The organism is Paenibacillus sp. AD87 (assembly GCF_001659845.1).
Taxonomy (GTDB): Bacteria; Bacillota; Bacilli; order Paenibacillales; family Paenibacillaceae; genus Paenibacillus; species Paenibacillus marchantiae.
In genome coordinates this window covers 678,898-794,240 of record NZ_LXQN01000019.1, presented here as the reverse complement: position 1 = coordinate 794,240, position 115,343 = coordinate 678,898, and the positions used below count along the sequence as shown (strand labels likewise).

The 115,343-nt window shown below is 48.7% G+C and carries 89 protein-coding genes (2 of these 89 only partly in view); 24 read left to right on the top strand and 65 right to left on the bottom strand.

The window, feature by feature from the left end; genetic code table 11:
• Both ychF and gpAD87_RS27105 read right to left on the bottom strand, forming a co-directional pair.
• Positions 1-1,035, bottom strand: partial view of a redox-regulated ATPase YchF gene (ychF, locus tag gpAD87_RS27110; RefSeq protein ID WP_064641883.1) — the 5' portion only. Its footprint begins 66 nt before the window's first position; the window shows 1,035 of its 1,101 coding nt (coding positions 1-1,035); its start codon is at positions 1,033-1,035; its stop codon lies beyond the left edge, outside the window.
• Between the two features lie 193 nt (positions 1,036-1,228).
• Positions 1,229-1,699: a GNAT family N-acetyltransferase gene (locus gpAD87_RS27105; RefSeq protein ID WP_064641882.1), complete on the bottom strand. Its 471-nt coding sequence runs from the start codon at positions 1,697-1,699 to the stop codon at positions 1,229-1,231.
• Between the two features lie 182 nt (positions 1,700-1,881).
• Here gpAD87_RS27105 and gpAD87_RS33030 point away from each other — a divergent pair, with 182 nt between their 5' ends.
• Positions 1,882-1,962, top strand: a complete 81-nt coding sequence (locus tag gpAD87_RS33030) for a putative holin-like toxin (protein WP_350338859.1) — start codon at positions 1,882-1,884, stop codon at positions 1,960-1,962.
• Positions 1,963-2,225: 263 nt separating this feature from the next.
• On the top strand, positions 2,226-2,657 hold the full coding sequence (locus gpAD87_RS27100; RefSeq protein ID WP_064641881.1) for a hypothetical protein: 432 nt from the start codon (positions 2,226-2,228) through the stop codon (positions 2,655-2,657).
• 145 nt (positions 2,658-2,802) lie between these two features.
• On the opposite strand, the gene gpAD87_RS27095 is transcribed toward gpAD87_RS27100, so the two are convergent.
• The 10 genes from gpAD87_RS27095 to gpAD87_RS27050 form a co-directional block, all read right to left on the bottom strand.
• Complete coding sequence (locus gpAD87_RS27095) at positions 2,803-6,060, bottom strand: S-layer homology domain-containing protein (protein WP_064641880.1); 3,258 nt, start codon at positions 6,058-6,060, stop codon at positions 2,803-2,805.
• A gap of 442 nt (positions 6,061-6,502) precedes the next feature.
• Positions 6,503-7,570 carry a type 2 isopentenyl-diphosphate Delta-isomerase gene (fni, locus tag gpAD87_RS27090; protein ID WP_064641879.1) on the bottom strand — a complete coding sequence of 356 codons (1,068 nt, stop codon included), beginning with the start codon at positions 7,568-7,570 and terminating at the stop codon, positions 6,503-6,505.
• Positions 7,571-7,902: 332 nt separating this feature from the next.
• Positions 7,903-9,384 carry a phytoene desaturase family protein gene (locus tag gpAD87_RS27085; protein WP_064641878.1) on the bottom strand — a complete coding sequence of 494 codons (1,482 nt, stop codon included), beginning with the start codon at positions 9,382-9,384 and terminating at the stop codon, positions 7,903-7,905.
• The gene (locus tag gpAD87_RS27080; protein WP_064641877.1) at positions 9,381-10,529 is read right to left on the bottom strand and encodes a glycosyltransferase; all 1,149 of its coding nucleotides are present in this window, start codon (positions 10,527-10,529) and stop codon (positions 9,381-9,383) included. The genes gpAD87_RS27085 and gpAD87_RS27080 overlap by 4 nt, the downstream gene beginning before the upstream one ends.
• A gap of 2 nt (positions 10,530-10,531) precedes the next feature.
• On the bottom strand, positions 10,532-11,290 hold the full coding sequence (locus tag gpAD87_RS27075) for a lysophospholipid acyltransferase family protein (protein WP_064641876.1): 759 nt from the start codon (positions 11,288-11,290) through the stop codon (positions 10,532-10,534).
• Complete coding sequence (locus gpAD87_RS27070) at positions 11,259-12,026, bottom strand: carotenoid biosynthesis protein (protein ID WP_064641875.1); 768 nt, start codon at positions 12,024-12,026, stop codon at positions 11,259-11,261. The genes gpAD87_RS27075 and gpAD87_RS27070 overlap by 32 nt, the downstream gene beginning before the upstream one ends.
• Complete coding sequence (locus gpAD87_RS27065; RefSeq protein WP_064641874.1) at positions 12,026-12,898, bottom strand: phytoene/squalene synthase family protein; 873 nt, start codon at positions 12,896-12,898, stop codon at positions 12,026-12,028. Before gpAD87_RS27065 ends, gpAD87_RS27070 begins: the two co-directional genes overlap by 1 nt.
• Complete coding sequence (locus gpAD87_RS27060) at positions 12,895-14,358, bottom strand: phytoene desaturase family protein (protein WP_064641873.1); 1,464 nt, start codon at positions 14,356-14,358, stop codon at positions 12,895-12,897. Before gpAD87_RS27060 ends, gpAD87_RS27065 begins: the two co-directional genes overlap by 4 nt.
• The gene (locus tag gpAD87_RS27055; protein WP_064641872.1) at positions 14,355-15,905 is read right to left on the bottom strand and encodes a phytoene desaturase family protein; all 1,551 of its coding nucleotides are present in this window, start codon (positions 15,903-15,905) and stop codon (positions 14,355-14,357) included. Before gpAD87_RS27055 ends, gpAD87_RS27060 begins: the two co-directional genes overlap by 4 nt.
• A 289-nt stretch (positions 15,906-16,194) precedes the next feature.
• Positions 16,195-17,265, bottom strand: coding sequence for a MerR family transcriptional regulator (locus gpAD87_RS27050; protein ID WP_231952880.1), 1,071 nt, complete (start codon positions 17,263-17,265; stop codon positions 16,195-16,197).
• Between the two features lie 126 nt (positions 17,266-17,391).
• On the opposite strand from gpAD87_RS27050, the gene gpAD87_RS27045 reads away from it, so the two are divergent.
• The 8 genes from gpAD87_RS27045 (at position 17,392) to gpAD87_RS27015 (ending at position 27,028) form a co-directional block, all read left to right on the top strand.
• Positions 17,392-18,867, top strand: coding sequence for a phospholipase D family protein (locus gpAD87_RS27045; protein WP_064641871.1), 1,476 nt, complete (start codon positions 17,392-17,394; stop codon positions 18,865-18,867).
• Between the two features lie 124 nt (positions 18,868-18,991).
• Complete coding sequence (locus tag gpAD87_RS27040; RefSeq protein ID WP_064641870.1) at positions 18,992-19,615, top strand: TetR/AcrR family transcriptional regulator; 624 nt, start codon at positions 18,992-18,994, stop codon at positions 19,613-19,615.
• Positions 19,612-19,953 carry a DMT family transporter gene (locus tag gpAD87_RS27035; RefSeq protein ID WP_063566951.1) on the top strand — a complete coding sequence of 114 codons (342 nt, stop codon included), beginning with the start codon at positions 19,612-19,614 and terminating at the stop codon, positions 19,951-19,953. Before gpAD87_RS27040 ends, gpAD87_RS27035 begins: the two co-directional genes overlap by 4 nt.
• Entirely contained in the window at positions 19,953-20,267 is a 315-nt protein-coding gene (locus gpAD87_RS27030; protein ID WP_053782822.1) for a DMT family transporter, read from the top strand. The genes gpAD87_RS27035 and gpAD87_RS27030 overlap by 1 nt, the downstream gene beginning before the upstream one ends.
• A gap of 131 nt (positions 20,268-20,398) precedes the next feature.
• Positions 20,399-20,533 carry a hypothetical protein gene (locus tag gpAD87_RS32870; protein ID WP_269453531.1) on the top strand — a complete coding sequence of 45 codons (135 nt, stop codon included), beginning with the start codon at positions 20,399-20,401 and terminating at the stop codon, positions 20,531-20,533.
• 240 nt (positions 20,534-20,773) lie between these two features.
• Positions 20,774-21,703 carry a TetR/AcrR family transcriptional regulator gene (locus gpAD87_RS27025; protein WP_064642073.1) on the top strand — a complete coding sequence of 310 codons (930 nt, stop codon included), beginning with the start codon at positions 20,774-20,776 and terminating at the stop codon, positions 21,701-21,703.
• A gap of 40 nt (positions 21,704-21,743) precedes the next feature.
• On the top strand, positions 21,744-24,962 hold the full coding sequence (locus gpAD87_RS27020) for an efflux RND transporter permease subunit (protein WP_064641869.1): 3,219 nt from the start codon (positions 21,744-21,746) through the stop codon (positions 24,960-24,962).
• Positions 24,963-25,336: 374 nt separating this feature from the next.
• Positions 25,337-27,028: a PucR family transcriptional regulator gene (locus gpAD87_RS27015; protein WP_082935369.1), complete on the top strand. Its 1,692-nt coding sequence runs from the start codon at positions 25,337-25,339 to the stop codon at positions 27,026-27,028.
• A gap of 4 nt (positions 27,029-27,032) precedes the next feature.
• Here gpAD87_RS27015 and gpAD87_RS27010 read toward each other — a convergent pair whose 3' ends face one another.
• The 11 genes from gpAD87_RS27010 to gpAD87_RS26960 all read right to left on the bottom strand — a co-directional run bounded on the left by gpAD87_RS27010 (position 27,033) and on the right by gpAD87_RS26960 (position 39,332).
• The gene (locus gpAD87_RS27010; RefSeq protein WP_064641868.1) at positions 27,033-27,260 is read right to left on the bottom strand and encodes a hypothetical protein; all 228 of its coding nucleotides are present in this window, start codon (positions 27,258-27,260) and stop codon (positions 27,033-27,035) included.
• A gap of 5 nt (positions 27,261-27,265) precedes the next feature.
• Positions 27,266-28,705, bottom strand: a complete 1,440-nt coding sequence (gene hydA / locus gpAD87_RS27005; protein ID WP_064641867.1) for a dihydropyrimidinase — start codon at positions 28,703-28,705, stop codon at positions 27,266-27,268.
• Positions 28,702-29,997: an NAD-dependent dihydropyrimidine dehydrogenase subunit PreA gene (preA, locus tag gpAD87_RS27000; RefSeq protein ID WP_063566946.1), complete on the bottom strand. Its 1,296-nt coding sequence runs from the start codon at positions 29,995-29,997 to the stop codon at positions 28,702-28,704. The genes hydA and preA overlap by 4 nt, the downstream gene beginning before the upstream one ends.
• Before the next feature lie 267 nt (positions 29,998-30,264).
• Positions 30,265-31,632, bottom strand: coding sequence for an NAD(P)-dependent oxidoreductase (locus gpAD87_RS26995; RefSeq protein WP_064641866.1), 1,368 nt, complete (start codon positions 31,630-31,632; stop codon positions 30,265-30,267).
• Between the two features lie 108 nt (positions 31,633-31,740).
• Positions 31,741-32,622 (bottom strand): nitrilase-related carbon-nitrogen hydrolase, encoded by an 882-nt coding sequence (locus tag gpAD87_RS26990; protein ID WP_064641865.1) that lies wholly within the window; start codon positions 32,620-32,622, stop codon positions 31,741-31,743.
• Between the two features lie 170 nt (positions 32,623-32,792).
• Positions 32,793-34,058 carry a M20 family metallo-hydrolase gene (locus gpAD87_RS26985; RefSeq protein WP_064641864.1) on the bottom strand — a complete coding sequence of 422 codons (1,266 nt, stop codon included), beginning with the start codon at positions 34,056-34,058 and terminating at the stop codon, positions 32,793-32,795.
• 76 nt (positions 34,059-34,134) lie between these two features.
• Positions 34,135-35,508, bottom strand: a complete 1,374-nt coding sequence (locus gpAD87_RS26980; protein WP_064641863.1) for an aspartate aminotransferase family protein — start codon at positions 35,506-35,508, stop codon at positions 34,135-34,137.
• An 88-nt stretch (positions 35,509-35,596) separates the two neighbouring features.
• Positions 35,597-36,673 carry an ABC transporter substrate-binding protein gene (locus tag gpAD87_RS26975; RefSeq protein ID WP_064641862.1) on the bottom strand — a complete coding sequence of 359 codons (1,077 nt, stop codon included), beginning with the start codon at positions 36,671-36,673 and terminating at the stop codon, positions 35,597-35,599.
• A gap of 103 nt (positions 36,674-36,776) precedes the next feature.
• Positions 36,777-37,727, bottom strand: a complete 951-nt coding sequence (locus gpAD87_RS26970; protein WP_231952878.1) for an ABC transporter permease — start codon at positions 37,725-37,727, stop codon at positions 36,777-36,779.
• Positions 37,724-38,557, bottom strand: coding sequence for an ABC transporter permease (locus gpAD87_RS26965; protein ID WP_231952877.1), 834 nt, complete (start codon positions 38,555-38,557; stop codon positions 37,724-37,726). The genes gpAD87_RS26970 and gpAD87_RS26965 overlap by 4 nt, the downstream gene beginning before the upstream one ends.
• Positions 38,517-39,332: an ABC transporter ATP-binding protein gene (locus gpAD87_RS26960; protein ID WP_064641860.1), complete on the bottom strand. Its 816-nt coding sequence runs from the start codon at positions 39,330-39,332 to the stop codon at positions 38,517-38,519. Before gpAD87_RS26960 ends, gpAD87_RS26965 begins: the two co-directional genes overlap by 41 nt.
• A gap of 543 nt (positions 39,333-39,875) precedes the next feature.
• On the opposite strand from gpAD87_RS26960, the gene gpAD87_RS26955 reads away from it, so the two are divergent.
• The 3 genes from gpAD87_RS26955 to gpAD87_RS32865 all read left to right on the top strand — a co-directional run bounded on the left by gpAD87_RS26955 (position 39,876) and on the right by gpAD87_RS32865 (position 44,379).
• Positions 39,876-42,098, top strand: a complete 2,223-nt coding sequence (locus gpAD87_RS26955; RefSeq protein WP_064641859.1) for a methyl-accepting chemotaxis protein — start codon at positions 39,876-39,878, stop codon at positions 42,096-42,098.
• A 119-nt stretch (positions 42,099-42,217) separates the two neighbouring features.
• Positions 42,218-43,219 carry a GTP 3',8-cyclase MoaA gene (moaA, locus tag gpAD87_RS26950; protein ID WP_064641858.1) on the top strand — a complete coding sequence of 334 codons (1,002 nt, stop codon included), beginning with the start codon at positions 42,218-42,220 and terminating at the stop codon, positions 43,217-43,219.
• A 323-nt stretch (positions 43,220-43,542) separates the two neighbouring features.
• Entirely contained in the window at positions 43,543-44,379 is an 837-nt protein-coding gene (locus gpAD87_RS32865) for a methyl-accepting chemotaxis protein (RefSeq protein WP_064641857.1), read from the top strand.
• Between the two features lie 90 nt (positions 44,380-44,469).
• Here the strand turns inward: gpAD87_RS32865 and gpAD87_RS26940 are convergent, their stop codons facing one another.
• On the bottom strand, positions 44,470-45,075 hold the full coding sequence (locus gpAD87_RS26940) for a LysE/ArgO family amino acid transporter (protein ID WP_064641856.1): 606 nt from the start codon (positions 45,073-45,075) through the stop codon (positions 44,470-44,472).
• A gap of 157 nt (positions 45,076-45,232) precedes the next feature.
• Between gpAD87_RS26940 and gpAD87_RS26935 the strand changes: the two genes are divergently transcribed.
• A complete protein-coding gene (locus gpAD87_RS26935) occupies positions 45,233-46,720 on the top strand; it encodes an aminotransferase-like domain-containing protein (RefSeq protein ID WP_064641855.1) in 1,488 nt (495 codons plus the stop codon).
• A gap of 115 nt (positions 46,721-46,835) precedes the next feature.
• On the opposite strand, the gene gpAD87_RS26930 is transcribed toward gpAD87_RS26935, so the two are convergent.
• From gpAD87_RS26930 to gpAD87_RS26905, 6 genes are all read right to left on the bottom strand, one after another.
• On the bottom strand, positions 46,836-47,663 hold the full coding sequence (locus gpAD87_RS26930; protein WP_024632759.1) for a carbohydrate ABC transporter permease: 828 nt from the start codon (positions 47,661-47,663) through the stop codon (positions 46,836-46,838).
• On the bottom strand, positions 47,660-48,544 hold the full coding sequence (locus gpAD87_RS26925) for a carbohydrate ABC transporter permease (protein WP_064641854.1): 885 nt from the start codon (positions 48,542-48,544) through the stop codon (positions 47,660-47,662). The genes gpAD87_RS26930 and gpAD87_RS26925 overlap by 4 nt, the downstream gene beginning before the upstream one ends.
• Positions 48,545-48,622: 78 nt before the next feature.
• Positions 48,623-49,903 carry an ABC transporter substrate-binding protein gene (locus gpAD87_RS26920; RefSeq protein WP_064641853.1) on the bottom strand — a complete coding sequence of 427 codons (1,281 nt, stop codon included), beginning with the start codon at positions 49,901-49,903 and terminating at the stop codon, positions 48,623-48,625.
• 144 nt (positions 49,904-50,047) lie between these two features.
• Entirely contained in the window at positions 50,048-51,148 is a 1,101-nt protein-coding gene (locus tag gpAD87_RS26915) for a response regulator (protein ID WP_064641852.1), read from the bottom strand.
• Complete coding sequence (locus tag gpAD87_RS26910; RefSeq protein WP_064641851.1) at positions 51,145-52,935, bottom strand: sensor histidine kinase; 1,791 nt, start codon at positions 52,933-52,935, stop codon at positions 51,145-51,147. The genes gpAD87_RS26915 and gpAD87_RS26910 overlap by 4 nt, the downstream gene beginning before the upstream one ends.
• A 130-nt stretch (positions 52,936-53,065) precedes the next feature.
• Positions 53,066-55,069, bottom strand: a complete 2,004-nt coding sequence (locus tag gpAD87_RS26905; protein ID WP_064641850.1) for a beta-galactosidase — start codon at positions 55,067-55,069, stop codon at positions 53,066-53,068.
• 273 nt (positions 55,070-55,342) lie between these two features.
• Here gpAD87_RS26905 and gpAD87_RS26900 point away from each other — a divergent pair, with 273 nt between their 5' ends.
• Positions 55,343-56,290 (top strand): AraC family transcriptional regulator, encoded by a 948-nt coding sequence (locus gpAD87_RS26900; protein ID WP_231952876.1) that lies wholly within the window; start codon positions 55,343-55,345, stop codon positions 56,288-56,290.
• A gap of 32 nt (positions 56,291-56,322) precedes the next feature.
• Here the strand turns inward: gpAD87_RS26900 and mobA are convergent, their stop codons facing one another.
• Positions 56,323-56,931: a molybdenum cofactor guanylyltransferase gene (gene mobA, locus gpAD87_RS26895; RefSeq protein WP_064642067.1), complete on the bottom strand. Its 609-nt coding sequence runs from the start codon at positions 56,929-56,931 to the stop codon at positions 56,323-56,325.
• 96 nt (positions 56,932-57,027) lie between these two features.
• Between mobA and gpAD87_RS26890 the strand changes: the two genes are divergently transcribed.
• Positions 57,028-58,254, top strand: a complete 1,227-nt coding sequence (locus gpAD87_RS26890; RefSeq protein ID WP_064642065.1) for an MFS transporter — start codon at positions 57,028-57,030, stop codon at positions 58,252-58,254.
• Positions 58,255-58,632: 378 nt separating this feature from the next.
• Here gpAD87_RS26890 and gpAD87_RS26885 read toward each other — a convergent pair whose 3' ends face one another.
• Entirely contained in the window at positions 58,633-60,342 is a 1,710-nt protein-coding gene (locus gpAD87_RS26885) for a glutamine--tRNA ligase/YqeY domain fusion protein (protein WP_162842457.1), read from the bottom strand.
• A 260-nt stretch (positions 60,343-60,602) separates the two neighbouring features.
• Here gpAD87_RS26885 and gpAD87_RS26880 point away from each other — a divergent pair, with 260 nt between their 5' ends.
• Together gpAD87_RS26880 and gpAD87_RS26875 are read left to right on the top strand one after the other, a co-directional pair.
• Positions 60,603-60,860 (top strand): DUF2164 domain-containing protein, encoded by a 258-nt coding sequence (locus tag gpAD87_RS26880; protein ID WP_090808970.1) that lies wholly within the window; start codon positions 60,603-60,605, stop codon positions 60,858-60,860.
• A gap of 31 nt (positions 60,861-60,891) precedes the next feature.
• The gene (locus gpAD87_RS26875) at positions 60,892-61,440 is read left to right on the top strand and encodes a GNAT family N-acetyltransferase (protein ID WP_063566926.1); all 549 of its coding nucleotides are present in this window, start codon (positions 60,892-60,894) and stop codon (positions 61,438-61,440) included.
• Positions 61,441-61,623: 183 nt separating this feature from the next.
• Here the strand turns inward: gpAD87_RS26875 and gpAD87_RS26870 are convergent, their stop codons facing one another.
• Together gpAD87_RS26870 and gpAD87_RS26865 are read right to left on the bottom strand one after the other, a co-directional pair.
• Positions 61,624-62,412: an SDR family oxidoreductase gene (locus tag gpAD87_RS26870; protein ID WP_064641848.1), complete on the bottom strand. Its 789-nt coding sequence runs from the start codon at positions 62,410-62,412 to the stop codon at positions 61,624-61,626.
• A 24-nt stretch (positions 62,413-62,436) separates the two neighbouring features.
• On the bottom strand, positions 62,437-62,940 hold the full coding sequence (locus tag gpAD87_RS26865; protein ID WP_064641847.1) for a GNAT family N-acetyltransferase: 504 nt from the start codon (positions 62,938-62,940) through the stop codon (positions 62,437-62,439).
• 236 nt (positions 62,941-63,176) lie between these two features.
• Here gpAD87_RS26865 and gpAD87_RS26860 point away from each other — a divergent pair, with 236 nt between their 5' ends.
• Positions 63,177-64,454, top strand: a complete 1,278-nt coding sequence (locus gpAD87_RS26860; protein ID WP_064641846.1) for a methyltransferase domain-containing protein — start codon at positions 63,177-63,179, stop codon at positions 64,452-64,454.
• Between the two features lie 126 nt (positions 64,455-64,580).
• On the opposite strand, the gene gpAD87_RS26855 is transcribed toward gpAD87_RS26860, so the two are convergent.
• Both gpAD87_RS26855 and gpAD87_RS26850 read right to left on the bottom strand, forming a co-directional pair.
• On the bottom strand, positions 64,581-67,982 hold the full coding sequence (locus gpAD87_RS26855; protein ID WP_064641845.1) for a GH36-type glycosyl hydrolase domain-containing protein: 3,402 nt from the start codon (positions 67,980-67,982) through the stop codon (positions 64,581-64,583).
• Positions 67,983-68,238: 256 nt separating this feature from the next.
• The gene (locus tag gpAD87_RS26850; RefSeq protein WP_064641844.1) at positions 68,239-69,255 is read right to left on the bottom strand and encodes a LacI family DNA-binding transcriptional regulator; all 1,017 of its coding nucleotides are present in this window, start codon (positions 69,253-69,255) and stop codon (positions 68,239-68,241) included.
• A 457-nt stretch (positions 69,256-69,712) separates the two neighbouring features.
• Between gpAD87_RS26850 and gpAD87_RS26845 the strand changes: the two genes are divergently transcribed.
• The 3 genes from gpAD87_RS26845 (at position 69,713) to gpAD87_RS26835 (ending at position 74,257) form a co-directional block, all read left to right on the top strand.
• A complete protein-coding gene (locus gpAD87_RS26845) occupies positions 69,713-71,362 on the top strand; it encodes an ABC transporter substrate-binding protein (protein WP_064641843.1) in 1,650 nt (549 codons plus the stop codon).
• 97 nt (positions 71,363-71,459) lie between these two features.
• A complete protein-coding gene (locus gpAD87_RS26840) occupies positions 71,460-72,467 on the top strand; it encodes an ABC transporter substrate-binding protein (RefSeq protein ID WP_064641842.1) in 1,008 nt (335 codons plus the stop codon).
• A gap of 77 nt (positions 72,468-72,544) precedes the next feature.
• A complete protein-coding gene (locus tag gpAD87_RS26835; protein ID WP_064641841.1) occupies positions 72,545-74,257 on the top strand; it encodes an ABC transporter ATP-binding protein in 1,713 nt (570 codons plus the stop codon).
• Between the two features lie 229 nt (positions 74,258-74,486).
• Here gpAD87_RS26835 and gpAD87_RS26830 read toward each other — a convergent pair whose 3' ends face one another.
• The 16 genes from gpAD87_RS26830 to gpAD87_RS26755 form a co-directional block, all read right to left on the bottom strand.
• A complete protein-coding gene (locus gpAD87_RS26830; RefSeq protein WP_064641840.1) occupies positions 74,487-75,401 on the bottom strand; it encodes a class I SAM-dependent methyltransferase in 915 nt (304 codons plus the stop codon).
• A 210-nt stretch (positions 75,402-75,611) separates the two neighbouring features.
• Positions 75,612-76,835: an MFS transporter gene (locus gpAD87_RS26825; protein ID WP_064642063.1), complete on the bottom strand. Its 1,224-nt coding sequence runs from the start codon at positions 76,833-76,835 to the stop codon at positions 75,612-75,614.
• A 203-nt stretch (positions 76,836-77,038) separates the two neighbouring features.
• Entirely contained in the window at positions 77,039-79,102 is a 2,064-nt protein-coding gene (locus gpAD87_RS26820; RefSeq protein WP_157258577.1) for a molybdopterin-containing oxidoreductase family protein, read from the bottom strand.
• 177 nt (positions 79,103-79,279) lie between these two features.
• Positions 79,280-79,549 carry a hypothetical protein gene (locus tag gpAD87_RS26815; protein WP_157258576.1) on the bottom strand — a complete coding sequence of 90 codons (270 nt, stop codon included), beginning with the start codon at positions 79,547-79,549 and terminating at the stop codon, positions 79,280-79,282.
• 7 nt (positions 79,550-79,556) lie between these two features.
• Positions 79,557-80,411: a formate/nitrite transporter family protein gene (locus tag gpAD87_RS26810; protein WP_063566914.1), complete on the bottom strand. Its 855-nt coding sequence runs from the start codon at positions 80,409-80,411 to the stop codon at positions 79,557-79,559.
• A gap of 212 nt (positions 80,412-80,623) precedes the next feature.
• Positions 80,624-81,985, bottom strand: coding sequence for an FAD-dependent oxidoreductase (locus gpAD87_RS26805; RefSeq protein WP_064641838.1), 1,362 nt, complete (start codon positions 81,983-81,985; stop codon positions 80,624-80,626).
• 370 nt (positions 81,986-82,355) lie between these two features.
• Positions 82,356-82,838 (bottom strand): glutathione peroxidase, encoded by a 483-nt coding sequence (locus gpAD87_RS26800; protein ID WP_063566912.1) that lies wholly within the window; start codon positions 82,836-82,838, stop codon positions 82,356-82,358.
• Positions 82,839-83,025: 187 nt separating this feature from the next.
• Positions 83,026-83,298: a hypothetical protein gene (locus tag gpAD87_RS26795; RefSeq protein ID WP_064641837.1), complete on the bottom strand. Its 273-nt coding sequence runs from the start codon at positions 83,296-83,298 to the stop codon at positions 83,026-83,028.
• Positions 83,299-83,388: 90 nt separating this feature from the next.
• On the bottom strand, positions 83,389-84,276 hold the full coding sequence (locus tag gpAD87_RS26790; protein ID WP_064641836.1) for an ABC transporter ATP-binding protein: 888 nt from the start codon (positions 84,274-84,276) through the stop codon (positions 83,389-83,391).
• 436 nt (positions 84,277-84,712) lie between these two features.
• A complete protein-coding gene (locus gpAD87_RS26785; RefSeq protein ID WP_064641835.1) occupies positions 84,713-87,889 on the bottom strand; it encodes a GAP1-N2 domain-containing protein in 3,177 nt (1,058 codons plus the stop codon).
• The gene (locus gpAD87_RS26780; protein ID WP_064641834.1) at positions 87,886-89,145 is read right to left on the bottom strand and encodes a TRAFAC clade GTPase domain-containing protein; all 1,260 of its coding nucleotides are present in this window, start codon (positions 89,143-89,145) and stop codon (positions 87,886-87,888) included. Before gpAD87_RS26780 ends, gpAD87_RS26785 begins: the two co-directional genes overlap by 4 nt.
• 57 nt (positions 89,146-89,202) lie before the next feature.
• A complete protein-coding gene (locus gpAD87_RS26775) occupies positions 89,203-89,850 on the bottom strand; it encodes a hypothetical protein (RefSeq protein ID WP_064641833.1) in 648 nt (215 codons plus the stop codon).
• 20 nt (positions 89,851-89,870) lie between these two features.
• The gene (locus tag gpAD87_RS26770) at positions 89,871-91,154 is read right to left on the bottom strand and encodes a vWA domain-containing protein (RefSeq protein ID WP_064641832.1); all 1,284 of its coding nucleotides are present in this window, start codon (positions 91,152-91,154) and stop codon (positions 89,871-89,873) included.
• Between the two features lie 148 nt (positions 91,155-91,302).
• On the bottom strand, positions 91,303-93,834 hold the full coding sequence (locus gpAD87_RS26765) for a transcription initiation factor TFIID (RefSeq protein ID WP_082935367.1): 2,532 nt from the start codon (positions 93,832-93,834) through the stop codon (positions 91,303-91,305).
• Position 93,835: 1 nt separating this feature from the next.
• Positions 93,836-97,225, bottom strand: a complete 3,390-nt coding sequence (locus gpAD87_RS26760) for a tubulin-like doman-containing protein (RefSeq protein WP_064641831.1) — start codon at positions 97,223-97,225, stop codon at positions 93,836-93,838.
• 241 nt (positions 97,226-97,466) lie between these two features.
• Positions 97,467-99,260 carry a vWA domain-containing protein gene (locus tag gpAD87_RS26755; RefSeq protein WP_064641830.1) on the bottom strand — a complete coding sequence of 598 codons (1,794 nt, stop codon included), beginning with the start codon at positions 99,258-99,260 and terminating at the stop codon, positions 97,467-97,469.
• Positions 99,261-99,549: 289 nt separating this feature from the next.
• Between gpAD87_RS26755 and gpAD87_RS32340 the strand changes: the two genes are divergently transcribed.
• Both gpAD87_RS32340 and gpAD87_RS26750 read left to right on the top strand, forming a co-directional pair.
• Positions 99,550-99,693: a hypothetical protein gene (locus gpAD87_RS32340; RefSeq protein WP_167434777.1), complete on the top strand. Its 144-nt coding sequence runs from the start codon at positions 99,550-99,552 to the stop codon at positions 99,691-99,693.
• A 2-nt stretch (positions 99,694-99,695) separates the two neighbouring features.
• Complete coding sequence (locus tag gpAD87_RS26750) at positions 99,696-100,628, top strand: hypothetical protein (protein WP_064641829.1); 933 nt, start codon at positions 99,696-99,698, stop codon at positions 100,626-100,628.
• 235 nt (positions 100,629-100,863) lie between these two features.
• On the opposite strand, the gene gpAD87_RS26745 is transcribed toward gpAD87_RS26750, so the two are convergent.
• The 13 genes from gpAD87_RS26745 to gpAD87_RS26685 form a co-directional block, all read right to left on the bottom strand.
• On the bottom strand, positions 100,864-102,423 hold the full coding sequence (locus gpAD87_RS26745; RefSeq protein WP_064641828.1) for a DEAD/DEAH box helicase: 1,560 nt from the start codon (positions 102,421-102,423) through the stop codon (positions 100,864-100,866).
• Between the two features lie 564 nt (positions 102,424-102,987).
• Positions 102,988-104,439, bottom strand: a complete 1,452-nt coding sequence (locus gpAD87_RS26740; RefSeq protein WP_064641827.1) for a SulP family inorganic anion transporter — start codon at positions 104,437-104,439, stop codon at positions 102,988-102,990.
• Positions 104,440-104,988: 549 nt separating this feature from the next.
• Entirely contained in the window at positions 104,989-106,659 is a 1,671-nt protein-coding gene (locus gpAD87_RS26735; RefSeq protein WP_064641826.1) for an ABC1 kinase family protein, read from the bottom strand.
• Positions 106,660-107,037: a phasin family protein gene (locus gpAD87_RS26730; RefSeq protein ID WP_053782782.1), complete on the bottom strand. Its 378-nt coding sequence runs from the start codon at positions 107,035-107,037 to the stop codon at positions 106,660-106,662.
• 72 nt (positions 107,038-107,109) lie between these two features.
• Entirely contained in the window at positions 107,110-107,748 is a 639-nt protein-coding gene (locus gpAD87_RS26725; protein ID WP_064641825.1) for a ThuA domain-containing protein, read from the bottom strand.
• Between the two features lie 35 nt (positions 107,749-107,783).
• Entirely contained in the window at positions 107,784-108,506 is a 723-nt protein-coding gene (locus tag gpAD87_RS26720; protein WP_231952874.1) for an SDR family oxidoreductase, read from the bottom strand.
• A gap of 274 nt (positions 108,507-108,780) precedes the next feature.
• Complete coding sequence (locus tag gpAD87_RS26715) at positions 108,781-109,617, bottom strand: uroporphyrinogen-III synthase (RefSeq protein ID WP_064641824.1); 837 nt, start codon at positions 109,615-109,617, stop codon at positions 108,781-108,783.
• 130 nt (positions 109,618-109,747) lie between these two features.
• The gene (locus gpAD87_RS26710) at positions 109,748-110,953 is read right to left on the bottom strand and encodes a GerAB/ArcD/ProY family transporter (protein WP_064641823.1); all 1,206 of its coding nucleotides are present in this window, start codon (positions 110,951-110,953) and stop codon (positions 109,748-109,750) included.
• Positions 110,954-111,000: 47 nt separating this feature from the next.
• Positions 111,001-111,222: a hypothetical protein gene (locus tag gpAD87_RS26705; protein WP_064641822.1), complete on the bottom strand. Its 222-nt coding sequence runs from the start codon at positions 111,220-111,222 to the stop codon at positions 111,001-111,003.
• Positions 111,215-112,462, bottom strand: a complete 1,248-nt coding sequence (locus gpAD87_RS26700; protein WP_082935366.1) for a Ger(x)C family spore germination protein — start codon at positions 112,460-112,462, stop codon at positions 111,215-111,217. Before gpAD87_RS26700 ends, gpAD87_RS26705 begins: the two co-directional genes overlap by 8 nt.
• Positions 112,419-113,879: a spore germination protein gene (locus gpAD87_RS26695; protein ID WP_231952873.1), complete on the bottom strand. Its 1,461-nt coding sequence runs from the start codon at positions 113,877-113,879 to the stop codon at positions 112,419-112,421. Before gpAD87_RS26695 ends, gpAD87_RS26700 begins: the two co-directional genes overlap by 44 nt.
• 305 nt (positions 113,880-114,184) lie before the next feature.
• A complete protein-coding gene (locus tag gpAD87_RS26690) occupies positions 114,185-115,171 on the bottom strand; it encodes a siderophore ABC transporter substrate-binding protein (RefSeq protein ID WP_064641819.1) in 987 nt (328 codons plus the stop codon).
• A 41-nt stretch (positions 115,172-115,212) separates the two neighbouring features.
• Positions 115,213-115,343, bottom strand: partial view of an iron ABC transporter ATP-binding protein gene (locus gpAD87_RS26685; RefSeq protein ID WP_064641818.1) — the 3' portion only. Its footprint extends 628 nt past the window's final position; the window shows 131 of its 759 coding nt (coding positions 629-759); its start codon lies beyond the right edge, outside the window — the gene reads right to left on this strand; the stop codon is at positions 115,213-115,215.

Here is a 115,343-nt window from a genome sequence, read left to right as displayed (position 1 = left end):
AAGTTGTCCACGTTCTTTCGCGCCGTTCATGGAACCGGCAGCAACCAGATCGTCGTAGGAAACAACCTCTGCACGGATGAATCCGCGCTCGAAGTCGGTGTGAATGACACCCGCTGCGCCAGGTGCTTTTGTACCCTTACGGATCGTCCAAGCACGAACTTCCTGTACGCCTGCTGTGAAGTACGTGTACAGACCCAGCAATTTGTAAGCGGCTTTGATCAACAGGTTCAGACCGGAATCCTCGATACCGAGCTCTTCCAGGAACATTTGTTTATCTTCGCCTTCCAGTTCCGAGATCTCTTCTTCCACTTTCGCACTGATTGGTACCACTTCTGCATTTTCTGCAGCTGCGAATTCTCTTACTTTTTGCACATACGCATTGTTCGCCACATCTCCGATTTCGTCCTCAGCTACATTAGCTGCGTACAGAACAGGCTTCAGCGTAAGCAAGTGCAGATCGCGCACGATCAGACGTTCTTCTTCCGTAAGCTCCATGCTACGTGCCGGCTTGTCTTCGTACAGAACAGCCTTCACTTTCTCCAATACTTCCACTTCCTGAGCAGCTGACTTGTTGCCGCCCTTCATGTTTTTCTTGGAGCGATCGATTTTTTTCTCGACACTCTCGATATCGGCCAGGATCAGCTCCAGATTGATCGTCTGGATGTCGCTTACCGGATCAATTTTGCCATCGACGTGTGTGATATTCTCGTCTACAAAGCAGCGTACCACGTGTACAATGGCGTCTACTTCACGAATGTGGGCAAGGAACTTGTTACCAAGACCTTCGCCTTTACTAGCACCACGAACAAGACCTGCGATATCTACAAATTCAAACGCCGTTGGTACCGTTTTTTTCGGTACAACGAGTTCTGTCAATTTGTCCAAACGCTCGTCCGGTACTTCAACGATCCCCACGTTAGGGTCAATCGTACAGAACGGATAGTTTGCCGATTCGGCACCAGCTTGTGTAATTGCGTTAAACAGTGTGGATTTACCAACGTTAGGCAGGCCCACGATTCCAGCTTTCAAAGCCATGTATATGACAACTCCTCATTGATTAATTGTTCGGTATGGATAATCCTATACATTATATATGACAAACCCCAAGGCATCAAGGAACTTCGCCAATTCGACCAGAGCACCATCGGCTTCCCGAAATTCCCGGTTACTGCGGATGATTCGTTTTGCGTAGATCATACCGTTCGGCTTAGATTATCCGATTTTAGGTTTACCCTTTGATTTCCTTGTACATCGTCAAATCGGTTACTTCATACCCCATCTTCCGATACAGGCTGCTTGCCCGCACATTATGTCCAAACACATGCAGACCAATGCGATCCACGCCAAGGCCCAAGGCTTCCTTTTCAAGCGCCTCCATCGTCTCTGTACCATAACCCTTGCCCCGATAGGCTTCTTCGACCACAATATCCAGCAAAAAGGCGTCCTTCCCACGGCGGTTATCCGTAACGTTAAACCAGATATAACCCACATTCCCGTCTACGGCATGTACCAGATTATATAGGTAAGCACCCGGTGTATTCAGTCCTTCAGGCAAATATTTATCGTAGGATGCCTCCGCAAGTCCCTGCGCCTCTTCCGCAGCCCAAGTACCCGCCTCTACTTTCTCTTCTGCAAAATCTTTAATCGAGCGTATACGGAAACTTGCATATTCTTCTTGATTCATTGCGGTTAGCTTCATCAGAGTATCCCTCCACATTCATAAATATGTATACAGTTCTGGTGATGTATTCACTACATTAGAGCCTTATCTAAATATGTTATCCTATTCAACAAAATGAAGATTATGGTATAATCACTGAAGCAACAGAAAGGCTAATATGGGCGGTCTCGGCTAACCTCTCGGAAGGGAGGTGATGCCCCGTGGAAGTATACCAAGCGATGACGCTAATGATTTCATTTGCGACTCTTGTTGTCTTGATACTTACAAACAAACGGAAATAGACCGCCCTCGGCAAAAGGAAGCGGTCTATTTTTAGGCTTTCATTCTAAATCCGGAGCCGAACCGCCCTTAAAAGCGGCTGTTGCAACGGGGAGTCGTGTTGGTATCACGGCTCTCTTTGCATTTTATACATTTTCTGACCTTATTATAACACGCATTTTAATGCGCAGTCCACAATTCAAGCCCCTGTTCCCACGCATTCCTGTACAACTTTTAGTTGCCTCACTCTGTTTATATCTATATGAAAGAAAGGAGCAGAATACTTATGAATACGCGTCGTCCCTTTTCAAAAAGGAAAATAATCATCCTATCTACATTCATTCTCTTCATTGGATTAGTTATTTCTATGGGTTATCAGACGCTGGAACCGTTCAGACATTTAAGGATCACAATTTATAATCAGTCCGATTATAATCTCTCTAATATCACAGCACGCGTGAGCAGCGGCATTAACTCGTTCAATACAAACGATGAGGGTAAGGTATACACCTTAAAGAATGGTATACCCAGCGGTGAAAAAGTGAAGTTCGCTCCACAGCTGCGACTCTCCGGTGAAGGATCCATCAATCTGGAATTTACGGACAGTCGTGGTGAAACCTATAACAAGACGGTATGCGGTTATACCGAATACTTGTCTGGCAACTCCTATGTGACGGTAACCAACGAAACGATTACCGTGAAACAGGAATGTATGTAATAATATAGGAAAATTTTTCACTAAAAATCAAGAAATGCATTCTCCGATATCGGAGAATGCATGGATTATACACTATTTTCTGCAATTCCTACCACATCTACCACAATTGAAGTTGATCATCATGTGGGGGCTGATATCCTGATCTTCATTTCTTACTAAGCAACAGGTTGTATATTATCATTGCTGCTTCCTGCCGGGTTAAATGTTCTTTTGGCATAAACTTTCCATCAGGATATCCCTTCATAATAGCTTCCTGAGCTACAAGGTTAATACTATTTCTAGCCCAATTAGAAATCATTTGATTATCTTCATACCATGTAAATGATGATAATACATAGCCTTGTTTCTTCATCACATTCTCAATCATGCTTGATGCTTGTTCTCTTGTAACGTACGCATTCGGTCTAAGCGTACCATCATTGAAGCCCTTAATTATCCCCTGCTCCAGAACAGGAGCTATCTCTGAATAATACCAAGCACTAGAGAACACATCTGTAAACTCTTTCTGAAAAGGAACTATAGAGTTATATCCAAAAGCACGCTTTAAAAAGATTGCAAATTCCGCTCTCGTTACTTTTTCGCTTCCACCAAACGAGCCGTTCGAATAGCCTTTAACAATTCCTTTCTGTGCCAAGTAGATAATAGCTTCCTTCGCATAGCTCTTTTCTATATCCCTAAAAGTAACACTTGCTGGATTCTTTACTTCTCTACTAGAACCCACAACTTGGGTATCAATCGTAATACTGTCGTTTCCTTTTCCCGTATTTATACCAAAATTTGAGTTATTATTTACATTTTGATAACCAGGATCAGGATAATTAGATCCATATACCGTTGCACCAGTTCCATCTGCTGGAGTTGTTACAGCGACTGTCTGTTTGCCAATGACCTCTTCTGACCCATCAGGTCTGACACGTACAGCGATGATATTATACTCATAGTATTTACTTCTCTCGACACCCACTTCGCTAAATTGCAGCTTACCATTCACAGTAGCCACGATCCCCTCATCACGGGTTTCTCTAGTAGCCGTATTGACATACGTCTTACGATAAAGACCATTTCCTAGAGGCTCGTACTTCGTTTGCGGATTACGTTCAACGTAATGAACTGCTCCTTCAATAGGTTGATACTCAAAGGCAATTGTTGCGTTCGAGGCATTCATCGGCGCGACATTCATCGATTGAGGTATACCTGCCGTCTGTACTTCAATTGTACTAGATTCAATTTTTCCATATTTGTTGCTCGCTACAACCCGATACGTATATGTTCTTCCTGGCTGGAGCGTGTACGCAATCATGGTATTCGAATGACCTGACCATACTTTGTTCACTTGATCCTGGTAGATCTCATACTGGGTTGCGCCCTCTACCATATTCCATTGCAGGTCCACTCTATTATCGTACACTCGATTGACTCTGATGTTAATGTGACCTTTCGGTGCCACGTCCTCAGTCACCTTAGGTATCTTCACGCTTTTAACTGCAGGTGGACCTTCGTTGTCTCCATCCTGGCCAATCACTTTATAGATGTACGTTGTGTCAGGTATCACATTTACATCCTCGTATGAGGTTGACTTGGTTACCGCTAGAGGCTGATCATTACGGGTAATCACATACTCTACTGCATGGTCTGCCTTGCTCCACGTAAGTCTAACTTTGGTGGAATCCAGTGCTTCAGCTCGGAAATCAGGTGGATATGGAATATGAGGTACATTTCCGATGGTGTATTTCGTTTCCTCACTGTAAATTTCGCCTTTGCGAGCTACTAATGTATACGTAGTGACAGAATTAAAATCCACACCTTCATCTATATATTCTACAAGTGGACCCTCATAAAGGATTGTGGAACCACGCTTGAGTATATATTGTTCGGCACCTTCCACAGCATACCACTTCAACTGAATGCCATTATTACCCGCAGGACCCGAGTAGTAATATCTAGGTTTATCAAGTTTTGTGATTACAGGTTCCCCACCAGCTAGAGTCGGAATAACGTAAGGGTTTTCATTGGTTCCCTGTCCTTTAAATTCAATATTATTTTTTAACATGGCTTTATATCTGAAGTTTTGTAACGTCCCTGCATCAACAGGGTTCATGTGATTATTTGGAAATGTATTTGAATCGGACGCATTCTCTGTAAAAACAAATCCCTTATTCCCGGATTTTCCTAATGCACTTTCATATGTACTGGGATTAACCAAAGCAAGGCTAGGAATCATCCGATTAGGCTCCTTATGGCCGCTCAGAACAATCCCTGTATACTTTTCCAAATCTTCCTTGGTAACAAGCCCCACAGGAGATGAATAACCATAACTGTACTCACCATTATCAAATGCATTCACTGTCCACCATTTCGTATAAAAAGGGGACTGTTTATCAACATTTATTCTACTTAAATCATAGCCAACACTATCTATGAACTTAGAATATGTATCCACTCTCCACGTTGCAGCCTCACCCTGTATATCGATATATTTTGATACTGTATCTTGGGAGATTAATGTTTGATCATCAACAAGGTACCATTTACCGAATTGCTTAAGATCAACAATTGACCCAAATCCTGCCTTGGAATCCCCTAAAGTATAAGAATCCTGAGCAGGGGGCATGATTATAAATTCTAATGAACGTTGATTGGAGTCGTCTGTAGGATTCGTCCAAGCTAACCTGATCACATTTTTCTCACCTGGTTTCAGACCATTAATGAGAGCACTTGAACTGGATTGGCTCTTCAGCTCAGTATTCTTCACATCATTGACGTACACATCTGCCTGTACAATGGCATCTAGCTTGTAAAACAGACTAATCGTATTGCCATTCACAAGCCCCCAGTTTACATAAGTGAAGCCACTATCAATTTGATCTAATTCCCCTGCAAGCTTTCCGGTAAAATCAATTCTACCCGCATCATCATATATTGGTGCAGGCTCCTTCAATCTAACATAGAGTATTTCTGATTCTCCGTAGTTCGTTCCGTCATAGCCAAAAACCATAATTCTGTATGTTATTTCAGGTAACGCCCTCGTTATTGTGTATGTTGTTTGATTATTGAACTGTGCGGTATCACGATTGACATTAACAACATATTCGGTTGCACCAGGAATTTCATCCCAAGATACCTTTATGGAGTTATCCGTTGTGGTTACCGTTACGTTAGGTTTCGGCAAATATGACGTAGTAATGGTGTCACTTATTTTTTTAATTGATGTAGACGTACTAGTAGTGTTGGAATTATACGAGTCTATAGAGTTATCATTCGACTTGGAAGACTCAGTAATTATTTTATCTGTACGAGGCTCATAATTGGCATGAGCTACTTCTGTCCCTCCTCCCCAAAACACCATATTACCCAACACTAGATTCATAACCAACACTAAAATTAACAAACTCTTAGATTTCATATATGTATCACCTCTTAGAATTGTATATCATGCCTCATACTGTTTTATGTAGATCGTTTAATCTTACAATTTAGATAATTTCTCATGAATATTAACTACTTCTAATTCCAAATTCCCAATCTATATTTCTATTCTATAATCTCCAAATAACTCATCCTCTCCTCATAATAAACTGAGTCTTTAAACCTAATAATCTATTCCAAAACACTCCTTAAGACTCATTAATCATAATGTGTAATGTATTAACAAACAATAAAAAATTTTACTCTGAATTAAATCTTTATCTTATTTAACGATATAAAAAAAGCATATCGGTTATTATCGCCGACATGCTAAACACAAGTGATAGGTTATAACTTAATACTATATTTATTTAAAGGCATATCAAACTCATCATATTCTATAAATTAGAATACAACTGTGGAATAGGTTCAGGGGTGGCCTAACGCCGCTCCACCAGACGTGACGTGCCTTGCAAATCTTCAATCCGCCCCGCACCAATCCCAAACATGACCGTACGCAGCTCGAATTCAACCTGCTCCAACCGCTCATTCAGCGCATCATCGGAAGCAACTGCGGATTCGAGCAGAGATCGACCGAACCCGGCCAGATCCGCACCAAGCGCAAGCGCTTTGGCTGCATCTACACCGTTATACAATCCACCGCTGCCAATCAGAATACCCTCCGGGTTTACCGCTCTGACTTCCTGAATGCACTCTGCTGTCGGAATGCCCCAGTCTGCAAAAGCTTCTGCTGCCGCACGACGTATCGGATTCGAATTCCGGAACTTCTCGACCTGCACCCAGCTTGTACCACCTGCTCCAGCCACATCGATAAAGGCCACACCTGCTTCGTACAATCGCTGTGCCGTCACGCCATCGATGCCAAAACCCACTTCTTTCACGCCAACAGGCACGTCCAATTGCTGACACAACTCCTCGATTCGACGAAGTAATCCGCTAAAATCTGTATTGCCCTCAGGTTGGAAGATCTCCTGCAAACTGTTCAAATGCAGCACCAGCGTATCTGCACCAGCAATCTCAACTGCCCGCTGAAAATCAGCAGTGTTGAAGCCGTAATTCAGCTGCACCGCACCAAGGTTCGCGATGACCGGAATATCCGGTGCCCAGCGCCGCACATCAAAGGTGGTTGCCAGCTCGGGCTGTTCCACGGCAGCCCGAATGGATCCTACGCCTAGTGCCCAGCCTCGGGCGTTCGCCACACGTGCTAGGCGCTCATTGATAGCGCCCGTTGTTTTGCTTCCACCCGTCATCGAACTGATGAGCAAGGGTGTGCGCACCCTTTTACCAATAAACGCAGTCTCCAGACTTACCTCTTCAAAATTCAATTCAGGTAACGGGTTATGACGAAAAGCATACCGCTCCATTCCGCTGGTTACCCCTTCTCCTGCAACATTCTCTTCAAGACAGAGGCGCACATGCTCCAGCTTCCGTTCCCCCGTAGCCACCTCGGGAAGCAGCCGTTTGCCGGCTCGCTCTTGTTCATTCATGATGAGACCTCCTTATGTGAGAATAGTGCTGATGGACAGGATAATTGCCAGTTTCGGCTAGGTTCCGTTCAGGATTTTGCCCGATACAGCAGAGAGATTCTCAGAAATATTCATTCTAATTATGTAACGTACAAACGGTATGATTTGGATCTATATTATAAATGATATTCACACTCAACGCGTCAACTCTACCAGTATAACGTTCCGGCCCAGCAATGGAAAGGGTGCCTCGAAACCCAACAATAACTTGAATTTCGAGGTCAAATTTATATTTGCTACTAAATATTTGGAGGTTGGGTCAGTCATTCTGTTAGATGAATCTCTTCTATAATTTACCCTAGGATTTCCGATGCAAGCTGCGCACCAACAAGCTGCCCGGATAACGTCACAATCGGCGTGCCGCCGCCCGGATGCGTTGTTCCACCCACATACCACAGCCCTTGTACATCCTTGCTTTTGTTGCCGGGACGCATGAAGGTCTGCTTCACCGAGTTGGACGAGATGCCGTAGATCGACCCTTGATGGGCGAGGGTATCCCGTTCTATATGTTGAGGCGTGTACCGGATCAGCACATCCGACTGCTTCAATCCCGTAATTCCCCGATCGGCCAGCTTCTCCAACACCAATTCGCCATAACGATCCATCTGTTCATCCCAATTCCATGAGTCCGACAAATACGGAGCGTTCACCAGAATGAACAGATTGCTCGCTCCTGCCGGAGCCATACCCGCTTCCGAATAACCGGAATAACAGATGTAGATCGTGGGGTCGGCAGGCATTTTTCGGTCACGGAAAATATGGTCAAACTCCGGTTCATACCGTTCTGGGAAAAAGACGGTATGGTGCAGCAGGGATTCATACTGTCTCTGCACACCAGCCAGTGTCACGAACCCCGAAATCGACGGCTCATACTTGCGAATTCGCTCATCGCTCATCTGTTTGCGATATTCTGGCGCAAGCAGCAGCCGATTGACGCTCAGCACATCTCCATTGGCAACGACCTGATCAGCTTCCCGGAAGCCCTGATCCGTATCCACACCTGCCACTTTACCATGTCTGACAACAATTTGATGGACTTCGATGCCAGTAACGATCTGCACCCCTTTTTCCTGTGCAAGCCGTGTCATTGCTTCTATTAGTTGATAGGTTCCACCCTTGACTCCATAGATGCCCTCTTCCGCTTCCACATGACCCATCATGGCAAAGATTGACGGCGCCTGATATGGCGATGACCCAACATAGGTTGCGTACCGACCGAACATCGCAAGGGTATGGGGATGTTGGAAATAAGAACGCAGCAGTTTATCCAGCTTCACTGTAGGCCGTACGCGCAACAGACTGCGCAGCATTCGAAGATTATATTTATCCTTGGGCGACAACAGCAGCTTTCCAAGAAAATGATGATTGGCTTCCACATACAGCGCTGCAGACTCGTCCATAAATGCGTCATAACGGGCCGCATCCTCCGGGCTGTAGGTAGCAATCTGCTCCTTCATGTTCCCTCGATTGCCCGACAAATCGACCACGGTCCCATCTGCAAATATATTACGTGTACGTGGTTCCAGCTCATATAACTGCACGTAATCTTCCATCACCACACCTGCGTGATCGAAGACGGAACGGAAGCTTGCGGGCATCGTAATCGTACTTGGCCCCCGGTCAAAATGATATCCTTCCTGCTCAATCTGTTGCAGCTTTCCACCGACCCGCTCCTGCCGTTCCAGAATGGTGACCCTCACTCCTTGCGAAGCTAGACGAATGGCACACGATAGACCTCCAAATCCTGCTCCGATAATAATGACGTTACCTTTCAACTGTACCGCCTACCCTTCCATACATACCCCTTGCCAGAACGACCTGCCTGCCAGGAAGCGATGCCGATCGCAATGACACAGGCCATACTAATCGGCTGCAGGAAAGCTAGCCACCAGGGTTGTCCTCCAGCGTGATCCGATACCCTTTTGACTGCCATCCCGAGTACGGTTCCCGTAAGACCATAGGTGATGGACGTAGCATTGCCTGACAACAAACCGATAATCAGACCAAGCGGAGGCACAATATACATTAGTGTATACATCAGCATCGTGCCTAACAGCAGCACATCTTTGCGCCCCATACCTTCGTACATGTTTTTCTTATACCCGTTCCACACTTCAGCACCATTCTGGTACATTCGTGTATTCGTTACATCATGAACATCGGCCAGCATGACTGGATGTCCCGCACGCTTAACCGCCTTCGCCAGACTCATGTCATCGACCAGATCAGCCTGGATTGCAGCATGTCCACCGGAGGCCTTATAACTGGAACGATGAATGAGCAAAAACGCCCCAGTAGCGGCTACAAACATCGGATTGGATGATCTGCGTATCATGAAAATGGGGAGATGGCTGATGATGGTGAACACCATCATGGGCACAACGAGCTTTTCCATCCAGGTCTTCGTCACCTGATAGGGGAATCCCGTTACCAGGCCGCCGCCCTGCTCACACCCCGCAGCAATAGTCTGCCGGATGGCTTGCGGTTCCAAGCGCACATCGGCATCCACGAACATAAACCACTCACCCTCGGCCTCCTGCACCAGTCGGTGACAAGCATGAGATTTTCCCATCCAGCCTACGGGAAGTTCCACGCCATGCAGCAGCCGCACACGTGGATCACAATCAGTAATCCCCTGAACTATGTCTGCCGTCTCATCTTCAGAGCGATCATCCAGCACCAGTACTTCCATCCGAAATCCAGATGTATCGCTGGCAAGCACACTTTCCAGACATCCTTGAATGTGCAGTTTCTCGTTGCGGGCAGGAATCAGCACAGAGACCAGCATATCCCTGTCCTTCAATTCATCTGCGTTGAATGAACGCACTTTGGGCAGACAGGAGACGTTCCATATTGCAAACATCAACTGAACGCCCAATACACAAGTCAGTATAATCCATCCTATTTCAGATGCACTCATCGCTAACGGTTCACCCGCTTTCGTGCCGCATCGTATTTTTCACTCGTAGAACGTACATGACGAATCAGTGGAAAAGCGCCTGGTAAACTCCCCTGCCCGATGCGTACCAGCTCTGATTTATGGTCATTCAACTGCTGCTCCAGCACCCTGCTCAATCTGGTGGCAATCTCGTCACTCTTCCATGTCTTCCAATCTTCTATTACAGGCCTACCCACCTGCATCGATATTTCCGGCAAATCATGCTGAACCATGCCATGGCATAAAGTCACAGGTACAGCTACGGCGCGTGGAGAGCGGCGTAGCAACAAACCAATGCCTGGACGAAACTCGATTGGCCTGGCATCCTGATGCAGAATTTCCCCTTGGGGAAAGATCCAGACCCTTTTGCCGGAGTGAAGCAGCTCGGTGGTATATTGCAAGGAGGTTCGAATGCTGGATGCATTCTCCTTATTGATTGAATACGCGCCAAGTTTGCGGAAAAAGGCATATTGTCGCAGCTGCTCTTCTTCCATCATGACATAATGATCGCCTCGGGAAGTCTGCTGAGATGCATGATAGAGCAGCAGACCATCCCACCAGGAGCTGTGGTTCATGAAATAGATAACCGGTTGATCCGGATCTATGGGTGAACCAGTATTCGGTAAAAGCGGGTCCAGTGACCCTGATAACGTAAACGAGCGAAAACGTCTCCGCAGCAAATAATAATGATTGTATAAGGAAAAAATCCGGTTAAACGGTTTTGATTTTACGGCGCGAATCATATAACCAGCTCCCCTCAGCAAGAAGCACACCTACAATAGCAATGATGAAGCTGCCTGTAATTCCTTCTTTGAGAGCTAACAACCCAAACAGTAGAATAAACAGCTGATATAACCATTTTGCACGCAGCAATGAGCTTCGATCTGAAGGCATTGCCGGAAGAAACAAAGAGAGGAACGCTCCCATTACAAACCAGCTTATGTAATTGGTCCAGGGCACACCGTAGAATCCACCTGGGGCTTGCCATTGCCAGAATCCTCTGGCATGCGCAACCGGGTCCAGCACCAGATCGAGCACGATGGCCCAAAATCCAGTTTTAACCGCCCGGATCAGCTTACTGATCCAGGTCGAGCCACCGCCACTGAGCAGAGCCGAGTTACCCACCACGGCAATCCAGGCGAAGCCTAATGTAACGGGTACACTAAACAGGTGGATTCCGAAGAAGTCTGAATACGAATACTCGCCAAAGGGCCAGTGTGTATGCACGCCGACCCATTCTACTCCCATGCCACCCAGCCATATAATAAAGGAAACCAGCCAGAGTCCAGGTTTCATCCAAATGACTGACTGGTCGGACAACCCTGTCCGTTTCCGTCCTTGATATATCAGATCCAGCACATACAGTGCATAGAAGATTAGAAACAAACCGTTGGAGAAGGACAGTACATCCGGAACACCAATCGTCAGCATCAGTACCGCTCCGATGAAGTACCACGCCCAGTACAGGCCCTGAACCATCAGGATACCGCCGTGCGGGAGGCTTGGTAAGCCAGCATTGGATAACGTTTCACAATAGCACCCAGCATCTCCAGTTTCAGTTCATCACTAACAAATGCACGCTTCGTATACACGTCATAGTCGTTGCGCTCAACCGCATGCAGAATAGTCGAATAAAAGGCTGCAGCCAGCTCAATGGCAAATGCACTTTCGGTTGGATACGTATCCAACCGGTCCATACCGATACGGAACCAGCCCAGCGCAGCTGCTTTTAATTCATGAATGATGGCTTTAAACCTTTCGTCAACAACACCGTTAGCCCAATCCTGTTCGGAATATCCATGCTTCTCCATCAACTCCAGCGGAACATAGCGGCGGGCTCTTGCCCGGTCTTCGCCCACATCACGGATAATATTGACGATCTGCATACCTTTGCCCAGCGCAATCCCGTTCATAGCCACGTCTGTACCGTTGTCATCGCGCAATACAGGCAGCAACATCTCGCCGACGGTTCCGGCAACCAGATAACAATACTGTTCCAGTTCCTCCATCGTTGTATATTGTGTGACTTTAAGATCAGTTAATTGTCCGTCCATTTGACGGAAGAAAGGCCCCTTGTCCAAATGAGGGAAACTCGTAAACAGCCATCGTAATGCCGGCCAAATAAAATGTCCTTCCGCTTCTTCCAGTTGATTGAACAGATTGCGGATTTCATGAATCGTATAGGGCGACTGCTCCGGCTCATCTACACTGTCATCGATCATGCGGCAAAAGGCATAGATCACGTACACGGCCTCGCGGCGTGGGCTGGGCAGACCTCTGAAGGCTTGATAAAAAGATGACGAGCCCTTTTGCATTAATTCCTCACACTTGTTCAAAATCGCTTCATTCATGTTTCCATCTCCTTCGTCAGTAAATTCACTGCCATCCGTGCACTTTGCATCACAATAGGAACCCCGCCTCCCGGATGTACAGAAGCTCCTGCCGCATACAGTCCCCGGATTGCCGGGAACGGCTTCGGTTGCGGACGATATACACCGGATTGAAACAGTACAGGTGCGATGCCAAAGCTGCCGCCGCCATACAGCCCGTCACGCTCAGCGTCAGCGGGAGTACGTATTTTTTTCCACTTGATTGCTTCACGAAGTCCCGGAAATCCGCGTTGTTCCGCTTCTTCCAACACTCGTTCTGCCAGCGCTTCGCTCTCCCGAGACCAGTCGACACCATCGGCATCCGGCACCGGAATGAGGAAATACAACACACTCTGACCTGGCGGAGCTGCCGTCTCGTCCAATGCAGCCGGATTGAATACATAAAAAGAGGACTTCGCCGGAATGCGGCGCTGGTCGAACACTTCCCGCAGACTGCCGTCCAGACTTGGAGGCAGGAAAAACTGATGCGTCGTTGCATCATCCCAGGTCTTGTCTACACCCGCATAGATCAACACACATCCCGATGAGGGGCGAAATGGCTTTCGTTTGCGTGAAAATTCAGTCGTCTGACCCAGCAGACCCGACAGGTGGGGGAAATCGCCATTGTAGATAACTGCATCCACATTTTCTGCGCCTGCGGCAGTTTCTATACCTTCGCATACACCATTTTTAATATTCAGTCCCGTCACTTCCGTGTTCAGCACCACCCGACCACCTCGTGATATCAGTTCCTGTTCCAGTATGGCAGGTAATGCAGCATAGCCACCTTTCACCATCCAGATGCCATATTCATGCTCTGCATAAGGAAGCAGGGAATAAATACCCGGCGTGCCGAAGGGAGATCCTCCAATATAGAGACTTTGCAGCGAATATGCATCCAGCAGTTCCTCATGCTGAAAATAATCGCCTACAGCCTTCCGTACACTTTTGTGAGCACGTAATCGGCGCATCAGGGACATCAGAGACGGAGTGAAGAAATCCCTTTTTCGTGGAAAAGCCTGTTCCAGAAACGCAGCCCGTCCCGCCGGAAACAGCGTGTCCATATCTTTCATAAATTTCGAGAATCCCTGGCTTTCTCCAGGGAAGAGACGTTCAATCTCTTCGGCCTGCTGTTCACGTGCCGTCATTTTGGTCATCACACGTCCGCTGCTGTAATGAACCCTGTACAATGGATCACAACGCAGCAGCTCAATCTTCGAACGATCCACACCCGCTTCCTCCAAAATGCCAAGCAGCATCTCGGGCAGAAGTACGATGGTCGGGCCTTGATCGATCCGATATTCCCCTTCCTGCTCGTAGCCGATACGACCTCCAACTCTGAAACCCCGTTCGTATACCGTTACGTCCCAACCCTGTTTATTCAGCAGCAATGCTGAAGTAAGACCGCCAATGCCTGCACCTACGATGGCTGCCCGTTTCATGAATGGCCTCCCGCTTCCGCCGTTTTCACATACGAGGATGGTTTCGAGCGCTTGCGAGCGTCCTCTTCCTGGATCAGCTTCACGCTGATTCGAGCTGATTCAAAAATGGTCGGCAATCCACTGCCCGGATGCGTTCCGCCGCCCACCAGCCATACCCTTTTCAACTCTTCAAACTGGTTATGCGGCCGCAGATACATCATCTGCCCAAGATTATGAGCCATGTTAAATGTTGCTCCACGGTACACGTCGAGTTCATTTTGCCAATCCAGCGGTGTAAACATCATGGATTCTTCAATACGACTGCGGATGTCTGACAACTCAGGAATCGATTCCATCCGCTTCATCATCGCCTCCCGCACATTCTCCCGTTCTACCTCCCAATCGATGTCTCCGGTAAGGTTCGGCGTAGGCATGAGAACATATAATGCAGATTTCCCTTCCGGTGCGAGCGTCGAATCGAGTCTGGAAGGGTTATGAATATAGAGGGATGGATCCGCAGACAACACTTTGTGCTTCGTAATCTCGTCGACGTTCAGTCGATAGTCCTCGGGAAAATAGATCGAATGATGCGGTAAATCCACTTCACCGTCCACGCCCAGATACAACATGGCTGTGGAGCAAGAGTACTTTTTACGCTTCATTTTCTCCGGTGTATATTTCTTGAGTACGCCTGGTTCAAACAGATGGTTCACGGCATGTGCAAAGTCTGCATTAACAACGACATGGTCCGCTTCAATGCGTTCGCCATTTTCAAGCAAAACGCCTTCTGCACGGCCATTGCGAACAATGACCTGTCTAACCGGACAGGATGTATGTATTCGTCCTCCATATTCTTCAACTACATCAGCCATGGCTTGAAATACGCGATTGACGCCGCCAATGGGGTGAAATAATCCATAATGGTGCTCAATGAATGACAGAATCGTAAACGTACCCGGGCAATCCCAAGCGGACATGCCGAGGTATTTGGATTGGAATGTGAATGCCCAGCGCAAGCGCTCATCTGTGAAATAGCGGGACAGAATGCCATAGACTGTATTGTTAATATCGAGTTTCGGCAGAGCTGTCATGGCATCTTTTCGCAAATAATCTGCCAGTTTGCCAAAAGGCCTGCGCAGCAAAGGCATGACTTTGCCAAACTTCACTTCCTCTTCCTGCATGAACCGAAGGTAATTGTCCTCGTTGCCGGGGAAAAGCTCCTTGATCTGTGCGGCTGTATCTTCACGATTACGGGAAGGCTTAAACACCTTATCGCCAAAGTTCAGTGCATATAGCGGAGTTAGCTCTTTCATCTCCACATAGTCGGATAATTGGCGTCCCACAACATCGAACATCTCTTCAATCAGCTGAGGCATCATCAAAAACGTTGCACCCCGGTCGAACCGATATTCGCCCAGCTCCAGTCTGGAAGAACGTCCCCCGATGACTGGCTGTTTCTCATATACATCTACTTCGTACCCCTGGCCGGACAATAACATCGCTGCTGCAAGTCCACCCGGACCTGCACCAATGACTGCTGCACGTTTACGTTGCTGATTCGGTATCATGCCACTCACCTTTCCTATGTTAAGAACTATCTCTAGTACTATAGTCTCTAACCTATTATTAAACCGCCCTTGAACTGTTCAAGCGGGTAAACGCAAAAACATTATACAAATGTAGTACAAATATTATACGACCTATTAAATCAAAAAATGACCCGCTGGTCAAATTATCTATTAAGATATTTTAGAAAACAAAAAAAACACCCTCCGCGCTCTTGCGTCAAAGGATGTCCTGTATATCTAAACCTATACATTTTATTTTTAAATACATTTTCAAAAAGACACGTATCCGTTATCTTCGCCCAGGCGATGGTTCAACAAAATACTCACGTTCCATCCACGATTGCCAATCCGCTGAATTTCCGGGCATAATCCACTGCGGATAACGTGCATTCTCTGCACGCTCATAACCCTTCCCTCCAAGAACAAAGCGTATATCAGGGAACTCGTCCAAAATTCGTCCTATGAGTTGATCACACCGTTCAAGCAGTTCTGAACTGGTAATCGAAAGACAAACCAACCGAATTTTCTGCTCCCGGATAATTGGATAGATTCCTTCTTCGGGTGTGTCAGCACCGAGATAGAGCACTTCTGCACCATTTTTACGCATAAACAGGGAGAACAACAATAAGCCTACCTGATGATGCTCCCCTTCCGGGCACAAAGCCAGAACTTTGGGCAGATGCGGATAGATCGGGAACAGATGGAAAAACTGATAAAAGCGCTGTGAAATCAATTGAGTCATAAAATGCTCTTGAGCGACCGAAGCCCTGCCCTGCTCCCATGCATCCCCAACACGAACGAGAATAGGCACCAGCACATGATAAAACATTGAATCATATCCGTACATGGTGAAGCCAAAATCAATCAAACCATTGGCCCGTTCGCCCTGGAAGTTATATAAGGAGTCGTAGATCTGATCGGCTATACGTACATATGCTTCTTCCATCGTGGGTACTGGTGGCGTAAATGACGTAGGCACTGCAGCAGCTTCCTGTGAACTGGTTTTGTTCACCTTCAGCATGCGTACCGCTTCCGAAATATTGGTCTGGTGCTGCTCCACCTGCTCTTTCAACCAGCGCAGATCTGCAACATTCTCTTCCGTGTACAAGCGATAACCCGATTCCGTCCGCTCAGGGGTGACCGCACTGTACCGATTCTCCCAAGCCCGGAGCGTTACCGTCGGAATACCCAGCATGGCAGCGACTTGTTTGATGGAATACACCTTATTACCTACTTTCTTTCCTGAAATAGCCGGACTTTCATAGGTTAAACGAATCCTTATCCCGTCCTTGTCAGGTATATGAAAATCCGAACATTCCACAAAAATAATACACTCATTATACACAACGGTCATATGCATGTCGATTGAATCAATCGAAATGGTTTTGCCTTTCCTGACGACTTAAATAATCTGTCAGGCTCTCTGCGTCAATGTTGTCATCCGGGTGGTAATAGAAGTCAGCAAGTTCAGAAAGGGGAGTTATTGTTGTTTTCTTATCGCCGCCAGACATCAGACCGCAAGTCTTCACGCGGCAAATTTCCATACATACGAACAGGACTCGTCCTATTGGCACTATGGCTCATCGCCGTCATGCTCTACCAGACCTATAAACCGTTACCATCCGACATTGCCTATGAAAGTCCTGAATACAGGGTCGATCAGGTACAGTTTTTGCATGATCTGACCTATCCATCCGCTGATGGACAGATGGAACACGAACAGCAGATCTTCCAGCGCATGCTTCAGGTTATCGAGGACGCGGAACAGTTCGTCGTCGTTGATATGTTTTTATTCAATAACTACCAGCACAAAGGTCAGCAATTCCCACCCATCAGCACAGAGTTTACGGAAACACTGGTTGCCAAAAAACTTAAGAAACCGGATATGGATATGTGGTTCATTACGGATGAAGTGAACACCAACTATAACTCCGCACCGAACCCGTTACTGGAGCAGATGAAGCAGGCCGGAATTCACGTGGTCATCACAGATGTGGACCCTTTACGTGACTCCACCCCTGTCTACTCCGCAGTCTGGCGCACCTTCTTCCAGTGGTTTGGACAATCCGGCAATGGCTGGATTCCGAACCTGATGGCAACCGACGGACCGGATGTCACTGTGCGTTCCTACCTTAAGTTGCTCAATGTGAAAGCCAATCATCGCAAAGTGGTAGTCAGTGAGAAGACGGCTATTGTGTCCTCAGGCAATGTTCATGATGCCAGTGCCTATCATTCGAACATTGCTTTTGAAATAACCGGACCGATCATTGGAGATATCCTCCAGTCCGAGCAGGCCGTACTAAACATCTCGGGTGGAGGTGAAATTCCTTCCTATACAGCTCCTACCACAGACCCGAATAAAGGAGATTTACGAATTCGCTATCTGACCGAGGGCAAAGTAAATGACGCAGTGCTCCATGAGATTGATCAATCGGCAAAAGGTGACATCTTGTGGATGGGCATGTTCTACATCGCTTCACCCAAAGTACTGGATGCCCTACTCGAAGCCTCGAAACGGGGAACCGAGATACGGCTTGTACTCGACCCGAACGAAAATGCCTTTGGTCAGGAGAAGACTGGCATTCCCAATCGTCCTGTAGCTGCTGAGTTACATGATAAATCGGATGGCAAAATCCAAATTCGCTGGTATAACACAACCAAGGAGCAATATCATACCAAGATGATGTACATCGCCAAAGCCACCGGGGATCATATCGTCCTTGGAGGATCGACCAACTTCACCCCCAGAAACATGAATGATTACAATCTGGAAAATGACCTCTGGGTTGCTGCACCACCAGACAACTCATTTACTCATGATGTGGCGAATTATTTTGACCGGATATGGAATAATGAAGATGCCGAGTTCACCCTGAACCTGGATGAATTTCAGGAAAAGACTACATTTTTGAAAGAAATCGTATATAAGCTGCAGCTGATTTTGGGTTTAACGACCTTCTAATTGAAAATGAAATTCCAAGCATAAAGCCGCCTGTACACTATCGTGCAGGCGTTTTTGTGCCTTGACAGCGAATGTAAAATGTGAAAATATAGGTTACCTAACGACCGTTAGGAAGGTGATATTAATGACTGCACATTTGATTCGGGATGCAGCCCTGTTCCATTTTGCGAGAGATGGATATGAAGGAGCCTCCTTAAGAGCTATCGCTGACGAAGTCGGGATTAAAAAACCGTCCATATATGCACATTTTAGCGGCAAGGATGACCTGTTTATGCAAACCCTTGCGCATGCGTTCAAAGATGTTCAGCGTCGAACGCTCGAATACTTCCGTGATCACGCCGATCTTCCACTGGAACAAAGGTTGAAGGGTTTGCTGATATGGTTTGAGCAAGAGTATAACTGTAATGCCTCTGCCCGCTTTATGCTGCGTATGTGTTACTTCCCGCCGCTTTCGCTATATAGCGAAGTGATGGATTTAGTTTATCCGTTTCTGGACGGTATGGAGCGGTCCCTGACACGAATGCTGCAAAGGGCGACGCGCAAGGGGGAACTACAGGCTGTTCCAGCAGAACAAGCTGCGATTACTTATATGACTTTTCTCGATGGCATCACGGTTGAGATTATTTATGGAAGTTCACGTCGATACAGGAGACGGATTGAAGCTTCCTGGCCAGTATACTGGCATGGCATTCATCATCTGAAACAAGAGGCACAGCCCGTTGTTCTGAAAGGAGATTCATCATCATGAACCGCAACTGGTTATATGTATTTATCGGAGGACTCATTGAGATTGTATGGGTAAGTGGGCTGAAACACGCCTCTAATGTTTGGGAGTGGGCTTTGACGGCCCTGGCCATCATCCTCAGTTTTGGATTAATCATCGCTGCTTCCAAAAGATTGCCTGTGGGTACGGTATATGCCGTATTTACGGGGATTGGTACTGCAGGTACGGTACTGGCTGAAATGCTGCTATTTGGTGAAGCATTCTCACTTGCCAAGGTTTTGTTAATCGGTCTGTTGCTATGTGGTGTGATCGGACTGAAACTGGTCACGGATCAACAATCGGCAAAAGGAGGTGAAGCATAATGGCTTGGATGGCAATTGTGGGTGCAGGCATATGTGAAATTTTTGGCGTCATCGGCATTAATGGTGCTTCTTCCCGGAAGGGCTGGCCTTATATCGTGCTCATGCTTGTATCCTTTGTGATCAGCTTCTCCCTGTTATCCTATGCGATGACCTCCATTCCCATGGGCACAGCGTATGCAGTGTGGACTGGAATCGGTACGGTGGGCAGTACGTTAACAGGTATGTTCCTGTTCGGTGAGCGGAAGGAAGCCAAGCGGCTGCTGTTTATTGCCATGATTTTGGTGGCAGCGATCGGATTGAAACTGATTACGTAACCTCCATTAAATATCATCAATAATATTTGATTATTACAAAAAGACGACTTTCGATCAGAAAGTCGTCTTTTTGTAATATGATGTAAGTAAGAAACCTCCCCACACTCTGTTACGTAAGAAAGGATGTCTTGATGATGAAGAAATGGTTCGCGCGTATGGGTTCTTTTACCGGATATATCTTTCTGGTCACTGTGGGAACCTTTTATTTGATTGCTCTTGTAGCCATCATCCTTCTAGCCATTTACGTCTTTAAAGGCGGATCATGAAATCATCATACATATTGCAATGAACATTCGTCACTCATATATACAGCCTTTATTGCGTCTGCATTACGTAGGGAAAATGCTCCATTCCTCCTATAGTACATCCTCTTCTTTTTCCATTTTTCTCCCATTTGAATTCCATTGTCTTTATCGTTTATACTTGGTTTGACCATAAAGTCAATTCAAGAACTCATAAGTTCCGCAGGTGAGGTGGATGTATCGTTAATGAACCCTATCCATGAAATGAATGAGAAGAAAAAGCTCATTATTACCACAGCACTCAAGCTGTTCTCAGCCAAAGGCAGTGCTGCAACCTCCATGCAGGAGATTGCAGAGATATGCGGGATGTCGAAAGGCAGCCTCTACCTCATGTTTAAATCCAAAGAGGAGTTAGAAGCCAGTACGATGGAGTACTGCATATTCACGCTCATGGACGAAATCTCCCAAATTGAACATGAAGCTGGGCTCACTTCGAGAGAACGTCTGCACAGGCAGATTGAAACACTGCTTATCCATGTATCCGAGCTGAAGGAATTTTTACGCGTGCAAATGCGCAGCATGATGATGGATGAAGAACAGCATCGCAAAGAAAAGTGCAACCCGCAGCAAAAGGATTTGGAGATCCGTACCCTGCACTGGTTTAAGGACAAACTGGAGGATCTGTATGGACCGGAGATTGAACCCTATACCATAGACCTTATTTTGCTCACGCATGGTCTGTTCCTCTCCTACGTCAAAATCTGGTTTACGCAAATGCCTTCCCTTACCGTATCCAAGATGGCAAGCAACATGCTGCAAACGATCGATTATGCAGCTCGCGGATTGCTCGAACAACGCCCCGCCCCTTTGGTTCCTTTGGAACATTGGCCAGCTTGGAGCAGCGATTCAGATACAGATTCCACAGTGATGCGTCATCCCATTCACATCATCAAACAGATGAAGGATATCATCACTTCTGATATGCCTCCAGGGCAATTGCGCAATGACGCGCTGGAGACCATCGCCATCCTGAGTCAGGAAATGATGGAATTCACACCGCGACGTGCCATTATTCTGGGCATGATGCGCAATCTGGATCACATTGCTGTCATCCAGCCATTGCACTCCGAGCTTCAGCACATTATGGATGCCATGTATAGCCGGTTCATCCAGGCTGACTCGTCACAACAATAAAGAAATACAGGGAGAAACAGAGAGGAGAAGAAACCATCGTATGAAAGGAATTATTAATTTTTCACTGAACAACAAGTTTGCGATCTGGATTCTGACCATCATCGTTTCCTTCGCCGGTTTGTACAGCGGGCTGACGATGAAACAGGAGACCATTCCCAACATCAATGTGCCATTCTTGAGTGTTACCGCTATTGATCCAGGGGCAGCTCCAGAGGGTATTGTGGAGGATGTCACCAAACCACTCGAACAGACCTTAAGAAATGTAGAGGGAATTAAGACACTCACCTCCACTTCTATGGAGAATGCCTCTTCCATCACCCTCGAATTTGATTATGGTACCGATCTGGATAACGCTACCGCAGCGGTTCGCGAAGCACTGAATGAGGTGCAGTTGCCGGATGGTGTGCAGAAACCTACGATTTCCAAGTTCAGCATCAACTCCTTCCCGGTTGTCTCGCTCAGCTTGTCTGACAAGGACGGCGGCGATCTGGAACAATTGACTCGACTGGTTGAAACGGATATCCAGCCTGCACTCGAAGATATTGACGGTGTAGCTCAAGTCCAAGTTTCCGGTCAATATGTTAAGGAAGTTCAACTGAAGTTTAACCAGAAAAAAATGACTGAACTCGGTTTGACTGAAGATACAGTCAACGGTATCGTTCAAGGCTCTTCTGTCCGTGTACCACTCGGACTGTTCGAACTGGATAAAGCGCAGAAAGCTGTTGTTGTTGATGGCAATATCATCGATCTGGATGATCTGAAAAATCTCGCTATTCCGGTTGTACCAAGCGGTGCAGGAGCAGGCAGTGGTTCGGCCACAGCACCACAAGGCGCCGGCGCACAAGCTGGTGGAGCAGCTCAAGGCTCTGCACAAGGTTCTGACCCGGCTGCAGGACAAGCCGCTGGCGGAAATGCCAGTGTGGGCAGCACTTCAGGTGCCGCTAACGCTCCTGGAATTCCAACGGTTAAATTAAGCGAGATCGCCAAAATTGAAGTCATTGGTCAGGCGGAATCCATTTCCCGGACAGACGGTAAGGAATCCATCGGGATCTCCATCGTTAAGTCCAATGATGCCAATACAGTTGATGTCGTGAAGGCGGTTAAAGACAAGGCGGAAGAGTTGCAGACGCAGTTCAAAAACGCCGATTTGACTGTTTTGCTTGACCAAGGTAAACCTATCCAGGACTCCGTAAACACGATGTTGTTCAAAGCGATGTTTGGTGCTTTGTTCGCCATTCTGATCATTCTGTTGTTCCTGCGTGATATTCGTTCTACCATTATTTCTATTATCTCTATCCCGCTCTCCTTGCTCATTGCATTGACAGCACTGAATATGATGGACATTACGCTGAACATGATGACCCTGGGTGCCATGACGGTTGCGATTGGACGGGTTGTCGATGACTCCATCGTTGTTATCGAGAATATCTATCGTCGATTGACACTCAAGGGAGAGAAACTTAAAGGCCGTGATTTGATCCGGGAAGCTACCCGTGAAATGTTCATTCCGATCCTTTCTTCCACGATCGTAACCATTGCGGTATTCCTGCCGCTGGCACTGGTAAGTGGTATGGTCGGTGAGCTGTTCATGCCATTTGCCTTGACGATGGTCTTTGCTTTGCTGGCATCCCTGATTGTAGCTGTTACGATTGTACCTATGCTGGCACACACGCTGTTCCGCAAAGGTCTGAAGAACAAGCAGAATCATGAGGAAAAACCAGGCAAGATGGCGGAAGCTTACAAACGACTCTTGAACTGGACATTGTCACACAAACTTATCACCGTCGGCGTTGCTGTATTGCTGCTTGTCGGCAGTTTGTTCCTGTATCCGTTCATCGGTGCAAGTTTCTTGCCGGAACAACAGGATAAGTATGTGACCATTACGTACAGCCCGGAAACTGGAGCTTTGCGTGAAGATGTAGAAAAAGAAGCACTCGTAGCCGAAAAATGGTTGCTGACGCAGCCAGGTCTGGAGAAAATGCAGTATTCCATCGGCGGCAGCAATCCACTGAGCAGCATGGGTGGAGGCAGCTCCAACTCTGCTCTCTTCTATATCGAATATAACGAAGATACGAAAGACTTTACAAAAGTGAAAGAACAGCTTGTGGAAGGTCTGAAGAAAGAAGTGACTGTAGGAACCTGGAATGAGCTTGATATGTCCGGGGGTCTGGGAGGCAGCAGCTTGAGCCTTTCCATCTATGGTGACAATGTAGATCAGATCAAACCTGTCTCGGATGAAATTCTGAAACTGGTTGAAGCAGATACCGAATCTTTTGAAAAAGCCGACACTACGCTCTCCGATACCTACGGGCAATACACGCTCGTCGCGGATCAGGAGAAGCTGAGCTCGCTGGGTCTGACAGCTGGCCAACTGGCTATGACGCTAAGTCCTGCACGTGAACGCCCTGTGCTCACAGAAGTGGATATCGACAACAAAACGTATAAAGTCTATGTAGAGACTGACAAAAAGACATTTACCAGCATTGCTGATATTGAAAACGAAAAAGTCACTTCACCACTCGGCATTGAAGTACCTATCAAAGATGTCGCGAAAGTGGAAGAAGGTACTTCACCGAACTCCATCATGCGTATTGATGGCAAAGTCGTTGTGCAGGTATCAGCCAACATTCTGGCTTCCGATGTGCAAAAAGCATCATCAAACTTGCAGGCGAACATCGACAAACTGGACCTGCCAGATGGTGTTGAAGTGAAATTTGGTGGTACAACCGAACAGATTAATGACACGTTTACCCAACTTGGTCTGGCCATGCTGGCAGCCATTGCGATTGTGTACTTTGTGCTTGTTGTTACGTTCGGCGGTGGACTGGCGCCATTTGCCATCCTGTTCTCCCTGCCATTTACCGTCATTGGTATTATGGTCGGCCTGTTCGTGGCTGGGGGTACGCTTGACGTATCTGCCATGATGGGTGGACTGATGCTGATCGGGATCGTGGTCACCAACGCCATCGTCCTGATCGACCGTGTTATTCACAAGGAAAAAGAGGGAATGCCTACTCGTGAAGCCTTGCTGGAAGCAGGAGCAACGCGTCTGCGTCCAATTCTGATGACAGCTCTGGCTACCATTGGTGCCTTGCTGCCACTGGTGACAGGACTTGAAGAAAGCGCAGGGATCATCTCGAAAGGTCTCGGTATTACCGTAATCGGCGGTCTGATCAGCTCCACGCTGCTGACTCTGGTTATCGTGCCAATCGTGTATGAGTTCCTAATGAAGTTCAAAAAGAAAAGAATTGAAGATTAATCGACACCTTCTGTTGATTGAATTAAATCATCACTCAGAATTATGATGAGCTTCTAACATAGAACACCCCTTAGTCCACATTAGAATGGTTTGTACATTCTGATCTGCGGCTAAGGGGTGTTTTACATTTAGATACGATCTCTTAGCATCGATTATAGAAACATCCAGATGTTAGATAGAGCTACATAGGAATAATCCATTTTGTTTTATTTCATAAAAGGAAGAGATCATTTTGTGAAATAAAACAAATGAACGTGAGATTTCAGCTCATCTGCTGTAAACGGACTTATAATCAAAAAAAACGCTCTTCAGAAGCCCGACTTACAAAACGGGTATGTAAAACTGCATGTATTTGTGGGAAGGACGGTGGTTGTGTGGGGGAAACGACGCTGCATATTCAGATGAGAGACATGCTGAAACGTCCGGTGTTCCGCAAGGCTGAGGTGCTCGCCAGTGAACGGGCCTTGGAGCGATATGTGCGTTGGGTGCATATCATGGAGGTTACCGAGGTAGGCAATTTGCTGAATGGCGGGGAACTGGTGCTAACAACCGGCATTGGCTGGCAGGATGATGAAAAGCAGGGACTGTCTTTCATGCGCCAGTTAATTGCTCGTGGAGCTGCGGGACTCTGCATCGAACTCGGGGCTCACACCAAGTCCCAGCTTGGATCCATGAAGGAACTTGCAGCAGAAGAGGATTTTCCACTGATCTGGTTTCACGAACAAGTACGTTATATTGATATTACACAGGACCTGCATTTCGCTTTGATTCGCAGCCACCAGCGTATGCTTGTCGAGCTCGACAGCCTTACCACCTCGTTCAACCAACTTCTTTTGAATGGAGACGGTGTACAACCACTGCTCCGACTATTGTCTCGAACAACGGGTTACTCTGTAGCGTTATATCCACTGGATGGCGAAGCGAGTGCCGCTCCCTACTGCCCACCAGACCAACTGGAGATGCGTCGGCAGGAGTGGTTCACACGTGGTGGTCATTTGGACAATGGAGATCATCTGGGAGATCATTTCGTGCAAAGGAATCATTCGGTGCATTCACTGGATGCACTCACCCTGCCTGTTCAGGCGCTTGATTATGCATTTGCCGATCTCGTGCTGATGCTCGACAAACTGCCGGATCACGATCAGGAGCTGCATAACAGACCCTCTGATGAGTTCATCATCCAGGCACTGGAACGTTGTGCAGCCGCCATTGCTCAGGACTGGATGCGTACCAAATACATGGAGGAAAAGCGACGCTACAAGGAAGATATGTGGGTCATTGACTGGCTTAACGGACATCATTCTGCGAAAGAAATCCATGAATATGTATCTGCCGCCGACGCCCAGCTTGCTTCTGGAATAGGTACCGTCATTTTGTTCGATAGCAATCCCAACTACACAGACAGTCTCAAGCTACAGAAACTGTTAATTCAACGCAATATCGTTGCCCGTTCCGTGTTCTCACGGGACGGATTCGCCCTGTACAGCACGGTTTTAAACCACCAGATCATTCTGATTATCCTTGACCCTCTGCCTGGATCTCAGCGGAAAAGCAGTCTTTGGCGCTGCATTGAACAGTTGCAGCAGCATGAACAGGAACAGACCCACCGCCTCTTCTCAGGTCTGTTCGGCATCGGTCACAGCTGTGCTGATCTATCACGTCTGAAAGACAGCCTTGAGGCAGCCAAGGATACCCTGCGCATTCAGAAGGACATCGGTGTGATGCAGCAGCCCTTTTACAGCAATCTCCACTGTTACCGCATTATTTCCAGCATGAAGCAGAGTGGTAGTCTGGATGATTTCATTGAGGAATATCTCGGGCCGATCATTCGTTATGATGCCGAAAAAGGCGGCCAGTTGTTACGTACGCTTAAACAATATTTTATTCTATGCTGCTCCAAGCAGGAGACGGCCTCGGCTTTATTTATCGTCCGACAGACGCTTTATCACAGATTACACAAAATTGAGACACTCCTGGGTGATGACTACACCCTCCTCCCCGAGAAACGTGTCGCCATCGAACTTGCCATCTATGCATATGAATACGTTCATGGACCACTCGCGTGAACCTCTACGCTCCTTTTTGCTCCTGAAGCTGCCTGATCAGGATATGACTGAACCACTTCCGCCCAGACGCCGTACCCACATATTGCTCCTGTTTTTCTCCGGGATGATCGGGGTGCCCCCACACGACATGAGCACCCTCCAGATGTTCCCGAACGGCATAAATGCGATAACCCTGCGCCACCATTCGTTCGATCACTATCTTTTCCGCTTCAAATACTTCATGATCAGACATCAGCTTCACCCTCCATTCACTGCCGTCACAGGCTGTTTTACAGGTAATGGTGCATCGGCATCATATTTGTCACGCTTCACATAGCGACCCGCGCCTGCCACTCCGGCAAACTGCCGGTCCCGAATCACATATTCCCCGCGGCATAACACCGTCACTGGACATCCCTGAACCTGCATGCCCTCAAAGGCGCTATAGTCCACATTCATATGATGGGTAGCTGCCGAAATCACCCTTGAGATAGATGGGTCAAAAATAACGATATCCGCATCTGTCCCCACAGCAAGGGTTCCTTTCTGCGGAAATAACCCAAATAACTTGCTTGCCCGTGTAGAGCATAAATCCACCCACTGATTAAGCGAAATCCGCCCCTTCACTACCCCTTCGGAATATAAAATGCTGAGCCGATCCTCAATGACAGGTCCGCCATTTGGAATTTTGCTAAAATCATCCCGTCCTAGATCCTTCTGTCCCTTGAAGTTAAACGAACAATGATCCGAGCCAATCGTCTGCAACTGACCGCTCTTGAGTGCATTCCACAGCACTTCCTGATGATGGGCTTCACGCAGCGGTGGGGACCAGACATACTTCGCGCCTTCAAAATCCGGTTGATCCATCTTCGATTGATCCAGGGTTAAGTACTGCGGACAGGTCTCGCCCCAGATTCGATAACCCATGTCTCGCATACGCGCGATCTGCTCCACGGCTTCAGCACAGGTGACGTGCACCACATAGAGCTGTGAATCGGCAAGTGCTGCCAATCGGGCCGCACGCCCTGTAGCCTCTCCTTCCAACATGGAAGGTCGGGTAAGTGCATGGTGGATCGGCTCGGTTCTTCCATCCGCCAGCGCCTGCCGGACCAGCAGATCAATAACATCGCCATTCTCAGCGTGCACCATGACGAGTGCACCGTACTCTTTGGCTTTTTGCAGCGTCTGAAAGAGAATGCCGTCATCGGCCTGGAACTGGTTTTTGTACGCCATGAACACCTTGAAGGAAGACACACCCTCTTCTTCAATGATCTGTGGCAGTTCCTCCAGCACCTGATCATTCATCTCGCCAATCATCAAATGAAACCCGTAATCAATGGCGGCTTTGCCCTCGGCTTTGGTATGCCATTCCTGTAGGGATTCAAGCAAAGGTCGGCCTTTTTGCGTCAAACAGAAATCAATGACTGTCGTTGTGCCGCCGAAGGCAGCAGCTGCGGTTCCTGTTGCAAAATCATCCGCCGTCACCGTCCCGCCGAACGGCATATCCAGATGAGTATGCGGATCAATCCCGCCAGGGATGACATAACAGCCGGACGCATCCACAACCTCCGTTCGTTCATCCGGCACAAGTCCCAAGCCTATCTGCACGATCTTTCCATTTTCAATGTAGATATCCGCTTCAAACGTATCCGACGCTGTGACCAACATTCCATTACGAATCAATTTGCGGGTACTCATGATATCGCCTCCTTGGTGGATTGATCTCTGGCCGATTGCAGCAGGGCAATCGCAGACTGACGGTCATTCCAGGTTAACGGTTCCTGTTCATGTGCGATCTCTACCATCTCAATTGCGCCGTCCACCGGACAAACAATCGAGCACAGATTACATCCGACGCAATCTTCCTCAACGACCTCAAGATACGAGCCAGAGGGGTCAGACAACATATCAATACATTGATGCGAGGTGTCTTCGCAGGCGATATGGCATTTGTTGCAATTGATGCAGACATCGCGGTTGATGCGGGCTACCACTTTGTAATTCAAATCGAGATTGCCCCAATCCGAATAACGCGGAACCGTCTGACCAATCAATTCAGATACACTTCGCAGACCTTTCTCATCCAAATAATCGTTCAATCCATCGATCATGTCCTCCACGATACGGAAGCCATGATGCATGGCTGCGGTACATACCTGGACCCCCGTCGCGCCCATAAGTAAAAATTCTGCGGTATCTCGCCAATCGGATATGCCTCCGATGCCGGAGATCGGCACCCCAACTGCCGGATTGCGCGCACACTCGGCAACCATGTTCAGCGCGATTGGCTTCACAGCCGGACCGCAATAGCCGCCATGTGCCCCTTTGCCACCTACATGCGGCACGGTATTCCAGGAATCGAGATCCACACCCGCCAGGGAGTTGATCGTATTAATCAGGGAAATCGCATCCGCACCGCCGCGCACGGCCGCCCGGGCAGTCGCCGTAATATCGGTGATATTAGGCGTTAGCTTCACAATAACAGGTGTGGTCGCCACTTCCTTCACCCACATCGTCTGTAATTCAACCAGATCCGGTTGCTGACCAGACGCTGCTCCCATACCACGCTCGGCCATGCCGTGCGGACACCCAAAGTTCAGCTCCAGCCCGTCTACGCCGACAGCTTCGACTTTCTTCACAATCTCATGCCACTTCTCGCGTTTCGGTTCCACCATGAGTGAAGCAACCACTGCACGATCTGGGAAACGCCTCTTGGTCTCAGCAATTTCACGCAGATTCACCTCGAGCGGACGATCAGATATTAACTCAATATTGTTAAAACCCGCGACGCGCTGTCCACCAAAATGAACGGCTGCAAAACGCGAAGAGGTATTAATGATCGGCTCGCCCAACGTCTTCCAGACGGCACCACCCCAGCCTGCTTCAAAGGCGCGCTGAACCTGATATCCGGTATTCGTCGGCGGCGCCGAGGCCAGCCAGAATGGATTGGGCGATCGAATACCTGCCAGATTAATGGATAAGTCAGCCATAACGATCCCTCCTTGGTGTGGTTTGAACTCACAATGGTGTTTGTTTGAACTTCACAAGATAGACTGGAATCTCACGTATGACCCAGGAATCCTGCTTGATCAGGGTTAGTATGAGTGATTGGTGTTGCCAACCTGCTGTTATATACAGTTTGTGTACATTCTAACGAACCGTACACCTTCTGTTTGGTGCAAATGCGGTAGGTGAGCGTTTTAACGAATCGTAGAAGGCTTGGTGCATAAGATTCGTTAGCTATAACTAAATATATTTCAAGCCGTCTCTTCCACCTGTCCGGGCAACGCCTTCATCACCGATGCAGCCGCCAGCTTGCCCTGCTGTGCAGCGGAGACCACCATCGCTTCGCCCTGCCCCTGTCCGAAGATTACATCTCCTGCCGCGTAGATCTGTGGATGGGACGTGCGGTACGTCTGTGGTTCCACTTCAACAACACCCCAGTGATGACGCAGGCCAAATACCTCAATTAATGGCAGCAAACGGTTCTGTCCAATGGCTCGAACAACGGTGTCACATTCAAGCATGAACTCCGATCCCTCAATCGGCACAGGCAATGCCCGACCACCTCCAGGTGGAGTAACCAGCTTCATTTTCATACATTCTATAGCCTGGACTCGCCCATTTTCGTCTCCAATAATGCGCTTCGGCATGGTGAACCAGCGAAATTCCACACCTTCCTGCTTCGCAAATGTATATTCGAAGGCATACGCTGTCATCTGGCTCTCACCGCGTCGATAAAGCATCTGCACACGCTCGGCACCTAGGCGTACCGAACAGGTGGCTGCATCCACTGCCGTATTGCCCGCACCAATAATGGCAACCTTCAGACCGTTCAGCGCCGGAGGCACACCCTGCTTCGTGGATTCCACCAGCTCAATGGCATCATAGACACCTTCCAGCGTCTCTCCTTCAATGCCGAGCATCGGAACAGCGCCCATCCCGCAAGCCAGAATAACGGCTTCGTGCTGCTCCAATAACTCTTCAGCGGATACATCCACCCCAATGCGTACACCATACCGAACCTGCACCCCCAGTGCCTGCACTTGTTCAACTTCCCATAAGGCTACGGATTCCGGCAGGCGAAAGGACACGATACCATACGTGTTAAGTCCTCCGCCTTTCGCTTTGGCTTCATAGATCGTCACCTCATACCCTGCACGCCCTAACTCTCTGGCCGCAGACAATCCCGCAGGCCCTGCGCCTACAACTGCAACACTTCTTCCGTTGGCAGGCGCTGCCTTGAATAACGGTTCATTCTTCGTCCGTGCCCAGTCCGTTGCATATCGCTGCAAGTCACCGATCTGAATCGGCTTGGATGACTCATTCAGTACACAAGCGCCTTCGCAAAGTTCCTCTGTCGGGCAGACCCGTGCACAGCTAGCACCTACCGGGTTGGCTTCCATAATAGTCCGAGCCGAACCTTTGAGGTGACCTGTCGAGATTTTTTTGATAAACGAAGGAATATTAATGTCGGTTGGACATGCCTTGATACAGGGTGCATCGTAACAGTACAGACAGCGGTTCGATTCCTCCATCGCTTCCTTGCCCGTCATTGCAGGCTTCATTTCGGTAAAACGACTCTCCCATCCGTAGTCGGACAGCGTTGCTCCTGCGCTGTTCATCAATATCATGCACCTCCATAAGGTTGATCTCTGTTTTTCCTTTCGCCGCCGGATAAAGTTAATGACTGACTCACACAGGACTGCGATGCCAAAACTATCTTCGCTCAGCTACAAGTTAACAAGATGTTCGTAGGTCTCGGGCCGTCGATCGCGGTAAAATTGCCATACATTGCGTACTTCCCGAATCAACTCCGGATCCATCTCGCCAATGATAACCTCATCCTGATCCCTGCTGCCCATGGCCACCATCCTGCCTCGCGGGTCCACCAGATACGACTGACCATAAAATTCACCCATATTCCATGGCGATTCCACTCCCACTCGGTTAATGGCAGCCACATAATAGCCATTAGCTACCGCATGGGCAGGCTGCTCCAGCTTCCACAAATATTCCGATGTTCCGGCTATCGTTGCGGAAGGGTTGAATACAATCTCCGCACCCGCCAGCCCGAGCAACCTTGCTCCTTCCGGAAAATGACGATCATAACAGATGTACACGCCCACTCTGGCGTAGGCTGTATCAAATACCGGGTACCCCAGATTACCGGGCCTGAAATAGTATTTTTCCCAGAACCCATTCGTGCCTTCGCCCGCCTCCACATGCGGAATATGATGTTTACGGTATTTCCCCAGGTAGGAGCCGTCCGCATCTATAACAGCAGCCGTATTGTAATACGAAGCGATCCCTTCCACCTCGTATACAGGCAGAATGATCACCACGCCGAGCTCCTTCGCGAGCCCCTGAAAACGCCTGGTTGTCGGTCCTTCCGGCACCTGCTCGGCAGATGCATACCACTTGGGGCTCTGCTCCGTGCAGAAGTAAGGCCCGTAGAACACTTCCTGCAAGCCGATAATCTGCGCTCCCCGAGCAGCCGCTTCACGCACCAGCGCAATGTGTTTCTGAATGGCGGCCTCCTTATGCACTTCAACTGATGCCGAGCCATCCACCTCGTGTGAAGCCTGAATCATTCCGATGCTGATTTTGCCCATAATGTCACATCGCCTCCTCTAAGAAACTGTCCGCTGTCCGTTTATATGAAAATCACCATCATCTTATATGACTGTAAAACCCCACCGAATATGATTGGATTTGAAATATCAATCGGATGGTTACCAACGAAATGAACTTCCATCGTCCTCCCTCCTGTATGTTCCCCTCGTTACTCGCCGGTTTCCGGGCTGCACATCTGCCTGATCGTGCGGTACAGCACTTCTGTACCGAGAGCAATGTCCTCGGGCGAAGAATACTCACTTGGATGGTGGCTAATTCCATCCTTGCTGCGAACAAAGATCATGCCATAGTCACACACGTAAGAAAGAGCAAGTGCATCATGAAACGGACCACTCATCAACTCCGGTAAAGGCAGGCCGATTTCTTCGGCAGAAGAGCGAATGGCATTCTTGATTCGTTCTGCACAATATCGCGGCTCGCTGTTGGTATCTTCGGTCAAAGAGTAAGTCAGGCCGTATTCCGAGCTAACGTCATCCAAGAGGCTCATTAACCTTCCCTCAAGCCGATTTCTGCGCTCCATCTCCATATCTCGCAAATCAACCGTAAAGCTGACTTGTTCAGGGATGATGTTGCGTGAGTCGGGGAAGACACGGAGGCTCCCCACGGTCCCTACTGTCGGAGCTTCCGGATCTTCTCTGACCATATCGTCAAAAGCCGCAATCACCTTGGCGCTGCCCACCAGCGCATCATGACGCATCCCCATCGGTACGGAACCGGCATGCCCTGCCATGCCTTTCATCGTCACCGTGAGCCACAGCGGGCCCGAGATACCAGTCACCAGACCTACCGGAGCGGCCAGCGATTCGAGAACAGGTCCTTGCTCAATATGCAGCTCCAAATAACTGCCAATCGAACCCGCCGGATAGATCGCTTCGGCAAATTGTTGTGGTGCACAGCCAAAGGCCTCCAATGCCTCTCGTCGGGTCACCCCATTTTTGTCCTGTCGCTCCAATTCTCCCTCTTCCAGCTGTCCGGTTATGCCACGTGAACCAAATAATCCTTTGTTAAAACGCGATCCCTCTTCATCACAAAAGGCAATGACCTCAATCGGCATCCGAGGGCGAATGCCTTGTTCCATCAGACACTGAACAGCTTCCAGCGCACCAAGGACACCGATGGCCCCATCATACCGACCGCCATACGGCTGGGAATCGATATGTGAACCGATCATGAGGATTGGCAAGGACGAATCTGTACCTTCAAGGCGACCAATCAGATTGCCAAACGGATCAAGGCGAGTCACAAGTCCGGCCTCTTCCATCCAGAGGCGAAACTGGATAATGCCCTCCATATCTTCCAGAGTTAAGGCTAGTCGACAGACACCCGTTTCCACTATTCGGCCAATACGGGACAACTGTTCAATTCGATCATCCAGACGCAGCTGATTAATGATTTTGCCGGTGGTGGTCTGCATCCTCCATCGCCTCCTTACATATTCACAGGCACGATATAATTAGAGATCCCACTAGATTAGCGCCTCTCCTCCATCGCTACCCTGCATCCAGACTGCGTAGTGCAGCCAGCAAACTACCAGCGATCAGGTCCAATTCTTCCTCGGTGGTGACAAACGGCGGTGAGATGGTCAAAATATTCGCAAATCCCGGCACGGTATCGCCATTCTTGCCAATCAGGACACCGTCCTGTTTGCAGCTTGCCAGTACTTTCATGACCTTATCCGCATGAGCAGGCGAACCATCTGTTTCAATCAGCTCCACCCCGCAGGCGAAGCCAAATGTACGGATATCTCCAACCACCGATAACTCCAGCAGCGGCTCCAGCTTATCCCGGAGCAGGTATCCAAGTTCATCGGCACGGCTGACCAGATTCTCTCGTTCCAGGATATCGAGGTTGGTCAGTGCCACGCGGCAGGAGACTGGGTTGCCCCCGAACGTATTCACATGACGAAAGTGTGAATCGGGTCCGGGTTCTCTGAAGGTGTCATACAGATCTGCTCGAACGGCTGTCGCCGATAGTGGAGCGTACGCACTCGTCATGCCCTTTGCCATCGTGACGATATCGGGCTGCACCCCGTAATTCTGATGACCGAATTTTTGCCCAGAGCGGCCAAACCCGCAGATGACCTCATCCACAATCAACAGCACGCCATAGCGCTGACAAATCTCCTGCACGGTGCGCATGTAATCCGGAGGCGGGACAATCATGCCGCCCCCTGTAATGACCGGTTCCATAATGACCGCAGCTACCGTCTCCGGCCCTTCCCAGCGAATAACCTCTTCATAGATGGTGGCGCATTCCAGTCCGCATCCATCCTTGTTTCGTCCAAACGGACAACGGTAGCAATAGGGAGGTGGTACATGAGAAAAGCCTACGCCCAGCGGCTCGTATTTGATTTTGCGGGCGGCTTGCCCGGTAGCACCCAGTGCGCCCATGGAGTTGCCGTGATAGGCACGGTGACGGGAGATAAATTTGTGACGGGTGGGCTCACCATTCTGGTGATGAAACTGACGGGCTATTTTGAACGCCACCTCATTCGCATCTGAACCCGAGTTGGAGAAGAAAATGCGATACTCCCCCTCCAGCCAGTCGTTCAGCTTCTCTGCCAGCAGAATCGCCGGCTCATGACTCTGGGTCAGGGGCACGTACGCGAGAGCTTTCATCTGCTCGTAGGCACTTTGGGCAATCTCCTCACGTCCATGCCCGACGTTCACACACCACAGTCCCGACATCGCATCCAGATACCGTGTGCCATCCTGCTCCGTGATCCAGCTGCCCTCCCCGCTTACGGCAATCATCGGATGATCGTTATGAGGCGAGATGTGATGCCACACATATTTGCGATCTTTTTCCAGCCACTCTTCCTTTGTACCACCACGCGGCTGAGGTTGCTGATCCACTGAGCTCATTCGTCATCCTCCTCTCTAACCTGAACCTATGGACTTTACACTTGACCACTCCGATTGCAGTACCCTCTTCCGAACACTCCACGCTTATTTATTTCGTCACATCCTTCACGGCTTCTTCATAGATGCTTTTCTCCAGTGCTTCGTCCAGGTTAGCGGCTTTCTTGATCAGGCCATACTTCAGGGCAATATCCGCAGTCCGGGTAAACGATTCATCCACGAAACTGCCCACTTGTTTCTCCGTAAATCCTTCCGGGCGAATCAGCTTCGCAATCTCTTCGAGCATGGTCACCTGATGTTCGCGGGTCGTGCTGCCGTCCGTTACGTTCTTCATCACGATATCCACCGTTTCATTCTGATTGTCGATGGCGTAGTTCCAGCCTTTCAGAACGGCACGGGTCACTTTCACCGCCAGCTCTTTATTACTGTCCACCCAATCCTTCTTCGCGATCAGCGTATCCTCCAGCATGCCTACCCCGGCATCCTCAATGTTGAATACATCCAGGTCGGTCTCCTTCGTTCCGCTTTCCAGTACCACGTGATATTCGTTATAAATCGTTGCCGTGGCGACATCCACCTGATCGTTGAAGAACTGATCCATCGTGAAACCCTGCTTCACCAGTTCAATATCCTTCTTTGGATCAAGGCCGTTCTTCTCCATAAAAGCGAGAACCTGGAACTGCTGGCTGCCGAACCATGTGCTCACTTTCTTGCCTTTCATCTGGGCTGGATCGGTAATACCTGCGGACTTCTTGGCAATCAATCGATAACTGCTCTTCTGCGAAATCTGGGCGAGGGAGACCAGCGGAAGACCGTTATCCCGGCTGACCAGCAAACTGTCTACCCCAGTGATGCCCACATCGGCTGCGCCGTTGACCACCTGCTGTTCGATCACGATATCCGGGCCACCCGGTATGATCTCGGCATCAATACCTTCATCTGCAAAGAAACCTTTCTCCTTGGCGGCGTATATCCCCGCGAACTGAGCCTGCGGTACCCATTTGAGCTGAATCTTCACTTTGGTTAAGGGCTGATCTGACCCTTCCGCTACCTCCGAGCTGGCAGCAGCAGGGGTGACGGACGACTCTGATTTTGCGGAGCACGCTCCCAGCATCGCAACGACCAACAGTACCAACACCAGAAAACCCGGTTTTAACGTTTTGTACATATACAGAACAACCCCCTGTTTATATAAGGATTTTCAATCAGGTACTGTGAAGCCTGCTTCACGAGTCAATCGATCTGTGGAAGGTTGGCATCTTGATGAGCTTTTACGGATCGGTACGTGCATGATTCCACGGGATCAGCCGTTTCTCGGCCAGAACGACGGCCTCATACAACACAATACCGAGCACGGCGGCGATAACAATACAGGACCAGGCAAGTGGCATGTTTGCCAGTCGGATCTGATCCGAGAGCAAGTAACCCAGCCCCTGAGAGGCGATGAAAAATTCACCCACAATGGCGCCAATGATGCTGGTCGACATATTAATTTTCAGACCTGCGAAGAGGGAAGGCAGTGCATGAGGCCAGCGCAGCTTCACGAAAACCTGCATCCTACTGGCGGCAAGACCACCCAACAGATCACTGTATTGCGGCTGAATTGAGGTCAACCCCTTGAATAGACTCACAGCCATGGCAGCCATCGTAATTACAGCCACGACGGCAATACGTGACCATATCCCGTCCCCAAACCAGTTGTTCATAATCGGGGCCAGCGCAACAATCGGAACGGCGTTCAGTGCTGACATTACAGCAACTGCCGCCCTGCCACTCGTCGGGAAGAAGGATGCACCCGCAGCCGCCAAGGCTCCCAGCAAGGAGCCGAGCAGAAAGCCACCTAGCATCTCAGTTCCGCTGTACATCGCGTATCGGAAGAGCATTTCTGCATTTTCGCTGATGGACGTTGCAATTGCTGATGGCACAGGCAGTTGGTAACTTTCAAGCGAGAATAACTGATGGAACAATCGAAGTTGCCATAAGGTAAGAAATAAGCCTCCGGCAAGCCACGGCAGTAGGCGCAATCCAATTGATCTTTTGCGAACACTACTACTCCGCAGTCTCTGTCCGGCTTGTCCCTGTTGCCCATGGATATCCGAGCCTGAAGCAGTTGGCACCTTAATCGTATCCACAATAGATTCCCCAATGGAGCCCGTGCCAGAGACAGCGACCGTCGCACCCTCCTCACCTTTGCGGCTTACCACCACACTTTCATTCATCATGCAGCACGCCCTCCCTTGGCCCTGAATTCGGGCTGCCATGGGGTTAGCCAGCGCTCAGCGAGGCTGATGGCAAGATACGAGATGAGTCCAATGCCAATGCTGAGCATGATGGTTGCCCAGAACATGCCGATTTGGGCACTGCCGTAATACAAGGAACTGACCATCAGTACGCCAAGTCCATCCGGGGCTCCCATTAGCTCCACCACAATGGAAGAAGTGACTGCAAGTGGAGCAGCTATTTTCATACCGGAAAACAGACCAGGCAGTGCAGAAGGCAGCAGACATTTGACATAACGCGCAGGCAGGGAAGCTCCACAGGAACGCATAAGCTCCAGATGCTCCGGCGCTGCACTTTTTAATCCTTTGAGTGTGTGGATGATAATCGGGAAGAACGTAACGTAAGCCGCCATTATAATTCGGGCCCACTCGGCATTATGGATAATGCCATAGACAATGGGCGCAAGACCGATTACGGGCACCATCTGGGAAGAGATGACATACGGAGATAAGGTACGCTCCACCCAAACCGCCACACTCATGAGCAGGGCCAGCAGCAGGCCTGACGCAGTTCCACCGGCAAAACCAATTGCTGCATTCCCAAACGTTACGGCCCCCTGTTCAGCCAATGTGCCTGAGTAACGAAACAGGGCTGCTAGAACCTCGTGCAGATAAGGAAGACGGGATGCTGCCTGCTGGGGTGACAAGAACAAGTGGAGAATCCAGGCGATACCTTCCCACAGTAGCAATACGGACAAAATCCAGATCACTACCCAGGAGCGAAAACCCAGCTTATTGGTGTGCAGGAACATGGATTGGATCACGCTCCTCATAGAAACAATTGCGGATGGTGGTCATCATGCGGTAAAAGGCTTCGGTTTCCCTCAGCTCTCGATCCCGCTCGGCTGGCAGGTTAACGGAATGAATGGAGTGCACCTGACCAAGGTGTGCGGAGAGGACGATGATGCGGTCAGATAGAAATACGGCCTCGGGGATACTGTGTGTAACGAACAGGAATGTCTTGCCTGTAGATCGCTTAATATCAAGCAGCTCCAATTGCAGCTTCTCCTTCGTGAATTCATCCAGTGCGGAGAAAGGTTCATCCATAAGCAGCAATGGCGGATCAAGCGCGAGTGCACGTGCAATGGAAACACGCTGCTGCATGCCCCCACTGAGCTGCCATGGATAATGGTCAGCAAAGCGAGTCAGCCCAACCATTTCAAGCAGTTCACCACTTATGCGGCGGCACTCCTTCCGGCTTGTGCCGAGCAGCTCCAGGGGAAGCTCCACATTGTGGCGTACCGTGCGCCAATCGAATAACGCTGGAGTCTGGAAGACAATACCGAACTGGCGCTGCAACCGCGCCCGCTCCGGTTCTTCCCCGGCAACCCGGATGCTGCCTGTCGTTGGCTGGAGCAAATCGGCTACGAGTCGCAGCAGTGTGGACTTGCCACAACCCGAGGGGCCAAGCAGAGAGACAAATTCATTGGAATGGATTTGAAACGAAACGTCGGACAGGGCGGTAACTTGTTGTGCTCCACTGCCAAATAAAACGGACACGTGATCCAGCTCAATATGGCAGGTGTCGGGGACGATGATTGAGGACATGGGCATTCTCCTTTTCGCGGGAAGCTCGCAATCTTTTCACACCAAGGCTGAATGGAAGGTTTGTATACACGAACGTAACAGGTTTTGCTTGTTAGGTAATACTATATATCTTTGGGCAGGGATTACATTATACAGACTGTTTTGAGTATGGGCCTGTTCATGTTACAGAGTGTAAAATGATACCGGTTCTCAGTCCTAAACATGTCAATGTCCGTGTATGTTATCTTACATCTGCTTCACTCACACAGAACTCTTGTAATATCCAAGCAAAGGCGCATAATCATTTGTATTTATTGAATAAATATTCGGAAAATATGACATATACCCTCGTATTCTTGTTGATTTTCTTGTATAAACATTGGTAACAGCATTTTGCAAAATGCTTATATAGAAGGACGTGAAATCTCGCCCCGATACGGTGTCTGGTTCTGGGATCATGAAGGCGGTGTCATTGATTCCCGTCCACCACCCATAGTGGCTGGATAATCGCGTTTCCGAACAGTCTCGCAAAGGTTTTTAAAATCAGAAATCGGGGTGGTCCGTATGTTTGATTGGCTGGGATGGAGAAAAGGGTGGCCGCTGTGGCGGTCGTATCGGTTGAATGCAAATATTAAGCAAGACGTAGAGGAAATCTTTGAGGGCATCGCCGAGACCCGGCGGCAGCTCTTGATGGATTGGGCTGAGGAGCAGTGGAATCATCTGGATCGATTGCTTCAGCAGGTACTAGCTGTTCATCCGCAAGGTATGTTGCAAGGCACAGAAGATGTACATGGATTGGAGGTATGGTTCGCAGCAAGTTATGTACGCGCTACGGATAGTACTGAGCTTTTTATGCTTAACGAGCAAAACCAGGTTGTATTTTCTACATATAAGAAACATATTGGGCAAGTCTACGAAGATGGAAATGCTTTGATCGGGCCAGGATTAAGGTATACCCAAGCGGATATCAACGGACAAAAGTGCCTGTTTGGACCTTATTCTGATCCGCTCACACTAGAAATTGGACCACGTTCTTCCACGTTTCACGATGATGTAACCTTGACGTTTATCGTACCGATCATGGAAAACGGCCGTTACATCGGTTCCCTGTGCAGTCGTGTGCCTAATGATGTATTGGGCGATCTGATCCAGCGTGAATCAGGCCACATCTACCCCGATTCCGGGGATAATTATCTTTTTATGGCTGAATCAAAACTGCGGCCCACGCTTCAACCCGGGACTGCCCTGTCCCGCAGCCGCTTCGAGGATCTTACATTCACCCATGGGGAGAATCTGAAAGACGGCGTAACCACTGAATGGGGCGTTGTATCCGTTAAAGAACATACCGAATTGGAACTGATGTTTACCGATCCTTCCACCAACGAACTTCATCCTGGTGTAGCGAATACCATTCGCAATGGCTCCAATCTGTTTGTGGCTTTTCCCGGTTATTCAGACTATCGTCATATTTCAGTTATTGGAAAAGGCATCACATTCCAGCTCCCCCACTGTCCGGATCTTTGGGGCATGATGTGTGAAGGCGATCTGGAGGAAGTGTATCGGATACGCAGCATTGGCTGGCGCCAATTCAAGCAGCACAGCTTGTACATCCTGTTGTCAGGCATTGCAGGAGCAGCACTTATATATGCGCTGACTGGAAGTGCATGGAGCACAGCAGCGATCGCTGCCTTTAATATCATCTATGGATTCCTGACTGCAAGCCAGCTGCAACGAAAACATGTTCAACGGGTCCATGAGGATTTGCGCCGCATTAGCCGATTTATTCGGATTAACGCTGAAGGCAAAGGGGATCTGACCCAGCGTCTAGACACGTCGGCTTTTGCCCAGGATGAATCAGGTGAACTGGCGAAATGGATCAACAATATGATCGACTCTCTGGAAGGAATTATGCTTAAAGTACAGCTTGCCACCGTGGATGTGATGAATAACCAGCACCAGATGCGGGCGTCAACGGAAACTACACAGGGAACAACCGAACGTGTAAATTTCAAACTTGGCTCCATGATTCAGGGGATACGCAAGCAGCTTGAGGACCTGGATCAGGCCAAAGTAGCCGCCGACGAAATGCGCCTCACCCTTCAGCAGCTTGAAGTGTCTGCCACCGAGCAGATTGACGTTGCCCGTCAGGAAGTGGAGCGTATCGGAGACAAAATGACTCAGATCTCGGGAGCCGTGTCCGACACCAACCATACGATTTTATCCTTTATGGCGACCATGCAGGACATCTACCGCGCACTTGCTGTCATTGATGAAATTTCGGCACAGACCAATCTGCTCGCACTGAATGCTTCCATTGAAGCAGCTCATGTTGGCGAACACGGACGTGGATTTGCCGTCGTTGCTGGTGAGATCCGCAAACTTGCCGAATTATCCCGTTCCTCCACGGAAGATATTCATCAGATTCTGGATAATATCTCTGTAGCGGCAGGAGCAGCCTCGCAATCCATCAAGGAAGGCGATCAGGTGCTGGCTGAAGGCACCACGCTTGTTCAGGCTGCTTCGCAGTTACTCCAAAGTGCGACTGCTGAAGAACCCCAAAGAACACAGGTTGTGGATCAGGTCGTGGTATTGATGGAGAATATCGCCGCCATCAGCCACAAAAATCGTTCCACGTCTTCGGAGGTGGAGGCCGAGATGGTCGAGCTTATTAACGACATGCTGCACGTTCAGCATTCATCGCACAATGTGGAAGCTATCACGGTCTTCTTGCAGCAGCTTGTCGGACAATTCCAACTGACCCATCCCGATAAAAACGCGATTATCTGAGGTCATCATTGACGCGGATTGGAGAAATAGCTAAAATTTGATGCAACTGTTCGTTTAGATATTGTCGGTTCATTTCATATAGAAGCTTTCCAATTTGAATCAATGAAAGGGTGGTCTGCATGGAAATGCTCCAGGATTCTTTTGGCAGAATACATGACTACATCCGTATTTCTGTTACGGACCGCTGTAATTTGCGTTGTGTGTACTGTATGCCCGAAGAAGGCATGGAATTTTCCCCGCATGACCAAATTATGAGCTACGAGGAAATCGCACAGGTACTCAAAGTGCTGGCTCCAATGGGAATGCGCAAAGTCCGTCTGACCGGAGGCGAGCCTCTGGTACGGAAAGATCTGCATCAACTCGTAAGTATGATCTCGGCCATTGACGGGATTGAAGATATTGCGTTGACTACCAATGCATTGCTGCTGGACAAACAGGCTCAGGCCCTGAAGGACGCCGGACTGAACCGGATTAACATCAGTCTGGATTCCCTGCAGGCGAGCCGTTTCTCCATGATTACTCGCGGTGGGGATGTAAATAAGGTGCTGAAAGGCATTGAAGCCGCCACAGCAGTTGGACTTGCTCCGATCAAGCTGAATGTCGTGTTAATGAAGGGCATCAATGATGATGAGATTAAGGATTTCATTGCCATGACCATAGATCAGCCACTGCATGTACGCTTCATTGAATATATGCCGATTGGGCAGGCTTCAGATTCATGGCGCAAATCGTATATGCCGCTGGAAGCAGTCACGGATGTATGCGCGGAGGCTGGCTGGGCGGTGGAAAATACGGCAGGTCCGGCAGGTAATGGTCCATCACGAAACATGAAGATTGCCGGTTCACAAGGGACTTTCGGATTGATCCATCCGGTCAGTGATCACTTCTGTGACAACTGCAACCGTCTTCGCCTGACAGCAGACGGGCATATCAAAGCTTGTCTGTACTGGTCGGATGAATACAACGTTCGCCGCTTCGTAGATGCTCCCGATGCTATGGCAGCTCTCTTCCTCAAAGCGCTTGGCACCAAACCGAAGAATCATGAAATGGCGCTTGCCCTGGAGCAGAAAATGCAAAGTCATACACCGACGGTACGACGCATGTCCCAGATTGGTGGATAGGCAAGCGTGATCTAGCGGGTACCTGCTCATCGTTTAAATGCATCAGAGCAGGAAGAAATAATAAACGTAAGCACCCGATATACTTCTCAAAATACAGCCATTATCGATGTACTAAAAGCTGCTGAGGTCAGATGATCCTCAGCAGCTTTTTTTTCATGTATTTTTCTTTTTTCTAACCTTGTTGATCAATTTTCCTGATTCCAAGATTAAAATAAAATTAATCTGCCATATGTCCTCTTTAGGCCTTCAAGAATCCCGCAATTCTGACGATGAATATACAATACACCACGATAATACGCACACATATATAGGAGTTGATCCAATTGAATATTGTTGAAGCACTTGTTGCAGCAAGCCCGTATTTTAAAATCATGCTCAAGGAAAATGATTTGATGATTGCTGTTACCGATATGGAGCAGTTCCGGTATTACGTACGGAGCGAAGATCTTGATTTGGGTATCAAGGCCGGAGATCCGATCTCACTTGAAGATCCTACACTACGCCGGGCACTTATCCATGGTGAGACTTCAGCCAATCGTATTGAAGCGCATCATTACGGGACTCCCATTAACTCTGCGGCTACCCCGCTTCGCGATGAAGCAGGCCAGATCGTAGGCGCACTGGCCATTGGATTTTCACTCAAGAACGAGGAACAACTGGAGCACTTCACCGACTTGATCGGAGAAATCAGCGGTAAGTTAACTGATATGGTTCAGACCGTAGCTGCTCAGTCCCAGCAACTGACCGCTTCATCTTCACAGATTTTGGACAACACACGGATGGCGGTGCAAAATTCCAGTGAAGTCACCAAGGTAGCTTCATTCATTCGTGAAATTTCGGAGCAGACGAACCTGCTAGGTCTGAATGCTGCCATTGAAGCGGCTCGAGCAGGAGAAGCAGGAGCTGGCTTTGGCGTTGTTGCTACCGAAGTACGCAAATTATCTACCGGAACCAAAGAAGCTACAGTGAACATTGAACGCTCCTTGAAGGAAGTACAGCATTCCATTCGTCAGATGGAACAGGAGATTACCTCCATCGCCCAATCCAGTAATCAGCAAGCCGAACTCGTCACCGAGTTCAGCGAGGTCATTGATCAACTGAACAACGCATCCCAGGATCTCAAAGCTTTTATTGAATCCATGCTATTGAAGGCAGAATAAGATAGAATACTCATTTGGCGCATTAACTATAAGGCCAGCATATAAACAATCCCCGCACGTTTAACGTGAGGGGATTCTTTTCTATTTTTACTAGAGGATCAGCTTCCACAGCATCATGCCCGCCATTCCGATCATGACTACAGCGGACAACCGATTGAAGAAAACACTGATCCGGCCTGTACGATCCGTTCTACCTACTAGCCTGCCTGCACCTGCAAGTCCCAGAAACCATACCCATGATACCACTGCCGCCGTTATCGCAAAATAAAAGCGTGTGACCCCTTCGTATTGAAGTGAACTGGTACCGATCACAGCTACCGTGTCCAGCAGGGCATGCGGGTTAAGCAAGGAAACGGAAGCTGCAAAAGCGATCTGTCTTCCCGCAGACAGCACTACTGCTGAACTATTCGCAGGCCCGGATGACTTCCAAATGCTCCATGCCATATAGAGCAAAAACACACTCCCTCCTGCATACAATACATTCGCCAACAGCGGCCATTGCAGCAAAATGAGGGACACCCCTCCGACCGCTGCTCCAATCAACAACGTATCACTGAGTCCTGCGGTTACTATAGCTGGCAGCGCCCGCGCATAACTTCGTTGACTCATGCCCTGATTAAAAATAAATACATTTTGTACACCGAGTGGCAAAATCAGGCCAAACGCCAGCACCACCGCGTGAATAATTACCCCCATCGTTCATCCCCCTTAGACATGTCTCCATAATAGTAGAGATAACGTCAGGCGTAACCAACCACTTGGATGGCATTGGACCCAACCAAATGATATAGTGTTCAAAATAAAAGAAAACGTAAATCCCATCACTCATTCTATAAAGGAGGCAAACCTGCCCATGAATCGTTCCGATTCTCGACAGGGGGGCAGCTGGAAGCCGGACCCGTCCCATTCCCTACCTCTGTACCGACAGATTGAAGTCTATATCAGCGAGAAAATTACTGCCGGCGAATGGACAGCAGGATATCGGCTTCCTTCACAACGAACACTGGCTCAATCCATGGGCGTGAATCGCAGCACGCTGGTTACTGCATTGGAAAATCTGGCCGCCGCAGGCATGATTGAAGGCAGACATGGTGGCGGAACCTATGTCTGCGGCTCTGGCTGGCATGCGCTGGCTCACGGAGCCATGCCCAACTGGGAGGAAGCCATCGAAGAAGGCTGGTATTACCCCAATCTGCCAGAGGTACAGCAGATTAACCGGGCTGAGTTCCAGCCAGGCATCATCAGGCTTGGTACAGGTGAGCTTGCACCTGAGCTGCTGCCCCAGAAGGCTTTTAACGACATCCTCCTTGCTCTATCCAGTCGTTCTCGTACACTAAACTACCTCGAACCTCAGGGTAGTCTGGAGCTCCGTCAGGCTTTGTCCGTTTACTTGCAAGCAAGTGGCATCCAAGCCTCCCCTGACTCCATTCTGATCGTATCCGGCTCTCTTCAGGCACTGCACCTTATTTCAGTTGGGCTTCTGCCCCGCGGATCGGCAGTTCTGCTGGAGAAACCATCTTATCTGTACTCCATTCATGCCTTCCAATCCGCCGGATTGAAAATGAGCGGCATTCCGTTGGATGCCGAAGGATTACACACTCCGCGTCTGGAAGATGCCGTACAGAACAATGCAAACAGGGACAGCATCTCGTTGCTCTACACGATTCCGAGCTTCCACAACCCTACTGGCTCCGTCATGAGTGACAGCCGCCGGGAAGAACTGCTCGCCACAGCGCGGAACACCGGCATCTCCATATTGGAGGATGCCGCCTACAGCGACCTGTGGCTGGGCGCCCCCCCGCCGCCATCGCTGAAGGCGCGTGATAAAGAAGGACGGGTGCTGCATATGGGCACCTTGTCCAAGGCAGTGAGCCCCGGTCTGCGCCTCGGCTGGCTGGTTGGGCCGGAGCCGGTCATCCGTCGCCTCGCAGACATCAAGATGCAGACGGATTATGGCACCAGCTCCCTCGCTCAGGAGGCTGCTGCACTCTGGTTTGCCGATGGATACCACGAGCAGCATATGGATCGCCTGCGGCCAGAACTGCGCAGACGCAGAGACTTTATGCTTGAGCTTTTGCAACGCGATTTCAGTGAACTCGCCGAGTGGAGCATACCTGCCGGAGGCTTTTATATCTGGCTCCGATTTACCGCCAGTCCTCTATCCATTCGCGAACTGTTCCATGCCTGTCTGGAGAATCATGTGCTGATTCATCCGGGTTATCTCTATGACCGTCTGGATGCAGAGCACATTCGTCTGTCTTATGCCTATGCTTCACCGGATGAGATGGAGCGTGGTCTTCACTTGCTGGCACAGGCAGTCAAAAAGCTGATGTCATCATAAAATGAAAGAACCGCCTTGATCGGAAGGAGTGACATCCCTCCGATCAAGGCGGTTCTTTTGAATTTTTGTATTAATAAGACAGATACATCTCGTCTAGATCGCAGGCAGGTTTTCTTTACCCTTTTACCGCACCCTCTGCAATCCCCTCCATGATGAACTTTTGGAAGAACGCATAGATGAGAACCACCGGAATAGCGGTCAGTACCAGGGAGGACAGAATCAACGGCCATTCCTTATTGTACTCGCCAAACAGCATGTTCGTGGACAGAATCAGCGTATAACGATTCACATCTGTCAGCATGAGTAGTGGCAACAGGAAGTCATTCCAGATCCACAGGAAGTCCAAGATGGCGATGGTGACCGTAATTGGCAGTAACAATGGGAAGATAATCTGGAAGAACGTCTGGAACTCATTACATCCATCCATCTGTGCCGACTCTTCCAATTCACGCGGGATGGACTTAACAAACCCGTGATACAGGAAGATCGCCATGTTCACACCAAGTCCGATATAGATCAGGGCCAATCCGTATGTGCTGCCTTGGACGTGAAGTCCTTTGGCAACCCGTGTCAGCGGAATCATGATCGAGTGAAAAGGAACGAGCATGGATGCCACGAACAGGAAGAAAATCAGGTTGCTCAATCTGCCAGAAGTACGTGACAGCTTGTATCCGGCCAATGAAGCGCAGAATACAATACCGCCGATACCCAGGAAGGATACAATCGCCGAGTTCAATGAGCTGCCCAGCAGATTGATTTTGTTAAATGCATCCGAGTAGTTTTCCCAATGAAATGTCGTTGGGAGAGCTATAAAGGACTGGAACATTTCGCCTTGTGTTTTGAATGAGTTCACAATCGCCATGTAGATTGGCAGCATTGCGACGAGGGAGCCCAGCACCAGCAGCAGTCGAATCAGGTAGCTGTTAATTCGTTGCATCCTCATGCTTCCACCTCTTTCTTCTTCATCACCGTAATCTGGATGAGCGTGAAGATGAGCACGATGACGAATAACACAACCGACTTGGCACTGGCATATCCGTATCTAAAATTGTTGGAGAATGCCTCTTCATAAATATTCATCGTAATGACCTGAGTGGCTCTGCCTGGACCGCCACCTGTCAGACCGTACACAACTTCAAATACTTTGAAGGCTCCGTTCAGTGTCAGGAAGAAACAGATCGTCACGGCATGAGTGATCATCGGCAATACGACGTTACGCAGGACCTGGAACGCGTTGGCTCCATCAATAACAGCCGCTTCCTTCAGACTCTTCGGCACACCCTGGAGTGCAGCCAGATAGATGATCATCATATACCCCACACCATTCCAGAGCGATACGATCAGGATGGAGTAGAATGAAAATTTCGGATCACCCAGCCACTGTTGGTCCAAAAAGGAGACGGCTAACTTCTCGGCCAGTTGCGGCAGCACCTGGGAGAAAATGAATGTCCACATAAAGGCGCTGATGATTGTACTGATCATGTTCGGCATGAAAAACAGGGTCCGGAATAACCCCTTGCTGCGCGTCCGTGTCTCAATGAACACGGCGAGCAGCAAGGCAATTCCATTTTGCAGGATCAGCATAAACACCACATATTTCAACGTGAACCACAGGGAATTCAGAAAGTCGGGATCTTCCTTGAATAGTTCCACGAAGTTCCCCAGACCGATAAAACTGTAATCCCGGTTCAGACCATTCCAGTCCGTCAAGCTGTAGAACAAGCCGCTAAATGTGGGATATAGCAGGAAAATGGCATAGATAACAAAGGCAGGCGCAGTGAACGCTAGCAGCGACAGATACTTCTTGAATACATTCGTAGCCATTGGTTCTCCCCCTTTTCACTATAAGCAGACTCGCGGAAACGGGGGAACGAAGACCGTTCTGCCAGCCGTTTCATCTGCTTACTTGTTGACTTTGTTGTAGGATTTCCACGCCTTGTCGAGCGCATCAATCACCTGCTGCTGATCCAGTTGTCCGGAGTAGTAACCTTGCAGCGCTTTGCCTGATTCATCCTTAACCGCTTGAGGAATGGATGGATCCTGATACGCTTTGCCTTCATTAACATATTTCAGGGCATCGTCTACCCAAGGGAAACTTTTGAAGTCATGAATTTTGGCAACCGGATTGAATTTCAGTGCTTCGTAGAATGCACTTGAATCCTTGTCATCGAGAACATAGTTTACGAAGTCGAGTGCCACTTCCTTGTTTTTGCTGGAGGAAGATACGGCCAGTGAAGTCGATGTGCTCAGATTGATTTTGGTATCATCCGGGTTGTCATTGATTGGCAGTGGAGCTACGCCGAAGTTGATATCCGGATTGGACTTCAGGATGGTTTCCGCGAACCAAGGTCCTTGAATCCACATTGCTGCTTTGCCTGTTGCAAAGGCTGCTGAACCATCATCGCCGCCCACTTCGAGTGCTTTCTCCGTTCCATTGGCATTGACGAGATCGAAGATGTCGAACAAGGATTTCATATCCGAGAAGGAACCTTGATCCTGATTCATCTTATCCAAGAAGTCTTTATGTTCTGACTGAGTCAGTGCACCTACAGTAAGTGGCAGGAACAGTTGTGGAATCCAGGCTTCTTTGTATGAAAGTTCAAACGGGGTGATGTTGGCTGCTTTCAGCTTTTCCACGACTGCTTTCATTTCCGTCAAAGTTGTAGGTACCTCTATCCCCTGTTCTTTGAAAATATCCTTATTGTACAGGTATCCCCAAGATAACGTTTCCAAAGGAACGGCCACGACTTTACCCGATGCATCCGTTACGGAAGGCTTAACGGAATCCAGTAATTTATCGACAAAAGGTTGACCCGAGAGGTCTTCCAGATAACCTGCTTTGCTGAACGGTGGAATTTCATTGACCGCATGAAGTGCGAACACGTCCGGTGCATCATTGGAGGCAAGTCGTGTTTTCAGAATTTGAGGCGCATTATCTGCTGGCGGCATCTCCAGTTGTACGTTGACCTCAATATTCTTTTCGGCTTTCTCCTTGGCTTTGAACTGTTCTATATATTTATCGTAATGTTCTTTCAGCCGCGGCTGTGCAATGAATACTTTGAGGGACACCGTACTGCCCGATGCAGTTCCCTCCGCCTTACCATCCGTACCCGCATTGGAACCGCAGCCTGCGAGCAGAACACTCACAAGTACCGCACTTGCTACGCTTTTCCATACTTTCATCTCTTATGACCTCCCGGTGTAACTGGTTTGTCTTTCATAGGATTATTATATATCACGAAATGAAAGCGCTTCATTGGACATTATTAGACTCATTTATTGGATTATTTTAAACCTTAATCCAACAGTAAGCTCTCTGTGAACGAATTATTTAGGGCTGTTACCTGATATTCGAGGTTGTCCCTTTCGCATCTCTCCAGGCGAAACTCCGAAGTGTTTCTTGAACACCCGGTAAAAGTAGGATACATCCTCATAACCCGTCATCTCAGCAATATGTTTGAATGGAATCTGATCATCGAGCACCCACTCCTTGGCTCTTGCCATCCGTAACTGGACAATATAGTCGGTCACATTCACGCTGTGTTCTTTTTTGAACACCTTGCTGAGATATTCTTTGCTAACAAAAAAGATCTGGGCAAGCTGCTCCAGCGTAATCATCTCCATGCAATGCTGCTCGATGTATTGCTTCACCTCATCCAGGTTCAGCTTGTTCTTGAATTTGCGCTGCGCAATCAGCTGCTCCAACGAAGTATAGTAAGGCGCTGATATCCAGTCCACCGCCGATGCGATGGACGCCAGAGCAGTCGGCGGCGGGAGCACAGCTGCTACAGGTTGCTCGCATAAGCCGTTCGAAACACACAGCTCGCCCAGCAGCGTCTGTAATTCGTATGCGATCCGCCCAAGCTGTTGCGGTCTCCGGATATCACTAGTATCAAGTCGGTGCTCCAGTTGCCCGAACAGCTCATGCAGTCCCTGATTGTTCAAGTCGTTAAAACGCAAGCGTGCCTGCTGCTGAAACAACGAGAACTCGCCAGAAAAAGCGGAAGGATAAGGTTCCCAGGACTCCGGCCCGGACTCTGTCTTTTCCAATTCACGTCTACACTTGGCCAGAACGTTATTCAATTCATCGGGATTTACTGGCTTAAGCAGATAATCAGCGGCACGGTGACGAATGGCATGTTTCGCATAATTAAAATCATCATAACCGCTGACCACAATCACTTTGATCTGCGGATATTGTGCGCTCAGCGTCTGGAGCAGTTCCACGCCGTCTTTACCCGGCATACGCATGTCTGTAATGATAATATGGGGCTGATGCTGCTCGACCAACCGGATCGCCTCTCCGCCATCCTCTGCCTCACCTGCTACCACCATGCCAAGCTCATTCCACGTGCCCAAATTGCGCAAAATATCTCTGTTCCATGGCTCGTCGTCCACTAAAAGCACTCTATAATGATCCTTGTTCACGAGATCTCGCCTCCTGTATGGCAAGGAATTCGAACAGTGACACGGGTTCCCTGTCCTTCCCCACTCTCCATGTTCATACCGTATGCAGGCCCAAAGTGCATCAAAATGCGTGATGCGGCATTGACCAGACCAATGCTAGTGCCCGAGCTCCATACTCTGTCTCCTTGCTGGGAGAGCTTGGACAGTCTCGATTGCATCTCGGCCAGTCTCTCTTGATCCATGCCCATCCCATTATCAGAAATGCGGATGGTTACCTCATGATCTAGTCGGACAACTTGAATGTTCAATTTCCACTCTCCCTGCTTTTTCTCCAGACCATGGACAAATGCATTCTCCACAATCGGTTGCAGGGACAACTTGGGGATGTAACAGTCATTCAGCCCGCCTTCAATCTCCAGTTTATATTCAAGTCTGCTGCCAAAACGCTGCTTCTGGATGAGCATATAATGCTCCAGTTGGTCCAATTCGGACTGTAATGGCACGAGACCATCCGGCGCTCTGACAATATAACGGAACATCTCACTTAGTGCACGAATAACTTTATAACTGTCTGCCGGCTTCTGGGAGTACACCATACCTCCGATCATCTGCAACGTATTTTGCAGAAAATGCGGGTGAATCTGGGACTGAAGCGCCTTGAGCTCGGCCGTCTGTTTTTCCAGATTCATGAGATAGTTATCCCGGATATGCTCCCGAATGCGGCTTGCCATACCATGCAGATTTTTCTCCAGCAGGCCAATCTCATCCACCCGACCACTGCGCACCACTTCCTTGTCCTTGATCAACTGGATTCCCTTCATTGAATTCGCCAGTCTGACAATCGGTTTGGATGTTCGCCAAGCCACAAATGCTGCCAACAACACCGAAACCACGGTAGCCAGCCCACCCACAACAAGACCATACTTCATCGTTTCCAGTGCACTCTCATTGATAACATGGGAAGGAACAATTTTGATCAGACGCATCCCTGACGGATCAATAGCATGATAGAATACATATTCCTTGGCTGTTCGAATGAAACCGGAACTGTCCTTCGTAGCTGCAAGCTTTTCCAGTGCCTCTGCTGAAGGCTGTATCTCCTTGTTAGGCTGATAAACCGGACTTCCCGTACTATCCGCGATGTACACCGCATAATCTCCCCGGCTGTCCAGCAATTCCAGCGTCTGATTGAATTCGGCCCACTTGACTTCCAGACTGATTGCGCCGATCTGTGCCTGATCCTCGAAACGGTTCATGCTGCGGGTCATATGGAACTTCTCTGGATCATTCGGATCATTAATAATCGTAAGGTCCTTATGCTGCTCAAAAAGTTCATGGTATGCCGAAGGAATGTCCGGAACCGATCGGATTCGGCTTTCCATCGAGTTGAAGGTAAACAGCGTGTCCAGTTCCTTCAGGTACAATTCCACACCAAATACATAGTTGCCGGCCGAATAATATACACTGTTCAGCATGTTGAACACAGCCTTCTGTTCATCGAAGCGGCTGGCAGCTGGAGCATCCTGGTTCAATGCCAAATACTGATGCAGCTCATCACTAATCTGAATGGAATAGATGAGATTGTTCATTCGCGCGAATTGTTCACCCAAATAGATGGAGGCCCAATTCATATTCGCACGGTTGGTCTCCATGATCTCTTCTTCCATGGAAGAACGGGTATTTTCGGCTGCTACAACCGTCATGGCAATGACGGGCAGAATGGCCAGAAACGTCATGGTGAGGATTAATTTGTTGCGAATGCTGCGTTTGAACGGATCAGTAAGCTTCCGATATAATTCGGTAAACACGAGGCATCCACTCCTGAGCTATGAGCTAAAATAAGATAAACGCCCCAGCATGAAGCCGAGGGCGCTTTGGTCTTGGTATTCTTTTTATAATCATTGAAAACAGACTTGTCAATTCATTTATGATTTCCCATTATTGCTCAATAATGCAGAACCCCCATGATTCCAGCTTCATATTCTGCCCTCCGGACACCGCTGTTCCTGCCAAAAGTTCCGTTCCGTCCCCGTAGGCATTTACGAACGAAATCGCCTGATCGGAGTAGTTAAAGAAATACCGAATCGTATTCCCTTGATCATTCACTCCGCTCTTCACGATGATTGGAAAAGCCAATTCCTGATCGGTTCCCCACAGTCCAGCTTCCTTCATGACACGCTCCAACACGTTGCGGATCACCGCGGAGCTGGTATAACATCCAACGTAGGTTGCTTTGCCCTTGCCATAGGTATTCTGGGTAATTGCTGCATATTCTCCCCAGTGAGGATGATCATACCAGGCCAGCACTTCTGCAGTTGTTGGTGTGATGAGTTCCATCCAGGTGTGAATCTGATTCTGTTCTTCTCCAACCTCGAACGGATCATCTCGAAGCGACACATTTTTCGGCTCTACAAAAAGGTTGTAACTGATGCCACAAGCCTCACTGATCAGTCCAGGCTGGCGGGTAGAGCGGACCTTAATATGCTCATTAGCGAATCCGCTCTTGAAGGAGTAAACGACATGCCCACCATCTTGTACGAATTGGTTCAGCCTCTCAAGCAAGACATCGGAAGCTGCGTACAAAGCAGGCACAACGATCACATCATAGCCTTCATAACTCTCCACGGACGGATCAATCAAATCACAGCCAATATTCATTTTGTATAATTCGTCATACATCCAGCGGATAACGTCGTTGTATTTTTTGTCACTCGTAAAATTAAATCCGAACCACTTGATCGACGTCAATGCCTCATTGCTGAACAGTACGGCTACCCGATTCATTTTCTTTAAATTCACCAGTTGCGGGCTAAGTCTGGCAAAATCCCGGCCTATCGTTTTGGCCTCGTTGTACACCGGATTTGGTTCAAAATCATGGCTCAGCAATCCTTTCCAATACGTCTCGAATGAATTATGCAAGGAATGCCAGTGCCAATAGGCGACCATGTTTGCTCCCGATGCCAGGTGGCTAAACGCCTGAAGGCGAAGCTGCCCCGGATAGGGAACCCAATGCCAGAAAGCCTGCGCTTCCGTCTCCAGTACAAGATAGTTCGATTGTTTGGTGGAACGTGCCACGTCACCGCCGAATGAAATCTCAATGCCGGTCAGATCATCCTGCGACGGATGGTAGATGTCCACACTGGTGATGTCAAAAGGTTTGGATGCGGCAAAATGGTCCACATCTCCCTGAATGCCGTACGAATATCCACGCCAGTCGAAGTCAAAGTTCTGGGTGACAAATTGACCCTCCTGTTTGTACTCATTTACAATTCCGACCTGCCACGCTAGAAAGTTGGTTACCAGTTGGCGTTGGAATTTGGCAAATTCAGCTCCCAGGCTGCCGTTGATTGTACCAACAACAGACGGGAAGTCCTCCCAGCTATTGATACGGTTACTCCAATAGTCGAGACCAAATTCCTTGTTCAGTTCATCCAATGAGCTGAACTTGTTACGCATATATTTGACGAATTGCAATTGTACATTATCTCCGGCAGTGTTGTAATGCTTCGTTTCGTTATCCGTCTGATAACCAATCACGGCAGGGTGTTTGCTAACACGGGATATCAGCTTGCGAATGATGCGTTCCGCATAGAACAGATATGTTGGATGTGTGATATCCATGATCTGCCGCGCTCCATATTTCCCCGGTCCCTGTACCGTTGTTGCCAGAACATCCGGGTGCTCCTTGACCATCCACGTCGGAACAGCATACGTAGGGGTACCCACAATAACCTGAATACCCGCCGCATGCATGGCATCCAGAACACGATCTACTGAGGAGAAGTCGAATACACCATTCTGTGGTTCATGCGTACTCCATGTTGATTCCGCAATCCGCACCACGTTGATGCCTGCATCTTTCATCATCTGAATATCCTTGTCCAATCGCTCATAAGGCATATATTCATCATAGTAGGCTACCCCGTACAATAACTTGTCCATGTTAAAATCCCCTTTTCATCCGGAAGTATGAAGCTCTTGGCATTTATACAAAATGAAATGATCCAATTGAAAAATGATAACGTTTACATTATTATCTATTGAAGTACATCAGAGACTTAGCAATCTGTCGAACGCTCTCCTGTTCTGCGATTTTCAATGTTGGCGTTAAACTGATTATAATGAAGTATACTATGGGTGCCGATTGTACAAGGCGAGTTATTTTTACCCTTTTCCGAGGTGAATGTCATGGATATCCGATCGCAGCTTCGAGAAATGCCACATCATACACTGGCTCACTGGCTGCCTATTATCGACTGTAACATTAAATTCTATGGAGCGCACAGCCAACAAGTTCCATACGGTTGGGCGATGCCGGAGGAATGCCATCCGGGCTTTGAAATTATGCTGATTATAAAGGGGACTCAGGAGAGTGTAATTCACGGGTATACCTATACGGTTGAGGAAGGTTCGATTCTGCTGATTCCACCCGGATTCAAACATACGAACCAATGTGTATCATCAGAGGGCATGACGTATTTCAGTGCTCATTTCAATGTGGATGATCCCGTATTTACCCTGAAGCTGATGTCACTTCACAGCCGAATCTATGAGGCAGGCACCACAGATAACATGCAAATGCGCCCTGTCCTGGAGAACTGGATGAACATGATCAGAACATCAGAGGCATACACTTCCACAGACAAATTTATCATGCAGGCACGCATGTTTGAATTGTTTGCCCTGCTGTCCCAAGCAGCTGACCGTGAACCACTGTCCACCCGATCTGAAGCTTCGCCTAATGCTCCAGCTCCCGCAGCCATGCATTATGCAGGAGCCATCGCAGAAGCCATTAAACAGGCGTTCCATACGCAGCTCCGAATCCAAGAGGGTAATGTATCCACCGTCAAAGTGGAGCAGATCATATCCTCATTTGGCATCAGTCCGGGATATGGGCTGCAAATCTTCCGCAAGGTGTACCGACAATCTCCACGGGCCTATCTATCCAGCCTGAAGCTGCAGGAAGCCAAAGTGCTGATCGAACAGCCGCAGCTCTCTTTGGGGGAAATCGCATGGAAGCTGGGCTATACCCATCTGTCGCACTTCAGTCGCCAATTTAAGCGATGGACTGGCCAGAGTCCACTTCAATATCGCAACGCCGTTCAGGATCTATCCAACGAATCGGGTCCAGTGGACCAGAGTTGGGAGACCCAATCGGACTAAGAAAGGAATCAGAAGATGAATGAATAGATGGGTTAAGGGCCGTATGATCTGTTGCGAATATGCTCATACTCTTCCGGGGTATTCATATTACTAAGCTGAATGGCCACATCATGGACACCAGCGCTTTCCAGCTCATCGACGTCGACATATCGGCAGCTGATCTCTTCAAGCCATTGGGTTACTTTCAGTCTATTATCTATTAAGCGCTGTTCAAGTTCGGGGAGAACACGTCTATGATATGCACCTGCAAGCGGATGAACACGCCCTGCCAGTCGTGGAACGATCGCGTGATGCTCTTGACCTGATTCGGTGAGCCACTTCAAACCTTTGAAAAAGGATGGCTCTATAAGCGGCATATCACAGGCGCAGACGAGGTTCCAGTCTGTCTCCGAGGCTTCCAGCGCGGCATGCAACCCTGCGAGCGGTCCCTTCCCAGGGTAATAATCCTGAACGCAGTCATAGGGCAATGCCTTGTATGCAGCTGTGCTGGCTCCTGCGGAAACGATAATACTATTCACAGCTGGTGCCATCGCCTGGATGACCTGCTCCAGCACGCTGGAACCATTCCATTCCAACAATGCCTTATTGGAACCCATACGGCGGGATAAACCTCCTGCCAATACAATACCTGTCCATTCCATCGTGCTCACGGTAATCCTCCTCGTTCAATAAACTTATTCTATACATTGAATACCCTTTCAACAAATGATACATTGAAGAATATGATTCTGAAAGGAATGGCTCTATTGGACAGATATGCACCCGGAAGAGGCAATCCCTCTTTGGTTTCGCTGAAACTATATAACTTTTTCATTTATGGAGCCATTTCAATCTTCGCCGGTTTTCTTCAGTTGTATTTGCAGGAAATCGGGATGACCAAATTGGAGATTGGCAGTCTGATGGCGATTGGTCCGTTTGTATCCTTGTTCGCTAATCCGTTCTGGGGATTCTGGAGCGATAAATCACGCAATATTCGCATTATTCTGATGATGATGATGGGTGGCACCTTTGTACTTGCTCAGGCCGTATTCTATGCGCCTACGTATGCCTGGATTTATGCAGCCATGATCTTTTTTTATTTTTTTCAAAGTCCGTTGTTTGCCCAAACCAACAGCCTGATTCTTGGTTATATCGATGGCACGAATCAGAAATTCGGTACGTTTCGTCTTTGGGGATCGCTCGGCTGGGCTCTAACCGCTGTGGCTGCCGGACCGCTGATTGACCGCCTGGGAGCGGGCAGCGTATCGATTGTCTTTGCCTTCATGATTGTCATTGCCTTTGTCTTTGCCCTGTTTCTACCCAGACAGCCGATCGCTTCAGATACACCTGTAGTGAGCTTTCGACGTTTCGGCAGGGTGATGTTCAATCCGTACTTTATGATCTTTATCGGGCTTGGAGTGCTCGTTTCCGTACCCAACGCCATGAACAGTACATTTATGTCATTATACATCGTGGAAATGGGTGGCGATAAACAGATGGTTGGCTGGGCCATCTTCACATCATCCATCCTTGAAGTGGGTGTATTCTTGCTCCTGGACCGTTTTCTCAAACGCAAAATGAGCATGCTTCTCTCATCTCTCATACTAATCAGTCTGTTGTTCGCCATCCGCTGGCAGCTCATGGCCTTAGCGAACAATCCGTTAGAGATTGTGTTCATTCAGCTCATGCACTCGATTACGTTCGGCGGGTATTTCTATGTAGGAACCCAGCTGACGATGCTGTTCATTCCAAGGCCGTACCGTTCCTCTGGTCAGGCCGTGTATACAATGGCCTGGGGCGGCCTCTCTGGTGTCATTGCCGGCCTGTTCGGCGGCTGGCTGTTCCAGAGCTTCGGTGCCGAAGTAATGTATAACATCGGGGTATTCTTCTCCCTGATCGGTGCTGTTGGTTTTGCAATCATGTGGCTCTCGAACCGCCGCAATGGCTATCAGCCAACTGTGTTGACGGAAATGGGTGAAAGGTAATTTTTTGTTGGCAAAGGTTGAACCTTTCAAGATTTACACTGGAGCACTACGAGGACAGAACAATCTTTCGATCGCTGTTATCCCCGGATTTTTTTGATTCCCTTTCTATAAGGGTAAAATCCGGTGATAAAGGCGACCGCTACGCTTCTCCAGCTTTATTCTGTCCTCTCCGTTATGGTGTAAATAACAAAGTTCAAACAATCAAACAAAAGATTAAGAATAGTAGTAATAAAGAGAAAGGCATCTCCATTGGCATGTTGCCCTGGAGATGCCTTTTACGTTTATAGATTTAGGTTTACAGCTTAGGCGTATAACCCTAACTTGTTTTCTCACCCTAAACCTCTAACTTCACCTATTGTTCTACCTTTGTACTTAACCTTATGCTTTTGGCAGTTGGAACGAGCTTTTCAGGGATACGACCCGGTTAAATACCGGACGGCCTGGCTCGGAATGTTTCGGATCAACGCTGAAGTAACCATGACGGAAGAACTGGAATTTATCCTGTGCTTTCGCTTCCTTCATCTCTTGCTCCACAAACCCTTGAACGACTTCAAGAGAGTTTGGATTCAATTGATCCAGGAACGTTTTCTCCGGTTGCTCTTCCAGCTCTGTTTCCTCTTCAGCATCCGGTGCTTCTGCGGCGATCAGAGGTTCATACAGACGGAATTCAGCAGGTACCGCTTGGCTTGCTTCCACCCAGTGGATGGTACCTTTAACTTTACGGCCTGTGAATCCACTGCCGCTCTTCGTTTCCACATCATAGGTACAATGGATTTCAGTCACATTGCCTTCTGCATCCTTGATTACATCGTTACATTTGATGAAATACGCATGTTTCAGACGAACTTCGTTGCCAGGGAACAAACGGAAATATTTGTTCGGTGGATTTTCCATGAAATCGTCTTGTTCAATATAAATCTCACGGGAGAACGGAATTTGGCGATTGCCCATCTCCGGGTTCTCCACATTGTTCTCTGCTTCGAGCCATTCCACTTGCCCTTCAGGGTAGTTGGTAATGACTACTTTGAGCGGGTGCAGGACAGCCATCGTGCGCGGAGCTTTCAATTTCAGATCTTCACGTACAAAGTGCTCCAGCGTTTGCAGGTCGATGACGCCTTGGCTTTTGGAAATGCCTGTTTCGAATACGAAATCACGAATGGCTTCGGGTGTATATCCCCGGCGGCGCAGACCCGAAATCGTTGGCATGCGCGGATCATCCCATCCATCCACATGGCCTTCATCCACGAGCAGTTTCAGCTTCCGTTTACTTGTCACCATTTGCGACAGGTTCAGGCGGCCAAACTCATATTGATGTGGTTGGTTCTCCATCTCACATTCGGCAATAACCCAATCATAGAATGGACGTTGATCCTCAAACTCCAGGGAGCAGAGGGAGTGGGTTACTCCTTCAATTGCATCTTCAAGTGGATGTGCGAATGCGTACATCGGATAGATGCACCATTTGTCACCCGTATTATGATGATGTGCATGAGCAATACGGTAAATGACCGGATCACGCAGATTGATGTTCGGTGAAGCCATATCAATCTTGGCGCGCAGCACTTTCTCACCGTTCTGGAATTCGCCTGCACGCATCCGTGTGAACAGGTCCAGATTCTCTTCTACAGTGCGATCACGGTACGGGCTGTTCTTGCCCGGCTCAGTGAGCGTTCCACGCATAGCACGGATTTCGTCAGCGCTTTGGTCGTCGATATAAGCTTTGCCTTTTTGGATCAGCAAGACCGCGCGGCTGTACATTTCATCAAAATAATCGGAAGCAAAACGTTTCTCGCTCCACTCATATCCAAGCCATTTCACGTCTTCCTGAATCGATTGAACATACTCTACATCTTCCTTGACCGGATTTGTGTCATCGAAGCGCAGATTTGTTTTGCCGCCAAATTCGCCACCCAGTGCAAAGTTAATCCAGATCGCTTTGGCATGGCCGATATGCAGATAACCGTTCGGTTCCGGAGGAAAACGGGTAATGACTTCCTGAACTTTCCCTGACCGGAGATCTTCGGTAATAATATTTTTGATAAAGTTAGGTGGGGTTGTACGATTGTCCACAGGTATCAAACCTTTCATGAATTGATTGGAGCTTTCAGGAATTGCAGCAATTCCGGCTAAAATTCCTTTATAACGAAGTCATTTCCTGAAAAAATCTATTTTCTTGGAAAGTTTCGTACGCGTTTCATTTAAATATACCTTTAACGAGGGAGGAGTTCAATAAATAACGCCCCAAAATCAGGATCAGTTACACACAAGATAGGCCCAAAACCATTTTGACGGGTTCGCACGAATCATGTAGCATGATAGAAAAACAGAATTTAAGGGAGGGTTTCCCATTGAACGCGCTAAAACTGTCCAAAGAACAACAGGATGAAGCCATACGTACCATCCAGTCGTATTTCGAAGAGGAACGCGGCGAAGAACTGGGCGATCTGGCAGCTTGGGGTGTGCTGGATCTTTTCATGACCCAGTTGGCTCCCTTCATATATAATCAGGCACTGGGTGACGCCCGTACTACGGTGAATCAACGCATGGCCTCGATGGAAGAAGACCTGTTTGCATTGGAGCGCAAGCTACCGAAGAATTCCCGATAAACCATTATTTTAAAGAAAGAAGGTTGCACTCATGTTTACCTATTCATTGGATGAATATACCGAACTCCGCCCACTTGCCATGGAGCACACCAAACCGTTGTTCGAACTCACGGACCGCTCGCGGGACCAGTTGAGGCATTGGTTACCGTGGGTGGACAACGTGACCGAGATTGAGCACACTTCAAATTTTATCAGCAATGCATTGAAACAGGGCGCTGACAACGGCGGGTTCACCGCAGGTGTCTGGCTGAAAGGCGATCTTGCCGGCATCATCGGCTTCCACGAAATCAACTGGACCAACCGCACGGTAAGCATCGGTTACTGGCTTGGCAAAGGTTTTGAAGGTCAAGGCTTGATGACCAGCGCATGCCGCGTTCTGGTGGACTACGCTCTCGTCACCCTGGATCTGAACCGTGTCGAGATTCGCTCAGCAACCAACAACAAGCGGAGCCGGGCCATCCCTGAACGGCTTGGATTCGTCCTTGAAGGCGTTATTCGCCAGGCTGAGAAACTGCCTAAGGGCTATGTTAACCATGCGGTGTATGGCATGCTGCAGCATGAATGGGAACTTTTACGCTAATTAGACTTACATAATTTGAATGGTTGGAGGACCAGCTTCCATTACGAATGACGGCCCTCACAATGCATACATCAACCCTTAAAGCCCCTCCTACTCCACAACACGTGGAGAATAAGGAGGGGCTTATCTTATTTGCGCATTTATGCATCCATATAACTTCGAATCTCTCGATCCGACTTCTTCTTAGAGCGCACGTACCATGCCACCGTCCACTACAAGAGATGTACCTGTAATGTACGTATTCGCTCCTGATAAGAGGAACACAACTGCTTTGGCAAACTCCTCGGGTTGACCATAACGTCCCAGTGGAATTTCCTTACGGAATTGTTCGGCAACTTCTTCCTCAGTTATTCCGTTCTGCTCTGCACGTGCAGCATCCAGTTCATGTATCCGATCCGTACCAATTCTACCCGGTGCAACCGTATTAATCAGAATGCCATATGGCGCGAGTTCCTGTGACAAGGTCTTGGCTAATCCGAACACCCCCGTACGGAACGTATTGGACAGAATCAGACCGGGGATCGGCTGCTTCACAGAGGTGGAGGCAATGTTCACGATATGTCCGCCATTCTCCTTCATGTAAGGGAGCGCACCGCGAATCAGTCTGACATAGCTAAGTACATTTAATTCAAATGCACGTTCCCAATCTTCATCCGTCAATGACTCGAATGTTCCTGAAGGCGGGCCGCCTGAATTATTCACCAAAATATCAATCTGTCCAAACCGCTCGCCTGTCTTGCGAATCAGGGCATCAATATCTTCCTTGCTTGTCACATCGGTTGCACAATATTCGATACGTCCACCGCCACCCAGCGCCAGCAGCTCCTGCTTCACCGCTGCAAGCTTCTCTTCGTTCCGGCTGGCGAGCATGACATCAGCTCCTTCTGCCGCCAATTGAGCGGCTACCGCTTTGCCCAGTCCTCGACTGGATGCAAGCACCAGCGCCTTTTTACCCCGAAGTCCCATGTCCATTGTTGTTCCTCCTTCGACTCTGTTCTATCCGTTGGCCCGGATGAAATAGCTCATAAGAATATCGTCCACATAATTGCCTGCAATATAAAATTCCGACACCAGTCTGCCTTCCGTCACAAATCCGCACTGTGTATAAAAAGCAATCGCCCCTGGATTGCTGGATAACACCCGCAACCTAAGTTTGATGATCCCTTGTTCAAAGGCATGCTGTTTCATCGCATCCATCAGTGCTGTAGCAATACCACAGCGCCGATCACGGGGATGAACAGCGATATTAATCTCGTATACATGGCGGTTAACAGGCATTCCTGTTGGCAGATAAAAGCCCACATAACCACATACCCGCTCTCCCTGAACGGCAATCAGCTGACTGCCTGGAGGACAATGCTGCAAATATTGTTGTCTGGATCGCCACTGAAACGGGGCCGGAGAGGTATGCTTATCCCATACCAATGCATCCAGCTCCATCAGTTGGGCGGCATCTTTGATCTCAGATGGTCGAATGGTGTACGTATGGCTGATAAGCATAAAAGTTCAACCTTTCGTGCAATAGTCGATAACACTGCGCAAAGCAGCGTTAGAAAAAACGGCTTGTTCCTTACTCATTTCGACATTTTGCAATTGAATACGTGCAAAATGCTCCTTTGCTTTATATTGTAGCATAGCCTCAGACTTGACTAAAATTTCACTCAGTGGAAAGAAATGAACACTTAACCTTGCCGTAACGTCATCGTTTATACTGAATTGATAAGGAGGTGCATGTGATGAACATCAAAGAAGCCGCGGACAGACTCGGCATATCGGCGAGAGCTATTCGCTTTTACGAGGAAAAAGGACTGATCTTCCCCGTCAAACAGACAAGTAACGGATATCGTACATATACCGAGAATGACATCTGGCGGCTGCAAACCATTGCAGCTCTGCGTGAAATCGGGATGTCACTTCAGGATATCACCCAAGCGCTCGGAGAGATTGACCAAGGCAATCAGCAGCGGCTGGAAGAATATCTGGAGCTGCAGCAGGCGGTCATGTATGCCCAATGGGTTGAGCTCAAGCGCATGCTGGATACAACCCAGCGCATGATTGATCTCAATCGCCAAGACGGGCCACTGGATGTCAGTCATCTGCATGATCTTGCAGACAGTGCGCGCCGTCTCAGGGAAGCCCGGCAGAACTGGCATGACCGCTGGAATTACGATATGCAAGCAGCCATCCACGATCAGCGGGTACAGGCGGCGAATGGTCGTCTGCCAGGACAAATTGCCTCAAACGTCAGCATTGATTCGAGACCTGGAGCTATGCAAGCAGCGGTTGAGTCGGATCGAAAAGGCGGACCAGATCATAACGGCGATGAAATCCATAGCCAGAACAATAGCCAGACAGCACACAGTCCAAACAGCGATACAACGTATACGGAAGATGCAGGATCAGGATCGGGAGAATTAGGAGTAAGAGTAGGCGCAGGACCGTTCAATATATATGAAAACTATGACGAGGCGCTGGAGCAGACAGCAAGCTGGATATCTCCTGTGCCCGGCGAAAAAGGACTTGATATCGGTACAGGCACGGGAAATCTGGCTGGCAAACTGTTAGAGCGCGGCGCAGCGATGACCGCCATCGATCAATCCCGAGAGATGCTGCGTACATGCCGCACCAAATATCCAGAGATGCATGTGAAGCTTGGCAACTTTCTGGCGTTGCCTTTCGCCGACCATTCCTTCGATTTTGTCGTATCCAGCTTCGCCTTCCATCATCTGAGCCCAGACCAGCAGCAGTTGGCGTTACAGGAAATGCAGCGGGTGTTAACTACACGTGGACGAATCTGTCTGACAGACCTCATGTTTGTTGATGCAGCTCACCGCAAGACGTATATCCAACAGACTGAGGCAGCAGGTCATGAGGACCAGTTACAAACGATAAAGGAACGTCATTTCCCGCTGCTGGACGGCCTGTGCGGCTCGCTGGAGGACGCAGGCTATGTGACGAAACATATACGCCATAATGCGCTTCTGCACACGTTGCTGGCCGTTCCATTGCGTTAGAATGATCATCGTATCGTAACGAGTTCCCCTGATCTGCCAATAAACCTTCTCAAATAAAAAAAGGTCACCCTGCCTGTTAAGGAGGATGACCTTCCACTCTAGTGAAACATCGAGCTTGTATTGAAATTACATATAAATTTCAACAATCGTGCGCTCCGAAGCATTACGCGCTTGTTTGAATTCATCCAGCGCGATACGAGCCCCACCTTGACGGTAACGGTTCGCCGTTTGCTCGGTGCGGATGTCCTTGCCATTTACCGTTACACGGTTAACCGAACCTTCGTTCAGATGGTAGATAAATGTTACCGGCTCTCCTGCATATTCGAATTCGAATTGCATGCCATTCAGCTCAGCCGGCAATACAGGGTCAATAACCAGATCTCCGCCTTCCTGACGAATGCCAAGTGCGTTCGAGATCAGTTGGTTCATGTAGATTCCAGGGCCGCTGGAGTAGATTCTCCATCCACCTTTCACCTGTACTGTTCCTTTGCGTAGTTGGTCAAAGTGCTCCTGCGCCTCGTAGCGCGTGTTGAACTTGCCGTCGGAACTGCTGAAGTACGCGTTCGCCTGACGAATCTCCGCATTAGGTACAACTTCGCCGATGCCAACCGGGTTAATCATGGCAAGACCATTCCACACCTGATCCGTCTTACCGAGCTTCGCCATCGCTTCAACGTAACGGATATGAGCGTGTACATACTGCAAACCGATCTCGCGACCGAAGTTGGACGCTTGCTCTGCCCGTTTGAAGTGAGTGCTCACACCACCTGCATATTGAGCTGGACGATTCATCAGACGTACCCCATCCGGGCACAGGAACTGCTCACGAATCAGCGCATAATGTGACTCAGCCTGTTCTGCATTCAGCAATTCACCGATCATGCTGCGCGTCATCGGCAGAAGGCGATATTGAATGCCTGTCTCCGTATCTGTTGGGTGAAGCATCAGCTTCGCCTGATCCGCTTCTTCCATGTATACGAAACCTGGGATCACATCTGTACCCAGCATGTAACGATTAAAGTCTTCACGGATGCCTTGAGCCAGAACGTCCAGCTCCTGTGCAAATCCAGCGTCTTTATGTTGCAGCGCTTGTGCGAGCACATTTACAGACTGATAAGTCAAAGCAACGGTCCAGCTGCTCACCATATATTGTTTGAGCTGTGCATTAGCTGGCTGGAGTGTATCATCCCAGTCCCCATCACCGTAAGAAGACAGGAATGTGTCGTGCAGGAAGTGTGAGCGGATATATTCGATCTCTTTTTTCGCGTGATCCAATACAGTCGCTGTTTCTTCCGTGAATCCGAAGCTGTGCTTAACGGTATAAGGCACTTTCTCATCCAGAATCGCATAGTCGCGAGTCGCTGTCAGGTAGTCCGCCAGCACTTTCAGCGGCCATACGATGATGTCACCGTGGCTCTCTTCCTGCTGAATTGCAAAATACTTGTCGAACATAAACCATTGCGGCCAGTTGCCATCATCTTCATATTGGTGGGTGTATACCATTTTGATGATATCGCGAACCTGCTCGTATTTTTGCGTTGCCATGAAGTATTCAACCGGACCTTGGCATACATCCCGAGTACCCCATGCGGCACCGCCGTACTGCTCCAAACCGTGAGGCACGGAGTAGTGAACCAGCATGTTGTGTGTGTACCACCAAGCCAGTGCGTTCACTTTGAACAGATCCTCTGCACTTTGGCCTTCACCACGAGACAAACGGAAACCGTTCATTACACCTGCGAAGAATTCACGGTACGCCTGCACTTCCTCTTCAAAAGTAAGACTGGATCCTGCTACGACAGAACCGTCTGCTTCGTTTACTTGACCTTCCAATACGCCTTGTACCTTGAGCGTCCATTCTGCACTCTCTTCCAGACTAAGTGTAACCAGCGATGCAGATCCACTGCGAATACCACTCGCCAGCAACGTTTCGTCTCCAACATTTACGGCTGCGCCATCCACCGACATGCGGTATTGCAGGTCAGGATACGTTCCAGCACTAATCGCTTGTGGATCAGCCTTGAAGATCAGCGTGTTGCCATCTTGCGTCATATGCAACGGATACTCGTATTCATTGACATTCATCGTAACTTGGTTGGTTACCAGGTAGCGATATGCTTTGCCACTAGTTGAGCGCACGTTCATGCTCACTTCAGTCGTGTGTGCTCCAGTGTAGTTGGTCACGATAATGGTATCCGATTCGGTTTTGTAGATCCAACGCACATAGTTGAAGCCAATCTCGAACAGGGAAGGCATCGTCAGCAGACGATATTGTCCATCCATTTCCACATAAATGCGTTGTCCAGCCGTCTTCGGCACGTTCAATGCGTTGCGGGCATTACTGATCATTTTATTAAAATTGGTGTTACCAATAACGAGTTGTGAGTTGAAAATACCGTACATATACGATGTCGTCGTAATAACCTGCGCACCAAGCTGTACATTGCCACCACTCATCAGGATATGGCCGTGCGGACGCTCTACGAGCAATTCTTTCGCTTTCAGGACGATATGTTCATAACTGCCCGTGAAGAAGGATAACAGTGAATCACCGCTACGCTCTTCCTGATGACGGTCAGGGAACAGATCATTAATCTCATCTTGTGTCAAATCAAGCGCAGCAAGCGGTTCACCCAAGAAGGATGACAGTTTCACTTGTTCCAACGTCTCGCCTTGCTCCACAGTCAATGCTTGTACTTCGTTCCATGCTGCAGTCACTTCATCCCCGAATTCCAGTGCGGAAATTCCGGCAGGATGATCTGCTTTGGCCAGTCCGTAGAAGACCACTTGGGCTTCCCCGTCCAAGCTTACGCGCTCCGATTGCAATGCTGTGTAGGCAAATTCATACTGGTACGTCTCATTTGCCAGTGTGTTATGGCTCAGGCTCTCTGGCTGGTTCGTTTCCTTGTAGGACAGACCGAAGAATTGGAATCCGTCTGTAGAGTAACCAATTGCCTTAGTCAGAGAACCTTGTTGCATGTAAGGAAAAGCACCGCCTTGAGGCTGGTTTTGACGGGAACATACCACATATCCCTTCGCTTCATCCTCGAACACCGTATGGTCAATGTACTGTGACAGATAGGCTTCATTGCTGCGTACTGCACCTGGATCAGCAAGACCTACATCTTGTCCATATACCACGTCAACGTTATGTTGTCGTCCTGTGAGCTTCACATCCCAGAACCAGACACCTTGCGTTGTGGCGGTAAACACAACCTGATAGCCAATGCCTTGTTCTTTGCCTTCAAGTTGTACTGTACCTTCCCAGATCAGTTGATTGCCGGAATTCGCTTTGCTTGTGATCACTTTGCTGTTCGAACGCACACCCAGCAGTGGGAACGAGCTGATTTTCTCTCCCTCGTGTACACGCAGATACAGGTTATTTAAAGATCCATCGATCTGGTTGCTAAGCAATTGATTCAACATGGTCGTACCAGATTTAGCTTGGTACAGGTCCCCACTGTTCAAAAAGGTAAAGGATAAATCCCCGGCAGTCAGCCGGATTGGTTCATTAATCATCGTTGTCATACTATTCACTCCTTCAATTAGTATAAAATCGAAACGTTTCGATAAATCTGAAAAAGAATAGGGGTCCTCTGCGAAATGACCTTTGTCTGGCCATTCGGACGGTGATCCCCATCATTCAACTCTTAATTCAAGAGGGCCAATCGCTTTTACAACCACGCGAGTTAGAAAAGAACAACTCCTCAAATCTAGACTGACCGGATATGGTATGACTTCTGTAAGCAGTATCCAAGCCATATCCCATCCGACGAGTTACTTCCTAGGCCGGCTGGTTTCCTGACTCTACCTGTACCGATCGTACAGACTCGCGCTCCACCAGATCAATGGTTAACGTATACGATGTATTCACAGCTTCGCCGTTCAGCATCTGGAAGAGCAAATGTCCTGCCAATGAACCTGCTTCATGCTTGGGCTGCCGCACCGTTGTAAGCGGAGGATGAACATATTCGGACAGTTGAATATCATCAAACCCGATTATCGAAATGTCATTCGGTACCGAAATGCCGCTCTCTTCAAATGCTTTCAGTCCACCAATCGCCATTTCGTCATTCCCGTAAAATACAGCAGATGGAAGCTCACCCTGCATAACCATCATCTTGGTTGCACTATATCCGCCCTCACGTACAAAATTACCGCTTAGACGCCATTTGGACTTCTCTTCAAGGCCCGCCTCCTGCATTGCTCGCAAATATCCTTGATAACGCAGAGCATTATCATAAGAATTGGCTGGGCCGCTGATATAGGCGATGGTCTTATGCCCCTTCTGAATGAGGTGACGTGTAGCCAGGTAACCACCTTGCTCCCCGTCCACCAGCACGTTGACCAGATGGCTGCTCGACAGCTGCCGATCCATCACAATGATAGGGAAACGTTCCCCTGCAGATTCCACCAGGATATCATCATGGATGTTATGAGCCAGGATAATAGCGCCATCCACTCTTTTTTCTCGCAAGAAACGAACCGCTGTGGAGTCGCGTCCTCCCATAGAGCTGCAAGCAATCAGATCATATCCGTTAGCCAGCGCTACGTCCTGTACGCTGCGAATCAATTCGGAGTAATACGGACCCGACAGATCTGTAAGAATCAACGCAATCGTGTTCGTCCGGCTCCGTTTCAGGTCCATGGCAAAGCCGTTTTTGCGATAATTCAGTTCCCGTGCTGCCGCCAGCACTTTTGCCTTGGTCTTGGCACTTACCTTGCTGTCCCCATTCAGTGCATAGGAAGCGGTCGAGAGCGCCACGCCTGCCAGCTTTGCCACATCCTTAATCGTTGCCATTCCACGTTCGCTCCTTCTAACTTTCTTGTTACCTATCATTTTATACTGTAAATGGTTGCAACAACCACTCATTCCTATGCATTATCCATTAGAAATGGCATCAATTCTCATTTATCGAAACGTTTCGAAGTGTTTTCAAAAAAAAATTCTCTTCACGTCTTTTAAGCATCACTGCTGAATCATATACCCTTTTATTGTACATATAGCTTGGTCGATTGACAACATTTCAATATTGGACAAGAGCAAGAATTCATTATAAATCACAATGAACACGCCTGTAAACCATAGATTGAAACGTTTCGACATTTTCATTATAGTCGGTGTTGATAGCGATTTCAACCTCTTTATCCATTTTTCACAGAAATATGTGCAGGGAATGATTCGTGGGGTCCCCATTACACCTTTGTGGTATTATACTGCTTATTAGTCCAATCCTCTATAAGGAGTCCATTAAGTTATGAGCAATCTGGATCTAAGCTTTCATAAATCATCCCTGAACAACCCCGGCCGCTTGCAGCCAATCACAAACGTGCCTCCGGCAATGTTCAAGCTGTGTCATCTGGTGCAGCTCCATGATCGGGAAGCCTTCTCCCGTATCGATGAGCTGTGGAGCAGCAAGCACGTTCTTTATGTCATCACCTCTGGTCAGGCAAGACTGATCAGTTCAAATGGTCAATTGATGGTAAATACCGGCTCTGCTATCGTACGCCAAGCTGGAACCCTACTTCAGCATGAAAGCAAGCGTGGTTCCCTTTCACCGGTTCAGGGAATTGCAATGGCCTTTGATTTTACAGATAACGAACAAAGGCTCTGGCCATTCGGACATCCTGTTTCCGTTACGAGCCGTCTTATTGCCGAGCTGATCTCCGAGTTGGTTCAGTCCAGCTCGAAACGCGATGAGTCCGGACCATTCAAACCTCATATGCTGTTTTATCAGCTGCTGGATACGTTGCGAGATCATGCTGTGCGTTTGGCTCATGAAGATCATTCCTGGCTGGACATCGTCATCGCACACATCCATGAAAGAGTTACTCATTCCTTTACGCGTGAGCAATTAGCGAAAGAGGTTAATGTGAGTCCAGAGCATTTTTCAAGAGAATTCAAGAAGTACACCGGACTTACGTTTGTGGAGTATGTTACCCGGTTAAGAATTCGAATTGCCCAGGAACACCTGCTGTTTGCCAATCCCACATTGCATGAGCTTGCGCAGTTGACGGGATACAGAGATACCTTTTATTTAAGTCGAAAATTTAAACAAACGGTAGGTTGTGCACCGACTCTCTATCGGAGAACGCCAAAAAAAATCGCAAGTCTTACATACAACTATACCGCTTCCTTGCTCGCACTGGGCCACATCCCGCATCTGGGTGCCGTTGCAGGATGGATGAAAAGTAGACTTATTGAAAATGGACAAAACCAATTTGATCAGTGTTATGAGCATGATCTCATTAATCATCCGGATCTAATCGCAGACGCTCATCCCGATGTCATCCTTGGTTATGCACCTCATTCCGGCATGGATGAATTACGGCAGATTGCACCAACGATTTTGATGCCTTTTGAGGAACTTGACTGGCAGGAGCAATTCATCCATTTGGGACGTATCACGGGTCTGGAAGCCAAAGCACGTGCGCTGTTAGACCATTATGATATGCTTCAGCAAGAGGCCAATCGTACACTCGATCAGATCATGGGTGAACGGGGTTCAGCGGTATGCATATTCATGATTGGTGAGAGTGGAGCATACATCTATGGTCACGGATGGGGTAGAGCTTCTCATATTTTGTATCAATCGCTGGGCTTCACCCCTCCTGCACGGATGAAGAAGGATGGACAACTGCTCACAGGTTACATCCATGTTCCGCTAAATGAAATTCATTTGTATGCGGCAGATCATATTTTTATTGATTATGCCAGGGAATCATCAGAGCAGGATGCTGTAGACAAGCTATTTGCTCAGGAGTCCTGGAACACCTTGAGTGCGGTCCGGGAAGGGCGCCTGTACGAGATTGATGCGGATATGTTTTATGGATTCGACCCCATCTCGATTATGGAACAGTTACAGCACATCATGCACAAACTGACATCACATCTGTCCATGCATTAGTCATCATAGATGTCCATGTACAAATGTTACGTCATCCTCTATGTTAGTAATGAGAATAATAATCATTATTGATTATATACACAGGGGGAACAATTATATGTTTGCTGCAAAAAAACGCTTTTCCGGCTTGCTGATCATGCTCGCCATCATCATGATTCTGGCTGCCTGTAACAGTGGTACGGGTTCCGGCACAACGGAACCAACAGCGGCGGGTTCAGAATCGACTACAAGTTCGACCGAAACAAATACCGATTCTTCGGGTGCTACGCGGATCTACAAGTCATTAAGTGGAGATGTGGAAATTCCGGCTGAACCGAAACGGATTGTTACGGATATGTACGTAAGTGATCTGCTCGCACTTGGTGTAAAGCCCGTTGGCTCTATTAAATATTATCTGGAAAATCCATTCTACGCCGATCAAGTGGAGGGCATAGAGAATATTGGCGACCGGGGTGCCGTATCCTTGGAGAAGGTCGTCGCGTTGGACCCGGATCTGATCATTACCTACTCTGATAAAGCTGAAGAAATTGAGAGTTATCAAAAAATCGCACCTACCGTGGTCATTCCCTACGGCACGTTTACCAATGTGGAGGATGAAATACGGGGCTTCGGAGAACTCATGAACAAATCCGAAGAAGCTGAAGCCTGGCTGAAAACGTACGACGAACGTATTGAAGCCGCTCGCGCCAAAGTAAAAGCAGTCATTAAACCGGAGGAAACCTTCTCCATCCTCGAAGTATCAGACAAGAGCTATTATGGCTATGGAGACAACTTTGGTCGCGGTGGACAAGCCGTTTATCGCGCTTTGGAACTTACACCACTCGAAATCACCAAGAAAGAACTGATGGGCGATACCCAGTGGAAAGAGATATCGCGTGAAGTCGTTGGTGATTATGCAGGAGACCATATCTTCCTGACCGTAGGGGAGAACAACAAAAATTACCAAGGCGATTCCATCTGGCAATCGCTCCCGGCTGTGAAAAACAATCAGGTGTACGAATTACAGGAAGATCGCTACTGGTACTTCGATCCGATTGCAATTCAGAGTCAGGCTGAAGAATTCGCTGATATGATCGTAGAACGTGCACAGCAAAATCGTAAATAACATATGAGAGATGCAAGTGTCTGGTCAGGCTATGGAACCTGTCCGGGCATTTGCGTTATATGGAGGAGGACTTACATATGCTTCGCCGTTTTATGGCCTATTATCGTCCTTATCGGGGACTCTTTATATTGGACTTCTCCTGTGCGATTCTGGCTGCACTGCTGGAACTTGCGTTTCCCTTGGCTGTAAACAAAGTTGTCGATCAGCTGCTTCCCGCAGGCAACTGGTCCATGATTTTATCAGCCTGTGCCGGATTGTTGGGCATCTATCTGCTCAGTTCCTTTTTCCATTATGCAGTCACCTATTGGGGACATAAGCTGGGTATTAACATCGAATCCGATATGCGGCGGGAACTGTTCCAGCGTGTGCAGAAGCAATCCTTCCGCTTTTTCGATAACAACAAGACGGGGCACCTCGTCTCTCGCATGACCAACGATCTGATGGATATTGGTGAGATTGCGCATCATGGACCCGAGGATCTATTCATTGCCCTGATGACGTTGGCCGGAGCCTTCGGCATTATGCTCGGTATCAACTGGCAACTGGCTGTCATGACCTTCATCATCGTACCGCTGATGATCTTCCTGTCCCTCTATTTCAGCCGCAAAATGTCCAAAGCGTTCAAGCGTATGTTTGCGGATATTGCAGACTATAACGCACGCGTAGAGAACAATGTGAGCGGAATTCGTGTAGTACAGGCTTTTGCCAATGAAAAGCATGAAGTGAAACGTTTTGTCGAAAATAATGAACGCTTCCGTCTTACCAAACTGATTACCTATCGGATTATGGCGTGGAATTCCTCGCTCAGCTTCATTCTGATGAAATTTGTCTCGCTGTTTGTACTGGTATGCGGTACGTGGTTTGTCATTCAGGGCAGCATGACCTACGGAGAATTTATTGCCTTTGTTATGTTATCCAATGTGTTTCTTGGACCGATTCAACAGATCAATTCCGTCATCGAAACGTATCCCAAAGGCATCGCTGGATTCAGACGTTACCTGGAGCTGCTGGAGGCCGAGCCCGATGTGGATGATACTCCACAGGCCAAACCATTCCCGCATGTGAAAGGCGACATCGCCTTCCATGACGTTTCATTTGCTTACGGCGAACACAAACCTACCTTGGATCAGGTCAATCTGGAAATTCAGGCAGGACAAACGGTTGCGCTGGTTGGACCTTCGGGTGCCGGCAAATCTACACTATGCAGTCTCATTCCACGCTTTTACGATGTGGATGCGGGGCACATCTCTATTGATGGGATTCCGGTAAAGGATATGACACTGGAGTCGCTGCGCTCTCATATCGGGATTGTGCAGCAGGATATTTTCCTGTTTGATGGGTCAATCCGTGAGAATATTGCCTACGGCAAACTGGATGCACCTGATGAAGAAATCTGGCAAGCCATCCGCAGGGCCCAACTGGAAGAGCTGGTACAATCTCAACCGGAAGGACTCGATACTCTAATTGGTGAGCGGGGCGTCAAATTGTCTGGAGGACAGAAGCAACGTCTATCCATTGCTCGCATGATTTTGAAAAATCCGCCGATCCTCATTCTGGATGAAGCGACCTCCGCACTTGATACCGAGACGGAAGCCGCCATTCAGCTGGCTTTATCCGAGCTGGCACAAGGACGTACAACGCTAATCATCGCCCATCGACTGGCAACGATCAGACACGCCGATCGTATTGTGGTTGTGGAGAACGGCGGCGTAGCCGAGCAAGGCAGCCATGATGAACTTCTGGCGCGTCAGGGCTCGTATAGCCGATTACATCAAGCCCAGTTTGGATAGGTTGCAGATTATTGTGGATTATAAAGTTTAACGAATTTCAGTCACGTTATTCCCGCAAAACCTGCGGCAGGACCGCCTAACTGTGGAAATTGGCGCTAATAACACGCGCTCAGTTCGTTAAACAGTACTAACGCTAAAAAGGGATGTCCCTCGTCATGTTCATGACTTATGGGACATCCCTTTTCTTATTCAGATCCTAATCTGTGATAATCACATCAGGAATAGGATTTTATTTTTTGACCGCATGGATAAAATGGTTTGTTTCGAAGGCAGATAAGTCATCTGTACGATTGCTGAAATATCGATCCTGTATGTCTTCTGGCGATAGGTGCTCATATATGAGAAGTCCCACATCCGCCAATAACCGCTCCATCTCATCGTAAGTGAAGCAGGATTGCATCGGCTCGCCCCCCATTGCAGCCATCTTAACCATATTTTCAACCCGGTTAAACCTTCCTTTTTCCTCAAAGAGATGCTCATCTGCATAATCCAGCACAATGGAGCTACCCGTTGGAAGATTCCAAAATACATGTCGGAGCAAGTTGGACAGATCTTCTTTGGTCAAATAATACGAAACGCCTAATAGAGTAACCATCGTCTTTCGCTTCTTCAAGCCTTCCTTAGTCAAACGTTCATACGAAGGCTCATGGGTAAAATCCATTGGCACCAAATGAAGATTGTCCGGCATGATCAACTTGGCCTGGTTCAGACGCTCCCGCTTGAATTGCTGTGTAGCTGGATAATCCACTTCAAATAGTTCTAGAGTGTCCTCCAGTTCCGGATGCCTCATAGCAAATGTATCCATCCCCGCGCCAAGAATGACAACCTGCTTCAATCCCAACACAACTTCATGAAGCAGTACATGCTCACAATAGGCGGCCCGAGCCAGTGTTATTGGTGATAACTGCACCTGGGTAATCCATTTTAAAATCGTATCCGGCTCGTCCTTGATCAGATGAGCCATGTCCGGGTTAAAAAAATGGATACCTTGAATCATATTCTCGCGAATACCCGCAAACTCTTGAGGAGTAATAAGCTCTTTAGCTATATAATCATCGAAAATAAGAGGTGTATCGTACTGGCAGTGGTAGGCTCGGCCAAAAGCCGAAATCAAGGATGTGATGCTGGACTCACTTTGCTTCATATTTCATCCTCCCGTACAAACAAAAATAAGATTCCCCCTGGCCAGGAGAACCTTAGTATATACGGAATATTTTAATATGTAAATTATAGAATAAAAACATTTTTTTGTCAATCTAAAATTACAGAATGCTCCGACAGATTAAAGCGGCTTTCTTTGCCCCTCCACTCCAATCTGTCCTCTTCCTCCCTCATAGCACTCAATCAGAAAAAGCTAAGCGTCCAATCCGTACTCCTTCACTTCACGATTGCGGTTCAGTACCGCATGCAGTACAAAGCCAAGCACCGCAATAACCGCCGTGCCAGTCGCAAGCCACGCTACAGGGATCAATCCCTGTTTGTCGTACATGACCCCCATTGCATACGGTCCGATAACCCGTCCGACCGCACCAATCCCACCGGATATCCCGATGTAGAAGGGTGCCGATCTTCCTGCGTGCTCTGAGATGAATGCCGGGGTAGCAGGTGAGATCAGCATTTCCCCAAAGGTAGCCAGTACCATCGCAAGCACCATCCCCGGATAGCTATACATGGTGATCATGACGATGTAAGCCATGCCATAGAACACGGCACTTGCAGTCATCTGAGCAGTCGATGTACGGGCCATCGTGCGCTTAACCCAGCTGGTAAAAGGTTGTCCTACAAAGATCAGCACCCCATTCAGGGTCCAGAGCAGACCGTACATTCTTTTCTCCATACCCTCGGAAATAATATACGGAGACACACCCGTATTCCAGATAGAATTACCGAATAGCAGGAACAGCACGCCCAGGCTCATGAACAGATATAACCTGGTGTTGCCCAGTAGCGCCCAGACGCCCGGCCCATCGGGAACCGTTTTGCGTTTGGTCAGATGTACTTCGCCCTGATCCGGTTCTGCCCGCGACAGATAATACCAGAAGAAAATCGCAAACCCGGCGGAGGTCACCCCGTTCAGTACAAAGCTGAGGTGATAGGAAAAGTCAGCCAGAAAACCACTGAGCGCTGTACCAATTGCCACACCGATATTGTTGGCGACATAGATCACATTGAACAATTCCCCACGTCGCTCCGCAAACCGGAAGCCAATAAAGGCTTGAATCGCTGGCAGCGACAATGAACTGAACAGGCCGATCCAGCCCATGGCACATATAAACACAACCCAATACGCACTAATCCACGGCAGAGCAAACAGCCCTACCGCATTTAACGCCAGCGATCCGATGATCAGCTTCTTGACGCCCACCCGGTGGTACAATGCACCACCGAGCAGTTGCCCGAAGATGCCGCCCAGCGACTGGATCAGAATAACAAACCCCGCGTTCGCCATCGTGCGTCCAAGCTCGTCAAATACATACATCGTGGTCAGCGGCCACATCAAGGCACTGCCTGTCGCATTGACCAAACTTGCCAGCAAAAATATTTTCACTTCTTTTGGATACGTATCCAGCCATCTCATCATCTTGTTTATTCTCCTTAGTACCTTCAAAAAGCATATTGCCATAAAAAATAGACCCTTGCCCTGACGGCATAATTAGCCAGAGCGAAGGCCACTTGAATTTAGAATTTAGAAATTTGATTTCCGAATCTTGCTCTTTATCATTCTGCTTACGAACTATCCATTGTTCATCTTACCTGAAAAGATCCGATCTGCAAGCACATTCATTGACGCTTCACTTCGACAGTGGCCGAGAAGAATGTTGCCCCATTCCCCATGTCGGACAGACGATTAGACGTGAGCGAGTTCGCCCGCTGTTTTTTGCCATTACCATCCCACCATAAGCCTTGACTAATCACCGTTCCTGGCAGCATGGATTCACTCACTTTGGCGGTTAGCTCGATCCGGCCACGGTCGTTCCATACGACCACCGCATCCCCGTCTTCCACCTGTCTGCGGGCGGCGTCCTCCGGGTGCATTTGCAATAATGGCATCTTCTCCAAACGTTGATGTTTGGCCGAATTGGCAAAGGTGGAATTCAGGAAATTATGGTTTGGCGGCGACAGAAACATCAGCGGATAAACATCCGCAGGTCCAGCCGGGTTTTCCCCGTCATACCCCTCCACGAGTGCACTATACGTAGGCAACGGAGGCAGTCCCTTCTGTGCCATCGTTTCCGAATACAGCTCGATTTTCCCCGAAGGCGTGGGCAACTGATCCAAATAGGAGTCATGTGCAGACATATCCAGCTTGACGAAATGATGCTGCTTCAGCCCTTCTAAGGTTACTCCGTTCATGTAGGGATTGCCCGTACCCTGAAGTGCTTCCTCGATCATCTGTTCCGGTGTCTCACCGAAAATCTCCGGATCATACCCCATCGCCTGTCCAAGCAAAGAGAACAATTCAACATTACTCTTGCTCTCACCCAAAGGCGCAATGACTGGCTCTTGCAAATGAACATACTGATGCCAGTAGGACGTATACAGATCCGTCGTTTCAAATGAAGATGTCGCAGGTAGCACAATATCCGCGTATTTTGCCGTATCCGTCATGAACAGGTCATGGACTACCGTGAACAGATCCTCCCGTGCAAAACCTCGCTCCACCCGCTCGGTATCTGGTGCCACCACCAGTGGATTGCTGCAGTAGACCATCAACGCCCGGATCGGCTGCTCCGCCTCCAGCAGTGCTTCGCCAATCCGGTTCATGTTCACCACGCGCGGCTCCGGGTTCTGTCGCAGCTCCGGACGCTCCAGCGCATCGCTATTCGTGCTCGCGTAGCTGTTGGTACGAATGGCACCACCGCCGCGCTTTAGCCACTGGCCTGTAATGGCAGGCAGACAGGCTACGCTGCGTACGTTCATGCCACCGTTGTCGTGATGCTGTAGGCCATTGCCGATATGAATATGAGCTGCCTGCGCATTGCCATACAGCTCAGCCAGCTTCACGATGTCCGCTTCCGGCACACCTGTAATACGCGAAACGCGCCCCGGGGTGTAGCTGCGGACATGATCACGCAGTGCCTCATGGCCAACGGTATACTTTTGCATAAAAGCTTCATCCGTCAACCCCTGCTCGAACAGTACATGCATTAATCCGAGTGCCAATGCGCTGTCTGTACCCGGGTAAAGTGGAATGAACCAGTCTCCCCATTGGGCGGTCCGATTGCGATGGACATCAATAACGACGATTTGGGCGCCCTTTTTGCGGGCTTTCTCGGCCAGAACAACCTGATGCATATTGGTGCTGACGATGTTTCCTCCCCACACCAGAATGACATCCGCATGCTCTGTATCCTCGGGCAAGGTTCCCCGGTTCGCACCCATCGTATATTTCCACCCGGTATTTCCCGCTGCATTACAGATGGTCTGTTCGAGCTTGCTCGCACCTAATGCATTGAAAAATCGACGATCCATGCCGTCCACACCAAGAATGCCCATGTTTCCATAGAAACTGTAGGGCAGGATGCTCTCCGGTCCGTAGGTATCTGCCAGCGAACTAAATTTCGCCGTAATCTCGCCGATGGCTTCGTCCCAACTGATTCGCTCGAACTGGCCTTCGCCCTTGGCTCCGATGCGTCGCATCGGATATTGCAGCCGCTCGGGGTGATACACCCGCTCCGTCATATTTCGGACTTTGTTACAGATGGCGCCTTTTGTAATCGGATGGTCCGGATTGCCCGCTACCTTCACGATCTTACCGTTCTCCTTATGAAGCAGCAGGCCGCAAGTATCCGGACAATCGAGCGGGCAAACTGCCGGGAATACGCCATTCTCCTGATCGATCATATACAAGTCCCTCCCCCTTCAAAGCTATCCTCATATCATATCTTCTTCCTGGTAATCGCGTAAAGAGAACAGTCTTTTTTTAACGCCACAACCGCTCCAAAATTTTTTTTAAAAAAATCTTTTTTCCCTTTGATTCAATCTCGAAATTCAGGGGTAAATTAAAAATAAGGCATTAGGCTAGTGTTTCCCCACTTCCTCCTCATGCCATATCATGGACCACTCCCGAAATTCGCCATGAACAGGTTTCGTTCCCCCGAACCTTGTCATGGCGAATTTATTTTGCGTGGATATTTTTTTGCAAAAAAAAACGATTCTTTTCCCGCCCATCACAGCAGACAGCCATGACTTGAACGAGATCAGAATCGCCTCCTGTTTACTTTGCATTCGTCTTTCCACTCGTTCTCGCACTCGCACCACGGTTACACCGCTAACTCGGTTACTGTGCAAAATGCCGCTACGCCTGCTTGCTCCACATCGGTCTGGCTTCCGACTCCACAGGCTGGGCCGCCGCCATGGCCATCTCAGGCTTCACTTCCGGCTCATGCTTGCGCAGGTACACCATCCAGTAAGCAGCTGCAACAAACAGCGCCCCTCCCGTCAGGTTGCCAAGCCATACCGGAATGAAATTCATGACGTATTGTCCCCACGAATAATGCCCTTCAAAGATCGCAGCAGGAATCAGGAACATGTTGGCGACAACGTGCTGGAATCCAATAGCTACAAAGGCCATCGTTGGGAACCATATGCCCAATACTTTTCCACTCATCGTATCCGATGCATAAGACAACCAAACCGCGAGAGCTACCAGCCAGTTACACCCGATCCCGGATATAAAAGCCTGAAGGAAGCTGTCGTCCAGCTTGTGTCCAGCCATATCCACCACTTTGGTCAAATAAGCCCCCTCTGCCGTCAGACCAAGCACATGCCCAAACGCATAGGCCACAAAGATCGCCCCAAGGAAATTACCTATCGTTACTAAGGTGAGATTCTTCAACATGTTGCCTGCGGACAGTTTACGTGCAATCGTCGCGAGTGGAACAGCCATCATATTACCTGTCAGCAGTTCCCCGCCGCCAATCAGCACCAATATTAAACCTACCGGGAACACTGCTGCACCAATCAGATTAACCAAGCTGCCCCATTCGGCCGGAGCAGAAGCAATAACCCGAATATCCAGCAGAAATCCAAGCGCGATAAAAGCGCCTGCCAGAAAACTGAGTATCAATACGGAGGACACCGGATTTTGAGCTTTCTTCATCCCCGTATACACCGTATATTGTGCAACCTCAAGAGGTGTTTTTGCTGCCATAACGATCCTCTCCTTCACAGTTCATGAACATCATAATTCAACTTGTTTGGTTGATATATTCATTGTATCGCGAAGGTTTCAAGAGGTTTGTTACTTTTATCACAAAGTCTGAAAACTACATTTTAATATTTCCGTTGTATGTTGCTTGGTGTGCAGAAAAAATAAAAAAAGAACTACCGCATAATGAATGCGGCAGTTCTCAGATAATATGGTTATACCATCGCTGGTGTTTTTACTTCTACTGGAGGCAACGCCTTAAGACCAGCCGAGTTCAGGAAGTTCCACGGTTTGTTGTAATGTGGTTGGAAGAAGAAGTCGATGAAGGCCAGCTCATCCACCGTCATGTTGTTCTGGATACAGACAGAGATCGTATTGATCGACTGTGTCAGATCAGCCTGTGACATCACCTGCGCACCAACAATGCGGCGTGTAGCCTGTTCATAGATTACTTTGAGCAGCAGCTTCTCTGCCGTTGGCATGAACTCTGGACGGTAAGCATCTTCAAGCGTTACAGCTTCAACCACCAGACCCTCATCCGCAGCAGATGTTTCCGTCAAGCCTGTTCCTGCAATATTTTGCTCATAAATTTTAATTCCTGATGTGCCTTGTGTACCCATATAGCGTGTCGTCGGACGAACAAGATTCCGTGCTACGAGTGTACCCATCCGCACTGCGTTGGTTGCCAGTGGAATGTACGCTGCCTTGCCAGTTGGGTTGTAATGAATTGCACAGCTGTCTCCAGCAGCGAAGACGTCTTTTTGGCTGGTTTGCATATATTTATCCACGATGATTGCACCGTTCGGCAGCATATCCACTTGGCCTTTGAGCAGCTCGGTATTTGGACGGAAACCAATGCACAGAATAACGAGGTCTGTATCGAACTCTCCTTTGGATGTAATGACCTTGTTCACTTTGCCATTCTCTCCGGTAAACTTCTGAACAGTTTGGCCCAGCGCCAGCTTGATGCCGTGTCCGGTCAACGTTTCTTCAATGGCATCCGTGAACTCGGGGTCGAGATATTTGTTCAAGATCCGGTCCACGCTATCGATCAGTGTAACTTCCTTGCCGTTCATTTGGAAAGCCTCCACCAGCTCAATGCCGATATATCCGGCTCCTACCACAGTAATACGTTTGGCATGCTTGGCTTTCTCAATAATCGTGTTGGAATGGTTATAGTTTTTGCAAAGTAAAATGTTGTCCATCTCGATGCCTTCCAGCTTCGGTACGACAGGCCATGAACCCGTGGTCACGATCAGCTTGTCGAAGGTATCTTCGAATTCTTCCCCTGTTTTCAAGTTTTTAGCCTGAAGTTTGTGACCCGCAGCATCTACTGACGTCACTTCATGAAGCATTTTGGTAACGACACCGAGCTCGGCCAGTTGGTTTGGCGAAGAATAGAACAATCCGTCTGGATCTTTCACCACGCCACCTACATAAAGCGCAATGCCACATGATAAGAAGGAGATGTTGTCATTGCGCTCATACACTGTAATGGTAGCATCCGGGTACAATTTGGCGGTGTTAACGATGGCTGCGGTTCCTGCATGTGTACATCCGATAACTGCGATTTTCATGATAAGGTTCCCCCTTGGAGTATATAAATAAAAAATTGAATTTAACGTCATTGTGGTTGTGAAATATTTCACTTCTAAATGAATACTGCTTATGTGATTTATTTCACTTTGTACACTTATTATAATGTGATATTTTTCACATTGCAAGGGGTTAATCAAAATAAATTTTTCGGATGTGGTTTATTTACGATCAAGCGAGTCATCGACTCAATCTCCATTGACTTCAGTTTTCCCTGCTTATGGCTGGTTTATGCTCAAAATAAGCGTAATAACTACTGAGGAGACACTTATATGAAGAGGATATTTGCACTAAAAAATTGTATCAAAAAAAGCCTATCCTCCAATCTGGAGGCAGGCTTCTTCGTTTATTTTATACGCCAAGCAGCTTTTCAATCTCTGCAGTCATGGCTTCAGGGGATTCTTTTGGTTCAACACGCCCTACAACTTCACCCTCACGATTCACGAGGAATTTGGTGAAATTCCATTGGATGTTATTGTCTTCGCCAACACCAGGTTGCTGCTCACGCAGATACTTGAACAATGGATGCGCATCTTCACCATTTACATCGACCTTGGCAAACACCGGGAAATTAACGCCATAGTTGATTTGGCAGAATGATTCTGCTTCCTCACTGGTACCCGGCTCCTGGCCTCCGAACTGGTTACAAGGGAATCCCAATACAACCAAGCCTTGATCACGATAGCGATCATAGAGCTTCTGCAATTCACCGTATTGTGGAGTCAGCCCACACTTGCTGGCTGTATTGGCAATCACCAACACTTTGCCTTGATACAAATCGAGTGAAACTTCCTGATTTGCGGTCGTTACCGCCTGATACGAATATACGGACATGACTGATTCCTCCCATGAGTAAGATGTAGGTTGGGCTGCTGTATGTACTGTACCGAATAAGCATGCGGCACACAGCCTGTCTCTATATTATAGACCTGAGGCGGTCAATTACCAAGTCTGCGATTAAACCCTGCCCAAGTTCATGCGTAGAATCAAATTTTGTCCATCGACATGGACATATACCTTTTTAGCCTGACTTCGCAACCAAAATAGCATCATACCGCTCTTGCCGCTCTGCCTTCGTCACCCCAATCATCAGGCCACGAACCGAATGCATGAAATAAACAGCCGCAGAGCGAAGAGAGTCGGCACGAAGATGCTCATTATAAGCTTCCAGCATAAGCTTGGCCTGCTCCGGATGTCTCAATGCCGTCAAAGGCATGCCAAAGACTGGTTCATCGATCATCCCGGTTGTTATTCGTCCATATTGCTGTAACCAGGTGTAGTTGATTTCTCCCATTCCTGTAGACCTCCTAGAATGCGAATGAGCCGCGTGCGTAATGCACAGCGGCTTCATTCTATAGTTTAGGACCACATATGGCCCGTTTCATTAACTTCCTGTAGCGTGACGAACGCGTTGCTCTGTCAGTCCTCCAGCATGAACCATTGCACTGTTCATGACCATTTGTTCTGGAGGTGCTGATTGCTGGCGTTCACCCGCAAGGGCGTAAGGCAAGCAAAGCGGTACACCGGAACGTGGATCAATCACGATATCCGCTTCAATGTTAAATACTTCGCGAAGCACATCCGAGTTCATAACCTCTACAGGTGAACCAGTAGCGATGGCTTTACCTTTTTTAATACCAATCATGTGATGCGCATAACGGGAAGCATGGTTCAAGTCATGCACAACCATAACGATTGTACGGTTTGCTGTGGCATTCAGTTGCTCTAGCAATTGCAGTACTTCAAGCTGGTGAGCCATATCCAGGAACGTTGTTGGCTCGTCCAGGAACAGAATATCTGTCTCTTGTGCAAGAGCCATGGCAATCCAGGCACGTTGACGCTGTCCACCGGACAGTTGATCGATTGGACGATCATGGAACTCCGTCATGCCTGTCACTTCGATAGCCCATTCAATCATGCGTTTGTCTTCAGCACGCATCGATCCAAAACCTTTTTGATAAGGGAACCGTCCGTAGGACACCAGTTCGGTTACGGTAAGTCCTTCGGGAGCTGTTGGATTTTGTGGCAAAATCGCAAGCTGCTTGGCTACTTCACGCGTGGACTGCTTATGGATGGACTTCCCGTCGAGCAATACACTACCTGCTTTTGGATTCATGATCCGTGCCATCGTTTTCAGGATGGTAGACTTCCCTGAACCATTGGCTCCAACAAGTGCTGTAATTTTTCCTTGGGGAATTTGAATATTTAGATTATCAACAATCAGTCTTTCCTCATAAGCGATATCCAACTTGGACGTCTCCAGACGAAACATGCGATCATCCCTCTCTCATTTATCCCGGTTATGTATTCCGGCTATGACAACGAAAACGAAATTATAGTTCAGCGTATTTCCGGCGCAACAAGATCTTATACTCTAAAGATACTGATAATCATTATCATTTGTCAACAGTAAATACCAAATTCCTTGACGGTTAAGAGCTATTTTTGAAGTGTTTTACTAGAAATCGTTCAAATTTTTCGCACTTTATGTGAGAGCTTTTCTCATCGTGTACGTGCATTTCATCGCTTTGCGTATGTTCATCCTTGCCCAACATCTTAATAATGTGTCCGAATTGTGAAAATTAGACCTATATTGATTCATTTTGTATATGTCATTCCCCATCAATTGAGCAAAAACAAAAATACAGCCCCTACGAAATTCTTCGAGGTGGCTGTATTCCATTAATAATATATTCAATTAATGCCGCTTAGAGCTTCGGTTCCGGGACTAGGTTGATCACGAGCGTTCCACTCTGGATACTCACGATGTCCTTTAGATCAAAATCGGCCGGAAGCTCCACTTGGTGCCCATAGGGATACAGACGATCTGCTTCAGCAACAGTCAGATTTTCCACTGAAGATGATTCTGTTCCCTTAGACTGAGACGAATCTGAAGGCGTGCCGCCTGCATCTCCCTGTGTAGCTCCTTCATCCGTAGTGTCAGAGGCTGTGCCAGTACCGGCATCCGTCGATGTGCTGCCTGCTGCGGGATTTGAAGTGGTATCCCCCGTTGAGGCTGAATCTGCCCCTTGCTCGGCTTCTCCGCTCGGCTGAGTATCGTCCGCCTTATCGGTAGAAGAATCTGCAGAGCTTCCTTCTGGCGTACCCTCTGAGCTGTTTCCAGCCGCACCTTCCCCATCCGGCTCCTCATTTCGGTTGAAACTCTCCCATTCACCCTCAGCATGGAGCTCCTGTGTAGTATCATCTTTCAAGTTCCATTGGAGAGCGCCCGTTTGCAATGCGTTGCTGTCCGTTTCGTTTCTGTACCGGATCACCAACTGGGCAGGAATCTGTGTACCGTCGTCCGCTTTGGATGCAGGAACGAGGTAGGCGATCTGTTCAGCGAGCTCCACCTCCGGTTCAGCGGGAACAACGGGCTCCTGTGTCGGTGGAGGTGATGCCTCAGGTGTCTCCGCCTTATCGCTCATCAAAGCGTACGTGCCTCCAGCAATACCAATAATCAGGATGACAATAACCGATCCTAGAAAAAGGTTCTTCGTTTTACCTGTCAGCATGCGTACCAGCGGGGAAGACAACTCTGTTTTGGCGCGGTCGTAGGCCGGCTTCATCGTCTTGCTTGCTCTGGCATAATAGGGTTTGAAAGCTGACTTTGACTTGAAAGCTTCGCGATCATGGGCCTTGAAATAGGCCACGATTGCATCCGAGTATCCCTTATGTGCGTTAGAGCCGCGAATAAACAAGCGTTGAGTCCCCGACCACTCCATAAATTGATACAACACTTCTGTACGTCCTGAACTACTATAGATAAATTCAATCAGGCCTGGATAATCGAGTCTGTTGCTGCCGCTGCCACCGCGATAGAAAGCCAGCGGCAGTGCTTCAAATGCAGCCGTATCTGGGCGATCACGAAGCTCTCCGGCAAGCCAGCGACGCGTCCAGCGCTGGAGCTCATTACGTTCGGCCAAAGAGAGGGATTCCAACTCCTCTTCGTCACGCCCCTCACCGCTAAGCCATGCTCTCGCTGCCAGCATCATGTTTGTACGCCCAGATACATCTGAGCCCTGGCGAGCAGCCCAGTCCCGAACCTCGTTTCCGTGCAACAAAATATCAATGCTTAACAGCTGTTCACGGTTAACCCGCTCCAGATCGAGATCCTGAATCATAAACAAGTTAATGACGTAAGCCAGCTTATCTGCGAGCCGGGTTAAATCCTCCTGATACGCTGGTGGTTGGACAGCGGACCCAGGTCCACCTTTCCGATTAGCGCGAACTGAAGCTCCAGACTGTCCAATCCGGGCGGTAATACCTGTGTCTAAGCCGCCTGCGACTGGTACACGATCCAATATACTAACCCGCTTAAGTGCCTCATTGGCAGACTGAACAGGGTTGGGCGCAGAACACAAACGTTCACGCAGCTCCGTTCCTGTCCGTTCCAGCAAGAAACTATTGTGGATGGCAGACGGGTGAGATGTAATCCATCTCTGGATCACTTCCACAACGTCGGCAGCTGATTCTGTGCGTTTCAACTGATTATCCAGATAGGGCTCGAACAACAGCTTGGTCAGTGATTCGTTCGCCAGCACTTTGTCGAAGAAAGCACGGCTTAACAGGCTGTCCCGATCCAGCAAGCCATACAGTTCCTGCACAGCACGCATACGTTTCTGCGAACGGGCGTTATTAACGCCATAGATGAAATAATCCACAATTCGGGACTGTACGACTGGCGCAGCGACCCGAAAATACTCCCCGATGCGTGCTGCAACTGATTCCTCAGGTACATTCTCCCGTTTGACGCTGTCCAGCTCACGACTAAGCAACGTCAGGAACAACTCATTCAAGCGTGAACGTTGATGCGCTCCGCCTTCCGGTTTCAAGTAGGTGAGCAATCCACTTAGGACATCGCTTTTGTTATCCAGGTACAACTCTTCCATCCCCTGCTCCAGACGATAGAACATAGAAAGTTCCCCGTATGCTTCAATGGAGAGCTCCCGTCCAGGTTCCATTCCAGTTAGCATCTCATCCGCAAAAGCATAAAATGAATCGGCTGCCGCAGGTTCGTGCAGCAATGACCAAGCGAATTCCGCATATGGAAGCTTCGCCACAGATGCATCTGCATGGGTAACTCTGCCCGATACCAGATCAAAGGTAAAATCCTTCTCCGTATTCCGATCTTTCGGACGCAGCGTGCCCCGCTCCACAAACTGGAGGTGAATGCCTTTCTTCGCCTGCGGCTCCTTGGCAAACGTCATGAATCCCAACTGCCGCCGGAACGCGTAAGGCAGCGCCGTATATAACAAACGCAGCAGTCCCTTGGCTCCGGCAGTAACTTCCTCAGCGGGCACATCCAGCGCTATATATACCTTCCGACGTGTCGCTACAGCTTGCATGACGGCGTAGAGCAGACGCTTGAATACCACCTCGTCCATTTTCAGAGCGCTAAGAATCTGGCTTGGAGAGCTTTGTCCAACACCAGCTGCACGTGGCAATTCAGTAAGCGCAGGCAGCACTGTGCCTTGTTCGATGTCATAGGACGTGGCGAACACAGCATCCAGCCAGCCGCCTTGCTTCACCTGCTCTTCCGAGCGTTCAGGAGACAAGACATAGTTATGAGCGAAAAAGGCGCTGCGCAGCCCGGTGAAATCAGCGGACTGGTACACATTTTGCCCAAGAATCGTCTCACCGCTCTCCAGATGCAGCAGATGAATGGACGGCGGGAATTTCGTCTCATCCTTCTCACTCCGCCCCGTCAGCTCCGCTGGAGCGTCATAGACGCAATAGGGATGAAGCACTTTTTTGATGAAAGAAGGGTCCAGTCCCGGCGATGCGGCAACCGTATCGAACCCCTCCGTTGTGCGAAACACCCCGCGCCGCTCTCGAGTATACAGCTGTTGTTCAATTGGCGGGGTTACGGAAGAACGCATCATCCCACTCTCCCCTCAATGTACTTCAGCTTGTACAGCAGCCAGAGGAATGGCTCATCGACACGGATTGGACTGACCACACCTTGCAGCTTCATATCCACCGGATTGCTTCCCAGCGCAGACACCGCAAAGTAAGCTGTATCCTTAAAGTACACATCCATCGTGCCTTTGAACGGACGGTCCACCTTCTCAATAAACCGCCGGATCTCCCCGTCAATATTTTCGAATTCGGTCAGGTCAAACCAGTCGCGGTGCACCATGTTGCGGAATACATTGCTGTTGGATTTGATATAATCACCCTCTTCATCCTTGAGGGAATGCAGCATGTCACTTTTGGTGAGTACAACAGCTGTCGGAATATTCGTCTTGGCTTTGTCCTGGTACGCGATAAAGTCACCGAACATCGTTAACACCACATCACGCGGCTCATCGTATCTTGGCGTCCACTCGCCTGGCTCGTTGCCAAGGTTGATGCGGATTTTGTCCCGGATAGAACGAATCTGAAGCGGGTCCACCATGAACAGGATACCTGCCGAGTTCTTGATGTGCTGCCCGTGAAGTCCGAGATAATCCTGCTCCACCATACCTTCGCCCGCAACGTCAAAGAATACCAAGGTCAGCGGCGCTTTATCTTCATCTTTGAACACAAACTGGAAGATAAACGGCTCTTGCAACTTCTCCTTCTGTGTGGAATCCAGCAGATCGCCCCGTTCGAACAACGGTTCTTCATAATCCGCACGGAACCGTCGGCTGATCTCCGCATTCAGTGGCATGCAAGCCGCGTCAAAATGATCCGCTGTATAATGCTGCAATGTATGAATTAATGAAGTCATGTAGACGGATTTACCCACCTGGGATGCACCGATAATGGAAATGATATTGCTTGGTGCTTTGCCTGCTGTGACAGGCAGCTCGTTATGGCACTGTGGGCACAGCCGACGCCGTGTAACCACACCATAACGATCGTTCAGGCCCATCACAATGTGATCCGAATAGATGCGATGTTCCTCAGGTACATCATGCGGAGCCAGCACGGCCTCCATATCAAACACCGTATCCAGTCCAAACCGTTCGCGATATCGATTGAGCTTCGCATCTTCCCCAAGTGCGTAGTCCTCATCATCGTCGCGATGATGCGCAGCCCGGAACACAACCTCCTCCGGTGAAAACTTACTGAAACAATACGGACATACGATATCGTAAAACAACGGCCGCTCTTCTGGCTGCTGTCTCTTCAAAAACCGACTAAAAAAGCTCATAGCCACTCCCCTCCCCTGATCAGTTAGACAAAGTTGATATACACTTAGCCTAACTATCTAGTCTGATATAAGCCTATAGGCGGCTCCATACTTTGGTCCATCCGTGAAGAATAGCCTCACGAAATCGTCCTTGGCTACCTCAACGGGTGGCATTTCATTTCTCCCGGGAGCAAAATCACTCACAAAAGGGTACACCGTGCCATCTTCCTTATTTAAAGGCACCCCGCCTTGTTTGCGAACATAACAGAGTGCTTCCTTCGGAACAGGTGCTTCCGTTGTGATGGTCATCAATACACTTTTTCGTTTTTGAAAAAAACCGCTCTTGTACCGAATGGAAAAGCGAATATCCGCCTTGCCCGCACTGGCAATTACCGTATTGTCCCCGTCACGCTGACGCATCAGAACGGGCCCATCTTCCTGCATCTGACATACATACACCGTGTAACGAATTGCACCAAAACCCGTAATTCGATCCATATATCCATTGCTCGCCTTATATTCTTCTTTTGTGTATAACTTCAGCTTGCCCTGTGCAGCCTGTTCCCCGGTACGATCATCACCCATCATATCGAGCTCCAGCCGTTCAACATATACAGCTTCCACGCTCTCTGGCCAGAGCCAGCGAAGTGTACACTGGCTCTCTTCCACTGCCAGTGTCAGTCTGCGAATCAGGGGCGCTGAAGGGTCTGCATCCGTAAAACGCATCTATCGCCTACCTCCAGACGTTAAAATCCTTTGCTGCGCGAATCTCTTGCCCGCTGACCGAATCCTTCTACCGAATTGGTCCCTCCACCAGCATCGCGGCGTCCACGTGTCTTCCGCGGTGTGTTCTCCTTGATCGGAATGATCCAGGTGAACAGGGTTAACACACCAGATAAGATGAGCATCGCTCCAAATCTTACAAATGTATCACCAACCGTTGATCCGTCCAGACCCCATTCGAGCAGAAGTCCTGCCAATAAACCAGACACGGCACCACCTATTCCGAAACTGAGTGCCAAATGACGGTTATCGAACACAAGTCCGAGCGACACGCCCAGTGCGATACCAATCAGCAGTAAAGCAGCCACTCGGAAAATAGCCAGATACGTACTGTGCTCCATCATGCCTGTACGTTCAGTCACAAGCGTTCGTTCATCAATCGTATCGTAAATTTGCTGGAATGCCAGATTCAGTCCCCCGGAATCCGGCACATCATAGTACAAACCGCCCGTCTGCTCTGCGATATGACGCAGTAGATCAGTTCCGGAAGGGTCCACCAGACTCAGACCCACCGTATTGACAGCAATCTGTTCATTCGCATACTCAGACAAAATGCCGGATGTGTCTGCATCACTGAATCCATCGGATAGCAGGATCGCTACCGTTCCACGTTTCGGGTCCTGTTTGCCTTTAACTTGCTCCATCGCTTCGCGCAGCACTGCATCAAAATTGGTGCCGCCCGACGTCGTCACGATGCCGTCAATCTTGCTGTACACCTCATTTTTGGCCGCTTCGCTGTCCATCTGGATGAACGGCTGCAACAACTGCGGTTGATCATCAAAGGTAATCACCGCGACCTGTTTGTCGCTTTCCATTTGGCTGATCAGCGTTTTGGCCGCTTCAAAGCGACCGTTATCCGGGTCCGTGTCCCTCATACTGCCCGAATTATCGATCATCAGTACAATATCTTTGACCTGCTTCGCACCGCCTGGATTAATCTGATAGAGCAATTGCAGGGCAAGTCCGACGACAAACAACAGCGCAAGCGTTGCAGGAACAAGCAGTTTCCAGGATAGTCCCAGATATCGCAGTTTCCAGGAAGCTCCGTTCAGCTTTGGCGAGATCATCTCTGCCAGTAAACAGAATAATCCCACGCTAAGCGCCAACACGCCAAAGTATAATCCCATCAGCAATAGACGGGGCATTTCCCCGAGCCACTGACGCAGCATGATTTCTCCAGCCGCAAAGCCCACAGCTCCGCCAATCAGGCTGAATAGGACCAGGAGAAGATTGATTTTTCGCTGCATGTTTGCATGCATCCTTTCCAAACCAGCCGATGAACGGCTGAATTAATACAAGATGGGTTGATGAAAAATGAACGTATAATGTACTGGACGGAAACAGATAGATCTATCTGTACCTCCCTTCCGTCCATATAAGATACAGCCTTATGTTTTAACGCATGGGTGACAGCTTCTCGGCCAGATCGGAGGGATGGAGCTCATAACCATTCTCCGTATACGAATCGTAATACACCCGACCATTGCGATACACCATCAGGTCTTCCAGATGGAAGCCTCCCATCAGATTCAGCTTCTCCACACCACTGCTTCGTTCTTCGTATACCACACCCAGCTTATAGATCCGTGACGTTTCTTCGGCATACGCCGCATAGTCCATGAAGGCACTATGGTGATCACCAAAGAAATATTTTTCTTCATAACGATGTTCCTGCGTATAGTCGAATACTCTTACCCGAACGACCGCCTGCTCCTCCAGTGTGCGATACAATCGGCGGAACAGATCATCACGGGTCAGTACATTTTTGTCCCCATAGGTAATTGTAACATTCGCCCGCAACAGCAATTCTTCTTCGAAAGGTACCCGGAGCGGTTCTGCTGTAAGCAGCATCACATGACATACCTCCATCAGACGTTGCAGGAGTCGCTCGTTTCCTTCTGTGGCAAGCCCGTTCATATCCCCCATATGGCGGTCCTCAAACCAGACATCCCGTCCACGCTTTGCCTCCAAATCTGCAATCAGCGCTTCCGTCACTTTGCCGTAATACTCCATTACGTTCTGACCGATATATTCATCTGCAGCCGCTATGCTCTCTACCGCTGTCTCACGCAAAACACGTTCCAGCGTTGCCAGTGTCTCCGTTACACTCCGGCTGAACGTATGCAGTTGTTCCATCTCTGTGTCGTAGACACGAAGCAGCTGCAATTCATTCTCCAGGCGCAGCAATTCAACTTTGGGCACATACACACGCTCCAGCAAACAATCGATCAGGTTGCGCACGTTCTGTTTGTCACGGAACAAGGCCCGTTTGAACGACTGATCCTCTACTCGCTCCTGCTGACGCTGCTCCAGCAAGGCACGTGCGGATTCAAGCTGCACCGATTTATCACGAATCAATCCAAGCAATGCCTCACGCACACTGCCGAACCCATTGTCACTCCAGGCGGCCCATTGAAAATAGCCAACCTCAGGATGCTCCGTGTGCGATTGCTCAGCCTTACGACGAAGGGAACCTTCTGTGCTGCGCTGACGTACTCGTTCCTCCGCAAGACGGACCACATTATCACGGAAATACGCCTCTGCCCCATGTCCGAACAATGCTCTCTCCGCTTCACGCAGCGAGAGCGGCTTCAGATCGGTGAAGCTGACGTTATGCGTCATTATGCCGCTCATGCCGCTCACCAGATCCTCATCGGGAAGAATCCCTTCCACTTTGCGCTCTACCGAAGCCCCATCCAGTCCGAAAAAGGCGAGCTTGTCCTTGATGCTCCACTCGGGTTCCTGCCGCATCCGTTCAAGCAAATAACGATACAGATGATACAACACCGCGAGTGCAATGGGTTTGTTCGGCCGTCTAATCTCGGCAAAACCTGCACTGGCATAACCATGCTGATCCGAGGTCGTACGGATGTTATTTTTGAACGATGTATTGTTATACGTGTTGGCCCCCGTGCTTGATACGGAACCAGAGCTATCTGCATCCTGCTTCCGATTCTTGAGCAGACAGATTCGGCAGATGATCTCGGCATTTTCGATCCACCCGCCGGGTACACCGGTTCCCCGCTCGTTTTTGTCTGACAAAATATATACGAGATCGAATAACGGAGAAGCGGGATGTACAACCGGAATGGAGATTCCGTCCTCCGTAACCAGCAGATTGCCACTGAACGTATAGTCCAGCCCCTGCATGTAATCCAGTTCCCGCAGAAAAGCGAGTCCCGCCGCACTTGCATATCCAAAGGAATCGACCTGCTCCATCTCGCTGACCAGCACATGCAAATCGGTCTGTACCGACTTGAAGGATTGAGCCAGTATCGTCTCGGTCAGCTTGGTAAGCTCAGGCAACAACACATTCAATGGATCATCTGCCCTGGTCACAACGGTCACGTAGATTCGATCGAACGATGAATATAGGCGTCCGTATTCGGCAATACGATTACTCACCCGCCGCAAGGTACGATTCAGACCAAAGAGTGCCTGATCTGAATCGTGGAAACTGCGATGCACATCCTTGCGAAGCGTTTTGGAAGGTCGATCCGTCTGTATGGTGGACAAGGGAAGCACGTGACGGGTCACCTGACCATCATCAGAAGTGCTGCCATTCCTTGCATCACTCCCGCCGTTAACACGCGCATATCCTGAATGAGCACCATCGCTGTAATGGTCATGCTTCGTTTGCGCGGTGTCATGGTCACGATGTCGGGCATGCTCCTGATTTTCCGTTCCAATCTGTACATAGACTACGCCTTCTCCGTTATCCCACTTCAGCCGGTTGATTTCCTGGACAGCAGACACTGCCGGAGCGACCTGGTCACCCACGAACAAGAACAACGCGGGGTAATGGATGCTGCTTCGACCATCACCCAGGCTGCCTTGACGCTCCTGCTCTGTTGCATACTGTGCTGCATACTTCTCCAGATTGCGCTTCAGAGCATTGTTCGAGCTGAACTCCATCCCGGCCGCCATCTTACTTCAGCCTTCTGCGAATGTCATTCAGTTTCGATGACATCGTTCTGTAGAACTGGTAGATGTCTTCCCCGTTCGCCAGTTCTACTCGCTCGTATTCCAGACGATCACGGGATTCCATGAACAATGCAGCCAGATCATCCAACTTCGTAAGCAGTGGCGTGATATCTTCAGAAGCGGTCAGGTCGTTATCACGGCGGGAAGCTTTGCGCAGCAATGTGCTGCGATCCTTCTCTGCGAGTCCACGGAAGTTGCCAAACACTTCATATTCGGCAAAGTTACGGCTCTTCATCAGGTTCGCAAACGGCTCCCACGCGTCTTCTTCCGGATCACGGTCATAGACGTACAGCGCGCCTTTCTTCACGATGGTATCGGTGTATAGTGCTTCGATGAAGCGGTCATACCACTGCTCCTCGTCCTGATGCTGGGCGAGAATGCCTTCCAGCTCGGCGACTTTGGCTGAGATAGCGTTCATCTTCGCCAGTTCTTCACGTACCCGTGCGATCAGCTGCGGGGAACGCACCAGGTTTTCTTTGGCCATATCTTCATTAATACTTCCGAAAATGTCCTTCACCGACACCCGTGGCAATCCTTCGGATTGCAGGCGTTTCAATTCAATAACTGCCCGCTTCACTTCACCCAGGTTCGGCGTGGTGGACGTGAGGCGCATGTCGTAGGCACCCAGCTTAGCAGACAAGTCAAACGGTTCCGTTGTCACAATTGCATAGCGGTTGCTTGTATTCTCATCAATGGATTTGGCTGTCACAATGTTGTATCCGAGCGCCTGCTCGAATTCGGTACGTACACGGGCATTGTACTGCTTGACCCGGGCGTTCTCGTACACATCTCCCCATGACTTTTCCGGAATTGGCGATGGCAGATAGGTCCAGTTATTCTTTTCGGTTTGCACCAGATGGCGTCCGATACCTTCTTTGTCCAAAATGGTACGTTCATAACTTTCCTCATATACTTTGAGTGGTGTGTACACAAACAGTGGTACCCCGTTGCGAGTGTTCAGCCAGAAGATCCGGTTGCGCACTTCACTTTCCTTAACGGTAAAATGAGATTTGCCCACCGCATTGTTCTGATAATTGCGAATCCCTCTCAGAATGCCCGGCGCCTGTGCTGGCACCGATACGAATCCCCATGATGGGAAATGCAGACTGCCTGTGCTGTTGCTCAGATTGAACACCGGAACTGCCTCATCATCCAGTTTGCCTGCAATGAAGCGTTCCACGAATTTCTCGACCGACTCGTCCTGTCCATATTTGATAACCAGGAAGTCCTCCATTGAGCGGGTAATCAGATCTCCGAACTTCTCAGTCAAGAAATCAGAGATGGAGCTGACGATATCGATCTCGTTTTCTTTCACCCACTGGCTAGAGTTCTCCAGCAATTCACGCGAGAAGTCACGGATCAGATCATCCGTATCGCGCTTGTCCAGCAGTCCATCCACCACACTGACGATATCCGGCACACTTACAACGTTCCAGTAATACGTTTTGTTGCCTTTGTGATCGGACTGTTCTTCGCCGCGTGTCAGGATATCCCCGTTTTTGGAGAAGATCGAGCTGAGTGCGTTCAGCGTTTCAGTAAATACGTTATAAATGCGGCTGTTCTCCTGGTTCAGCAATTCGTACAGGTCTTCGTAGAACTCAATCATCTGATCATTGCGTTCCACATCGGCGTGCAGCCAGTACTCATGAATTTTCGCCTCAATATAAGCATTCTTCTTCTTCTCTTTGGAGACGAACGCACTCTTCGCATCGCCCAGCTTCTCTTCGGACTGCTCCTGAGCAGCCTCAATGTCACGCGGAATGCGGAAGGCATTCTCACGCAGGGTTTCAATGTACGACTGAATCATCTTCAGTACACAGAAGCCTTTTTCTGTGTAGATCAGACGGGAGACATAGAACGGACCCTGTTCGGGATGCAAAAACATACGCCGGATCTGTTCGGTGAACTGACCCGCAATCTCTCCCGGCAGCTGCTTCTTCGCCTTGATATATTCTTCACGGGCACGAGCCAGGAAGTTCTGCTCCAGTTCGGTGTCCATGTTCACGACCTGTGATTTCACCACATTGCTATAGGACAGACGCTCACTGTTCTGATAACCTGGCAGCGGCTCCGGCACACGGGCTTCAAAGGACTTGACCACACTTTCGAGATCAATGCCCAGCTTGCGGGCAAACTTCTCGGTATCCTCCTGGTTCGGTGCTTTGGAGAACATGGTGTTCATTTTGTCGAACATGCGGTAAGCCAGATAGGTTGTCATTTCTTCAATAGGAAGTACCGCCGAGGATGCACCGATAATGTTGTAATCATAGTTGGCCGGATAGGCTTTGTTCATCTGTGCAATGTTCGTACGAATGTTGCTAATATAATCGTGGATGGCAAACTCCTCGCCGGATTGCTTTTCCTCACTCGCCATAAAGTTGGTGATATTCTCGGCGGTGACGTTCATGCAGTAATCATAAGCATTCTCCAGCAGTTTGCCTTCCGTGTTGGTAGCGGAAATCAGATGACACAGGTTGAACGGTGGCAGCGGAGAATTCACCGTCAGAATGTTGCCGTATTTCTGGGAGAAACGCTCACCCCGGCTGTCCACGTTCATCCAATAATCCAATTCCTTGAGCGCAGCGTATCCATTCTTGCGGATGTACTCACGAGTGTGTTCACTCAAGCTTTTGTTGGACAGGTTCACGTCTGGGGTGAACAGATATCCAAGCGTATTCACGCGGTCAATCCCGGCAGAGCCGTGATCACGTTCGATAATCCCGCGCACGATATAGGAGATATCGAGGAAGCATCCACTTCCCGTACCACCGGAAAGACCGGTCAGCAGGAACACCATCAGTTTTTTGTTGGTGCCTACAGATAATGTTTTGATCTTTTTGTCGATCGCCTGCACGACCTGGTTAATTTTGGTGAAAAGCAGCAGGCGTCCAGCCTGACGCACCCCTGCGGCGCCGTTCATGCCATCGGTGATGCTCAGCTCCGGAGACAGCCAGTCCGTAATATACGGTTCCAATACGCTGCGGTTCTGAAGCAATCCACCAATCTCGGCATTGGACAACAGTACAAATTCATTAATTGGATCGAGCCCGATGCCTTTATACTTCTTGGCGCGATCCTGTTCGTTCGTTTCAAAAGCAAGAAACTCCACGTTGGACGGTTTGTCCATTTTTTTCTTGGATACCGGGTCCTGTGGCAACTTGAAACGTCGGTTAATCTGGTATTTAAGACGCAACAGCGCATCAATACCTGTTCCTCCAAGACCGATAATCAGAATCGGGTTATCAATCGTATCGACTCTGATTTTCTCACTGACAATCCCTCCGCCAAGCGATACATCCAGTTGCTGAATATGTTCTCTAACAATCGGTTTCATTCGTTGTCCTCCCTTTAGTTAGAACAGTTGGGCTACAAACTCATTACACTTGCCACTCCGATGACAGAGTAACCTTCCGATCGCTGTTACCCCCAGATTTTTTTGATTCCCTTTTCTAAAGGGAAAAATCTGAGGATAAAGGCGCACGCTTCGCTTCTTCAGGTTTTCTCTGTCCTCTCCGTTCTCGTGTAAACAATTATACCCAACCTAAATTTGCATTCCTTCTATACCAATTAATCCTTCACACCAAATACTCGATCAAAATCGTCTTGTCCGCCTGTTGCAGCGGGATGCTCAGTCGGTCACCGTTCTTCAGTTCAACGCCTGAGCTTGCATCAACAGCACGGCCGGATTTCTCCAGCGTTCCGCCTGCGGTGTTGCGGATTATAATTCGATCCCCATTGCTGGGTGTAAATACATATTTCTCGGTTTCCTTCAATTCAGGGTCCAGCTGTAACAGCTGGTGCAGATGGAATCTGCCCCGGAAGGATGCCAACTTTTTATATTGCGGGTACGACTTGTCCCCGGTATTCTCATCGCGAATTTCGATAACCATCTGTCCGACAAATCCACGGTTTTTGCGTTTCAGCCAGCCTAGCAGGAACCAGACACCCACAGCTACAACGATCAAGGCGATCACGCCCAAAATAACAGACATCCATGGAAACGGCTTGTCCTGCTCGCCCGCAGGTGTCGTTGGCTGAGTTCCGCTACCGGCTGCTCCGCCCGCATTGATCGTAATTGGAGCACTTTCCCGGTAGAAGCTGTCTTCTTCTGCACGGATAACAAGCTCGTAGTTATGTTTGTCCGGCACTTCGAACGTTCCGGCGAACCCGGAGCCCGTGTTTTCGAGCGGCTGTTCTGTGCTTTTGCCTGTATCCTGATCGTTTACGACCAACGTCGCCTTCATATCGGCATACAGATCATTATCCTGCAGCGGCTGCCCTCCATTCTCCAGCTTGGCGGTCAGATCGACTTTGTCGCCCTTCGTATAGGACTTGGTCTTAATTGGGTCCACAACGAGCTGGAGATCATAGTTGAACAACAGGTTGATATCGATGCTGTCTTTCGGAGCCCCTTTTACCCGAAGTTTCCAGTCGCCTTCCTGAGGCTTGAGCAGCTTCACCAAGGAATAACTCTTGGAAGTGGAAAGCTTGGCTGCGTCAGAGTTTAGATCTACGGCCTTGCCCGAAGGATCGGTCAATTCAATCTGGACTTGTTTTGAAGACATGATCGAAATGTTGGCTTCAAGTACACTGTCGTTCGGTACGTTCACGGTAACTTCCTGATAACTGCCGTTTCCTGTAATGGAGGGCAGCTTCACGACATTCAGTTTGGCATGATCGGCGAAAATCTCACTCAGAATCTGTGGCAGATCATCCGGTGTATCTGTGATAAAAGACTTGCCTCCGGTCTGCTGAGCCAGATCTGCAAGTGCGTCCTTGTTCAGTTTGCCGTCTGCGTTCAGTCCAATCGTATAGACGGGAATCCCCTGATCCTGTGCTTCCTTGACGGCCTTTGCCAGATCCGCATCGGATTGAGACTGGGTGCGACCTTTGGTTTTGTTAAAATCGTTGTTGCCATCAGCCAGCAGCACGATCATTGGCGAGTGAGATGCGTCTGCCCCATGGTTCAGCACATTCACCGCTTCAGCCACTCCGACAGAGATATCGGTATATGGCCCTCGGCCGAGCTGATCAATAAAATCTTTCAGGCTGCTCTTGTCCGCATCGGACTGAATCTCCAGCAATGCCTTTTCCCGCTCCACCTGATCGGTGTAAGCGACAATCCCTACCTTGTCCCCCTGGACCGGCAGCATATCAATAAACATTTTCATGGCTTCATTGCTGATCTTGTCACGGTCACTTGTATTCATTGAATTACTTACATCGGCTACAAGTACCGCATCGATTCCGCTTGTCTGTGCCTGAGCCGCTGCAGCATGTGGCAGCAACGCCTGAGGTAGCAGCAGCGTTAGAAATGCCAGCAGAACCAGAGTTCCGCTGAGCCAGCGTATTTTGCTTGTCCGCAGCATTGGGTGTACTCCTTCACGTTTGAGATTAAAATGGGAATAGTTTATTATAGGCGTCAAGCCTTAAGGAAATCTTAACAGTCTACTAATAAATTCTGAAAAGCACCCCTATCTTCAGTTACAGTTTTGTAATGACTGACAAAAATCGACGAATTCATGTCAGTAGCTGGCACAAAAGTTCCAACTATGGAAATATGATATAGTTATTGCCAGCAAACTGCAATATAACGACGCTTGATCAGTAAACATTATAACTACGCATATTTTAACTATGCCTAGAAAGGAACGGATTATGGTTACATACGGATGCCTCGCCATATTGTTTCTTTTTGTCATTATAAAGGTGATTGCGTTCCTGCTTCATCGGCGCAAACCCGTTTCCCGGGAAGATGCAGATCGAACCCTCTACACTATTCTGAATGGCGAGCGTGATTGAGCATGAGCAATAAACAAGTTGTATCCATCAGACCATTTATAAGAACGACGCATGCGTTTCAAAAGTTGCGTGTCTGTAAGCGGTGCGGTCAGTATACCTGCCTGTGGGAGGATCACTGCACTGCCTGTGGACGCGGCACCCTTGCCACAGTGGAAGAACGCGCCTCTTCCCGCGTCAAACGTCGTATTGCACGCGACCTGTTTATTACGGTAATCCTTGGTGCAGCGGCCACCTATTTTGGTGGAACCATAGACCAAACGATGGCGGCGGCCAGCGTCTCCCTGCTGCTTCTGGCTGGATTGATCTTCATGCAAAAGAGATCCTTCCAGGTCGAACAGCAGCGCGAACTTAAACGCATGCTGCGTCTGGATGAGGAAGCGATACGCCAAGGCATTAACCGGAATTGGGCTCTTGTCGCAGAAGCGCGCAAACAGGATGAAGCGTTAGCCTATGAAATGCTCAGGGAGATCGGTTCACTCGTCTATAACGACCGGATTCGTCTGCAGCAGGTTGCGCTGCTGCAATCCTTCGTGCTGCGCAGTGATATGGACCTGCAGCTCAAACCTCTGCTGCTACGCAGCTTCGAGCGGCTGCTCGCTGAATATATCGGTGAAATCGCACGACTGAAGCCCGAATTGGTCCGTGAAGATGCGATCCGTTATATCGCCACGTACGAAGTGAATATTTTGCAGCTGCACAACGGGATCCAGATTCTGACGGCTGTAGCCGCCGCTGCTGTACGCAAAAGTAAATATATTGAGTCGTTCCCAAGTCTTATTACCCGCTACGCCCGCTTTATGCCCAAAGATCGGTTTATGCGGCTCTATCGAACTCTGGAGCTGTATCCTGGTAAGGCACGCGGTGGTCTGGCGGAGTCGGTTGGTCGGGTGTATAACGAGAAATATCGGGATTCGTACGCAGATGTTCGTGTATAGAGCTGATGTATATGGACTCGAAATGTAAATTAGTGCAAACTCAATCCCTGTATATAGACGAACCAAACTTCGTTTACCCCTGCATGCGTACTGGATTCACGCGTGACATTGTATCGTTTTTATCATATAAGCTTCGACGAAAAAACACCCCATCCTTAGGTCTAGGATGAGGTGTTTTGATATTTGGAAAATGTATGGCATTCTTCCAAATTACTTACCATAGGTTTTATCGTTATTACCGCCCACGACGAGAATCGCGGCGGTCGCTCTTGGCTGGCCCACGTCCTGCGGAGTCCGGTCGGCGTGAACCTTCACTGCTGCGCCCGGAGCTGCGTTTGTCGGCGCTACGGCCGCCCCAGCCACTGCTGCGCTCATCGCCGCTGCGACCTGCACCACGCCCGCCTTGGCCCGCTGCACCGCGACTGCTGTCGCTGCTGCGCGCGGAACCACGGCCTGCGCTGCGCTCGTCGCCACTGCGGCCGCCACTACGACCACCGCTGCGTCCACCTTCGCCGCCACGGGAACCACCACGACCGCCACGTCCGCCTTCGCTGCGGCCGGTACGACCTGCGCCGCGACGGGCACTGCCTGTCCCAGCGGAGCGTCCTCCAGAACGTTCTTCATCACCCTGACTGTTGATGGAACGTCTATTTGCTCCAGTTGATGCTACCGGACCTTCACTTGTCCACTGGATACGGGACAGCTTCTGATTGGTGCCTTCCTCAATACGAGCAAGCTCCGGTCTGTCGTGCTGTGTTGCAAATGTCACGGCAAGGCCCGTGCCGCCAGCACGACCCGTACGGCCGATCCGGTGGATATAGCTTTCCGCATCATGCGGCATATCGTAGTTAAATACATGCGTTACGCCTTCAACATCCAGTCCGCGTGCGGCAACATCCGTAGCAACGAGGATTTGCAATTTCGCATCGCGGAATGCTTTCATTACGTTCTCACGCTTGGATTGAGACAAATCACCATGAAGTTCATCGCTCGCATAACCTGCTTCACGCAGATCCTCATTCAGCTTGGATGCACGGCGCTTGGTCCGGCAGAAAACAATCGCCAGGTACGGGCGATACGTATCAATCATGCCGCGAAGTGCCTCAAGTTTGCCACGATCCGTGCACTCCAGCACCTGCTGGCGAATCTGATTGATCGGAATCACGGACTTGGAGGATACCTTCACATCCTCCGGGTCTTTCATGTAGTTCTTCGCCAGGTTGCGAATGCCTTTCGGCATCGTTGCCGAGAACAGCATCGTCTGACGTTTGTGTGGCAGTTCACTAAGAATGGTCTCAACATCATCCAGAAAGCCCATGTGCAGCATTTGGTCGGCTTCATCTAATACGAGTTTTTTAACATTATCCAGCTTCAACGTGCCACGACGCAGATGGTCCAGGAGACGTCCCGGCGTACCAATCACGATCTGTGTGCCGTTTTGCAGTTTGCGCAGCTGTTTGTCCACATCTTGTCCGCCGTATACCGCGAGAACATGCAACTTATCGTCGTTTGCAGTCAGCTTCTTCGCTTCTTCCGTAATTTGCAGCGCCAGCTCCCGCGTAGGGGCAATAATCAGTGCTTGCGGCGAGCGGTCGGATACGTTAATTTTCTGAATAATCGGCAGCAAAAAAGCCAGCGTTTTCCCTGTTCCCGTCTGTGCCTCAGCAATAATATCGCGCCCACCCAGCAATACCGGAATCGAACGCTCCTGTACCGGAGTCGGCACGGCGATACCCTGATGTTTCAGGATCTCGCACCATTCCGGGCGAATGCCCAGTTGTTCAAAGTTTGCCAATCGTTACACCTCTGTATATTCATTTAGATAAGTCCATTTCATAATTGCTTTCACTTGGCTTCAATCAAGACTAGTTTTCCGTATATCAATCATGATTATGAAATGAATTTTTTAAAAAGCAATCGGTCCGTTGCTCTTCTTCTCCATACCCTGTAGTTTACACGTTAGTCAAGCAAAACAAAAGGGGATCGGGCGTTACTTTCCTGCATTTGTCCACAAATGTCCCGGATCGTTGTGTTTAAAGCGTTAACGAATCATACAGACCTTATACCGCAATCATGACACTCTAAGGAATTGTAACGAACTTCAGCCCTGCTATTCCGGCTAGATTTAGCGAAAAAATACAGATAGCGGGCATTTAAATCGCCTACGGTTCGTTAGAATATCGGAAGCTTGAAATTACAGGCAATAGGACTTGTTAGGGGTCCTTAGACCTCAACTAATTATACCCTATAACAAAAAAGGGCCATCCCTGTCATGATCCATCATGACTTACAGGACAGCACCTTTTATCATCTATCAATGTTACTCATTTGGATTCAACTATAGCCCAGCCCTATTAAATTACGAACTGTGCCCTTGCACCGTGGCAAATCCACTTTTTTCAAGCAAACGAGAGCTTTCCTCGTTCAGTCCGCGCAGATGTACCGTTTTGCCCAGCTTGGCATATTTGAATTTAACTTTACCAATGGCAACAACCGCCGTGTTATCCCAAATATGTGAGCCACCAAAATCAATTGTGATTTCCTGCGGATCAGCCTCAGCATTGAACTCATCGACGAAGCGGGAAGATGAACCGAAGAAGAACGGTCCGTGGACACGGTACACCTTCTGCCCCTGCTCCTCATTTGCCTGCACACGAATCTTGGTCTGTTTCCAACCAAAATGAAGCACACTAAGAACAACGCCGACCATCACACCAATAGACAGATCGTGGGTATACACTACAATAGCAACTGTGACTACCATAACAAAGGCTTCCGCACGTGGCACACGCGCAACGTTCTTGATGGAACTCCAGTCAAACGTACCGATGCACACCATAAACATCACACCTACGAGCGCGCCCATTGGCACCTCTTTCACCACACCGCTAAGCAATAACAACAATATGGCCAGAAAAGCGCCAGCCGTAAATGTGGATAATCGACCTCGACCACCAGATTTCACATTAATAACCGACTGTCCAATCATCGCGCAGCCACCCATGCCACCGAAAAGGCCATTAACAAAGTTGGCAATCCCCTGACCACGTACTTCACGGTTTTTGCTGCTCTTGGTATCGGTCATTTCATCCACAATCGTTGCAGTCAGCAAAGATTCCAGCAAACCTACCAGAGCCATCGTGAACGAATAAGGCAGAAGGATCATTAGCGTATTGAGAGACCAGTCGATATTCGGCAGATGGAACATAGGCAGGGTACTCGTGAGATTCCCCATATCTCCTACCGTTTTGACGTCCAGATTTAATAGCGCCGTAATGATCGTCATGATCACAATGGCAATCAGTGGAGCCGGAACACTTTTGAAAAACCGTGGCAAAATATAAATGATCGCAAGCGTACCCGCTACCATCGCATACATGATCCAGTTCGCACCTGTGAAATGGGTTAGTTGAGCCATAAAGATGAGAATCGCCAGTGCGTTCACAAACCCGGTCAGTACCGAATGAGGCACAAATGTGATAAACCGACCAACCTTGAAAATTCCCAGAATAAACTGGATTATACCTGTCAGAATTGTAGCGGCAAACAGATATTCCACGCCATAATCCTTGACAAGTCCCACCATCAGTACCGCCATAGCGCCCGTTGCTGCCGAGATCATGCCCGGTCTTCCGCCCGCAATCGAGATCACGATGGCAATCGTAATTGAAGCATACAATCCCACCATCGGATCGACACCCGCAATGATCGAGAAGGCAATGGCTTCCGGAATAAGCGCCAGCGCTACCGTAATACCTGCTAGCACGTCCCCGCGAATGTTACCAAACCATTGTTGTTTTAAAGTATTCATATCGTCCTTTGCCGGTCCTCCTACGTATTTAAACTCAAATTTGACTTATCTCCTGAACGGCAATGGAATGGTTCGTCACTGAGCAACTACAACAAACAACACAAAACAGCGGAATACCCTCCCGCAAAAATGTGTCTATATAAGTTGAAAACATGTTGGATTGCCCATGATCCGAATAAGTTATCCGATACCATGTCTGAACATGTCTCATCCGTTCCAGTGTGCACCTCTTATTTCCACTACAACATTCAGGTGTCTTGCTTTCGAGGCATCGTGAGCCAATCACAAGTTCTCTAGGTTTTCCCCTCTCAGAAAAACCGGGTCCGTTAATGTACTGACCTATTATTATAGTCCCAGTGTCTCTTCTACACGAACAGAGTATGTATCCGTAATTGGTATATTATCTTGTATTATCTCGTATTTATATAAAATATCTCAGTTATGCTCTGTTTATCTTGTTTAAATATTACCTGTCCATGCCCAAACAAAAAAAGCCGCTAATGCTCCCCTGACAGGAAGCGTTAACGACTCTCTTGATTACGTCTATACTTAAAATCTCCCCGATTTAAATATCGAATAAAGCAGGAAGGCCACCATCAGAATGGCTACCAGAAAACCGATCTCAATGACCGGAATATCCCACAGCATGGTTGATTGATGACTGATCGAAGAACCGATGATCAATCCAACCATAATGATACAAAATGCGAGCAGTACAATACTAAAAGACAGCCGATTACTGATCTGGTCCATTCTGCGCATGAGCGCATCCAGTTCGGGGACACTGATCTCCAACCTCAGCTTACCTTTGCTAATAATAGAAGACAATTGCCTTAACTGCCCTGGCAGACCCATGACACTTTCGGCCATATCCGCAGCACTGCGGAACAGACGATTCTTGATCCTCCCAGGATTGAAGCGTTCCTTGATCAGCTTTCGACCAAATGGTTCTGCCATATCCACGATACTCAAGGAAGGATCGAGATGTTCGATGACACCTTCCATCGTGAGCAGCGATTTCCCTAACAGCAGAATGTCGGCAGGCATCACAACCCGATGTCGCTGAGCCACGCCGAACAGATCATTCAATGCTTGACCCACACTGATTTTGGAAAAGGGAATATCGTAGTATTTGCTGCGCAGCTTGTCCAGATCGCTATGAAGCCCTCGCAGATCCATATCATCCGGCATCATACCCAGCTTCTCAATCGCACGGATCATGCTGTCCGTATCTTTGCGCATCAATCCAATAATGAGCGAAGCCAGGTGCTGCTTCATCTCATCACTCAGACTGCCTACCATGCCAAAGTCAATAAAGGCAAGCCTGCCATCCTTCAGAACCATCAGATTACCCGGATGTGGATCGGCATGAAAGAATCCATGAATGAAGATCTGATTCAACAACGAATCCACCAGTCGCTGCGCAATGTTATTCAGATCATGCCCACGTTTAATCAACTCGTCACGGTCATTGAGCTTGATGCCTTCGATGTACTCCATGGTGAGCACACGAGAAGAAGTTTGATCCCAATAGATCAGTGGTATTTTCACTTTGCTATCCTGCTGATATTGCTGTGCAATCTTTTCCGTATTACGACCCTCGACGGTATAATCCAGCTCGGCCATCAATGCCTGAGCGTACTCTTCTACCATTTGCGGGATCTGATATTGCTTCACCCAATCCCAGCGTTTCTCCGCCATCGCTGTCAATTCTCGTAAAATATCTAGATCGCGCTGAACGATACGCGATATGCCGGGCCGCTGAATCTTAATAGCTACGGCCTCACCGCTTCGGAGTTTACCCAGATGCACCTGTCCAATACTAGCCGCAGCCACAGGGGTATCCTCGAACCGGGAAAAGATCTCCTCCAGCGGTGTATCCAATTCCTGTTCCAAAATACCCCGTGCCGTCTCCGAGGAAAACGGCGGGACCTGATCCTGCAGCTTCACCAATTCCCGGATCACAGACTCGGGCAACAAGTCTGCCCTTGTGCTTGCCAGTTGCCCCAGCTTAACGAAAGCCGGCCCCAGCTCCTGCAGCACGAGTCGTATGCGTTCACTCAGCGTCTTGGTCGTGTGGGCTTCACGCGACATCCACCGCCGGGGGATGGCCAGCAGCTGGAACAAACCCAGCTCCTCGACCATATAACCGAAGCCATGACGCACCAGCGCCATGGCAATTTCCCGGTATCTGCCGACATGTTTGATTCGCACAGCCATCTACTCGATCTCGTTTCCTTTGAGAGGAGGAACTTCAAGTGGAGCTGGGGATACATCAGGTTGAAGCTGTGGTGTGTGACCCAGTTCCGCAAGCTTTTTCTCAAGGACGGCAACACGCTGTTCCAAACTGGTTACATCACTCTCGGATGGAACGCCCACTTCCTGAAGGACGCGCTTGACCTGTTCGTGAATCATTCTTTTGAACTGGCCCTGCTCTTCATCGCCCCGTTCCATCAGGCGTTCAACCAACGCTTTGGATTCACCAGGCGCCAGTTCCCCGCGCTTGACCAGATCATCCACGGTTTTCTCAATTTTCTCCTTACTTACAACAGTAAGACCGAGCCCTAACGAGATTGCCTTTTTGAACAAATCGCTCATTCTTGTCATCCTCCTCTTCGTTGATCTCTATAGTATACCCCTAATCAGCTGCTCACAAAAGAAACGGTACGGCTATACGTAGCGCGCAGCCCATTTTCCTGCCTGCAGAATTAACTGACGATAGGTTTCATGGGCAAAAGATGGTACATGATGTCCTGGCATCAAGTAAACAATGCGTCCAAGACCATATCTATGCGCCCAAGCTGCGGGCTTCGGCCCTTCTTCGGATTGATACTCCAGCAGAATTTTCGTTTCGGCAAATGAACCGAACTCGAACTGATAAGGCTCTTCCTCCATCGTAAATCGGGAAATGCCTTCCGTCACTGGATGGCTCTCTGCCGTTACTGTGAACTCTAGTGGGGCATAAGGTGGATGATGCAGGAATTTGGCACCGATCATCTGCTTCAGCTCATAACGATTTTGGAGCGAAATTCCGTTATGTATAATGACCAGTCCACCTCCATTACTAACATAGGACAATAAGCCTGCTGTCTGCTGTGGAGAGACTTTCCCCTTCCAATCATCCATGTAACAGATACACACATCAAATCCGGTTATATTTTCTTGCAGCAGCATGTTGCGATTCTCACTGCACTGCACAGTCATAGTATCGTGAAAAATCCGACTAATTTCCGCATCCACACCTTGCAGCGGATGCCAGTCCGGATGAGTATAATCACCAAGTAATAACGCTTTTTTACGATGATCCATCAATAAAAACTCCTTTCAAATTACCTCTAACAGAATTACCAAGGAAGGGTATCGCCCTTGTAATCTACATACGCGGGCTGATCGCCCATGAACTCCTTATGGCGATCGATGAGTGCTGTGATATGCTGAGCCGATTGATCTGGCGTAAGGTCTGCATCGGTATTCAATTCCCCGCTCATATAACTCTGTACCCAACCGGGATGTATCAGCATCACTTGCCCACCCTCATTCTTCAGACCATTATGCACAAGACGGGCCTGCATGTTTAACGCAGATTTGGACATACAATAGGCAAACCATCCATCCCGGCTGCACTGCTCAATACTGCCTGCCTCCGAAGATATATCGACGATCAGCTTGTTTGTCCCTTGAAGAAGGAGGGGCAACAGGGCATGAGTCACACGTAATGTCCCCAAGGTATTTACGTTGAATACTTCTGCCATCTCCGCCATATTTAACGGTCCGCGGATATGATCCGTAATACTTCCTAGTATAGCCGCATTATTGATAAGCATATCCAAATGCTCTGTATCCAGCTTAAGTGTCTCCGTGAACAAAGCTACGGACAGATCATCCGCAATGTCCAGTTCGATGACGCGTAAATGTTTTGGATAGGCATCCGTCAGAAGACGAATTCCTTCTGACTCTTCCATGTCCAACCCTGCCGCATAAACGATATAACCTCTCTTCAGCATTTGTGCCGTAAGAGCTAACCCCAGTCCCCGGGCCGCCCCGGTTACACATACGGTTTTCATCATGCTGTCCCTCCCCCACAAGCTTAATCTGTCTTTAATTCATTCCACATTATTATCCAAAAACCTTTAATTTTGAATGGGTACAACTAACTTCATGACCAAAGTCTCAGGTGAATTCCCTTGAATCAGATTCATTCAGCTTATAGAAAATGAACCGATCACAGAGACAAGCAACAAAAAAAGTTCTGATCCATATATCGGATCAGAACCGGGAACAACTTGGCATCTTAAATGCGTTTCATTCAACGCTTAATATGACTCCAGGCGGGATCACATATTATTGCAGCAGTTGAGCCTTGTCCGCAGATCGGGCAGCGTAATAACGCCCCAGTTCAACGATTAGTGCCCCCATCTTCTCATCCTCCGGGACTACGAGCGCCTCAATACCTTCTTCACGCATCGCGTTTGCCGTAACCCTGCCCACCGAAGCAGGCACTACGCCTTGCCGGAAGGCTTCCTGCATGGATTCGAGCTTGCCCTTTGACGCCGCGTATTCAACCAAAAACCGCACTTGCGGCCCACTTGTAAACGCGACAGCATGCACCTCATGCTGCAAAATTTCATTCAACAACTGTTCCAGTTCGCTCTCTTCGGGCGGGACGTGACGATAAGGAAGCACCTGACGTACTTGAGCCCCTTGTTCCTCCAGCCACCCGACCAACTTGGGCGCAGTTTCCCCATGCAGTTGCAACATGACCTTCTGTCCCTTAAGTTCATGAGGCGCAAATTCACGAATCAGCCCGTCTGTGCTGCCATCATCATCCCGCACCAGCGGGGTCAGTTTACGTTTTCGGAGTGCATTGACTGTTTTGTACCCTCTTGCTGCAATCAAGGATTCCGATAATACGTCCAGCAATTGATCAGCAATCTCCATATCCTCAGCCATATCAAAAATAGCGTCCAATCCCATACCCGTGGTTAATACCGTCCAGTCTGGCGGGTCGGATATCCAGGATACCAGACCATCTCGAATATTACGATCGTCCAGAAAAACAGTTCCCTGTGCAGGTCGGACTAGTGGAATCCCGCCCATTTTCTCAACCAGCAAAGACATCTCTTTGGATTTTCGTGGTCCTGTCAATGCTACGCGTATACCTGCCAAATGTTGAGCCATCCATGTTCCCCCCCGTTAATTCAGCCGAAAGTCATCAGTCTGACTACAGTATACAGGGTACTTCTATGGAGGGAAACCGAGTTTCCCCTCTTTTCGGCGGTTCATCTATAACGATTTTTGATGGGATATATCAGGAAGGCTGTAGTTCTCCACCCTGATGTCCATCACGTTTACTTTTGTCAGGCTCATCTCGTTCCTGTGATGCTTTCCCTTGTTTATCCTCTTTTGGTTGCTGCTTTTGGTTCTGGTCATCCGTTGCTCGGCGATTTTTCGCACCTTTTTTGCGAGGACGCAGGAACACGAAAAGTATGATGGGAAACAATATCTCGAACACAATCCCAATCCATGTCCATTCTCGTGTAAAACGAAAGAGCTGAACCGCGTTTTTGAAAAACCAGAAACTACACACGTAACCAACCAAAGCCACGGGTCCTGTCATCACTTTACCCGAAACTTTTGGAATCATTCGTTTCAGTCCCCAACAGACAAAATACAGATCAAATGCGATCTTTGTAATTAACGTAGGTAGCGTTACCGCTGCTAGTGCAAGGTCAAACCGATCAAGGAAATCACTGATTTGTAGTTGCCTTGCAAGCTCATAGGAGGGATATACCAGTCTGGATGCAATGGGTACACCCACAGCCAAGATGGTTTCGATGACAATCAGCATCATTAACAGGGCCGCGATCGTAATCCCCCACATAACCGACTTGAATCGAAAATCACTGCCTTTGATTACAAAGGGGATTGCAATCATCTCACCAAAAAAGGAAAATATGTACCAACTCCCCTTGCCAACTCCAGCAACATCGATGTCAAAATACGGCATGAGATTATCCATGTTTATTTGCTGAATGAGCATAAACGGCAAAATCAATGAATTCAGCACAAACAGAGTAACATACAGTTCGGACATCCCTATTAAGGACCCCAACCCACCCCTCACGATAAAAACAACCATGACCAGCAGGGTCAATACAATTATGGAAATGGGAGTCGTCTCCAGCAAGGTAATGCTTACATAGTCACCGATTAACCGGATATCACGGGCGAAAATAAAGAGAAAAAACAGGATATACAACGCACCTGTCACACGACCCAAAAAGGGAAAACGCTCTACTAGAGATTCAAACAAATCCCGATCGGGGAACCGTCGCTGAACACGGCTTAACATCCATAGTGATACCACCATGACAAGAAACACAGGGATATAAGATAAATACGCGTGCTGTTCAGCATAAAAAATGGCTTGTGCATGGGGCTGCATCAACGTGCCTGTAATACTGAGCAGCATGATGAGCAGCACCAACTGACGATTGGTCACTTTTTGATTCATGGAATACCTCCTTTCTGTCTTAATGCTTCAAAATTCGTTGAAAAGCCTTACGGTAACGGTAGCCAACGTTGAATTAACTGGGTAAGCCATGCCGACACAAAGACGGTTTTGCTCAAGTTAGTCACATAGAACCAAATCCCGGCGCTAATGGCGATTAGTCCGTAGGATAACCACCGATTAATGGCCGCTGCCTGCTTCACATGTTTGAAGTCCATGATGATTACGGCAATAACCATACCCAAATAAGTGAACAACAGCGGCTTAATCATGGACAATATCCTCCTCTTGTAATCCAATCGGTTTATTGATAACCCCTACATTTTCAATTATGATGTGTGGTTCAACAATGACCTTTACATCCGGATAGATATCATCCCACCGATCCCTTATTTTTTTCCATTCCCGAGGAAGCTGCTGATGAATGGAACGACCCAGACCCAAAATATCCGCAGGATATTGTTTTTGAATCAACCTAACCCCTTCCTTAATGTCATCTTCAATTTTCTGGTGAAGGACCTGAGTAAGGCTCTGCATCTCCTGGTCTCGCAAATCTCCATAATTGGATTCGTTATCTACCATGACTCCCTTCGCATACAACTCGATCGTCACCGTGACTTTTCCGTTTTCAACATGAGGATGCAAGGATGAGTTATTCTCGTTTAGTTTAATGAACACATCACCTTTTCCACGCGGAGCCTTTACCATCACTTCCGGCTCATTGGCTTCACCCATGGCTAAAATAAGCGCATCAGCGGGAGCTTTCTCAATCATGCCTACCAGTTTGTCCTTCTTGAAAATAGCGATCCCATCTAACTTGATATTCGTCTTAACGTCCTTCCAGTTACTCGGCACATTATCAGCAGTCGAAGCAACTGGTAGAAATGGATCTACTCCTTCGGAAAGAATTGCATCCGTAAATGTCTTGAGTGAACGTGGTCTGCGCATATTCAGGAAACACAGCTCGCGTACCATTTCGGAAGGGAATTTTTCAATTGGCGCATCGGTATCCAGCACTTTGTAAGCAGATCCTTTGGTAACAATTGGTAGAGCAGAGAGTCGGTTAAGCGGGTAACGCGTAAGTAAGTCCAGCATGGGAGCAACGCCTTCACGTGCAAGCTCTTCTCCGATCAGCATGGTACGTCGATGTGCATAATAAAGCTCACGGGAAAGTGCCTTTTGGCCTTCAATAGAAGTCCCGCGCAAGGTTTTGGCTGTATTGGATAACATGAACCACGATTTGTCGCCACTTGTGCCCCCACCACCACCTTCACTTCCAGAGGAACCGGACTGGCCGGGAAGGGCAATTTGCAGACTGGTTCTGTAATTATCCTCTTCCTTGTCGATGGCGAGACCAATGACAAAAGCGATATCATTAATCTCCTTCCGATCCCAGCAACCTGATATGAAAATAGTACATAGGAGCAGTATGGCTACCGCCCGTCGTTTACGGATGAGAACCATGTGCTCACCACCCTTCTTCTGCTTCAGGCGAACCGTTGATCTTTTCATTCATCCGCTGCTGGTCACGATGAACCGTTGAAGGACGATGAATCATCTTCCACCATGGTGTACGAATAACAATATCCTTGGTATCCGTCTTGCTATAGGGGCTGAGACCTGACAGATAAGGTACTCCAAAAGAGGTCATTTGCGTTAGATGTACCGAGATCAGCACTAGTCCGATTACAATGCCGTATAAACCAAGCGCTCCGGCAAGCAGCATAATGGGAAAACGCAGTAAACGTACCGTAATGGCAAAGTTAAAACGAGGAATCGTGAAAGACGCAATGCCTGTCATGGATACGATAATAACCATGGGAGCAGAGACGATTCCCGCCTGAACCGCTGCCTGTCCAATCACAAGTGCCCCCAAAATACTGACGGCCTGACCTACCGTTTTGGGTAACCTGACCCCCGCTTCTCGCAAAGCCTCGAATGATAGCTCCATAATGAGGGCTTCAACCAGTGCAGGAAATGGAATGGCCTCTCTTGCCCCGGCAATACTCAGAATCAGCGTGGTAGGCAACATATCCTGATGGAAGGTTGTAATGGCGATATAGAGTGCAGGCAGAAATAGAGCAATAGCTACAAACAAAAACCGAATCCACCGCACCAGATTGCTGATAAAGAACCGTTCGTAATAATCCTCACTGGCCTGAAGCATCTGCCACATGGTTACTGGGGCAATAAGGACAAACGGACTACCATCCACAAAGATGGCAAATCGCCCTTCCAGCAAGTTGCCCGCCACTGTATCCGGACGTTCGGTATAATGCATCTGCGGAAAAGGGGAATACGGATGATCTTCTATCAATTCCTCAATATAACCAGACTCAAGAATCCCATCGATTTTGATCTTGTTGAGGCGTTTTTTGACATCCTTAATCAGCTTGGGATCAGCAATATCGCTGATGTAGGTCAATACGACATTGGTTTTGGTCTCGGTCCCAATCGTCATGCTTAACATCTTAAGTGCAGGTGTTTTCAGCTTGAAACGAAGCAGAGCTGTGTTCACGCGTAATGTCTCGGTGAAGCCTTCGCGTGGTCCTCGGATAACCGACTCGGTCTGGGGTTCCTCGACGCCGCGCCGCATGCCGCCCTTGACGTTGAATAGCCAAGCCTCCTTGCTTCCGTTGACCAACAGAAGTGCAGAGGATTCCAACACCCCATCCGCTGCGTCTGCCCAGGTATCCACTTTCTTCACCTGCGTCAGGGCGATTCGTGTATCATCCAGAGGAGCTGCAGGTTCATCGGTGCGTTGCTCGATCAGACCACGAATTAGAGGCCGGAGCATATGATCCTGAATATCCGTCGAATTCACGATGCCTTCGATGTACACCAGCAGTCCTTCCACTTCAGGTGAAATCTTGACATTGCGGAAGATCACATCCGAGCAATCCGAGAAAATGTCTTCCAGTGCCAACATATGGCTTTCATGTGAAAGGCCTATCGGTTGCCTCAGAATAGGGGGAGACGGCAGCCCTAAGGGGATGTGTTTCTTCTTTTCTGAATCCTTGGAACCATCTTTCCCTGATGTTTTGTCCGCCATATGCCGCCCCTCCGTTCCTGTTTTTTTATACAAGGTAGCTTGTGCCAGAGCGCGCAGAATTATGTGGTCTTTTTATAAAATTTCCAATGGCTTCTTCATTTCAGACAACAAAAAAGGCCTCTGTATGAATTACAGAGACCTTTGGGGCTTCATCAAAAAGTTTGCATCAAATCTTCATTCACTTAATTGATACTCTTGTCCACTTCTTTAATCATTTCCTGAATGGATTCCAAACCACCGCCAGACAAGTACCAGTAATCCGGGTCAAGATAAACAATGTGTCCGTCTTTATAAGCAGTCGTATTTTTGACCAAATCATTCTCGACCACCCGTTTGGCAGGCGTTGCCTCACCACTGCCTGCAACCACTGCACTCCGATCTACCACGAACAGATAATCCGGATTTTTCTCCATAACATATTCGAATGAAACGCTTTGTCCATGGGTCGACACTTCAATATTTGCATCTGCCGGAGTAAAACCGAACACATCATGAATGATACCAAATCGGGAACCTGCACCATAAGCACTCAATTTGCCTTCGTTCGTCAGAACAACCAGTGCATTCTTTCCAGCAGCCGTTACTTTATCATTTAAAGCTTTAACAGAGGTATCAATGGATGCCAGTGCCTCTTCTGCTTCTTTTTCTTTACCAAAGATCTCTCCAAGTGTCTTCACATTGGAAGTCAGGGAGTTCATATAATCTTCCGTGTCTACCGCCATATAAATGGTCGGTGCAATCTTGCTCAGCTCTTCATAGGAGTCTTGCAGTCGTCCTGAGATGATAATCAGGTCAGGCTTCAGAGCATTTACTTTCTCAAAATCAGCCTCTTTCAAACCGCCAACATTGGCGTACTTTGCATCGTTATACTTTTCCAGATAAGAGGGAACTCCCTCCTGAGGTACACCGGCAACCTCTACCCCAAGCTGATCCAATGTATCCAGCACACCATAGTCGAATATAACCACTTTCTCCGGATTCTTCTTCACTGTTGTTTCGCCAAGTTTATGTTTAATGACGACTTCATCATTGGACTGATCTGCTGCTGCATTCGCTTCTGATCCTGTGCCACTGCTGGCACCTGTATTTTCTGCTGTTTTACTTCCACCGCAAGCTGCCAGAACAACCGACAACACCACAAGCAACGTAAACAACCAACCCTTTTTCATAAATAGACACCTCTCGCTCTCTCTATATTAGTTTAACTTTTTCAAGCAAAATACACACAAATCTTACGCCCATCAATCCATTGCACAGGGATGTGCATGTCATATACTTTCTGCAATACATCTGTATTAATGATGTCCTCCGTCTTACCTTCCTGCACGACACGCCCATCTT

Excerpts from the sequence above, each read along its gene's own strand:
- gpAD87_RS26795 (WP_064641837.1), bottom strand. The coding sequence starts at position 83,298 with ATGGGAGAAATCAACTACACCTGGTTACAGCAATATGGACGAATAACA.
- gpAD87_RS27065 (WP_064641874.1), bottom strand. The coding sequence starts at position 12,898 with ATGAATGAAGCGATTTTGAACAAGTGTGAGGAATTAATGCAAAAGGGC.
- gpAD87_RS26730 (WP_053782782.1), bottom strand. The coding sequence starts at position 107,037 with ATGAGCGATTTGTTCAAAAAGGCAATCTCGTTAGGGCTCGGTCTTACT.
- gpAD87_RS26970 (WP_231952878.1), bottom strand. The coding sequence starts at position 37,727 with ATGATGAATGAAAGTGTGGTGGTAAGCCGCAAAGGTGAGGAGGGTGCG.
- gpAD87_RS26705 (WP_064641822.1), bottom strand. The coding sequence starts at position 111,222 with ATGATTAAGCCGCTGTTGTTCACTTATTTGGGTATGGTTATTGCCGTA.
- gpAD87_RS26735 (WP_064641826.1), bottom strand. The coding sequence starts at position 106,659 with ATGGCTGTGCGAATCAAACATGTCGGCAGATACCGGGAAATTGCCATG.
- gpAD87_RS26805 (WP_064641838.1), bottom strand. The coding sequence starts at position 81,985 with ATGAAAATCGCAGTTATCGGATGTACACATGCAGGAACCGCAGCCATC.
- gpAD87_RS26755 (WP_064641830.1), bottom strand. The coding sequence starts at position 99,260 with ATGCTGCGGACAAGCAAAATACGCTGGCTCAGCGGAACTCTGGTTCTG.
- gpAD87_RS26905 (WP_064641850.1), bottom strand. The coding sequence starts at position 55,069 with ATGGACAAGTTATTGTACGGGGTAGCCTACTATGATGAATATATGCCT.
- gpAD87_RS27070 (WP_064641875.1), bottom strand. The coding sequence starts at position 12,026 with ATGGTTCAGGGCCTGTACTGGGCGTGGTACTTCATCGGAGCGGTACTG.
- gpAD87_RS26765 (WP_082935367.1), bottom strand. The coding sequence starts at position 93,834 with ATGGCGGCCGGGATGGAGTTCAGCTCGAACAATGCTCTGAAGCGCAAT.
- gpAD87_RS26870 (WP_064641848.1), bottom strand. The coding sequence starts at position 62,412 with ATGGACATGGGACTTCGGGGTAAAAAGGCGCTGGTGCTTGCATCCAGT.
- gpAD87_RS26695 (WP_231952873.1), bottom strand. The coding sequence starts at position 113,879 with ATGTTGGCACTGGAAGACATTTTCTCGGATTGCTCGGATGTGATCTTC.
- gpAD87_RS26715 (WP_064641824.1), bottom strand. The coding sequence starts at position 109,617 with ATGGCTCAACATTTGGCAGGTATACGCGTAGCATTGACAGGACCACGA.
- gpAD87_RS26940 (WP_064641856.1), bottom strand. The coding sequence starts at position 45,075 with ATGGGGGTAATTATTCACGCGGTGGTGCTGGCGTTTGGCCTGATTTTG.
- gpAD87_RS26850 (WP_064641844.1), bottom strand. The coding sequence starts at position 69,255 with ATGGCAACGATTAAGGATGTGGCAAAGCTGGCAGGCGTGGCGCTCTCG.
- preA (WP_063566946.1), bottom strand. The coding sequence starts at position 29,997 with ATGGCTGACTTATCCATTAATCTGGCAGGTATTCGATCGCCCAATCCA.
- gpAD87_RS27025 (WP_064642073.1), top strand. The coding sequence starts at position 20,774 with ATGAATGAGAAGAAAAAGCTCATTATTACCACAGCACTCAAGCTGTTC.
- gpAD87_RS27095 (WP_064641880.1), bottom strand. The coding sequence starts at position 6,060 with ATGAAATCTAAGAGTTTGTTAATTTTAGTGTTGGTTATGAATCTAGTG.
- gpAD87_RS27105 (WP_064641882.1), bottom strand. The coding sequence starts at position 1,699 with ATGAAGCTAACCGCAATGAATCAAGAAGAATATGCAAGTTTCCGTATA.
- gpAD87_RS27075 (WP_064641876.1), bottom strand. The coding sequence starts at position 11,290 with ATGATTCGCGCCGTAAAATCAAAACCGTTTAACCGGATTTTTTCCTTA.
- hydA (WP_064641867.1), bottom strand. The coding sequence starts at position 28,705 with ATGAGTACCCGCAAATTGATTCGTAATGGAATGTTGGTCACAGCGTCG.
- gpAD87_RS26865 (WP_064641847.1), bottom strand. The coding sequence starts at position 62,940 with ATGCTTATCAGCCATACGTACACCATTCGACCATCTGAGATCAAAGAT.
- gpAD87_RS26710 (WP_064641823.1), bottom strand. The coding sequence starts at position 110,953 with ATGAATCAAAAAGTGACCAATCGTCAGTTGGTGCTGCTCATCATGCTG.
- gpAD87_RS26800 (WP_063566912.1), bottom strand. The coding sequence starts at position 82,838 with ATGTCCGTATATTCGTATCAGGCGGTAACGACCGCAAATCAGGAAGTT.
- gpAD87_RS26965 (WP_231952877.1), bottom strand. The coding sequence starts at position 38,557 with ATGAGGAGCGTGATCCAATCCATGTTCCTGCACACCAATAAGCTGGGT.
- gpAD87_RS27010 (WP_064641868.1), bottom strand. The coding sequence starts at position 27,260 with ATGTCTGATCATGAAGTATTTGAAGCGGAAAAGATAGTGATCGAACGA.
- gpAD87_RS26890 (WP_064642065.1), top strand. The coding sequence starts at position 57,028 with ATGGCTCTATTGGACAGATATGCACCCGGAAGAGGCAATCCCTCTTTG.
- gpAD87_RS26855 (WP_064641845.1), bottom strand. The coding sequence starts at position 67,982 with ATGACAACGATGATTAATGAACCAATCCGGCTGACTGCCGGGGATTTA.
- gpAD87_RS26770 (WP_064641832.1), bottom strand. The coding sequence starts at position 91,154 with ATGCAGCGAAAAATCAATCTTCTCCTGGTCCTATTCAGCCTGATTGGC.
- gpAD87_RS26995 (WP_064641866.1), bottom strand. The coding sequence starts at position 31,632 with ATGAACAGCGCAGGAGCAACGCTGTCCGACTACGGATGGGAGAGTCGT.
- gpAD87_RS26790 (WP_064641836.1), bottom strand. The coding sequence starts at position 84,276 with ATGTTTCGTCTGGAGACGTCCAAGTTGGATATCGCTTATGAGGAAAGA.
- gpAD87_RS26955 (WP_064641859.1), top strand. The coding sequence starts at position 39,876 with ATGTTTGATTGGCTGGGATGGAGAAAAGGGTGGCCGCTGTGGCGGTCG.
- gpAD87_RS27040 (WP_064641870.1), top strand. The coding sequence starts at position 18,992 with ATGACTGCACATTTGATTCGGGATGCAGCCCTGTTCCATTTTGCGAGA.
- gpAD87_RS26740 (WP_064641827.1), bottom strand. The coding sequence starts at position 104,439 with ATGAATACTTTAAAACAACAATGGTTTGGTAACATTCGCGGGGACGTG.
- gpAD87_RS26820 (WP_157258577.1), bottom strand. The coding sequence starts at position 79,102 with ATGATCGATCAGGAGAATGGCGTATTCCCGGCAGTTTGCCCGCTCGAT.
- gpAD87_RS27020 (WP_064641869.1), top strand. The coding sequence starts at position 21,744 with ATGAAAGGAATTATTAATTTTTCACTGAACAACAAGTTTGCGATCTGG.
- gpAD87_RS26750 (WP_064641829.1), top strand. The coding sequence starts at position 99,696 with ATGAGCAATAAACAAGTTGTATCCATCAGACCATTTATAAGAACGACG.
- gpAD87_RS26760 (WP_064641831.1), bottom strand. The coding sequence starts at position 97,225 with ATGAAACCGATTGTTAGAGAACATATTCAGCAACTGGATGTATCGCTT.
- gpAD87_RS26780 (WP_064641834.1), bottom strand. The coding sequence starts at position 89,145 with ATGAGCTTTTTTAGTCGGTTTTTGAAGAGACAGCAGCCAGAAGAGCGG.
- gpAD87_RS26835 (WP_064641841.1), top strand. The coding sequence starts at position 72,545 with ATGCTTCGCCGTTTTATGGCCTATTATCGTCCTTATCGGGGACTCTTT.
- gpAD87_RS26920 (WP_064641853.1), bottom strand. The coding sequence starts at position 49,903 with ATGAAAGTATGGAAAAGCGTAGCAAGTGCGGTACTTGTGAGTGTTCTG.
- gpAD87_RS26885 (WP_162842457.1), bottom strand. The coding sequence starts at position 60,342 with ATGAAAGGTTTGATACCTGTGGACAATCGTACAACCCCACCTAACTTT.
- gpAD87_RS26845 (WP_064641843.1), top strand. The coding sequence starts at position 69,713 with ATGAGCAATCTGGATCTAAGCTTTCATAAATCATCCCTGAACAACCCC.
- mobA (WP_064642067.1), bottom strand. The coding sequence starts at position 56,931 with ATGGAATGGACAGGTATTGTATTGGCAGGAGGTTTATCCCGCCGTATG.
- gpAD87_RS26875 (WP_063566926.1), top strand. The coding sequence starts at position 60,892 with ATGTTTACCTATTCATTGGATGAATATACCGAACTCCGCCCACTTGCC.
- gpAD87_RS27035 (WP_063566951.1), top strand. The coding sequence starts at position 19,612 with ATGAACCGCAACTGGTTATATGTATTTATCGGAGGACTCATTGAGATT.
- gpAD87_RS32340 (WP_167434777.1), top strand. The coding sequence starts at position 99,550 with ATGGTTACATACGGATGCCTCGCCATATTGTTTCTTTTTGTCATTATA.
- gpAD87_RS32870 (WP_269453531.1), top strand. The coding sequence starts at position 20,399 with ATGATGAAGAAATGGTTCGCGCGTATGGGTTCTTTTACCGGATATATC.
- gpAD87_RS26990 (WP_064641865.1), bottom strand. The coding sequence starts at position 32,622 with ATGGGCAAAATCAGCATCGGAATGATTCAGGCTTCACACGAGGTGGAT.
- gpAD87_RS27030 (WP_053782822.1), top strand. The coding sequence starts at position 19,953 with ATGGCTTGGATGGCAATTGTGGGTGCAGGCATATGTGAAATTTTTGGC.
- gpAD87_RS26980 (WP_064641863.1), bottom strand. The coding sequence starts at position 35,508 with ATGAGCTCAGTGGATCAGCAACCTCAGCCGCGTGGTGGTACAAAGGAA.
- gpAD87_RS26985 (WP_064641864.1), bottom strand. The coding sequence starts at position 34,058 with ATGCAGACCACCACCGGCAAAATCATTAATCAGCTGCGTCTGGATGAT.
- gpAD87_RS26900 (WP_231952876.1), top strand. The coding sequence starts at position 55,343 with ATGCCACATCATACACTGGCTCACTGGCTGCCTATTATCGACTGTAAC.
- gpAD87_RS27050 (WP_231952880.1), bottom strand. The coding sequence starts at position 17,265 with ATGCATATGACCGTTGTGTATAATGAGTGTATTATTTTTGTGGAATGT.
- gpAD87_RS26935 (WP_064641855.1), top strand. The coding sequence starts at position 45,233 with ATGAATCGTTCCGATTCTCGACAGGGGGGCAGCTGGAAGCCGGACCCG.
- gpAD87_RS26975 (WP_064641862.1), bottom strand. The coding sequence starts at position 36,673 with ATGTACAAAACGTTAAAACCGGGTTTTCTGGTGTTGGTACTGTTGGTC.
- moaA (WP_064641858.1), top strand. The coding sequence starts at position 42,218 with ATGGAAATGCTCCAGGATTCTTTTGGCAGAATACATGACTACATCCGT.
- gpAD87_RS26700 (WP_082935366.1), bottom strand. The coding sequence starts at position 112,462 with ATGAAAAGATCAACGGTTCGCCTGAAGCAGAAGAAGGGTGGTGAGCAC.
- gpAD87_RS27055 (WP_064641872.1), bottom strand. The coding sequence starts at position 15,905 with ATGATACCGAATCAGCAACGTAAACGTGCAGCAGTCATTGGTGCAGGT.
- gpAD87_RS26930 (WP_024632759.1), bottom strand. The coding sequence starts at position 47,663 with ATGAGGATGCAACGAATTAACAGCTACCTGATTCGACTGCTGCTGGTG.
- gpAD87_RS26840 (WP_064641842.1), top strand. The coding sequence starts at position 71,460 with ATGTTTGCTGCAAAAAAACGCTTTTCCGGCTTGCTGATCATGCTCGCC.
- gpAD87_RS26925 (WP_064641854.1), bottom strand. The coding sequence starts at position 48,544 with ATGGCTACGAATGTATTCAAGAAGTATCTGTCGCTGCTAGCGTTCACT.
- gpAD87_RS26810 (WP_063566914.1), bottom strand. The coding sequence starts at position 80,411 with ATGGCAGCAAAAACACCTCTTGAGGTTGCACAATATACGGTGTATACG.
- gpAD87_RS27080 (WP_064641877.1), bottom strand. The coding sequence starts at position 10,529 with ATGAGTGCATCTGAAATAGGATGGATTATACTGACTTGTGTATTGGGC.
- gpAD87_RS27100 (WP_064641881.1), top strand. The coding sequence starts at position 2,226 with ATGAATACGCGTCGTCCCTTTTCAAAAAGGAAAATAATCATCCTATCT.
- gpAD87_RS26775 (WP_064641833.1), bottom strand. The coding sequence starts at position 89,850 with ATGCGTTTTACGGATGCAGACCCTTCAGCGCCCCTGATTCGCAGACTG.
- gpAD87_RS26725 (WP_064641825.1), bottom strand. The coding sequence starts at position 107,748 with ATGGATCATCGTAAAAAAGCGTTATTACTTGGTGATTATACTCATCCG.
- gpAD87_RS27060 (WP_064641873.1), bottom strand. The coding sequence starts at position 14,358 with ATGAAACGGGCAGCCATCGTAGGTGCAGGCATTGGCGGTCTTACTTCA.
- gpAD87_RS26785 (WP_064641835.1), bottom strand. The coding sequence starts at position 87,889 with ATGATGCGTTCTTCCGTAACCCCGCCAATTGAACAACAGCTGTATACT.
- gpAD87_RS26830 (WP_064641840.1), bottom strand. The coding sequence starts at position 75,401 with ATGAAGCAAAGTGAGTCCAGCATCACATCCTTGATTTCGGCTTTTGGC.
- gpAD87_RS26960 (WP_064641860.1), bottom strand. The coding sequence starts at position 39,332 with ATGTCCTCAATCATCGTCCCCGACACCTGCCATATTGAGCTGGATCAC.
- gpAD87_RS26690 (WP_064641819.1), bottom strand. The coding sequence starts at position 115,171 with ATGAAAAAGGGTTGGTTGTTTACGTTGCTTGTGGTGTTGTCGGTTGTT.
- gpAD87_RS26860 (WP_064641846.1), top strand. The coding sequence starts at position 63,177 with ATGAACATCAAAGAAGCCGCGGACAGACTCGGCATATCGGCGAGAGCT.
- gpAD87_RS26825 (WP_064642063.1), bottom strand. The coding sequence starts at position 76,835 with ATGAGATGGCTGGATACGTATCCAAAAGAAGTGAAAATATTTTTGCTG.
- fni (WP_064641879.1), bottom strand. The coding sequence starts at position 7,570 with ATGAATGAACAAGAGCGAGCCGGCAAACGGCTGCTTCCCGAGGTGGCT.
- gpAD87_RS26720 (WP_231952874.1), bottom strand. The coding sequence starts at position 108,506 with ATGATGAAAACCGTATGTGTAACCGGGGCGGCCCGGGGACTGGGGTTA.